We start from the raw sequence: 110,838 nt of genomic DNA on the forward strand, positions 1-110,838 counted from the left end.
CGCGCCGTGCCCACCACTTCTATCGCAATCGGGGAGAGATGGTGGGCACGGCGCTTCGCGCCTTTGCCCACCCTACGGTAGCGTGCGTTACGCCGCCTTCTTCTTCGCGCTGATCAGCTTGCGGTTGATCAGGACTTCCGCGATCTGGATGGCGTTGAGCGCCGCGCCCTTGCGAAGATTGTCGGACACGCACCACAGCACGAGGCCGTTCTCCACCGTCGCGTCCTCGCGGATGCGGCTGATATAGGTGGCGTCCTCGCCGGCGGCTTCATACGGCGTGGCGTAGCCACCGGGCTCCTGCTTGTCGATGACGAGGCAGCCCGGCGCCTTGCGGAGGATGTCGCGTGCCTCGTCCGCCGTGATCGGATTCTCGAACTCGATGTTGACGGCCTCGGAGTGGCCGACGAACACCGGCACGCGCACGCAGGTCGCGGAGAGCTTGATCTTGGGATCAAGGATCTTCTTGGTCTCCGCCATCATCTTCCACTCTTCCTTGGTGTAGCCGTCCTCCATGAAGACGTCGATCTGGGGGATGACGTTGAAGGCGATGCGCTTGGGGAATTTCTTCGCGATCAGCTCGCTGTTGGTGTAGACGGCCTTGGTCTGCGAGAACAATTCGTCCATCGCATCCTTGCCGGCGCCCGAGACCGATTGATAGGTCGAGACCACGACGCGCTTGATCGTCGCCTTGTCGTGCAGCGGCTTCAGCGCGACCACGAGCTGCGCGGTCGAGCAGTTCGGGTTGGCGATGATGTTCTTCTTCTTGAAGCCGGCCGTCGCGTCCGCGTTCACTTCCGGCACGATCAGCGGCACGTCCGGATCCATGCGCCAGGCGGACGAGTTGTCGATCACGACCGTGCCGGCGGCGCCGATCTTCGGCGACCATTCCTTCGACACCGAGCCGCCCGCCGACATCAGGCAGATATCGACATCGGAGAAGTCGTAGTGCTCGAGCGCTTTGACCTTCAGGGTGCGGTCGCCATAGGAGACCTCGACGCCGACGCTGCGGCGTGATGCCAGGGCCACGACCTCGTCCGCGGGGAATTTGCGCTCATCGAGGATGTTGAGCATTTCCCGTCCGACATTGCCGGTCGCGCCGACGACTGCGACTTTGTAACCCATCGTTCACTCTCCGATGAAAAAGCCCGTTCCTGAAGCTGACGCTTAAACAGGAAGAGCAGCGCTTCTATGCGAGAACCGGCCTCAAGACAACGTTGGACCATGCCTGAAGGCCGTGGATGCAGTCGCCAGAGGCCAGCACGGCCGCAACCCCTACCCAGATCCATCTGGCGCTCGCAGCCCTCGCCGACGAAATCGTCGGCACGCTGGCGCGCCTGTTCGCCTATGTGGGGGCGCTGGTCCTGTTTGCCATCCTCGCCCTCGCCGCGCTCGACCAGCTGCCCAGCCTGCGTGACGATGAGCCCGCCGAGAAGCTGGGGTGGAGCGTGGCCGACCGCTCGCAACCGGCCTTCGCCCTCAGTCGGCTCGATTCATCAGAAAAAACAGCCTCTTACGTCATTCTCAGGCATCCCGAAGGCGGTCGCCGGGACGTGATGCGCTGGACCGGCGAGGCGGACAAGCCCGTGGCGGAGCTCGAGATCTACCGCGAAGGCGGCGAATTCGACGTGACCCGCCCGGCGACAGCGGACCTGGCGGTCCAAATGGGCCTGGGTGACGCAACGCCGCTCGAGCAGGCCGGCCTGATCGACACGAAATTCGGTCCCGTCGCCCTGTTCCGGCCCACCGGCACGGCGGAGGCCGCGCGGGCGTGCCTCGGCTACCTCAAGCGCAGCGAAGAGCCGGCGCTCCAGATCTCCGGCTTCTCCTGCCAGGGCGACACCCTGCCCGCCCGGCGCGCGGCGATCGCCTGCACGCTGAACCGGCTGACGCTCCTGACCTCGGGCAACGAGCCGAAGCTGGCGGAATTGTTCGCCCATGCGGAGCTGAAGCGCCGCTCCTGCGCTCCCCAGGGTTCGTCGGACTGGCTGCTGGGCGCGGCGAACGCGCAATTGCGCGGCGCGCTCTAACCGGCATCAAGCTCAAGTGGCTGGTATTGATGCAACTTTTGCCAGCGCGCACGATTATTCCGAGCTGGTGTGACCCAATAGACCTAGTTGCGGCCACCCTTGCCGGGCTAGTATGGGGATGAAATCGATTGGCGGCTTGCCGCCTGAAGGGGACGTGATGAGCTCGAATTTCTCCGCCGCGAACAAACTGGCGATGTGGCTTGCGGCCGGCGCCGTGGTTGCCATGTCCTCAGCCCTCGCGACACCCGCCTCGGCAGACACCAAGAAACAACGTTACGACAACAGCCGGCCCTATTACGGTCCGAGCGGCCCCAACGCGGTCTATCAGCAGGGTCGCACCCGCCTCTATGTGAGCAAGCGCTCCTGGCTCGACGGCGGCACCGAGGTCAATCCGGGCGACCGCAAGTTCTCCGACTACGCTTTCCCGCCGGCGATCGGCTATCCGACCTTCGCCCGCGAGAACAACAACCGCCCGATCGATCGCCAGCCGCTGAGCACGCCGGCCGACGTCGGCGGCTATCCGCGGAATTTCCCGCTGTACTGAGCGGAATGATCGACCGAATCAAAATGGCCGGGCTCGCGCCCGGCCATTTTTGTTTGTGAGAGATGCGTCCGCTTCAGGCGTTGGCTGCCGGGTCGTAGCGCCTGCAAAATTCTTCGATCGCCTCGGAGCGGAAATCGCCCAGGCGCTCGAAGATCAGTTCGTCCGGCCAATCCCACCAGGCTATGCGGCGCAGGCTTTCGGCGACCGAATCGTCAAATCGCTTGCGGATGGGGCGCGCGGGAACGCCACCGACGATCGTGTAGGGCTCGACATCGCGGCTGACGACCGCGCCCGCGGCAATCACCGCGCCGTCGCCGACCGTGACGCCCGGTAGCAGGATGGCGGCGTGCCCGATCCAGACATCATTGCCGACGATGACGCGGTCACTGCGGCGATCCGCGAAGAAGTCGCGGTCACGACTCGCAGTCGCGTCGTAATATTCAGGGCAATAGGTGAAGCGATGCTGGGACGGCCGGCCCATCGGATGATTGGGCGCGCCGATCCGCACCGAGTTAGCGATGGCGGTGAATTTTCCGATCACCGCGTCGGCGACCTCGCAGTTCTCGCCGAGATAGGAGTAGTCGCCGAGCGCGGCATATTCGATGCGGGTGTTGGCGAGGATTTCGCAGCGCCGCCCGATCTGGGCTTCGCGCTGGCGGACCGTTTCATGGATGATGGTTTCCGCGATCTTGGGGCGGGGCGAGGCATCCATGAGGTGGCTTCCCTGAGGTCGTCGGCAGAGCCGTAGGGTGGGCAAAGGCGCGAAGCGCCGTGCCCACCATCTCGCGGCAATCGCGATCGAAATGGTGGGCGCGCTATCGCTTAGCCCACCCTACGATTGCAGTGTTTGTGGCTACGCGTGCAGCTTCTGCAATTCCTTCAGGATCGCTTCGCCCATCTGCGTGGTCGAGGCGGCCGTGGTGCCTTCCGACTTGATGTCGGCGGTGCGCAGGCCACTCGCCAGCACCGCGGCGATCGCGGCATCGACCTTGTCGGCGAGATCGCCCATGTCGAAGGAATAGCGCAACGCCATGCCGAAGGACGAGATCATCGCGATGGGATTCGCGAGGCCTTGGCCTGCGATGTCAGGCGCCGAACCGTGCACGGGCTCGTACAGCGCCTTGCGCTTCTTGCTCTTCACATCAACCTCGCCGAGCGAGGCCGAGGGCAGCATGCCGAGCGAACCGGTCAGCATCGCCGCGATGTCGGACAGCATGTCGCCGAACAGGTTGTCGGTGACGATGACGTCGAACTGCTTCGGCGCCTTCACCAGCATCATGCCGCCGGAATCGGCGAGCTGGTGCTCGAGCGTGACGTCGGGATATTCGCGCTTGTGGACCGCCGTCATGACCTCATTCCAGAGCACGCCCGACTTCATGACGTTGCGCTTCTCCATCGACGTCACCTTGTTCTTGCGCTTCCTCGCAAGCTCGAAGGCGACGCGGCCGATGCGCTCGATCTCATAGGTGTCGTAGACCTGGGTATCGACGGCACGCTTCTGGCCGTTGCCGAGATCGGTGATGGTCTTGGGCTCGCCGAAATAGACGCCGCCGGTGAGCTCGCGCACGATGACGATGTCGAGACCCTCGACCGCCTCACGCTTCAGACTGGAGGCATCGGCCAGCGCCGGATAACAGACGGCGGGACGGAGGTTGGCGAACAGGGCGAGATCCTTGCGCAGGCGGAGCAGGCCGGCTTCGGGGCGCACCTCGTAAGGAACGGCATCCCACTTCGGGCCGCCGACCGCGCCGAAGATGATGGCGTCGGCGGCCAGCGCCTTGGCCATGTCGCCCTCGGAGATCGACACCTTGTGGGCGTCATAGGCGGAGCCGCCGACCAGGCCGGTATCGGTCTCGAATTTGGCGATCCCTGCCGAATTGAGCCAGTCGATCAGCCGCTTCACCTCGCCCATCACCTCGGGGCCGATACCGTCGCCGGGGAGCAGCAGCAATTTGTGGGTCGCCATGGTCGTTTCCTCTGAGATCGAATTCGGCCGGAGTGCTAGAGCGGCGTTGCGCGCTTGGCAAGACACCATTGCCGCCTCGCGGCTGTGCAAGACCCGCAGGGCCTGCCACACTGCGCACGCCGGAGTATCCCTTGCGCGCCCCTGATCGTCCCCCGCCCGACGCACACCCCGCGCGGCTGATCCTGACCCTGTCGCTGGCGGCGACGGTCGGGCTCGGCATCGGCCGCTTTGCCTATGCGCTGGTGCTGCCCGATATGCGGGAGGACCTCGGCTGGTCCTACTCGGCCGCCGGTTTCATGAACACCATCAATGCCGTCGGCTACCTCGTGGGCGCGCTTGTCGCGTCCCGGCTGATCCAGCGCGTCGGCTGGTCGGCGGCGATCCGCGGCGGAACCCTCGCCTGCGTCGCCGCGCTCGCCACCTGCGCACTGACCGGCAATTTCGTTGCGCTGAGCCTCGCACGTCTCGTGCTGGGCTTAGGGGCCGCGGCCGGCTTCGTCGCCGGCGGCGCGCTGGCCGCTGCTATCGCGCAGTCGCGCCCGGAACGGGCCAATTTCCTGCTGAGCCTGTTCTACGCCGGGCCCGGCATCGGGATTCTCGCCTCGGGGCTGATCGCCCCGTTCACGCTGCAATATTTCGGGCCGGGCTCGTGGTGGCTGGTGTGGTGGGCGCTGACGCTGCTGTCCGTCGTGATGACCGTGCCGCTGTTCCTGATCCGCATCGAGAGCGGGGTGCGTTTCTCGGAAGGCAGCCACGCCACCTTCGCGATTCTGCCCGTGCTGATCTATCTCGCCGGCTACTTCCTGTTTGGCGCCGGCTACATCGCCTACATGACCTTCATGATCGCCTATGTGCGCGACGGCGGCGGCGGGGCCGCGGCGCAGGCCGCGTTCTGGAGCCTGATCGGCCTCAGCGCCTTCGTCACACCCTGGGTCTGGCGCGGCGTGCTGGCGCTCGACCGCGGCGGACTTGCCACCGCCATCATCCTCGGCACCAACGCGCTCGGCGCGGCGTTGCCTATGCTGGGGCATTCGCCGGCGTGGCTCGCGGTCTCGGCGGTCGTGTTCGGCGTTGCCTTCTTCGCCGTGGTCGGCTCGACCACGGCCTTCGTGCGCTTCAACTATCCGCCCGAGATGTGGCCGACCGCGATCGCGGCCATGACGATCTCGTTCGGCGTCGGCCAGACGCTCGGCCCGATCGTGGTCGGTGCGATCACCGATGCACTGGGCAGCTTGAGTTACGCGCTGAATGTGTCGGCGGCGCTGCTGGCGTTGGGGGCGGTGGCCGCGTTGTGTCAACGCAAGGTGGGGCCGGCCAAGCAATCGGTGCCGTAGGGTGGGTTAGCCGAAGGCGTAACCCACCACTTCTGCCACTGCGGAAACGAAAGAGGTGGATTACGCCGTGCGACCGCGCTTCGCGCAGCCGCAGGGCTAATCCACCCTACAGCAGCGTGCCTAACTCCCGCTGAACGAATTGTACCCCTGGTCTTCCCAATAGCCGCCCTTGTAGTCGTTGGTGACTTCCATCGAGACCACGTATTTCGGGTTCTTGAATCCGAGTTTCGTCGGCACGCGGATCTTCATCGGGAAGCCGTAGGCGCGCGGTAATATCTCGTTGGCGTATTTGAACGTCATCTGGGTTTGCGGATGCAGCGCGCTGCGCATGTCCAGGGGCGAGTTGTAGCCGTCCTTGTCGGCGCACTGGAACCAGACATACTTTGCGCGCGTGTCGGCGCCGATCAGCTTGAGGAAATCGCGCAAGGGCGTGCCGGTCCAGCTTCCGATCGCGCTCCAGCCCTCGACGCAGATGTGTCGGGTGATCTGCGTGACCTGCGGCAGCTTGTAGAGCTCGTCCAGCGTCCAGGACTTCTTGTTGTCGACGAGACCGCGCACCTCGAGCTTCCAGTCGGCGCCGTCGACATCGGGCGCGTCGTCGAGATCGTAATAGGCGTTGAACGGAAACGGTTTCGTGATCGCGCTTTCCGGGAAGGTCGGCGCCAGCGCGTCGGGATTGAACATCCAGGCCTGCACGGCGTCGTTGAACTTCGAGACCTTCGCGAGCAGGGTATCGGCCGACGAGGAATCGACGACGTCGCAGCCGGTGAGCAGCGTCAGCGCGCCGAGGCTGGCGCCGCCGGCGATGAAGCGGCGGCGGGTGAAGTCCGGCATGGACTTGATGGAGTCCTTGATCAGCAGCCGCTTGTCGACGCCGGGGATGAGGAATGAGCGCTTGGCCATAACGGGTCTCCTAATCAGCGGCCAATGATCATCGCACGCAGGCTCTTGGGCACCAGCAGCGCGAGCAAGACGTGAATGACGAGGAAGGCGCAGATCGCGGCCATGCAGAAGAAATGGACGTAGCGCGCGGTCGGATAGTCGCCGAACAGCATCACGAGATAATAGAGCTGCACCGGCTTCCACATCGACAGGCCCGACAGCACGATCAGCACGCCGACCACGATGATGCCGGCATAGAGCAGGCGCTGCACGTAATTGTAGACGGTGAGATCGTCGTGGCCGAGCTTGAAGGTCAGGGCAGCCCTGACGTCGTGGAGCACACCGGACGGCGTGATCGGCAGCAATTTTTTGCGGAAGCGGCCGGTGGCGAAGCCGGTGACGAGATAGGCGAGGCCGTTGACCATCAGCAGCCACATCGCCGCAAAGTGCCAGAGCAGGCCACCGCCGAGCCAGCCGCCAAGCGTATACTCGCGCGGAAAACTGAAGCCGAACAGCGGCGAGGCGTTGTAGATCTGCCAGCCCGACAGGATCATCAGGATCATGGCGACCGCGTTGGTCCAGTGCATGACACGGACCCAGGCCGGCTGGATCACTTTGGCGGGGGTGGCGCTGACCTGCTCGTCGCTGACTGTGAGGCTCGACATGATGGTTCCGTCCTGAAGGTCGTCTGACACCGAATATACGCCGATACTTCCGCTTTCGTTACGCCCCCGCACGACGGCGAATCGAGTCTGCGGGCGACCTTGGTCACAATAAAGCGAGCCGGGTGCCCCCGGCTCGCCGTTTCGTCGCATCCTGCTTGCGGGATGAAACAGGGACGCGCGGTGTTACGTCGCCGGCATCAGCACGGTATCGACCACATGGATCACGCCGTTCAACTGGTTGACGTTGGAGATCGTCACCATCGAGGTGCCGCCCTTGGCATCGACGATCCAGACCTTGCCGTCCTGCTTCTTCACGGTCAGTTCCTCGCCTTCGGCGGTCTTCATCTTCTTGCCGTCGGTGAGGTCGGAGGCCTCGAGCTTGCCGGGCACGACATGGTAGGTGAGGATCTTGGTCAAGGTCGCCTTGTTCTCGGGCTTGACCAGATTGTCGACGGTTCCGGCCGGCAGCTTGCCGAAGGCGGCATTGGTGGGCGCGAACACCGTGAACGGGCCCTTGCTTTCCAGCGTCGGCACCAGGCCGGCCGCCTTCACCGCCGCGACCAGCGTGGTGTGATCCTTGGAGTTGACGGCGTTCTGGACGATGTTCTTGGACGGGAACATCGCGGCGCCACCGACCATGACGGTCTTCTCCTCGGCGCGGACAGGCGCGACGACGGTCGCGGTGATGGCCAGGGCGCTGAAAGCGGCGGCAGCGAGATAGGCAATACGCTTCGACATGGAGAGTCTCCCGATTGGATTGTGACCGGCAATGGCCGGCGTTTGCGTTGGGGCAACAACGGCGCCTGCGACCTTTTGGCGTGAAGCAGCAGTGCCGTCGTTGGACCGAACTACGGGAGGGTTCGCGATGGGGTTTCGGGAAATAATTTATCGTGATGCGTGAAACTATGTAGCGGCGCATCCGTGTATGAGCGCGGGCTCAGCACCCGGTGCCGTAGGGTGGGCAAAGCGAAGCGTGCCCACCAACTTCATTCGCGATCGAGGGTAGATGGTGGGCACGGCGCGTCGCGCCTTTGCCCACCCTACGGCAGTGTGCTCGTCTCAATCCCTGTTGTTCGGCGTCTGAATGAATCCGCGATTATGCGTCGGGCTGATCAGCAGCTCGTTGATGCAGACGCGCGGCGGCATCGATGCGATGAACGCGATGGTGCGGCCCAGATCTTCCGATTGCAGCATCTTGGCCTGCTCCTCCTCGCTCGGCACCACCGGGCGCAGTTTCAGGATGGGAGTAGCCACCTCGCCCGGCATTAGGCAGCAGGCGCGCAGGCCGTTGACGCATTCGTCCATGTTGAAGGAATGAGTCAGCGCCAGCACCGCATGCTTGGTGGTGGTGTAGGCCGGGCCCGGCATCTTCGAGACGTGGCGGCCGGCCCAGGACGAGACGTTGATGATCGAGCCATCCTGCTGCTTGCGCATCGTGGGCAACACTGCGCGCATGCAATACAGCACGCCGTTGAGGTTGACCTGGACGAGCTCGTCCCAGCCCTCCAGTTCCATGTCCTTCCAGCTCCGCTTGGGGACATTGATACCGGCATTGTTCACGAGCAGGTCGATGCGGCCGTGTTTCGCGACGATTTGATCGGCCGCCTTCTGGGCTTCGGCGGCGTTGGACACATCGAGCGCAATGGCCTCGGCCGCCCCGCCTGCCTTGGCAATCCTGGCAACCACGGTATCCAGGGCGTCCTTGCGGCGGCCCGAGACCACGACTATCCAGCCGTCGGCCGCGAGCGCCTCGGCGCCGGCCTCCCCGATGCCGCTGCCACCGCCCGTCACCCAGGCCACGCGTTTCCCGTTTTTGGTCATGCAAACTGTCTCCGTTGCTTCATTGGGGCGGTTTTTGCTAATCCAGCCCTCGGTTTTGACCGGCCTTGTTTGCCTTGCGGTCGAGGAAATCTTGCATGAACCAAGCTGCCAACGCCAACCTGTTTTCCCGCCTGTTCGACGGTCTGGACGATCCCAAACGCCTCGCGGTCGAGACGCAGGACGGCGCCCATATCAGCTATGGCGACCTGATCGCGCGGGCCGGGCAGATGGCGAACGTGCTGGTCGCGCGCGGCGTGAAGCCCGGCGACCGCGTCGCGGTGCAGGTGGAGAAATCGGTCGCCAATATCGTGCTGTATCTCGCCACCGTGCGGGCCGGCGCGGTCTATTTGCCGCTGAACACGGCCTATACGCTGAACGAGCTCGATTACTTCATCGGCGATGCCGAGCCGTCGCTGGTGGTCTGCGATCCCTCCAAGGCCGAGGGCCTCGCCCCGATCGCCGCCAAGGTGAAGGCCAAGGTCGAGACGCTCGGGCCCGACGGCAAGGGCTCGCTGACGGAAGCCGCCGACAAGGCCAGCAGCGAATTCGCGACCGTCTCACGGGCAAACGACGATCTCGCCGCGATCCTCTACACGTCAGGCACCACCGGCCGCTCCAAGGGCGCGATGCTGACGCACGACAATCTCGCGTCGAACTCGCTGAGCCTGGTCGGCTATTGGCGCTTCACCGACAAGGACGTGCTGATCCACGCGCTGCCGATCTACCATACGCACGGCCTGTTCGTGGCGACCAACGTCACGCTGTTTTCGCGGGCGTCGATGATCTTCCTGCCGAAGCTCGACCCCGATCTCATAATCAAGCTGATGGCGCGCGCCACGGTGCTGATGGGCGTGCCGACCTTCTACACGCGGCTGCTCCAGAACTCCGCGCTGTCGCGCGAGACCACAAAGCACATGCGGCTGTTCATCTCGGGCTCCGCACCGCTGCTCGCCGAAACCCATCGCGAATGGTCGGCGCGCACGGGCCATGCGGTGCTCGAGCGCTACGGCATGACCGAGACCAACATGAACACGTCGAACCCGTATGACGGCGAGCGCGTGCCCGGCGCGGTCGGCTTTCCCCTCCCCGGCGTCTCCGTGCGCGTGACCGAGCCCGAGACCGGCAAGGAGCTGCCGCGCGACGAGATCGGCATGATCGAGGTGAAGGGCCCGAACGTCTTCAAGGGCTATTGGCGCATGCCGGAGAAGACCAAGTCCGAATTCCGGCCCGACGGCTTCTTCATCACTGGCGACCTCGGCAAGATCGACGACAAGGGCTACGTCCACATTCTCGGCCGCGGCAAGGATCTCGTGATCTCCGGCGGCTTCAACGTCTACCCCAAGGAAATCGAGAGTGAGCTCGACGCCATGCCCGGCGTGGTCGAATCCGCCGTGATCGGCGTGCCGCATGCCGATTTCGGCGAAGGCGTCACGGCGGTTCTGGTCTGCAACAAGGGCGCCGACGTCACCGAGGCCGCGGTGCTGAAGGCGCTCGACGGAAGGCTGGCAAAGTTCAAGATGCCCAAGCGCGTGTTCGTCGTCGACGAATTGCCGCGGAATACGATGGGCAAGGTGCAGAAGAACGTGCTGCGGGATACGTACAAGGATATTTACGCGAAGAAATGAGTGGGGGAGCTCTGCTCTCTCGCCGTCATTGCGAGGAGCCTCTACCCGGTACGCTGTCATGCCCCGCGAAGGCGGGGCATCCAGTACGCCGCGGCCTCTCGGATCAATCACCGGCGCTGGTGGAATACTGGATCGCCCGCCTTCGCGGGCGATGACAGCGGAGGATGTGGCGCGGAGTTCAGCCGAAGCCGTTCACTGTCCGCCCACCAAGCTCATCACAAACCGGCTTCCGACGATGAACAGATAGCAGCCGAACGCCACCTCCAGCGTTCGCTTCGACATCGCATGCGCGGCTCTCACGCCGAGCGGCGCTGTCACGAGGCTCATCGGCATCACCAGCACGGCGCCGATCAGCGAGACGTAGCCAAGCGCGAACGGGACTTGCAGCGCTGCGACGGCCGGATAGGTCGCCGCCGCCGGCCAGCCGGCATAAATGTAGCCGAGCGCGCCGGGGATCGAGATCAGGACCGCGAGTGCCGACGAGGTCGCCACTGCCTGGTGGATGGGCCGGCCGTAGAACGTCATCAGCAGGTTCGAGAACAAGCCGCCGCCGATGCCCATCAGCGTCGAGAGGATACCGACGCAGAAGCCGTAGACGCGCATCAGCGGGCCTTTGGGCAGATCATCGCCGAACTTCCAGCCCTCGCGCGCGAAGATGAGACGCGCCGACGCGGAATAGGCGACGCAGACGAACACGATCTTGAACAGCTTCTCCGGCGCGTAACGCGCGATGACGCTGCCGGCGACGACGCCGATCACGATCGGCAGCCACCACACGCGCAGGATCGTCATATCGACGGCGCCGCGCTTGTAGTGCGCCTGGAACGAACGGATCGAGGTCGGAATGATCACCGCGAGCGAGGTGCCGATGCAGAGCGGCATGCGCACTTCGAGCGGCACGCCGGCGATCCGGAAGCATTCGTAAAACACCGGCACGAGAATCGCGCCCCCGCCAATGCCGAACACGCCGGCCAGGAATCCCGAGAGCGCGCCGGTTGCGATCAGCAACAGCGCGAGCTCGACGATCTCCTTGATATCAAGACCTGCAATCACCCCTGACCTGCCCCGGCGACTGGTCGCAACTTCTCCGAAACATGCCTTCGGAAAGCTGCGTGCGGAGCTTTAGGCGATCTGATTCTCGCGGTCGACACGCCACATCTTGCGGCTGGGGTGGAATGCAAGGTGCGCATATCCGGACAGGGGCCAAAACGGGCCGGGGCGGGAGCTGTTTGGTGCCGTCCGAAAGGCGTTAGCGGCTCAAAAGACCGGCCCCGGGCGGGTTTGGACGGCATGGTCCGTTTAGAGGCGTTCCAATAGCAATTTCAACGCGCATCGGTCCCTTCAGAACAAATGAATCTATATTCTGTTTTTCGTTGGCGGACAGAAGTGCTGGTATACCAAGCCACTGATTGGCCTTGCATCATCAACGCTCTAGAGCTGAACCGCGGTTCGATTTATGGCGATTTGGTGATTGCGCAGGCGAAATCGACTCCGTAAATAGAGCCGACCTTTCGCGATCCCCGCGTGCCCCCTGCTGGGCCGCAATAAACATCAAAAGCCCATGACCGCACGGATCGAACGACCGCTTTCCCCCCACATGCAAGTCTACCGCTGGACGCTGACGATGGCGCTGTCCATCGTCCATCGCGCCACCGGTATCGCGCTCTACGTCGGAACCCTGCTGCTGGCCTGGTGGCTGATCGCGGCGGCTTCCGGCCCCGCCGCCTATTCCCACGTCCAGGCCTTCACCGGCAGCATCATCGGCCGGCTGATCGTGTTCGGCTACACTTGGGCGCTGATGCACCATATGCTGAGCGGTATCCGGCACTTCGTGTGGGACCTCGGCTACGGCTTCAAGCCCAATGAGCGCGAGGCCCTGACCTGGGGCGCGCTGATCGGCGGCATCGTGCTCACGGTCCTGATCTGGATCATCGCCTATGCGATCGGAGGCGGACGATGAGCGCGACCGATACGCCCAAGCGCAGCATGCGCACCCCGCTCGGCCGCGTCCGCAATCTCGGTGCGGCGCATTCGGGTACGTCCGATTTCTGGCGCCAGCGCATCACCGCCGTCGCCATGACGCTGCTGATGATTCCGGTGCTCGTGATCATCATGATGCTGCTCGGCCGCAACCAGGCCGGTGCCGCACAGATCCTCGGCTCGCTGCCGATCGCGGTGATCCTGCTGCTCTTCATCGCCGCCAGCGCCTGGCACATGAAGATCGGCATGCAGGTGGTGATCGAGGACTACATCCATAACGAGAAGCTGAAGCTCATCTCGATCATGCTCAACAATTTCTTCTCGATCGCTGTGGCGCTCGCCTCGACCTACGCGATCCTCAAGCTTTCATCCGGAGTGTAACCCATGGCCACAGCGACGAATGGCAAGGGCAACGGCGCTCCCGCCACCAACGGCAAAGCCTATCCGATCGAAGACCACACCTATGACGTCGTCGTGGTCGGCGCCGGCGGCGCGGGCCTGCGCGCCGTGGTCGGCTGCAGCGAAGCCGGTCTGCGCACCGCCTGCATCACCAAGGTGTTTCCGACCCGCTCGCATACGGTCGCGGCCCAGGGCGGCATCTCGGCTTCCCTCGGCAACATGCACAAGGACGACTGGCGCTGGCACATGTACGACACCGTGAAGGGGTCGGACTGGCTCGGTGACCAGGACGCGATCGAATACATGGTGCGCAACGCGCCCGAGGCGGTCTACGAGCTCGAACATTGGGGCGTGCCGTTCTCGCGCACCGAGGACGGCAAGATCTACCAGCGCCCGTTCGGCGGCATGACCATGGACTACGGCAAGGGCCAGGCGCAGCGCACCTGCGCCGCCGCCGACCGCACCGGCCACGCCATGCTGCACACGATGTACGGCCAGTCGCTGCGTCACGCGGCCGAGTTCTTCATCGAGTTCTTCGCCATCGATTTGATCATGGACGACCAGGGCACCTGCCGCGGCGTCATCGCGCTCAAGCTGGACGACGGCACGCTGCACCGCTTCCGCGCCCAGACCGTGATCCTGGCAACGGGCGGCTACGGCCGCGCCTACGCCTCCTGCACCTCGGCACACACCTGCACCGGCGACGGCGGCGGCATGGTGCTGCGCGCCGGCCTGCCGATGCAGGACATGGAGTTCGTGCAGTTCCACCCGACCGGCATTTACGGCTCGGGCTGTCTCGTCACCGAAGGCGCGCGCGGCGAAGGCGGCTATCTCGTCAATTCCGAGGGCGAGCGCTTCATGGAGCGCTATGCGCCGTCCGCGAAGGACCTCGCCTCGCGCGACGTCGTCTCGCGCGCGATGACCATCGAGATCCGCGAAGGCCGCGGCGTCGGCAAGAAGAAGGACCACATCTTCCTGCATCTCGACCATCTCGATCCCGCGGTGCTGGCCGAGCGCCTGCCGGGCATCTCCGAATCCGCAAAAATCTTCGCCAATGTCGACGTGACGCGCGAGCCGATCCCGATCGTGCCGACCGTGCACTACAACATGGGCGGCATCCCCACGAACTATCATGGCGAAGTGCTGACCAAGCGGGACGGCGACGACAACGCCGTCATCCCAGGCCTGATGGCGATCGGCGAAGCGGCTTGCGTCTCCGTGCACGGCGCCAACCGCCTTGGCTCCAACTCGCTGATCGACCTCGTGGTGTTCGGCCGCGCCGCCGCTTTGCGTCTTGCCGAAAAGCTCACGCCCAACGCCAAGCAGCCGGAGCTGCCGGCGAACTCGTCCGAGCTCGCGCTCGGCCGCCTCGACCATTACCGCTACGCCTCCGGCGGCACGCCGACCGCGAAGCTGCGCGAAGGCATGCAGCACGTGATGCAGAACAATTGCGCGGTGTTCCGCACCGGCGACATCCTGAGCGAAGGCCAGAACCTGATCGAGAAGGTCCACAGCGGCATCACCGACATCGCCGTGTCCGACCGCTCGCTGGTGTGGAATTCCGACCTGATCGAGACGCTCGAGTTCGACAATCTGATCTCGCAGGCAGTGGTGACGATGGACTCCGCCGCCAACCGCACCGAGAGCCGTGGCGCCCACGCCCGCGAGGACTTCTCCGCGCGCGACGACAAGAACTGGATGAAGCACACGCTGGCCTGGCTGGACGATGCCGGCAAGGTCAAGATCGAGTACCGCCCCGTTCACGACTACACCATGACCAACGACGTGCAGTACATCCCGCCCAAGGCGCGCGTGTACTGAGCGAACAGCGAAGGCCTTAATCGAAATGGTTGAATTCGCACTTCCGAAGAACTCCAAGATCACCGGCGGCAAGACCTGGCCGAAGCCGGCGGGCGCGACAGACGTTCGCGAATTCCGCGTTTATCGCTGGAATCCGGACGACGGCAAGAATCCGAGCGTCGACACTTATTACGTCGACACCCATGATTGCGGTCCGATGGTGTTGGACGGCCTGATCTGGATCAAGAACAACATCGACCCGTCGCTGACCTTCCGCCGCTCCTGCCGTGAAGGCGTCTGCGGCTCCTGCGCGATGAACATCGACGGCCAGAACACGCTCGCCTGTACGCGCTCGATGCATGACGTCAAGGACGGCGCGGTCAAGATCAACCCGCTGCCGCACCAGCCGGTCGTGAAGGACCTCGTTCCTGACCTCACCAATTTCTACGCGCAGTACGCCTCGGTCGAACCGTGGCTGAAGACGACCTCGCCGACGCCGCAGAAGGAATGGCGCCAGAGCCATGAGGACCGCGAGAAGCTCGACGGCCTCTACGAGTGCATCCTCTGCGCCTGCTGCTCGACCTCGTGCCCGAGCTATTGGTGGAACAGCGATCGCTATCTCGGCCCGGCCGCCCTGCTCCAGGCCAACCGCTGGGTCTCCGACTCCCGCGACGAGGCGACCGGCGAGCGGCTCGACAATCTCGAGGACCCGTTCCGCCTCTACCGCTGCCATACCATCATGAACTGCGCCAAGGCCTGCCCGAAGGGCCTGAATCCGGCGGAAGCCATCGCCGAGCTCAAGCTCAAGATGGTCGAGCGCCAGATCTAGGCCTCATTCATGCTACGGCTCCCCGGCCGCGACGGCCGGGGCATTCTACGCCATAGCCCGCACCACGCGCGAACGTCCGGATTACAACCTCCGGTTCCATCGACAGGCCACTTCCTTCCCAGCGGGAATTTCAAGTAAGCTCTCCGGTCAGGGACCGGAGCGACTGTGCAGGGTGCGCAACGCAACTCGCTGAGACTGTTGCAGTGGATGATGGCGGCATCCCTGGCGCTGCCGATTGCACTGTTCGTCTTCACCTCCACGATCTCCTACACATCGACGAAGGACATCGCCGACCGCGAGATCGAGCGCACGCTCGATGTCGCCCATGAGCACGCGCTCAAGGTGTTCGAGACCATCGACCGCAGCTTGGCCGAACTCAACGAAGTCGTGCGCGGCCTTCCCGACGAGGTCATCCGCTCGCGCGAACCGGCGCTGCATCGCCGCCTGAAACGGCTGACCGATGCGCTGCCGCAGCTCAAATCGGCCTGGATCTTCGACTCGAACGGGAAATCGCTGGTCAACAGCCTCGCCTCGCCACCGCAGGATCTGAGTTTTGCGGACCGCGATTACTTCTACGCCCATGTCGACCAGAACATTGGCACGTTCGTCGGCGCAGCCCTGACGCCGCGTCCGCCCTATCAGGGGGCACGCTTCTTCGGCATGAGCCGGCGCCGCGAAACCGACGATGGCAGCTTCATCGGCGTCATCCAGGCCTCCGTCCTGCCGGAATATTTCGAGAGCTTTTATGCCAGGATCGGCTCCGATCCCGGCAGCTTCTTCGCCATGGGACGCACGGACGGCGTGGTGCTCACCCATTTTCCCCGGCTCGACCGCGACTTCCGGCTCGATCCGACCGGGCCGGTCGGGCAGCAGATCGCCGCTCACCCCGAGCACGGCCTCATCACCATCGACTGGCCCTCGGACGGAATCGAGCGGCGCGTCGGCTACAGGCGCGTCGCCGAATATCCGATCTATGTCAGCGCCGGGCTCGAGACCGCGGCGATCCGCGCGCGCTGGCTCGCCACCATGGGCCAGCATCTGGTGTTCGGCATTCCCGCCACGGCGCTGCTGTTTCTGCTGCTTGCGCTCGCGTTCCGGCGCACCCAGCATCTCCACGCCGAGGCCGCAGCGCGACGCGAGGCCGAGGAGGCGCTCAAGCACAGCCAGCGGCTGGAAGCGCTCGGCCAGCTCACCGGCGGTGTCGCGCACGACTTCAACAATCTCCTCACCGTGATCCGCGCCTCGGTCGACCTGTTGAACCGGCCGCAGCGGAGCGAGGAGCGGCGGCAGCGCTACATCAATGCCATTGCGGACGCGGTCGCGCGCGCCGCCAAGCTGACCTCGCAGCTGCTGGCGTTCGCGCGGCGCCAGACCCTGAAACCGGAAGTGTTCGACGTCGGGGAACGGATGCAGTCGCTGCACGACATGCTCGCCACGTTGCTCGGGCCGGCGATCGAGATCGGAATCCGGCTGCCGACCGAGCCCTGCCTCGTCAAGGCTGATGCCGGCCAGTTCGAGACGGCTCTGATCAACATGGCGACCAATGCGCGCGACGCCATGCAGGGCAAAGGCAGGATCACCTTCGCCGTGCAGGCGGCGGCGACCATACCCGATACATTGGTGCACGTTTCGGGCAGCCATGATCTTGCAGGCGGCGATGGCTTCGTCAGTGTCGCCGTCAGCGACACCGGCATCGGCATTCCCGCCGCACGATTGGGCCGCATCTTCGAGCCGTTCTTCACCACCAAGCAGGTCGGCCAGGGCACCGGTCTCGGCCTGTCGCAGGTGTTCGGCTTCGCCCGGCAATCCGGCGGCGAGGTGACTGTCGAGAGCGAGGTCGGCCAGGGCAGCACCTTCTCCCTCTATCTGCCGCGCATGCCGGCAGACCTGCTGCCGCAGCGGCAGGCGCCCAACACCGCACCGGCAGTGGCCGGCAGCGGCATGTCGGTGCTGTTGGTCGAGGACAATATCGAGCTCGCCAATTTCGCGGCCGACGGCCTCACCGAGCTCGGTTACAGCATCACTTTGGTGGACAACGCCACCGACGCGCTTGCCGAGCTCACCGTGGACACAGATCGCTTCGACGTCGTGTTCTCCGACGTGGTGATGCCCGGGATGACCGGGCTCGATCTGGCGCAGGCGATCCGCGAGCGCGGCATCCGCGTGCCGATCGTGCTGACCACCGGCTACAGTCAGGCCCTGTCACAAGATGGCGCCGCCGGCTTCGATCTCGTGCAAAAGCCCTATTCGATCGAGGAATTGTCGCGCGTTCTTCATCGGGCCGCGAGGCTCCGGCCGGTCCGCGACGGCGCCGCCGAGTGAGGCTGGCATGGAACCAACGGGAACCGATTGATTTGGTTCGCGTTATCCGCTCATGCACAAGCCGGCCGCAAAGCGCGAACAGGGCAGGAAGCCCCCCATTGTCGAGATCAAGGGCGAGAACGGCGACGAGGTCGCGCCGCCGCCGCCGGAGGTTATTGAGCCCGATCCTGCACTCTCGCCCGAGGAGGCCGAGCAGGTTCGCAAGGACTATCTGCTGACGCGCTTCTGGATCAGCGCACGCGGCTTCTGGGGCCGCAACGGCGACCGGCTGGCGTGGCTCTACTCGATCGGCCTCGTCGTGCTGATCGTCCTCACCGTCGGCTTTCAATACGGCATCAATGTCTGGAATCGCGCGATCTTCGACGCCATCGAGAAGCGCGAGGCGAGCACCGTCTTCCATCTCACGGCGGCGTTCTTCCCGCTCGCGATCGGGAGCATCGTGCTCGGCGTCGCGCAGGTGTTCGCGCGGATGGGAATTCAGCGCCGCTGGCGCGCCTGGCTCACGGCAAGCGTGCTGACGCGCTGGCTGGCCAATGGGCGCTATTATCAGCTCAACCTGGTCGGCGGCGACCACAAGAACCCTGAATATCGCATCGCCGAGGATCTACGCGTGGCGACCGATTCCCCGGTCGATTTCCTCGCCGGCGTCACGTCGGCGCTGTTGTCGGCCGCGACCTTCATCATCGTGCTCTGGACCATCGGCGGCGCGCTCACGGTCACGCTTGCGGGATCGACCATCACCATCCCCGGCTTCCTCGTCATCGCCGCGATCCTTTACGCCGCGATCGCCTCGGGTTCGATCCTGGTGATCGGCCGGCGCTTCGTGCAGGTCTCCGAGGACAAGAACCAGGCCGAGGCGGATTTCCGCTACACGCTGACGCGCGTGCGCGAGAACGGCGAGAGCATCGCGCTGCTCGGCGGCGAGGAGGAGGAGCGCGGCGGCATCGACCGCAATTTCACCAACGTGCTGCGGCAGTGGGCGCGTTTGGCCGGCCAGCACATGCGCACAACGCTGGTCTCGCAGGGCTCGAGCCTCGTTGCTCCCGTGGTCCCTCTCCTGCTCTGCGCGCCAAAATTCCTCGACGGCAGCATGACGCTCGGACAGGTGATGCAGGCGGCCTCCGCCTTCACCATCGTGCAGAGCGCGTTCGGCTGGCTGGTCGATAATTATCCGCGGCTCGCCGACTGGAACGCCTGCGCCCGGCGCATCGCCTCGCTGATGATGTCGCTCGACGGCCTCGAGCGCGCCGAGCAGGGCGACGGCCTCAACCGCATCAAGCGCGGCGAGACCAGCAACGAGGCCATGCTGGAGATGAAGGATCTCTCCGTCACGCTCGACGACGGCACCGCCGTCGTCGGCGAGACCGAGGTGGTGATCGAGCCGGGCGAGCGGCTGCTCGTCGCCGGTGAATCCGGCACCGGCAAGAGCACGCTGGTGCGCGCCATCGCGGGGCTCTGGCCATGGGGCGGCGGCAGCGTCAATTTCCATCCCGACCGGCGCCTGTTCATGCTGCCGCAGCGGCCTTACGTGCCGTCCGGCAGCTTGCGCCGCGCGGTCGCGTATCCCGGTGCCGAGGACGACTGGACCGTCGAGGAGATCGGCGAAGCCCTGCACAAGGTCGGCCTCGACCACCTCAAGGAGAAGATCGAGGAAGAGGGACCGTGGGACCAGACGCTGTCCGGCGGCGAGAAGCAGCGCCTCGCCTTCGCGCGGCTGCTGCTGCACAACCCCGACATCGTCGTGCTCGATGAAGCGACCTCCGCGCTCGACGAGAAGAGCCAGGACAAGATGATGCAGGTGGTCACCGACGAGCTGCCGAAGGCGACCATCGTCAGCGTCGCCCATCGCGTCGAGCTGGAAGCCTTCCACAGCCGCAAGATCGTGCTGGAACGCCGCAAGGGCGGCGCCAAGCTCGTCAGCGACATCGACCTGATCCCGCGCAAGGGCAAGCGCAAGCTGCTCGGCCGCTTCCTGCGCCAGCGCAAGGCCGCGCCAAAAAAGGCGGCGTGAGGCCCTGTCGTCCCGGGGCGCGCGAAGCGCGAGCGCGGGACCCATAGCCACGGGATTGAGTTTGGCGAGGACCCGTAGTTGCCAGTCCCATGTCACAACTCTTCCCTGGGGTTATGGGTCCCGGGCTCGCTTCGCGCCCCGGGACGACAGCTGTGATGGAGCGTTGGAGTCCTCATCAAAACCGGCTATGCATGCGCCGCTTGCAACGAGGACCACCTGCTTGACGCCCGACAACGCCCCTTCATCCGCGCCGTTTGGCGCGTTTGCGCCGAACGCGGCGCAGGCTGCGATCATCCGCCTTGCGCAACAGTCGGGGCTGAAGCGCGGTGCGTTCCGCCCGTGGATGTCGCGGCTGGTCAATCTGATGCGCGGCGGGCCGATCGATGTGCAGTACCAGGGCGCCTCGTTCCGCTTCTATCATCAGGGCAGCGCGACCGAGCGCGGCGCGCTGTTCAATCCCGACTACAATCTCGACGAACTCGACTTCCTGCGCCGGCACACTCCGGCAGGCGGCGTGTTCGTCGACGTCGGCGCCAATGTCGGGACCTTTGCCCTGGTGATGGCGCAGCAGGTCGGCACCAATGGCAAGGTGGTCGCGATCGAACCGCATCCGATGACGTTTGGACGGCTTTCGTTCAATCACGCCGCGTCGAAGACGACGCAGGTGCGCCTGGTGCAGGCTGCCGCCGGTGACAGCGACGGTGAGCTCATGATCGAGAGCGGCGGCGGCAATCTCGGCGCCACGCACGTCGTCACCGGCACGGCCAGCGCTGAGGCCATCAAGGTGCCGTCGCTGCGGCTGACACGCATTCTGGACGAGGCCGGCGTCGGCCAAGTCGATTCGCTCAAGATCGACGTCGAGGGGTTTGAGGACCGCGTGCTGATCGGCTTCTTCCGCGACGCGCCGCAATCGCTGTGGCCGCGCGCGGTGGTGATCGAGCATCTGTCACAAAACGAATGGCAGCAGGATTGTATCGCTGACATGGTTGCGCGCGGCTTTGCGATCGCGCGCAAGACGCGGAGCAATACGTTCCTGTCGCGCTAACCGTGAGCAAGGGAGATTTGCGATGATCGACCATTTGGGTTTTTCGGTCTCCGACTACGAGCGCGCGAAAGCGTTCTACGCCAAGGCGCTGGCACCGCTCGATTACAGCCTGATCATGGAGGTAACGGCGGAGCAGACCGGCCACGCTGCGGCGGCAGGCTTTGGCGCCAACGGCAAGCCGGACCTCTGGTTCGGTGCGGAAGGCGCGATGAACAAGCCGGTGCACATCGCGATTCTCGCCAAGGACCGCGCCACGGTCGATGCCTTCTACAAGGCAGCGATTGCCGCCGGCGGCCGCGACAACGGCGCGCCCGGCATCCGCCCGCATTATCATGCGAACTATTACGGCGCGTTCGTGCTCGACCCTGACGGACACAACATCGAGGCCGTCTGCCACGCACCGGAATAGCGCGCGTTCAGGCACGACACGACAAGGAACATCGGCGCGGCATCATCGTTGTCATTCTCCAGACAACTGACCTCGATGATGTGATGCCGATCGAACCGCCCGAGATTCCACCGTCGACGCCCGGCACGCCCACCGAGCCGCCGCCGGGAATCCCGCCGGGCAATCCGCAGCCTGAAATCGCGCCGCCGGTGCGCGAGCCCGGCGAATCACCGCGGCCCGACGAATTGCCGGGCCACGTGCCGGAAGAGATTCCATCGCGCGGACAGAACGGACCACTCACGCCGAATCCCGCAACAGATGCAAGTTCGCTGCGCGATCACATGTGAGGCGAAGCATCACATGTGAGGCAATTGCAACCTGCGTCTGAATGCGCAATGAACGTCACCATAGTGAGGTGATTTGCGTGCAGAAATAAATCGGCCCGCGACCTCTTCGCCCGCCACATTCCGGCCTAACGCGTAGCTGTTCATCCCGACACTTCGTCAAAGAACCTTCCGGGGAAGTTCACCATCATGACCAACCTTCGTTTCGTGCTGCTTGCAACGACGGCTCTGACCGCGATGCAATTCGCAAGCTCCGCATCGCATGCGCAAAGCGCGCCACCGCTCGTGGTCGCGCAGGCGCAGACACCACCACCAGAGACCGACAAATCGAAGCAGCCTCCGAAGGAAGCACCGAAGGGACCGCCGCCTGGCGCACGTCCTGCAGCACCACCTCCTCCGGCCGCGGCACCGCCCGCAGCTCCTGCGCGCCCCACGGCGCCGCCGCCCGCGGCTGCACCTCCGCATCCTCCCGCTCCGCCGCCGCCGGCCGCCGCGCCGTCGCGCCCGACTCCACCACCGCCTCCTCCGCCTGCGGCACGTCCGGCACCTCCGCCTCCGCCGCCACCCCCACCGCCGGCAGCTCCCAAGCAGCCGTCGCCGCCTCCGGCTGCGGCACCCCAGCAGCATGCGCCTGCGCCAACTCCGCCCCCGGCCGCGCAACCGCACACGCCGACGCCGCCTCCCGCCGCAGCTCCGCCTGCCGCGCGTCCCGCTCCGACTCCGCCGGCAGCAGCAACGCCGCCCGCAGCAGCACCCGCACGTCCGGCGCCGGCACCTGCGGCGACGCCGTCGCCTTCACCGGCCGCGCCTGCGGCCCGCCCTGGTGCGGCTGCACCGACCGCCACGCCTGCTCCGACGGCAACACCTGCGCCGACGGCAACGCCGGCACCGGGCGCCACGCCCGGCGCACCGCCGACTGGACGCCCGGGCACCCCGCCGCCCGGCGGACGTCCCGGCACGCCTCCGGCTGCAGGATCACCGACACCGGCCCCCGGCGCCGCGCCCGCTCCAACGGCCACGCCGGCCCCCGGTGGCGCTCCGACGCCGCTGCCCGGCCGTCCCGGTGCAGGACCGACGCCCGCCCCCGGCACAGCTCCGGCGGCGACGCCGACCCCTGGTCAACAGGGCGGAACGCCTCCTGCTGGCGCGCCCGCAGCCGGAACTCCGGCTGCGCCGCCCCAGGCCGGCGGCCTCCCGCCGCGGCCCGCGGCGCCCACCGGTGCCGCAGCGCCGAGCACAGTCCCGGGCTCGGCGGCCGCAACGCCGCCGCCCAACCGGGCGCAATTCGCTCCGCCGACGGTTACGCCTGCCTTCCAGGCCAGGCCGACAGTCGTCGCACCGCTGCCACCTCCGCCGCGCCCGCCGCAGCGTGACCTGACACCGCTCGCGATCGGTGCGGGCGTGGTGGCCGGCGCCGTGATCGGAGCCACCATTGCCGACCTGCACAACCAGCGACGCGAGGCCATCGAAGGCGGCCGCACCGTCTACACCGAACCGGATCGCATCATCATCCGCGATCCAGGCGGGCAGGCCTACGTCCGCGGCAACGACCTCTATCGCTTCCGCTATGGCGCCCGCGACATCCGCACCGACACCGTCGGCGGCGAGACCCGCACGGTCGTGATCCGTCCTGATGGCAGCGAGGTCATCACCGTGGTTGGTCCCGACGGTTCGTTGCTGCGGCGAATCCGCAGGGACCCCGGCGGGCGCGAGATCATCATCATCGACAACAGCTACCGCGATCCGCGGTCCGTCGGCGGCTTCTATGTCGATGCGCCGCCGCCGGTTGTGAACATTCCCTACGATCGCTACATCGTCGACGCCGAGGAAGCGTCGCCGGACGTGATCTACCAGACCATGGAGGCACCGCCGGTACAACGGATCGATCGGCGTTACACGCTCGACGAGATCCGCTACAGCCCCAATGTTCGCATGCAGATGCCGAGCATCGACGTCAACACGATCACCTTCGAGACGGGCTCGTGGACCATCCCGCCGGACCAGGCGGCCCGGCTGCAGGGGATCGCCGACGGTCTCAACCGTGCGATCCAGCGCAACCCGCGTGCGGTGTTCCTGATCGAGGGACACACCGACGCGGTCGGCAACGAGGTCGACAATCTGTCATTGTCGGATCGCCGTGCGCAGTCCGCGGCCGAATTGCTGACCCAGCAGTTCGGGGTGCCCGCCGAGAACCTGACCTCGCAGGGCTATGGCGAGCAGTATCTGAAGGAGCAGACGCAAGGACCGAGCCTGATCAACCGGCGCGTCACCGTCCGCAACATCACGCCGCTGCTCAACGGCGGCCAGGCCTCGCTGCCGCCGCCCCCGCCCGGCACCGCGCCGCCGCGCTGAGGCGAAGCACAAATGCAAAATGGCCGGGAGCAATCCCGGCCATTTTTGTTTGGATCAGGCGCCCGCTGCCTGAAGCGGCACGCAGGCAGCGCAGATGGCTGCGGCATGCCTGTGATCGGTGCCGCAGCAGCCGCCGAGCAGTTGCATGCGCGGGAATGCCCGCCTGAGCGCCACATAACGGCGGCCAAGATCGGCGGGATCGCCGCTGTCGAGCACCTCGGACTCATCGAGCTCGGCATGACTCTTGGCCGACGCATTGGCCCTCACGCCATGAATGCGTTCGACCCATGGCTCGCCGGCTTCGAGGGCACTCTCGAAATGGGTCGGATGAGCGCAGTTGATCAGGAAATATTCGCAAGCACGTTCCGTTGCACGATCGACGATTTCGATCGCTTCCCGCAGGGTCTCTCCCCTGACCAGGCAACCGTCAGTTTCGACCGTGAAGGAGATGGCAACCGGGATCGCGTGCATCTTTGCAGCACGCACCACGCCGATGGCTTCATTGACGCTGTTCAGCGTGAACGCGGTGACCATGTCGGCGCCGGCCTCGGCGAAGGAGGCGATCTGGGACGAATGATAGTCCATCGCCTCCGTCGCATCCATGTTGCCGGCCTTGTAGCCGTCGCCCCGCGGACCGATCGCACCGTTGATCACACAGGGCAGGCCGGAGGTCTCCCATGTGCCGCGCAATTCCTCAAGAAAACGAATTGCCCGCATGTTGATCGCCGTGAGCGCGTCCATATCGTAGCCGAGCTTGACACCCCAATCAGGATTGGCGCGCCAGGTCGGACTATCGAGCAGGAAGCCGAGCCCATGCTGACGCGCGATCGCAAGATAGGCCTCGTAATACTGCCTCAGATGCGAGCGGCCGGCCTCGCTCTCGAGCAACACGAAGGCAGCGAAGTGAGGAAGCTCCAGACCTTTGTGAAAGATCAGGGTGGTCTCCATGCCGCCGTCGGTCAGGAAGATGCCGCCGCGGCGCTGAGGCAGATTGTCTCTGTACTTCGCCATTGGTCGCTCCGTCGCTGCGAGGCCCCACTCATTCGGTCGTTTCAACCTCCTTCCGGTCTCATGCGAGATGGTGCCGCATAATGTCGCGCGGTACGCGACTGCTCCTACTGCGCTGCGGCGAGTCCAAGCGCATCGACCATCACGCGAAACACCTCGGTGTTGTCCATCGAGCCATGCACGCGCTCGCTGCCCGGCCCGGTCGCCGTCAGGATGACGTCTTCGCCCGAATGCACGCTGGCGCCGATCATCGCCGACAGATTGCCCGGGCGCAGCACCGCGCCGGGGACGTCCTTGTATTTGTCGTTGGCCTTGAAGGTCCCGTCGTCACCGGCCTTGACCGTCGGCTCGTTGGGATTGTCGAGCTTCGGCCGGAACGTCTCGTAGTGGTCGGGCAGGCTGGCCGAGAAGATGGCGAGCCGGCGGCTCACATCGACGCGTGACGGATAACCCTCCGCATCCGGCGCCGGATAATTGGGAAATCCGGCCTGCTCGTAGACACCGACGCGCTCGCGCAAGGGAACGTTGGGCGTGGTGCCCATGTCGTCGTTCACCGTGCCGACAAGGCTGTTGGGATGATTGTGGTCCGCCAGGACCAGGATGAGCGTGTCGTCGCCGCGCGCCCGTGCCCATTCGCGCGTCTGGCGGACTGCGTTGTCGAGCATGATCGTATCGTAGATGGCGCGCTCCATGTCGAGCAGGTGCGCATATTTGTCGATCAGTCCGGATTCGACCATCAGGAAGAAGCCGGTCTCGTTCTTGGAGAGTATGTTCAGCGCTGCCTGCACCTGATCGGTCAGATCAGGCTGTTCAGGGAATTTCTTCACGCCGCCGCCCTTGAGGAATTTGCGGTCGAGCACGCCATCCATGTTGCCGGTCGCAAACAGGCCGAGCAGCTTGCTTGTCTCCGGCTTTGCGGCCGAGGCTCCGAGCTCGCTCGCGGTCGTCGCGACCTGATAGCCTGCGTCGCGGAACTTCGCGATGTAGTCGGCTTCGTCCTTGCGTTTTGAGCCGGCCGCGGACTTCGGCAGAAAATTCGCGCTTCCGCCGCCCATCAGCACGTCCGGCTTCGCCGCGAAGAACTGCTCGACGATCTCGTCATAGGCGGCGCGCCGGCGGGTGTGCGCAACCATCGCGGCCGGTGTTGCGTCTTCGATCTCGGTGTTGGTGACGACACCGATCGCCATGCCGTGCCGCCGCCTGGCAAGACTCGTGATGGTTTCGACGCGGGGATCGTCGAACGGGCTTGCGGTGCGGTCCGCGTAAACACCCAGGGCGTTGACGGCGCTCTTGTGGCCGGTCGCATAGGCGCTGGCCGAGTTCGCGGAGTCCGTAATGATCGAGTCCGAGCCCGCGGTCGCCACCAGCGCCATGTGGGGCATGTCATCAATCGCGAGCTTGCCGCGGCTCTTGCCTTCCGCAATCCCCTTCGACAGGATTCGCGCCGCGACCCGATGCGCCGGCGACATGCCGTCGCCGATGAACAGGATGACGTTCTTCGCCTTGCGCGGACCCGTGTCGTAAACCGTCCATGCGACGCTGCGCTGCTGCGTGCCGTCGCTGACATCCACCGTGACGGTGCCGGGCTTGGCCAGCGTGACGTCGCGCAAGATCAGCGCCGACTGGTCCTTGCCGTCCTCGCGATCGATGAAGGTCCCGCTACGTCCGAACGCGGCAGCATAGTCCGCGCCGTTCACGGTCACCTTCAGCCTGGCCGGATCGACCGGCCCGGGAAACTCGACCTTGAAGTCGAACCGGGCGCCGGCCAGGATCTCGGCACGATCGATCGGATAGATCGTCTGCGCCGACAGCGACGTTGTCCAACAGAGGACGATGAGTGAGGCGAGTGCCGACCCCTTGACCATGCGCGATGCTCCGCAATCCCGTTTCCGACAGAAACGGGTAGCGTAGCGATCGAGAATGACACCGTCATTAAATCGCGCGTCGCCCGGTCGGGCGGCAAAAGGCCTCAGCCCTTGTCGCTCTCGAGCCGGAAGATCTGCGAGCCTTCGCTGCCCGACAACAGGCCGGTGTCGGTGTAGAGCTTCAGCTTGGTGCGCGTGTCGGCGATGTCGAGGTTGCGCATGGTGAGCTGGCCGATGCGGTCGGCCGGCGTGAATGCTGCGTCTTCCACCTTCTCCATGCTGAGCCGTTCCGGCGCATAGGTCAGGTTCGGGCTCTCAGTGTTGAGGATCGAATAGTCGTTGCCGCGGCGCAGCTCCAGCGTCACCTCGCCGGTGACGGCGCGTGCGACCCAGCGCTGCGCGGTCTCGCGCAGCATCAGGGCCTGCGAATCGAACCAGCGCCCCTGATAGAGCAGGCGGCCGAGGCGCATGCCGCTGATGCGGTACTGCTCGATGGTGTCCTCGTTGTGGATGCCGGTGACGAGGCGCTCATAGGCGATGTGCAGCAGCGCCATGCCGGGCGCCTCGTAGATGCCGCGGCTCTTCGCCTCGATGATGCGGTTCTCGATCTGGTCGCTCATGCCGAGTCCGTGGCGACCGCCGATCGCGTTGGCTTCGAGGAACAACGCGACGGGGTCGCTGAAGGTCTGGCCGTTCAGCGCCGTGGGCTGGCCTTCCTCGAAACGCACCACGACCTTCTCGGCCTTGACGTTGCAGTCGTCACGCCAGAACGGCACGCCCATGATGGGGTTGACGATCTTGATGCCGCTGTCGAGGCTTTCGAGATCCTTCGCTTCGTGCGTGGCGCCGAGCAGGTTGCTGTCGGTCGAGTACGCCTTCTCCGCGCTCATCTTGTAGGCAAAGCCCTGCGCGCTCATGAACGCCGACATTTCGGCGCGGCCGCCGAGCTCGTCGATGAACTGCTGGTCGAGCCAGGGCTTATAGATGCGCAAGGATGGATTGGTCAGCAGGCCGTAGCGATAGAAACGCTCGATGTCGTTGCCCTTGAAGGTCGAGCCGTCGCCCCAGATGTTGACGCCGTCTCCCTTCATCGCCGCGACCAGCATCGTGCCGGTGACGGCGCGCCCGAGCGGCGTGGTGTTGAAATAGGTGATGCCGCCGGTCGAGATGTGGAAGGCGCCCGACTGGATCGCGGCGATGCCTTCGTGGACGAGCTGCGTGCGGCAGTCAACGAGCACCGCCTTCTCGGCACCGAACGCCTCGGCCTTGCGCGGGATCTCGTTGTAGTCGGCTTCATCGGGCTGGCCGAGATTGGCCGTGTAGGCGTAGCAGCGCGCGCCCTTCTGCTTCATCCAGAGCAGCGCCGCTGACGTGTCGAGGCCGCCCGAAAAAGCGATGCCGACTTTCTCACCCTTGGGCAGGCTTTTCAGGATCGTGGTCATGGGGCTTCCAATCGGGTCTCAAGGGGCTGATGGCGTTTGTGGGTTGACCGCGCGAATATCAAATTTCGCACGCCTCGGCACGCTTTTAATGGCTCAAATCGACGGCTCGGGGCCTGTCTTGCGGCCGAACAGGCGCTGGCGGAGCCGGTAGGCGGGCATGTTCAGCCGGGTCAGGGCGGCATCGACCGCCTCGTCCGAGAACCGGGTCCGCGGCCAGCGGTAAATCAGCGCGTAGGCGAACCAGATCACGACGAAGGTGACGAGCCCGGCGATCGAGACATCGGTGAAGAAGTGGCCGCCGAAGGCCATCCGCAGCCCGCTGGTGACCATGCCGAACACAACCGCACCGGCATAGGCGAGCGGCCGCCATGCCGGCGGCGCCAGCGCAGCCGGCGCCAGCGTCCAGAACGCGGTCGCGCCCTCGCCCGAGAAGAACGAGCAGTTGCGCGCGCAGTCGCCGCGCGGATCCCACCACGGCACGAATTGCTGGTCGCCGGCGAACTGCGTCACCACCACCGGGCGCGGACGGCCCCAATAGGTCTTGAAGGTGAGGTTGGTGAGGATGCCTGCCGACATGATGATGGTGACCAGCAGGAATACGATCGCGCGCCCCGATACCATCAGCGGCCGGTCGGGTCGGATCATCTTGACCACAAGCGCGACCAGCGGCGGCAGCACGAATGCCCAGGCGACCCACATGGCGGCGTCGCGCGCGACGCCCGCCCACTCATTCAGCTTGAGCGGAAACGTCTTCGTCTCGGGGTCGAAGAACAGTGCGGCGAGCTTGAGATCGAGCTCGGGATAGAGGCCGAAAACGACGCCGATCACAAGCCACAGCGCCAGGGCGATGAAGAGTCCAGTCCGGTTCATGGCGCGCGGTTTAGCGGAGTGGGGAGGAGATGAAAACCCCGGAAGCGGCGCGACTCATCGCGCATCCGGCCGCGAATTCGACGGCAGCGGCGGAGGCGGCTTGTGCGGGGGCGGCGGATTGCGCCAGGCGCCGGCATTGCGGCCGGCAATCAGCCAGTAAACCACGCCGGAGACGATGCCCGCGCCTGTCATGATCTCCAGATGCCGCCGCACGATGCCTTCGAACTGGAGTGTATCGGAGTGGAAGGGGATGAGGCCGAGATAGCAGGCTAGGCCAACTACGCCGCCACCCACGGCATAAGCGAGCGCGCTGCGGATATAGAGCGCTTCGGTGATCGCGACGATCACCGCCGCCGGAACCAGCGCAAAGCCGGAGACGAAGATGAAGCCGAAGCCGAGCAGAATGTCGATCGCGCCCTGGTCGACCGGACCGGCGCCGAGATCGGCAAACTCCGGAAACAACAGCGCGACGACGACGATCATGCCGCCGACGAAGCAGGCGGCGAGGAAGCCGATGAAGATGACGATGAGGCGGCCGATCAGGGACATGACGGGAAAGCTCACCTCGCCGTCATTGCGAGGAGCCACCCGGTCCCGCCTTCGGCGGGCCGGATGACAGGCTCCACGACGAAACAATCCAGACTGTCTCCGCGGAGGGAATCTGGATTGCTTCGCTGCGCTCGCAATGACGGGGATGCGAGAACGCGGGCACGCATCCTCAATCCGTCATCGCCATGGCGCGCAGCGCCTGACGTTCGCGGGCCGAGAGCTTCTCGGTCTCCGACTTGAGCTGGCCGCAGGCGGCGAGGATGTCGCGGCCGCGCGGGGTGCGCACCGGCGAAGAATAGCCGGCATTAAAAATGTATTCGGAGAATTTCTCGATCTGGTCCCAGTCCGAGCATTCATAGGCCGTGCCGGGCCAGGGATTGAACGGGATCAGGTTGATCTTGGCGTGAATGCCCTTGAGCAGCTTCACCAGCAGCTTCGCATCGTCGAGCGAATCGTTGACGCCCTTGAGCATCACATATTCGAAGGTGATGCGGCGCGCGTTGGAGGCGCCGGGATAGTCGCGGCAGGCCTGCAGCAGCTCCTTGATCGGATATTTGCGGTTGAGCGGCACCAGCTCGTTGCGCAGCTCGTCGCGCACCGCATGCAGCGAGATCGCGAGCATCACGCCGATCTCGTCGCCCGCGCGCACGATGTTCGGCACCACGCCCGAGGTCGACAGCGTGATGCGGCGACGGGAGATGCCGATGCCTTCATTGTCGCCGACGATGAGCAGCGCGTCGCGCACCGCGTCGAAATTGTAGAGCGGCTCGCCCATGCCCATCATCACGATGTTGGTGACGCGACGCGTGCCGTCCTCGCGATCGGCCCAGTCATTGAGGCGGTCGCGCGCGACCATCACCTGTCCGACGATCTCGCCGGCGGTAAGATTGCGCACCAGCCGTTGCGTGCCGGTGTGACAGAAGGAGCAGTTCAGCGTGCAGCCGACCTGGGAGGAGACGCAAAGCGTGCCGCGATCGGTCTCGGGGATGTAGACGCACTCGACTTCATGGGCACGCTCGACATTGTCGCCGCTCGGCAGCCGCAGCAGCCATTTGCGGGTGCCGTCGTTGGAGATCTGCTCGGCCACGACTTCGGGACGATCGACCGTAAAATGCTGCGCGAGCTCGGCGCGAATGCCCTTCGAGATCGACGTCATATCGTCGAAGCTTTGGGCGCCGCGGAAATAGAGCCAGTGCCACAGCTGCTGGACGCGCATCTTGCGCTGCGCGGGCGCGACGCCGATCTCGCCGAGGCGGTCGGCAAGCTCGCTGCGCGACAGGCCGATCAGCGAGGGCCTGGCCGGCGGCACATAGGTTTCGAGCGGAGTCTTCTCCACCAGTATTGCGTTGTGCGGCTCGGTCGTCGGTTGCATTGGTTGCCTGATATCTCTCGTCATGCCCGGGCTTGTCCCGGGCATCCACGTTCTATTCCGCCCGTTGCTAGCGCGTGGATGGCCGGGACATCTGGTGCGAAGACGCGCTTCGCGCTTTAGCCCGGCCATGTCGGCTGCACCTTTGGGATACCCCAATATAGCAACCGGAACCGCCGATTGCGACCGTGATACCGACCGCAGCCTTAACGTGGCTGGTTTACCGCCTGCAATCCTGGGAAATCCGGTCCAGCGCCTGGGCGAGGCCCTTCAACGAGAAGGTATCGGTTGTCTCCGTTCCCTTGGCCGAGACGCCCTTGACCACAAGATCGGCGGATTTGCGCATGGCCTCGACCATCCGCTCTTCCTCGGCCGCGTTCTTGATCCAGAGGCCGTCGCCCTGCGTGTACATCGCGAAAGCGGCGCCGCCGACCTCGACCGAGGATTCCGAGCCCGGCTTCAGCGCATAGCCGATCATGACCGAGACTTCGTTGTTCACCTTTTCCGCCGGCCGGGTCGAAACGAAGGCATAGGCGGGATCGCGCGGGCGGTTCGGCGGGTTGGTCTTCGACGACGACGGCTTGGCCAGCGCGAAGCAGACCTTCTTGCCGTTCGGTGTGGCCGAATAGGCGCCCCAGGTGCCGAACTGGCCGATCAGGGTCGGCTCCGCGCCGCCCGCAACTGCGGTGGCTGGAGCCACCGGCTTGCTCTCGGGCTTTGCTACTGTCTTTGCAGCCGGATTGGCCGCCGGTGCAGCCGCCTTTGGCGCGGCTTTGGGCGCCGGTTGCGCCGTCTGCGCCCGCGCGGAATCGGTGATTCCCACGGCCATAACGCCCGTCATCAAGGCTAAAATCAGCACCCGCCACATGCTGGAGTGGTTCCCTCAATATTGTGACTGGAAGATGGCCCGGCCGCGCTTTGTCCCCCGGCAGGGATAACCGGGAAAGTCCAATTTGGGAAGGCAGTTAGCGGCTTAGCCTTTGGATCGCGCAGCCCGCTGCTCGGCCCATTGCGCGTCGGTCCAGCGCAACAAATCCTCGGCGCCCGAGCTGCGCAAATGCGCGCCACCGTCGATCACGACCATCTCGCCATTGATGTAACCGGCACGGTCCGAGACCAGGAAGCTGGCGAGGTCGGCGAGCTCACTGTGCTCGCCGGTACGCCCCATCGGGTTCCGGGCGGTCCAGCCTTCGTCGCGGCCCTCAGGACGGAGCTGCCCCGAGGCGCCAGCGGTCGGGAACGGGCCCGGGGCGATCGCGACGGTACGGATGCCCTTCGGGCCCCACTCGACCGCGAGACTCCTGGTCATCGCCAGCACCGCCGACTTCGCCATCGCCGAGGGAACCGTGAAGGCGCGGCCGGTGATGGTCGAGGTCGAGAGGATCGAGAGCACGACACCGCCATGCTTGCCGTCGATCCAGCGCTTGCCGGCGGCGAGCGTGCAATACATCGCGCCATGCAGCGTCGGCGCGAGGATCGCGTCCGCGGCGCGAAACGACAGATGCTCGCTCTGCGCGATGAAGGTTGCGGCAGCGTTGTTGACGAGAATATCGAGTGGCGCCTCGCGCCAGATCGCGTCCATCATGCTCTCGACGGCGCCACCGTCACGGACATCGCAGGCGATCGTGGTGACCTTGCCGCCGGTCTGCGCGCGCATCTCGCTCGCCGTCGCTTCCAGCCGGTCGAGCTTGCGGCCGCAGATCACGAGCTCGGCGCCAAGCGCGAGAAAGCGACGTCCCATCGCGGCGCCAAGGCCGGAGCCGCCGCCGGTGACGAGGATGCGCTTATCCCTGAGCAGACCCGTTTCAAACATCGTTTGAATCCTTCTTTTTCTTCTTACTTCGTCATTGCGAGCGCAGCGAAGCAATCCAGACTATTTCCGCAGGACGGATTCTGGATTGCGTCGCTGCGCTCGCAATGACGCGAGGATAGGCCTTCACGCTGCGCTAGACAAAGAAACCGGATTGTCGGACCGCACTAAATCCGGCAGAAACGGACCAACTATAATTCCGCCTCGAAACGCCCAGTATTCTCAAGAAGGTGCCGCCATGAAAGCCATCCTCTGCTCGCAATATTGCCAGCCCGATGATCTCGTGCTTGCCGACGTGCCGGATCCGGTGGCAGGTCCCGGCGAAGCGGTGATCGCGATCAAGGCGGCGGCGCTGAACTTCTTCGACATCCTGATGATTCAGGGCAAGTACCAGATCAAGCCGCCGTTCCCGTTCTCGCCCGCCGCCGAAGTCGCCGGCGTGATCGAGAGCATCGGTCCCGGCGTGACTGATCTGAAGGTCGGCGATCGCGTCGTTGCGTCCTGCGGCCACAACGGCGCGCGCGAAAAGATCGCGCTGCCGGCGGCATCGATCGTGAAGATTCCCGACAATCTCGACTATGACCGCGCGGCCGGCATCATCATCATCTACGGCACCGCGCTGCATGCGCTGGAAGACCGCGCGAGCCCGAAGCCGGGCGAGACGCTCGCGGTGCTGGGAGCAGCCGGCGGCACCGGCTTGGCTGCCTGCGAGCTCGGCAAGCTGATGGGCCTGAAGGTGATCGCCTGTGCCTCGTCGGACGAGAAGCTCGAATTCGCGAAAGCGCATGGCGCCGAGCTGACGCTCAACTACGGCAAGGAAGATTTGAAAGAGGGCCTGCGCAAGCTCACCGGCGGCAAGGGCGTCGACATCATCTTCGATCCGGTTGGTGGCGCCTATGCCGAGCAGGCACTGCGCTCGATCGCCTGGGAAGGCCGCTTCCTGGTGATCGGTTTTGCCGCCGGCGACATTCCGAAGATGCCGCTGAACCTCGCGCTACTGAAGGGCTGCGACATCCGCGGCGTGTTCTGGGGTGCATGGACCCGGCTCAACCCGGCCAAGAACCGCGCCAATCTCGAGAAGCTCGTGAAGTGGACCGCGGAAGGAAAGATTTCCTCGCATGTCGACCGCACCTTCCCGCTGGCACAAACCGCCGACGCACTGAAGGTTCTGGCGGGACGCCAGGCCATGGGCAAGGTGATCCTGCATCCGTGATGGTGTGAGCCGCAGCGCTTGCCTGCCACACGCACTCGCCACATATGCGACCGTCGTCGCCCGCCTTCTGCGCAATTGCGTACTGAGGCGGGCGGTCCAGATTTCAGAGACGCCAGAGATTTCAGCCGAGACGCCGCGGCCCACTGGATGCCCCGGGGTCAAAGTCAGCGGAGTCTAGGAAAACCTTCCTCAACCATCACCGCCAAAATCGTGGTGCATTCCTCCGCTCCGCCTCAATCAAACCCAAATATTTCCTAATTCGCGCAAACCGTCGTCGTTTTTTGGGCTGATTCCAACTGCGTTTTACCGGTTCCATTTGCGGGACACTTTGGACAAAAGCAAGAAGACTTAAGCCGAATTGCCCCTGCGTTGCGTTGGTAATGGGGAGCATGACCATGGAGACGACGGCACATCGCCCGTCGAAGGAGTCGAAGGCGTTCGACTCCGATCGAGCCACATCACATCCGCCGACCGCGTCCTTTATCCGTGCGCGCGCCGCGCGGGCCGATCTTTCGCAGGACGATCCAATTCCACTCTTCCTGTCCGATCCGCTCGGTGCGCCGGACCCAGGCGAATATGCGCCCATTGAGGTGCGCTCCAGAATTGTCCCGCGCGTTCTCGCGGCCGTTCTGACGGCATCCACCCTGGCAATTCTGGTCACACTGTATCAGTCCGACTTTCGCGGCCTCTTCCCCGCCAATGCCGTTAGCTGGATGGGCATCGCGCCGGAGCAAGCCATGGCGTCGGCCAACACGCCGGCCATGACGCAGAGCTCGCTGAAGGATTCGGACCGCGCGACCAACACGACGCTGGCGAGCGCCGACACGCAGGTTCCCCCTGCACCGTCAACGCCGAGCCGCGAAGCGATCGCGACCGCCTATCAGACGGCGCTGCAAGCCCAGGCACCCATACCTGCGCCCGCACCCGTCGCGGCGCCGCCGGCGCCCACTCCGCCCGCCAAGACGCTAGCCAAGACGCTCGATGCCGACACGCTGGCCGGGCTGATGACACGCGCGAAGAGCCTGTTGAGGATCGGCGATATTGTTGCAGCCCGCCTGCTGCTCGAGCGCGCGGCCAATGCACAGGATGCAACGGCCGCGTTTCTGCTGGCGCAGACCTATGACCCGGCCGTGCTGGGCACCAGCGACGCGCGGAGCATCGCCGGCGACGCGACCGTCGCGCGTGACTGGTACCAGAAGGCCGCGGCACTCGGATCGGCGGAGGCGCGGCAGCGCCTCGCTCAGCTTCAGAACTAGAACTTTTCAGAGGGTATTATGCGTAACGCTTTGGGAATGGCGGTTGCCGCCATCATGACGATTTGCGCCTTCGCGGCACGCGCCGAGCAGACCGAGTACGATCCGGCCAAGGTCTCGGACGGCCTGAAGGCCATCTTCCAGTTCGGCTCGACCTCGACCAAGCAGTCGCTGAACGCCAATACGGTCACGCTGATCACCGGCACGATCGGCGGCACCTACGTGCAGTTCGGCGCCGACCTCGCCTCCGTGCTCGACGACGGCAACAAGATCCGCGTGCTACCGATCGTCGGCCGCGGCTCGGTGCAGAGCGTCGCCGACATTCTGTTCCTGCAAGGCGTCGATCTCGGCATCGTGCGGGCGGACACGCTCGACTATCTCGAGCGCAAGGGCTTTGCCAAGGACATCAAGAAGCAGTTCACCTATGTGACCAAGCTCTACAATGAAGAGATGCAGGTGATCGCGCCGAAATCGGTCGCGACGCTGAAGGATCTCGAGGGCAAGAAGGTCAGCGTCGATCTGCCCAATGGCGGGACCTTCGTCACCGCGCTGACGGTGTTCGAACGGCTCGGGATCAAGGCGAACTTTGTCTATGTCGAGCAGCGCATCGCGATGGAGAAGCTGAAAGCCGGCGAGATCGACGCCGTCATCGTGGTCGGCGGCAAGCCGTACAAGTCAGTGTCGACCTTCAGCAATGACGGCCGCTTCCACCTCGCGGGGGTCGACTATGCAAAGCCGCTCCAGAGCGACTATCTGCCGGCGACGCTGACCGCCAAAGACTATCCGAACCTGATCAAGGAAGGCGAGAACGTGGACACCATCGCGGTGCCGGCGGTGCTCGCGGCCTACAACTGGGCGCCCAACACCGACCGTTACCGTAAGCTTGCGCTGTTCGTGGATGCGTTCTTCACGAAATTCCCGACCCTGCAGAACCCGCCTTTCCATCCCAAGTGGAAGGAAGTCTCGCTCCCGGCACCTCTGACGGGCTGGAACAGATTGCCGGTGGCGCAGCAATGGCTCGACAAGCACGGCGTCGAACCGGTGACCCGGGAGCGCTTCGAGGCGTTCCTCAAGCAGAACCCCGCGGCCCAGAAGGTGTCCGACGCAGACAGGGAAGCGCTGTTCAAGCAATTCCAGGCGTGGGACGCGGGGAACGCGCGGGCGGAGAAGAAGTAACGAGCGGCATTGCGGCCGATGGTGTCGCAAGCGGCACCCACACACTCGCTGTCATCGCCCGGCTTGACCGGACGATCCAGTACTCCGTGACGTCAGTGATTGAATCGAGAGGCCGCGGCCTACCGGATTCCCCGCCTGCCACCTACGCTAAAGCTTCGGCTGCCCTGGACCGCAACCCCGGCGAAGCCTTGGCGTGGCCGGGTCGCGGGGAATGACAGCGGTGGGCGTGGCTACGGCGTGTAGCCAACAACGCCTACTGCGCCGCCTCCGCACCATCCACCCCACGCTTCAGCACGGCGCGGGCGGCTTCGCGGTGCTCCGTCGTGATGTGGCTGGCGACCATGCGGATGGCGGTGGCGAGCACGGCGGCGTCATCGGTGAAGCCGAGGATCGGCATCACGTCGGGGACGAAATCGAACGGCAGGATGAAATAGGCGATCGCTCCGAGCAGCGACGCCTGGACATGGCGCGGCGTCTGCCGGTCGAACGCACAGTAATAGGCCGCAAGCAGGTCTTCCGCGAACGGCAATTGCGCGGCGACACGCTTCAGCTTGCGCCAGAAACCGCGGCGCACGCTCTCATGATCCTCCGCGAGCCGATCGGCCGGCTCGAAGCCGACGCTGTGTTCGGCAGCCATGTTCGACAAACTCCCCATTCAGCCAGGGGCGGCAGATGGCCGCATCTCCTGCTGATCACAACATGGGGATGCAGCCGATCCTCGCAAGGTGTCAGGTAGCTGTCAGCTTGGCGATCGTGTTCATCGTCCTGGCCAGCTCGATGTCGAGCTTGGTGACGCCGCCGGCGTCATGGGTCGACAGCACCACCTCCACCGTCTTGTAGACGTTGCGCCATTCGGGGTGGTGATCCATTTTCTCGGCAACCAGCGCCGCGCGGGTCATGAACCCGAACGCCTCGTTGAAATCCTTGAAGACAAAGGTCTTCCCGATGGCGTCGCGGCCCTGAACCTCGGTCCAGCCCGGTATGGCGCCCAGTGCCTGCTTGCGTGCTTCCGGCGTCAGCCGCTCTGCCATGATCGCCTCCATTTTCAGGGGAACTTTACCCTAACACCGTGCGTATGGCCCTGGTTCAGACCGGATTTCGTCCATCCGCTAACCATGACGGAGATGTAACCCCGCGGGACAAGAAATTTGCTATGATTGCAGGTGTAAATCGCCGGCCAAGATGAAACTGAGCCTCAAGCGCCTGTTTGGGAGATCGATGACCGGGGGATTGGACCTGGCCGAAGCGCCCACCCCGCCTTCGCCGCGATCAGCGGCGCGGAAGACGGCGCTTGTGTCTCTGGCGCTGGTGCTTGCGATCATCGGCGCGCTCGTCGGCGGATACTATTTCGCGATGCGACCGGTGACGTTGAAGATCGCGGTCGGTCCGGCCAATAGCGACGACCTCAAGGTGGTGCAGGCGCTGACGCAGGCTTTCGCGCAGCACAAGAGCTTTGTGCGGCTACGCCCGATCCAGACCGACGGTGCCACCGCCAGCGCCGATGCGCTCGCGGAAAACAAGGTCGATCTCGCCATCGTGCGCGGCGACGTCGACGTGCCGAAGAACGCGCAAGCCGTCGCGACCCTGCGCAAGAACGTCGTGGTGCTGTGGACCGTGCCCGGCAAGGGCAAGAAGAAGGGCGCGAAGATCACCAAGATCGCGCAGCTCGCCGGCCATCGCGTCGGGGTGATCGGCAGAACCCAGGCCAACGTCAATTTGCTCAAGGTGATCCTCCAGCAATACGGCGTCGATCCCGCCAAGGTCGAGGTCATACAGTTCCCGGCCAATGAAGCCGCCGAGGCGATCAAGGCCCAGAAGGCCGATGCCTATCTCGCAGCCGGCCCCGTCAACAGCAAGATCACGTCGGATGCGATCGCGGCTTCCGCCAAGGACAGCGGCACGCCGACCTTCCTCGCGATCGATTCCGCGGACGCGATCGCGCAAAACCATCCCGTCTACGAAGCATCGGAGATTCCCGCCGGCACCTATGGCGGCTCGCCCGATCGCCCCGATGACGAGGTCAAGACCATCAGCTTCTCGCACCACATCGTGGCGCGCAAAGGGGTGTCCGATACCACCATCGCGGCATTCACGCGCCAGCTCTTCGCCGTGCGCCAGCAACTGGTGGCGGAATTCCCGATGGCGGCGAAGATCGAGACGCCCGACACCGACAAGGATGCGGTGATCCCCGTGCATCCGGGCGCCGCCGCCTTCGTCGACGGCGAGGAAAAGACCTTCCTCGACAAATACAGCGATTACATCTGGTGGACCCTGATGGCGCTCTCGGCGATGGGCTCGATCGGCGCCTGGTTCGCGGGCTACCTGAAGAAGGACGAGCGCGACAACAACAGCCATTTGCGCGACCGCCTGTTCGACCTGATCGCGGCGGCGCGCAAGAGCGAGACGACCGACGAGCTCGACCAGATGCAAACCGAGGCTGACGAAATCCTGCGCGACACGCTGCGCTGCTTCGATCACGGCGCGATCGGAGAGGGCGGGCTCACCGCCATCAACATCGTGCTCGACCAGTTCCACGCCGCCGTCGCCGACCGCAAGGCCGTGCTGTTTGCCATGCCGCAAAGCCTGCAGCGCGCAGGCGCGCAATTCAGGGCCGCCGGCAACGCGTAAACGCTTGCCGCGTTATTGCTGCGTCATACTGTCTCAGTATAGCTTTCGCTGTCATTCCGGAGCGCGCGCAGCGCGAGTCCGGAATCTCGAGATTCCGGGTCCGGTCGTTCGGACCGTCCCGGAATGACGACGCGAGATGCGCACGAGACAAAAAGCGAAGCCGCCATGAACATCAAATTCTCCCGCCGCCGCTTCCTCACCACCAGCGCCGGCGCACTCGGCGCGATCGCGATGCCCCATCTCTCGCGCGCGGCCGACCGGCCGGCGGTTACGCATGGCGTGCAGTCCGGCGACGTCACGGTCGACGGTGGCGTGGTCTGGGCGCGCACTGACCGGCCATCGCAGATGCTGGTCGAGGTGGCCACGACCGAGTCCTTCAAGGATGTCCGCGCACTGCCGCCGATCGCGGCACTGCCGGAGAGCGACTTCACCGCGAAGATGCTGATCGAGAACCTGCCGGGCGGACAGGACATCTTCTATCGCGTCCGCTTTCGCGATCTCTCGCATACCGCGATCGAGGGCGAGCCGGTGGTCGGCCGCTTCCGCACCGCTCCGGCCGACCGTCGCGACGTCAGCTTCGTCTGGGGCGGCGACGTCGCAGGGCAAGGCTGGGGCATCAATCCCGATGATGGCGGCATGTTCACTTTCTCCGCGATGCGCAAGCATCGCCCGGATTTCTTCCTGCATTCCGGCGACACGATCTATGCCGACGGTCCGATCGAATCCGAGGTGAAGCTCACCGACGGCAAGACCTGGAAGAACGTCACCATCCCCGAAAAGGCCAAGGTCGCGGAGACGCTGGACGAGTACCGCGCCGCACACAAATACAATCTCACCGACGACAACGTCCGCGCCTTCAATGCCGAAGTGCCGATCTTCGTGCAGTGGGACGACCATGAAGTGACCAACAACTGGTCGCTGTCGAAGGAGTTGCCGGCGTCCTACAAGGTGCGCGACATCTCCCTGCTGGCAGCCCGCGCCGGCCGCGCCTTTCACGAGATGTATCCGATGCGGGAGAGCATCGTTGAGCCGGGCCGCGTCTATCGCCAGATCTCCTACGGCCCGCATCTCGACGTGTTCGTGCTCGACGAGCGCAGCTATCGCGGCCCGAACGGCGCCAATCTCGAAACCGCTTACGGGCCCGCGAGCTATTTTCTCGGCCCGGACCAGGTCGCCTGGCTCAAGCGCGGCCTTCTGAATTCGCGTGCGACCTGGAAAGTGATCGCCTCCGACATGCCTATCAGTCTCGTCGTGTCGGACACGCCGAAGGGCGGATCGGAAGCCATTGCGCAGGGCGACGGCCCGGTGCGCGGCCGCGAGTTCGAGATCGCCGACATCCTGCGCTTCATCAAGATGGCGCCGATCAACAACACGGTGTGGCTGACCGCGGACGTGCACTACGCCGCCGCGCATTATTACGATCCGAACAAGGCGCAATTCCAGGAGTTCGAGCCGTTCTGGGAATTCGTCTCGGGCCCGCTGCATGCGGGCACCTTCGGTCCGAACGCGCTCGACAACACCTTTGGGCCAGAGGTGCGCTTCGTCAAAGCGCCGGGCAAGGACAACCAGAACCTGCCGCCGTCCGCAGGCATGCAGTTCTTCGGTCACGTCAAGATCGACGGCGCATCCGGCCAGATGACGGTGACCTTGCGCGACCGCGCCGACGTCGCGCTGTGGTCGACCACGCTCGATCCGAAATTGGCCTGAAGCCGGGAGAACGCCGACGGGCGATCAGGAGCCGCCCGAGCGCAGCGCGGCCTCCAGCGCTTCGCTCGAACACGGCTTTTGCAGCCGCGGCCGCGTCTTGAATTCGGGAGCGATCCGATCCTCGGCGCCGTAGCCCGTCACGAAGACGAAGGGAATTTGCGCAGCCGCCAGCCGGTCGGCGACGGCAAAGCTTTTCTCGCGGCCGAGCTCGACGTCGAGCAGCGCGAAATCCGGCGCGCGCGCTGCGATCGCCGCCAGCGCCTGCGCCACCGACCCCACGGTGCGCACGCTCCTCACGCCAAATCCGAGCAGGCGATCCTCGAAATCGATCGCAATGATCGGATCGTCCTCAACGATCAGAACATCGGCGGGCATGCCGGTCGAGCCGTCCGGGGGAGCAGGTATCATGATGGTGGATATCGAGGGCTGCATGTTCTTACCGATCGAGGACAGCCTCATCCCGACGCCTGCGCCCAGCGCATCGGAGGGTTCCCGGAACGAAACTCACCACAGAACAGTTTTCACGTCTGTCCACTTGTGCACATAGCCCATGATCGGACCTCGCTAGTGTTGAAAGGAGAGCAGGGGATTTACGATGGACGCGCGTATCAGCAAGACAACCGAAGTCGGCAGCCGGCCGGCCAACAATCTGCTGCGGCGCTTGAGTCCGGCTGACTACGCGCTGCTGGCACCGCACGTCACCCTGGACACCGCCGGGGCCAACGAGCTGCTCTACAGTCCCGGCGACGATGTCCAGGTCGTGCACTTCCCCTGTGGGCCGTCGCTCGCGACATTTCTCGTTCCCAATGAGGACGGCCGCGACGTCGAGACCATCCTGGTCGGCCGCGAAGGCGCAGTGGGCGGCATCGTCAGCGAGGGATTTTTGCCGGCCTATACCCGCATCTGCGTGAAATTCGGCGGACCATTCGCGCGCATTCACGTCGCCAAGCTGGACGCTGCCAAGATGCGCTCGGCCTCGCTGCGCAACATCTTCGCCCGCTATGCCGACTGCATGCTGGCGCAGATGTTCCAGTCCACCGCCTGTAACGCCATCCACTCCATCGAGCAGCGTACGGCCAAGTGGATCATTGCGGCGATGGAGCGGACCGGCGACGAGAGCAGCGTGCCGCTGACGCATGAGCAACTCGCGACGCTGCTCGGGGTCGGCCGCAGCTATGCGAGCCGCGTGCTCCAGTCGTTCAAGGCCGAGGGCGTGCTCGATACAAGACGCGGCGCGATCCTGGTCCGCAATCTCGACGGCTTGCGCCTGCGCGCCTGCCTGTGCAACGACGCGGTGAAGATGCACTTCGAGGAAGTGCTGCGCGGGGTCTATCCGACCGAGGAGACCAGCCCCGGCTCGGCGCAGGGCTGATCGAGGCCCCGTCCCCGAGCAAAGGCCGGTTTGGTGCTGAATTTACCCTAACCCCCGGAGATTCCCTGACAAAATTCAGTCAACCAACTAGCAAAGAACACATTGTTTTTTGGCGGTTTTTGCATATATTGCGCCGCAACGCGTAGGGTGCCTGGTCGAGATGACCGGGCGGCCCTTTTTGGGCGGAAAGCGCCCGTTTCCAGTCTTCCAGCGTTGTTTCGAGAAGAGGTCCCGGTCCGACCGGCGAGATCGCGCTTAACCCATTGTCCGACCGCAAAGAAGCTCACTCATGAACCTTCGTAACGTCGCCATCATCGCCCACGTCGACCACGGCAAGACGACCCTGGTCGACAAACTCCTCCAGCAATCCGGTACGTTCCGCGAGAACCAGAAGGTGACGGATCGCGCCATGGACTCCAACGATCTGGAGCGTGAGCGCGGCATCACCATCCTGGCCAAGGCGGCCTCGGTGCAGTGGAAGGACACCCGCGTCAACATCGTCGACACCCCCGGCCACGCCGATTTCGGTGGTGAGGTCGAGCGCATCCTAAACATGGTGGACGGCGCCCTGGTGCTGGTCGACGCCGCCGAAGGCCCGCTGCCGCAGACCAAATTCGTGGTCTCCAAGGCGCTCAAGGTCGGCCTGAAGCCGATCGTCGTCATCAACAAGGTCGACCGCCCCGACGCGCGCCCGACCGAAGTCATCAACGAGGTGTTCGACCTATTCGCGGCGCTCGACGCCAGCGAGGAGCAGCTCGACTTCCCGATCCTGTACGGGTCGGCCAAGCAGGGCTGGATGGCTGAAAGCCCCGAGGGTCCGCAGGACAAGGGTATGGAGCCGCTGTTCGACCTGATCCTGCGCCACGTCGCGCCGCCGACGGTCGAGGAAGGTCCGTTCAGGATGATCGGCACCATCCTGGAAGCCAACCCCTATCTCGGCCGCATCATCACCGGCCGCATCTCGTCCGGCGTGCTCAAGCCGAACCAGCAGGTCAAGGTGCTGCATGCCGACGGCAAGCTGGTCGAGTCCGGGCGCATCACCAAGATCCTGGCATTCCGCGGTCTCGAGCGCACGCCGCTCGATGAAGCCGAAGCCGGCGACATCGTCGCCATTGCCGGCCTGACCAAGGGCACCGTCGCCGACACCTTCTGCGATCCGACCGTCGAGGTGCCGCTGCCGGCGCAGCCGATCGATCCGCCGACCGTGTCGATGTCGTTCATCGTCAACAACTCCCCGCTCGCCGGCACTGAAGGCGACAAGGTGACGAGCCGCATGATCCGCGACCGTCTGCTGCGTGAAGCCGAAGGCAACGTCGCGCTGCGCGTCGTCGAAGCCTCCGACAAGGACGCGATGGAAGTCTCGGGCCGCGGCGAATTGCAGCTCGCGATCCTGATCGAGACCATGCGCCGCGAAGGTTTTGAGCTCTCGGTGTCGCGCCCGCGCGTCGTGTACCAGAAGGACGAAGCGACCGGCGCCACCATGGAGCCGATCGAGGAAGTCGTGATCGACGTCGACGAGGAGCATTCCGGCGTCGTCGTGCAGAAGATGAGCGAGCGCAAGTCCGAGTTGGTCGAGATGAAGCCGTCCGGCGGCAACCGCCTGCGCCTGGTGTTCTACGCGCCGACCCGCGGCCTGATCGGTTATCAGGGCGAACTGCTCACCGACACCCGCGGCACGGCGATCATGAACCGCCTGTTCCACGGCTACGCCCCGTACAAGGGCGAGATCCAGGGCCGCCGCAACGGCGTCTTGATCTCCAACGACCAGGGCGAAGCGGTGGCCTACGCCATGTTCAAGCTGGAAGACCGCGGCCCGATGATGATCGAGCCGGGCTGGAAGGTCTACAAGGGCATGATCGTCGGCGAGCACACCCGCGACAACGATCTCGAGATCAACGTGCTCAAGGGCAAGCAGCTCACCAACATCCGCACCACGTCCAAGGACGAAGCGGTGCGCCTGACCCCGCCGATCCGCATGACGCTGGAAAAGGCGCTCGCCTATATCGAGGACGACGAGCTCGTCGAGGTCACGCCGAAGTCGATCCGCCTGCGCAAGAAGCACCTCGACCCGAACGAGCGCAAGCGCGCGGAAAAGTCCAAGGAAGCGGTGGCGTAAGCCGCTCCATACCGTAGTGCCGTAGGGTGGGCCAAGCGTAGCGGGCCCACCACTTGAAATCCCGGTCGACAATGGTGGGCACGGCGCAAGAGCGCCTTTGCCCACCCTACGAAGATGGATCACTCGCCCCAGTGCACAACGTGCGCACAAGGCGGGTGATGACACCTCACTTTGTGGTGGCTTCAGCGCTCTTCGCGAACGTGCTAGAGCCCGCTGATGACCTCCCTGCCCTCCTCCGTCAACGTCGCGATCATCGGCGCCGGCGCAGCCGGCCTCGGCGCGGCGCATGCGCTGCATGGCTCCGGCCTCTCCATGATCGTGCTGGAGGCGCGCGACCGGATTGGCGGACGTGCCTGGACCGTGCAGGCCTCGCCTGAGGTGACCTTCGACGTCGGCTGCGGCTGGCTGCACTCGGCCGACAAGAATTCCTTCGTCGACATCGCCAAGCAGCTCGGCTTCGAGGTCAACAAGGACCTGCCGCCCTGGCGCGAGCGCGCCTTCGGCAACGCGTTTCCGCAGACCGAGCGCGACGATTTCATGCGCGCGATGGACGCATTCTACGAGCGGCTGTGGCAGGCCGCGCAAAAGGGCAAGGACGAGCCCGCAAGCCTGAGCCTCGATCCGGGCAATCGCTGGAATCCCATGATCGACGCCGTCTCGACCTACATCAACGGCTGCGAACTGAAGGACATGTCGACACTGGATTGGGACGCCTACGAGGACAGCGATCTCAACTGGCGCGTCCGCCGTGGCTATGGCGCACTGATCGCGGCCTATGGCGCCCCCTGCCCGGTGGCCCTGGGCTGCAATGTCACGCTGATCGATCATTCCGGCCAGCGCCTCCGCATCGAGACATCGCAGGGTACGCTGACCGCCGACAAGGTGATCGTCACCGTTCCGACCAATCTGATCGCCGATGAGGCGATCCGCTTCTCACCGCCGCTGCCCGCCAAGGTCGATGCGGCAGCCGGCCTGCCGCTCGGCGTCGACGACAAGGTGACGCTGGCGCTCGACGATGCAGAAGCCTTTCCGAAAGAGGGCAATCTGCGCGGCGCCACCATGCGCACCGAGATGGGCACCTATCACATCCGCCCGTTCGGACAGCCCTGCATCGAAGGCTTTTTCGGCGGCAGCTTTGCCCGCGGGCTGGAAGACGCCGGCGACGGCGCCATTGCCGCGCACAGCATCGACGAGATCGCAGGCTTCCTCGGCAACGACATCAGGCGAAAGCTCAAGCCGCTCTACGAGTCGCGCTGGGCCCACGACCCCTTCGCGAGAGGATCGTATTCACACGCACTGCCAGGGCACGCTGGAGACCGCGCGGTGCTGGCCGCGCCGGTGGATGGGCGGCTGTTCTTCGCGGGAGAAGCGACGTCGCCAAGCTTCTTCACGACGGCGCATGGCGCCAGGGACAGCGGGGAGCGCGCGGCGAAGGAAGTGCTGGCGGCTTCAGGCAAGCCGTAAGCGCCGGCTACGTCACTCAATCACCCGCGCCCGCAAATCCGCATCGGGAACGAAGCAGGCGTCGTACTTGCCGAAGATGCGGTAGCGATTGCGCGCGATGAGGCTGTACACGGGGTCTCGCAGCAGTTTTGGCACGGCGAACAACGCGCGCACCCAACGCCATCCCGGCAGATGCGACAGCACGATCAGCGCGGCGTCGGACTTCATAAAGACCTCTCCGTCATGAACCACGGCATTGGTGTCGGGATCGTCAGGATCGATGCCAAACGTACGGGCAAGCCGCGCCCCATAATCCGACTGGATCGGCGTGAAGCGAAACCGCTTCGACGTGTCGCGCTTGGCGACGAAGCGGACCCAGCGCGAGCAGAAGATGCAGACGCCGTCGAACAGAATTACGTCATCATCGGGCCATTTGCTCATCAGTCTCTCTATCTTACGCGTTTTCTGGGCGCGAACCGGGATCCACTTCGCGTGAAAACGCTATCGATTATCCAGCATCATAAGCGCGGCCAGCATCAGCACGATCGCGGGGCCTGTCTTCACCAGCGCGCCGAGCGGCTCGATCCAGAGGTCGGGCGTGAGGATTGCCGCGCCGAACATATAGCCGAGCGAGGCGACGATGCCTGCGAGCAGGCCGATCGCCGCGGTGCGGCGGAAGGCGATCAGCGCGCCGATGCTCATGTCCATCAGGCTGGTGCCGATGGTGATGGGATCGACCAGCGCGGGCGAAAAATTGTGCGCGGTCAGGATGCCGGCGGCGGCGCGGTAGGAGACGAACAGCGCGATGAAGCCGGAGACAAGCCAGAACGCAACGAGGCTGGCGAAGATCAGCGCCTTGATCAGGAACAGCCGCGCGAACCATTTGTCCTGGATGGTGGCGGGATGGCGCCCGATCGCATCAGTCAACGTCTTCGGCGCGATGCCCGTGGCGGCGATCCAGGCGGAGGGATCGCCAGTCACGCCGCGGCGCAGCTCGGCGATGGCGGTGGAGCGCATCGGCGGCACCCAGCCGAGATAATTGGCTAGATCGCCGATCTTCGCGCCGAGATCGAGCATGAAGGATGGCATCACGAGGCGCGGCCAGCCGGCTGTGCCGAAGGCGTGGCGGAACTGTTTGATGACGCCCACCATGGTGACCGGCTCGGCCTGCATCAGGTCCCACGTCACGGCTTTGACTGAGGCGTCGTCGATATCGCGCGCGGCGAGCCAGGCGATGGTGGCCGAAATGTCCTCGACTGCGACGGACTGGAATGGCGTCGACATCTCCTTCTGCGGCAGGTCGAGCGGGAAGGCGGCGAGCGCACGCAGCATGGCGCTGCCGCCATAGGCTGACGGTGCGACGACGAAGCCGGGCCGCAGGACAGCGTGGGGAATGCCGGAGGTTGCAATCAGGCGTTCGGCCTCGCGCTTGGTCGTCGCGAAGGCGGTGCGATCCGCCTCCGCGGTCCCGGGGATCGAGATGTGCACCAGCCGGATCGCGCGGCCGCTGTCGGCGATCGCCTCAAGCAGGCGCGCGACGAAATCGCGATGCACCGCGCCGGTGTCGCTGCCGGGACCATCCTGGAGCACGCCAAGACAGTTCACGACGACGTCGACGGCATGCTCGCGGAAGAGGCGCATCAGCGCGGCTGCGTCGAGCGACAAGATCGGCTGCTCGATGTCCCGTGCGCTCATCTTCTGCGCGGGCGACAGGCTGCGTGCGACGCCGACCACGCGAAATCCCCGCACGCGCAGATCGTCGGTGACGAAGCGCCCGATCAGGCCGGAGGCGCCGAGCACCAAAACGGTTGGCTGGGTCATCGCATCTCTCAAAACGGTTTCGCGATCATCAGCCACAGGATCAACATCGTCGCGCCGAAGCCGGGGAAACCGAACGCGAACCAGCGGCGGTAGAGCACGAAGTAGCGTTCAGGCAGAGCGCCGCGCTGCTCGGCCGCCTTGCGCGCGAGATCGCGCATCTCGATCTGCATGAAGACGACGGGGACCCAGAACAGGCCCGCAAAGACGTAGAGCCCAAGCGAGGCCAGCAGCCAGCGTTCCGTGATCGGCATGGCCGAAAGCATCATCAGCAGGCCGCCCGTCACCGGCTGGAGGATCACGGCCGACAGCGTGAAGATCGCGTCCGCAATCACCACCACCGAAGCGGTACGCGCGATGAATTCGGCGTCGCTCGTGCGGTGCGCCATCAGCATGAAGAAGGCGATGCCGGTGCCAGTGCCGAGAATGACGATGGCGCCCAGCACATGGAGGTATTTGACCAGGAGATACAGCGTCATGGCTTCTTGGCCGCCGCAGGTTTGGACTGGTTCAGCGCAAGCCCGAGCTCGCGGCTGGCGGCTTTGACGCCGGCTTCGCTCTCGATCATCCAATGCCCCTCGCTGCCGACGGCCGGCAATGTGCGGAAGTCCACCTTGCCGCCTCCACCGCGAAACGCATCGGCCAATTGGCGCGAGAACGCCGGCGCAAAATAGCTGTCATTGGTCGCCACGAGCCATGTGACCGGAATGCGCGCCGCCTTGCCGAACTCGGCCACCGCGGCGAGAAGCGTCTGCGGCGCGCAGATCCGGTTCGGTTCGTCGTTGGCGTGGCCACCGCGCCCCGGCGCAAGCGCGATGATCGCGGAGATCGCGTTCGGATCGGCGTTCGCGAGCGCCAACGCCCCCCAACCGCCGGCGGAATGGCCGAGCACGACGGCCGAGTCTTGACGAACGAAATCCTGCTTTCGCAAAAAATCCAGCGCGAGCGAAATTTCGGTGGCCGTCGCGCGACCCGAGCGCGCGTAATCCGCCTCGTCGCAGCCGCCCTGGTCCTCGACATAGCGGCCGCCGGTCGCACCATGGCCGAGCCGCTCCGGCACCAGCACGGCGAAGCCGTGTGCGACGAGAAACGCGACCAGCGCGCGGTATTCAGGCTGCGGCATTTGCGCCCGACGCAGCACATTCTGCGTCGAGGCATGCGCGATCACCGCAAGCCGGAACGGACCGGCGCCAACGGGACGAAACAGCAGCGCATGCGCGGCAACGTCGGTATCCGGCGATGGCACGCGCCATTGTTGCCGGCGAAGCGGCTCGCCCTCCTCACCCGATGACCCAAACGTGACCTGCGCGCACAGAGGGGACGCCATCAACAAGGCCAGCACAGGCAGGAGGGCGAAGATGTTGAAGAGGCGCATGAATCGCCGCAGGCGAACACGGACAGCGACGGATCTGCAGGAACGAATCATTTTCGGCGGACTTTTTGCGTTGCCATCGCGGTTCATTGGTTGCCGCAGGGCAGTTTTGCACCGGCAATGGCAGGCCGGTGCCGTTCGAAATGGCGTCTTGTCTTCTTTCGGTACAACATGGTTAAAATACTGATGCACAAAATCCACACGTTAACCGATAATTAACGATAGGTCTTGCCGCCGGCGCGGCGACTTGGTTTGATCGTATCCATGAGCACAACCCTGATCGAGGTCCGGCCGGCCAAAGCTGCAGATGCAACTGCGGTGGCGTCCACCCATGACGAAGCCTGGCGCTCCGCCTATCAGGGCATCATTCCCGGCGGCGAACTGGAAAAGCTGATCAACCGCCGCGGTCCGCAGTGGTGGGACAGTGCGATTCGCAAAGGCAGCCGCGTCAGCGTGCTCGTGTTCGGCGACAAGATCGCCGGCTATGCCAATTACGGCCGCAACCGCGCCCGCAGCCTGCACTTCGACGGCGAGATCTACGAGCTCTATCTGCGTCCGGAATTCCAGGGTCTCGGCTTCGGCCGCCGCCTGTTCACCGCAGCCCGCCGCGACCTGATGCAGAGCGGCCTGAAGAGCATGGTGGTGTGGGCGCTCTCGGACAACGATCCAGCGACCGAGTTCTACCGCGCCTTGGGCGGCCGCATGGTGGCGCGCTCCTCCGAGCGTTTCGGGCCGAAGTCGCTCGACAAGGTTGCCTTCGCTTGGACCAATTGAGCTGCTGAAAGTCTAGCCGGCAGCGCTTCCCATCCGTCGATACCGTTGCCTTTTGAGCCGGTAGTCGCTGGATTCATTATTTCACAAAAACACGATGGATTGGCGCGCCAAGCCCGCGTATGACAGCGCCAAAATCGCTGCCGGGCGCGATTTAACCTCGGCAACAACGGAGCCTTGAATGCGTATCGATGCGGTCTCGATCGGAAAAAACGTACCCCACGACGTCAACGTCATCATCGAAGTCCCCGTGGGCGGCGAACCGATCAAATACGAGATGGACAAGGAAGCCGGCACGCTCGTTGTCGACCGCTTCCTCTACACGCCGATGCGTTACCCCGGTAACTACGGCTTCATCCCGCACACGCTGTCCGATGATGGCGATCCCTGCGACGTGCTGATCATCAACACCCGCGCCATCATCCCCGGCGCCGTCATGAGCGTGCGCCCGGTCGGCGTGCTGTTCATGGAAGACGAAGCCGGCGGCGACGAGAAGATTCTCGCGGTGCCGTCGTCGAAGCTGACGCAGCGCTACGACAAGGTGAAGTCGTACTCCGACCTGCCCGACATCACGCTGCAGCAGATCCAGCACTTCTTCGAGCACTACAAGGATCTCGAGAAGGGCAAGTGGGTGAAGATTCTGCGCTGGGGCGGCCCGGAAGACGCGCAGAAGCTGATCCTCGAAGGCATCGAGCGCGAGAAGAAAAAGAAGGCGTGAGCTCTGCTCCCTCGCCCCGCTTGCGGGGCCGCGACGAGCTTCGCTCGCGCTGAGAGGGTCGGGGTGAGGGGGGAGTCTCCGCAAGGACGGTGAGACTTAGATTCGCGGACAGTCCCCCTCACCCGGAATTCAGGCTACGCTTGAATTCCGACCTCTCCCCGCAAGCGGGGAGAGGTGAAGAAAACCTAACCCGCCGGCTTCGGCAGCCCTGCGATCGCGCACGCCGCGCGCAGCGTATTCACCAGCAGGCAGGCGACCGTCATCTGGCCAACGCCACCCGGCACCGGCGTGATCGCGCCGGCAACGGCGAGTGCTTCCTGATACGCGACATCGCCGACGAGACGGGTCTTGCCGTCGTCCTTGGGGATACGGTTGATGCCGATATCGATCACGGTCGCGCCCGGCTTCAACCAGTCGCCGCGCACCATCTCCGGCTTGCCGACCGCGGCATAAACAAGGTCGGCGCGCTTCACGAGCCCGGGCAGATCGCGCGAGCGCGAATGCGCGATGGTCACCGTGGCATTCTCGTTGAGCAGCAATTGCACCAGCGGACGGCCGACCAGATTGGAGCGGCCGATCACGATGGCATTCATGCCTTCAAGCGAGGCGTGGACGCTCTTGGTCAGGATGATCGAGCCGAGCGGCGTGCAAGGCGACAGCGCTTCAAAGCCGCCGGCGAGCCGGCCGGCATTGTTCGGATGCAGGCCGTCGACATCCTTGGCGGGATCGATGGCGTTGATGACGGCCTCGGTGTTCAGGCCCTTCGGCAGCGGCAGTTGCACCAGAATGCCGTGCACGGCGGGATCGCGGTTGAGTTTTGCGACGACGGCCAGCAGATCGGCCTGCGACACGTCGGCCGGCAGCTTGTGCTCGAACGAGGCCATGCCGGCCGCCTGCGTCTGGGTGTGCTTGGAGCGGACATAGACCTCGCTGGCGGGGTCGTTGCCGACCAGAACCACCGCGAGGCCCGGCACCAGATTGTGTTCGCGCTTGACGCGGGCAACCTCGTCAGCGACGCGCGCGCGGAGTTCCGCAGCGATGACTTTTCCATCGATGATCTTGGCCGTCATGTCAGTTCCCTTGGTCTGTCGGTTTGGCGTCTGCCGATCTGGCTTGGGCGAGCTTGCGCAGGGCTTCGCCGAGTCGCGCCGGATCGCCGTCGACCGCGATCTGCTTCAGCCGCGAGGTGGCACCGGATAGCAGCTTTACACTGGCCTTGGGGACGCCGAGCGATTTCGCCAATAGCACCAGAACGGCCTTGTTGGCCTCGCCGCCATCGGCGATCGCGCGCACCCGCACCTTGAGCACGCTGCGGCCGTCGGCCAATTGCTCGATCCCGTCGATGTCGTCGCGGCCGCCGCGCGGCGTCACCCGCAGCGCGATGCTGATTCCTGCGACCGAATAGCGCCAGGGTTCCTTGAAGGCCTCTTTCGCAACCAAGGCGCTCCCGCCTGCTTAGATCACGTTCGGGTAGATGTAATACAGGATCACCCGCTCGATGAACATGATGAGCAGGATCAGGATGATCGGCGAGATATCGAGGCCGCCGAGGCTGGGCAGGAAATTGCGAATCGGCGCCAGCACCGGCTCGGTGATCCGGTACAGGAACTCCGCCACCGCCGAAACGAACTGGTTGCGGGTGTTCACGACGTTGAAAGCGATCAGCCAGGACAGGATCGCGGAGGCGATCAGCAGCCAGACGTAGAGGTCGAGCACGATGATGACGATGTCGAGAACGGCACGCATTGAAGACTCTGGCTTTCGGTCGGGATTGACGCTTTTTGCTAGATATCGGTTCCCCCCGGCCCAAACAAGGGAAGTCAGTGCCGGGGATGGTTAAAACCGGGTCACACCCGTCCTTGACTTGACCTTGGCGGGGACTTAAATGGCGCCCGGTTGTCGGCCGCATTCACCAGAGCGGCCGCCAAACGGGGCCATAGCTCAGCTGGGAGAGCGCGTCGTTCGCAATGACGAGGTCGGCGGTTCGATCCCGCCTGGCTCCACCAGCCTTCGCTCGCTTCGCGAGCTACGGCTAGGCAAGCCAGCCGAGCTCCCTCGTAGCGAAGCGAGCGAAGGCTGTCCCGCCATAGCCCGAAGGGCGACGGCGGACCCCATCCACCATCACTGACATTCGCGAGCTACCGCTAGGCAAGCCAGCCAAGCTCCCTCGTAGCGAAGTGAGCGAAGGCTGTCCCGCCATAGCCCGAAGGGCGACGGCGGACCTTTTCCCCGAGTTCAGCCAGCCCCCCTACTTCCCCGTGAACCTCGGCGGCCGCTTCTCCATGAAGCTCGCGACCCCCTCCCGGAAATCGCTGCCGTTCAACGCGACCATCATCTCGCGGTTGGCCTCGATCGTGGCCTCCGCCAGGGTCTGGAACGGCACCTCGTAGAGCTGGCGCTTGATCACGGCCATCGCGCTCGGGGAAACCATGTCGGCGAGGTCGCGCGCATAGGCGTAGGTCTCCTCGCGCAGCTTCTCCGGCGAGCAGAGCCGGTTCACCAGGCCGATCCGCAGCGCCTCCTCGCTCGACACGCGGCGGGCCGAGAGCAGCAGATCCATCGCATTGGCGTGGCCGACGATGCGCGGCAGCATCCAGGACATGCCATGCTCGGCGATCAGTCCGCGCCGCGCGAAGGCTGTCGTGAAGACGGTATTGTCGGCGGCAAAGCGCAGGTCGCAATAAAGCGCGTGCACGAGGCCGATGCCGGCGGTCGCGCCGTTGAGCATGGCGATGACGGGTTTTCCGATCGATGGATAGAAGCCGTAACGCGTCTGCCAGTCCGGCCGGCGATTCATGTCGAAGGGCGGCAGGTTCGAGGCACGCCTGACGTCGTTGGGGTCGAGCCCCTTCAGCGCATCCATGTCGGCGCCGGCGCAGAAGGCGCGGCCCGCGCCGGTGAGCACGATGACGCGGACATCGTCATCGGCGCTCGATGCTTCCATCGCATGGCGCACGTCGCGCTCCATCGTCGGCGTCCACGCATTCATGCGATCAGGGCGATTGAGCGTGATGGTCGCGACCTTGTCGCTCACCTCATACAAAATGTGTTCATAGGCCATGACGCTCTCCCTGTGTCTGCCGGCACGCGTTCGCGCGCGCTCGTTAGGAACGAGCCTAGCATATCCAGGGATCAGGCAAGGCCTTGCGCGAAGGCCTTGCGCAGAGGCGCGATCACTCGGCGGCTTGCGCCAGCACCTGCCGGCGCGCCAGCCAGCCATCGATGAAATGATCGAGCCAGGCCCGCTCCGCAACGTCGTACACGGCACGGTCCGCGAAATGATGATGCCGCTCGCGCGCGCCGGGCGCGCTGAGGCCGTCATAGCCGCGCGTGGTCCAGCAATGCATCATCGCGCAGGTCACGTCAGGATGAAACTGCACCCCGAAAGCATTGCCGGTGCGGAACGCCTGGATCGGAAAATCATCGCCTTCCGCAAGCAGCTCAGCGCCGACGGGCAGTTCAAATCCTTCGCGATGCCAGTGATAGACCTGCGCCGGCCAATTCGGGCAGAGCGCGTGGCCCGCCGCGGTCGGGCGGATCGGATAGTAGCCGATCTGGGTCAGCGCCTGCGCATGCGGTGCGACGCGGGCCCCCAACTGCATCGCCAGCATCTGCGCGCCGAGGCAGATACCAAGGAACGGCCGCTGTTCGCGGAGCGGAATTTCGATCCAGTCGATCTCGCGGCGGATGTAGTCGTCGGGATCGTTGGCGCTCATCGGACCGCCGAAAAAAACAGCGCCGGCATGCTGGTCGAGCGTGTCGGGCAGGGGATCGCCGAAGCGCGGCCGGCGAATGTCGAGGCGATGGCCGAGCGCGCGCAGCCCATTGCCGACGCGGCCGGGCGTCGAGGATTCCTGATGCAGGATGATCAGAACCGGCAACCGGGCTTCGGAGGCGGCGGCGCTCGGCGTCCTTCTTGGGAAGGGCACCAATTCTGCGCCACCAAACCTGTCCGTCCGGAACGACATGGCCTCTGCGAGTGCTATCGGTTCAGACCGCCAGCATAACTAAGCGGTAGTTAACATCGTGTGAGTTCGCGCACACGCGTCCCGATATTGAAGCAAGCTCCGGGCCACTAAGGAGCTCTGAGCTTTCTTTAAAGCGTTTTCGAGCGAAGTGGGTACCGGTTCGCGTAAAGAAAACGCGTCAAAACAAGGAATCAGTGCCTCTGCCTCTGGAACCGGCTGGTGGCGGACAGGATGAAGCCGCGCGGGAAGAAACGCAGCGCGAACGGCACGATCTTGATGCCGAGACCAGGCAACACTGCCCGTTTGTTGGCCATCAGGCCGCGATAAGCTTGTTGCGCAACTTCGGCGGCAGACACGTTGAGAAGAGCCGTATCATGACCGGACCCGACGCCGGCGCGCGCCTGGAATTCGGTGGGCACCGGACCCGGGCAAAGTACGGTGACGCGAACGCCGCGCGGCGCGAGCTCCGCCCGCAAGGCCTCGGTGAGGGAAATCACATAGGCCTTGGACGCGTAGTACACGGCCATGCCGGGGCCGGGCAGAAAGCCCGCGACCGATCCGACATTGAGAAGACCGCCCTTGTTCCTGATCAGCTGATCGGCAAAGCGCAGCGACAGATCCGTCAGAGCCCGGACGTTGACATCGACGATGCCGACCTGTTCGACGCGGTCGCGCTCGATCGCATCGCCGAACACGCCGAAGCCGGCATTGTTGACGAGATGGTCGAGCTCGACGTCTTCGGCGGCAAGCGCGGCGGCGATCTTCTCGCCCGCATCCGCCTCCTGCAGGTCGCAGGCGATCACGATCGGCTTCTTGCCACCCTTGGCGGCGAGCTCGTTCGCAAGCGCCTCCAGCCGGTCTGCGCGTCGCGCCGTCAGCGCGAGGCGATGCCCGTTGGCGGCGAACACACGCGCCAGCTCCGTGCCGATGCCCGCCGACGCACCGGTGATCAACGTTACCCGCTCAGTCACGATCGAAGTCTCTTGAATTGAAGTTTTTTGGCCCCGCAATGGCGGAACGAGAGCATAGGCCGAGCGCGACAGGCAAGCGTCACCGGCAGCATGGCTGCTTGAGCGGGCAACAGGGAAGCAGGAAAACCACGGATTTTACGGGGAAATCCGGGGCCGGGCTGGCCGACGGGGGTATATTAAAGTTTCGTCATGTGGTCAGCACAACCGCCGATAATACCGCGTCGAGACGGCTCAACCCCCGACGGCGCCGTCCTTGACCTGACCACCGGCGCGATTTGCGACCGCATGCTTGAGGTCGATCCGGTCGCGCTGGGCGATCCCGAGCAGGTCGGACGCGCGCCAGACGACGTTATCCTCGAACTCGGACACCTGGCCATCGGCATAGACCAGCTCCCACATCATCTGGACGATGCGCTTGCGGCCCTCTTCGTCGAGCGAGCGCATGATGACGCTGGTGAAGTGATAGAGGTCGACGGCCTCGCCCTCGACCTGGGTAGCGTCCGCAATCAGGCGATCGGCGGTACCGCGATCCAGCCCGAAATGGCTTTCGATCAGGCTGTGCAGCTTGCGCTGCTCGGTCGCCGTCGGCTGACCGTCCAGCGAGACCACGTGAACCAGCAGCGCGGTGGCCGCAAGCCGGTAATCGCCATCGCCGAAAGCACGATCCGCGGCATGAGGAGCCACAATGTCAGCGATGAATTGGCGCAGGCCGTCGAGCATAGGATCCTACCGAAAACGATGAAGCCGCGGGGGTGCGGCCGCCACCAGCGTTATATGAGTGGGAAACTCAACCGCCGCAACGTGCGTCAGCTCCGCGCGGGCATTACCTTTCGGCAATCTGTCACGGTATCTCGTACACCACCATCTTGTCGGCGATGCCGCGCAGGGCCGCCTGCTTCTGGATCGGCTTGATCGCGCGCTGCTCGAGCACCTCGGCGACTGCGGGCGCATCGAGCACGGGGCCCGTGATGTGGATCTCCTGCGCCGTCGACAGGCTCTGGACGCGAGCGGCGATGTTGACGGTCTGGCCGAAATAATCCTGGCGTTCGTTGAGCATCACCGCAAGGCACGGGCCTTCATGGATGCCGATCTTGACGATGAGATCGTCGGTGCCGCGCTGCCTGTTGAGCTCGTCCATCGCGGACCGCATGCGCAGGCCCGCGACGATGGCGTGCTCGGGGCGGACGAAGGTCGCCATCACGGCGTCGCCGATCGTCTTCACCACCGCGCCCTTCTCGGAGGAGATGATCTCGAGCAGCGCATGGAAATGCGCGCGCACGAGATCGAAGGCGGCGAGATCGCCGACGCGCTCGTAGAGCGCGGTCGAGCCCTTCAAATCGGTGAACAGGAATGTCAGCGACGTGATCTGGAGCCGCTGGTCGAGGCTGAGATTGTCCGCCTTGAAGACATCGCGAAACGTCTGGTTCGACAGCATGCGCTTGGCGGTGAGGAACGGCTTGCGCTTGCCGATGAGATGATGGAGCGCCTCGGCCGCGATGAACACCGACGGCAACACGCGCACGCCGGCCTGGTTCTCCAGCGACAGCCGCAGCGGCCCCGGCCGCATGGTCGTCGTCCCTGTCGGAGCCTGCACCTTGTTGTACATGATCGCGAACTGCTGGCGCTCCTTGGTCGGCTCGCCCTGGACGTCGATGAAATGGGCTGCGTGCGTCACCGGCTCGAAGATGATGATGAAGTCGCCCGGCAGTTGCAGCGACATGGTCGCTTTCTCGCCCGCCGGAAGCTCGAGTGTATCGAGCGTCACCTCGTTGGCGAGCGTCGCGAAGGATTCCTTGTTGAAGTCGACGCCGGAACTCCAGAATACCTGCTTGAAATATTCCCACACCGGAAGCGTATCGGGATCGTGCGCTGCGATGCGCCGCACGCGCGGATTGACGGTGAAGGAGACCTCGACCTGATCGTCGACCGACGCCTTGTAGCCGCAGGCGCAGAGCGCGCAGTGATAATCGTCCGGCTTGAGCGCCTTCAGCGTCGAATGGGCACCCAGCACGCCGCCGCAGCCCGGACAGAGCACATTCCAGCCGAGATCGAACAGTCCGAGCCGCGCCGCATGCAGGAAGGTGGAGATCGTGTGCTCTTCGTCGAGGCCATGCTGCCTGGAGAAATCGAGGACATTGACGCGGTTGAGCTCGTGATCCTCGCCGTTCTCGATGAGGTGTGCAATCGCGTCGACCACCTTGGCGTCGGCGGTCTGCTTCAGAACGGAAAACTGGGCCTGGATGTCGCTCATGGCGGAGGCTCTATCTGGGGTGGATCGCGCCATCGGGCAGACGAATGTCTGTCACCGACGCGTGATGCGGAACAAGGGTGAGTGGTCCGGCTGGGTCGTCACGACGCCGAGCGGGATCACCGGAACCCTGTCGGCAAGCTCGATACGGAAGGCGCCGATCAACCGGGCCAGCGCCAGCACGGATTCGGCTTGCGCGAACGGCGCGCCGATGCAGACGCGCGGACCCGCGCCGAACGGCAGGTAAGCGAAACGGTCGGGCGCCTCGTTCGACATGAAGCGTTTGGGAATGAAGGCGTTCGGCTGATCCCACAGCTTCTCATGCCGGTGCAGCAGCCAGGGCGCGATCATGATGATGTCGCCCTTGCCGATCTCGACGCCGGCCGCATTGTCCTTCTCGCGCGCGGCGCGCGCGACCAGGAAGGCCGGCGGATAGAGCCGCATGGTCTCCTCGATCACCGCACGGGTGAACTTCTGGCGATCGATGTCGGCCATGCTGTCGAGGTGCTCGCCGTGGGTCTCGGAGGCAACTTCCTCCTGCGTCTCCGGATCGAGCGCGAGCAGATAGAGCGCCCAGAACAGCGCCGTCGCCGTGGTCTCGTGACCCGCCAGGATCATGGTCGCGACCTCGTCGACGAGTTGCGCGTCCGAAAAGCCCTTGCCGGTTTCGGGATCGCGCGCCGCGTCCATGAGATCGAACAGGTCGCGCGGCGGCGCGCCGTCCTTCTTGCCCATCGTGCGGCGCTCGGCGATCAGCATCGCGACGAATTCGGTCCAACGCTTGCGGAAGCGCGCGCGGGCAAAATCCATCGGGGTCGGCCAGGACACCGGCAGCAGCATGTCGAGGAAATAGGGCCGTCCGAGCCGCGCGCCGTATTCCATGACGAAGTTGCGCAAGGTCGGGCCGTGACGGTCCATGCCGAACGAGAACATCGTGCGTCCGGCGATCTCCAGCGTCATACGCTGCATCGTCTCGCGCAGATCGACCGGCTCGCTTGTTCGCGCATCGAGCTTTGTGATGGTCTCGTCGAGCACCGCGGTCATATGCGGGACGAGATTTGCGGTCGCACGCGGCGTGAAGGCCGGCGCGAGCGTACGGCGCTGATGCGCCCAGGCGTGGCCTTCCGCGATCAGAACTCCTTCGCCGAGCACCGGACGCAGCATGCGGATCCCCGCCGGCGTGCGCGTGTAGTTTTCATAATTGCTGAGCAGGACATGCCGAATTGCATTCGGCTGATTCAGAATGAAGCTGTTGTGGAGGAAAAAGCGGCCCTTGATGACCTCTTCTTCGTAGGCACGCTGGCCCCAGGTCGCGATCATGTTCTGCTTGAGGACCGCGACCCGGCCGAGAAACGACATGTCGTCGGGCGCACGCGGCGGGGTCGGAGGGATGATGGGCCGACGCACACTGGCGATGTTCATGGCTCTCTCCCGCAGATATGACCCAAGCCAATAGCTAGTAAGTCAGCTCGGCAATCGCAATCCTGTTCTCGGAGGCGGGCCAGGCACGCGCCACAATTCGTTCTTCGCCGAACTGGGCCACGACGTTACGCCCGGCCTCCGCGGCCGGGAGCCGCAAGGTTGCTGCCGAATCCGTGGGCACACCCGGCTTGACGTCGGCCGGCTCCTTGCCGTCGAGCAGCACCACGTCCCGCGGCAGGCCGAAATAGCCGCGCGGGCGTGACATGATCACGACGGCGCCGGCATCCTTGTCCGCCGGCCCGAGCGGGCGCGCGGCACGCAGATGCACGACATCGGACGAGCGCGGGAAGGGCGTGCGGTAGATATGCGTCGTCGGCGCGTCCGGCGATGTCAGGACGAATTCGAGGAACCAGGAAGGCTCGACCTGCGCCGGACCCCAGCGGCCGTCGGCGCCGGTCTTCGCGCTGTGCACCGCGCTGCCTTTGCGCTCCCCGGTATCAGGATCAACGCGGAAGACATCGACGGTTGCACCTGCCACCGGGCGATTGGTCGACACGCCGCCTGGCGTACCGGTCACAAGGCCGCTCAAACTGACGCTCTGCTCCGGCACAATCGCGATGCGCGCGGGCTCGCGGCCGGCAATGAATTTGTAGATCTCGCGGAAGGCGCGCGGGTGAAACGCCACTTCGCGATGGTCGAGCGCGCCGAGCACGAGATTGGTGGCGCCCTTCAACTCCGGCCCTTCGACGGTAACACCGGTCGGCGTGCCGGGCTTGCCGATGAAGCGGCCATCCGCCTGGGCGTATTTGTCCATGCCGTCGCTGCGCAGCGTAAGGAAGGCAACACCCGGCGTCACCTCGCTCTCGCCCTCGTTGAGACCGCGCAGAAATGTGCCGCGGCCGTTGAACTCGTTGTTCGGCTGGTCATCGGTCGCGAACACGCCGTGATTGGGTGTGCCGCACAGCACGGCATGGCTGACATCGCCGGCACCGCCGTTCCTGATGACGTTGCGAATCGCATAGCCACCGCGCGAGCTGCCGACCAGCGCCACGCGGGCCGCGCCGGCGCGGCGCTTCAATTCCGCGATGGCCGCCGCGAGTTCGCGGCGCTGGTCCTCGGTCGAGGAGCGCCCCGCTTGCTCGACCTTGTCGTCGCTCCGCGCATTGGGATCAGTGAAGTTGATCGCCATCATGCGATCGCGCGCGACGCCGTTGGATTCCATTCGCCACAAGGTCGTCATCCAGAGCGCGTCGTACTCGCCATTGCCGTGGACGAACAGGACCGGCGGCACCTCGGCAGTCTGAGCCGCGGGCACGGTCTGGGCCAGCGCGCCTGTCCGCAAGCTCGCAACCGCGAAAGGCAAGCTGCCTACTCCCAGCAGGATCGACCGTCGCGACAGCTTCATATGTTTCTCCGGAAAAACCATGTCTTTGTGCCGCTTATAGCGGCCTAACCACTGGACAGCGAAGGACTTTCGCAGGCATCACTGGACTTGCCGGAATCACCCAAAGACCATTCCAAGACCACTTCTGCCAGCCCATATGGAAGGGGATATGACCGAGCAGCCGAACCGTCAGAAATTCGCCGGCGACGGCATCGCCGCACCCCTGCGGTACACCGTGTTCCGGCGCATCTGGCTCGCCAGCCTGCTCTCCAATCTTGGCCTCTTGATCCAGGGCGTGGGCGCGGCCTGGGCGATGACGCAGATGGCGGCCTCGGCCGACAAGGTGGCGCTGGTGCAGACCGCGCTGATGCTGCCGATCATGCTGATCTCGATGCCGGCCGGCGCCATCGCCGACATGTATGACCGGCGCATCGTGACCTTGATTTCGCTCGCGATCGCGCTGATCGGCGCGACTGCGCTGACGGTGCTGGCCTGGCTCAAGCTGATCACCCCGGAAACGCTGCTCGTGTTCTGCTTCGTGGTGGGCAGCGGCAATGCGCTGTTCGGGCCGGCGTGGCAATCCTCGGTCAGCGAGCAGGTGCCGCCCGAATCACTGCCGTCAGCCGTCGCACTGAACGGCATCAGCTACAATATTGCACGCAGCTTCGGTCCCGCGGTCGGCGGCGTCATCGTCGCCTCGCTCGGCGCGGTGGCCGCGTTTGCCTGCAACGCGATCCTCTATCTGCCGCTGCTGGTGGTGCTGCTGCTCTGGCGGCGCAACACCGAGCCCTCGCGCCTGCCGCGGGAGAAGCTCAACCGCGCGATGGTCTCGGGCTTCCGCTACATCACCAATTCGCCGCCGATCAAGATCGTGCTGTTGCGCACGCTGGTGATGGGCCTGATCGGCGGCGCCATCATGGCCCTGATGCCGCTGATCGCGCGCGATTTGCTGCATGGCGGCGCGCAGACCTACGGCATCATGCTGGGTGCCTTCGGCATGGGCGCCGTCGTCGGTGCGCTCAACATCCATGAATTGCGCAAGCGCATGAGCGGTGAAGCGGCGATCCGCGCCTGCACCATCTCGATGGCATTTGCGATGGCCGCGCTCGCCGTGAGCACGGAGCCGGTGTTGACGGCGGCGGCGCTTGTGCTCGCCGGTGCGGTCTGGATGGCGGCGGTCGCGCTGTTCAACATCGGCGTGCAGCTCTCGGCGCCGCGCTGGGTCGCGGGCCGTTCGCTCGCGGCGTTCCAGGCCTCGATATCCGGCGGCATTGCGATCGGCGCCTGGGGCTGGGGCCATCTCACCGATTATGCCGGCGTCGAGGTCGCGCTGCTGACGGCCGCCAGCCTGATGCTGATCTCGCCGGTGCTGGGCATTTGGCTGGCGATGCCGCGCGTCGGCGCCCGCAACGAGGACGCGGACGTGCTCGCCGATCCGGAAGTCAAACTGTCGCTCACGGCGCGCAGCGGGCCGCTGGTGGTCGAGATCGAATATAGGGTGAGCCAAGAGAATGCACGCGCCTTCCACAATGTGATGCAGGACGTGCAGCTCTCCCGGCAGCGCAACGGCGCCTATGGCTGGTCGATCGCGCGCGACATCGCCGACCCCGAATTGTGGACCGAGCGCTACCACTGTCCGACCTGGCTCGATTACTTGCGCCAGCGCAACCGCTCGACGCAGTCCGAACGCGCGTTGCATCAACAGGCGATCGATTTCCACATCGGCCCCGATCCGGTGCGGATCCGCCGCATGCTGGAGCGTCCGTTCGGCTCGGTGCGCTGGAAGGAAGAGACGCCGGATCGTGCCGGCGCCGAGGTGCTGCCGGTGGTCGCGAGCGCGGCGGGAAGCAGCACGTAGGTTTTGGCCTGTAGCCCGGATGGCGCGAAGCGCAATCCGGGACGATCTCACCGCGCGGGCAGACCCCGGATTTCGCTCAGCCGGGCTGCGACGGCACGTCTTACTGCCCGTGATCCGTCAACACCTTGTCGCAGGCTTTGCTGAGGCGGGTACGGTTCTGCTTGAGGCAAGCGAGCACGGCGCCATCGCCATTGTTCATCACGGCACGGCAGAAGCGCGTCACATCGCGCGCGCAGGCATCGTGGCCGGGCTGCTGTTGCGCTGAGGCGCTCGATGCGCACAGAATCAAAGAAACAATGAAAAGAAATCTGGTCATCGCGTAATGCCTCTTACCCCAAGGATGTGCGGGCGAAGCTAGTGCGACGATCCTGGAGCCGCAACGGCTTTATTGCCGAGCGGGACTGGCGCGCGTGGCCCCGGCTTGACGCCGGGAGCACATCGCGAGGGGAGCCAACAACGATCGCCGTTGCGCGTTGTCCTACTGCTTGTCCTGGGCGTCAGCGACCTTGCGTGAGGCGCCCTTTGCGAGGTCCTTGTCCATCACCGCGCGGCAGCCGGCGCTCAGATCAGAGCGATGCTTCATCATGCACGCCGTGATCTTCGGGACGTTGGGGATTTCCGAGGAGCACAGGCGGAAGGCATCGCCGGTGCACTGCTGCTGCGCCTCGGCCGAGAAGGCGAAGCTCGCGGTCGTCGCGACGATCGAGACGATCGCGGCAAAGCCCAGAGCCAGGCTGGTGTCGCGGATCCTACTCGTCAGCAATTTCGCAGAGAAAGACTTGGCCGAAGAAGATTTGGTCATTTGAAGCTCCCATTGGCGCCGCTGGAAGCGAGGCCCGTTGTTGGTGGGAACTACGATGCTCCGGCAAAACAGTTTCCACTGTGATGACGGTCACGGGTGGCCATCCATCTGTGACCTCCGTCACATGGCGCACCTCGCTGAAAATCCGGCGCAAACGCCGTCGTGTTGGTGTCACGTTAACTGTTCCTTCGCATTAATGGCTCGTCGCGCGGGAGATTCCGCAGGGTTGGTTGCGTAATTGGAAAGAATAGCGATGCGTAATGCGTTGGGCCTGATGCTGGCCAGTGTAGTTGCGGCGGTCGTGATCGCCGTCGGCGGTTGGTTTTATTATTCCGCGCGCGCCGATCAGGGCGCCCCCAAAACAACGGCCGCCCGTGCCGCCGATCAATTGCCGGCACAGGCGAAGCTCGCCGCCAAGGATGACGTCGAGACCACCGCGGCGATCGCGGCCAGGCCGACGGCAGTTGCTCAGGCAGCGGCGCCTGCGCCCGCTCCGGCCATGCCGGTGCAGCAGCGGTCGACCTGTGCCAATCCGAACGCGCTGGGCGTTGCCCGCGTGGTCGAGATCGACACCACCGGCGGACCCGGCTTCGGCTTCGAGCATTTCAAGCAGTTCGACTTCCTCACCGACAAGGAGGTCGTGCTGACCTTCGACGACGGTCCGTGGCCGGTCAACACGCCCGCGGTGCTGAAGGCGCTCGGGGATGAATGCACCAAGGGTCTTTTCTTCTCGGTCGGCAAGCACGCGACCTATCATCCCGAAATCCTGCGCCAGGTGCTGGCCCAGGGCCACACGGTCGGCACGCACACGTGGTCGCATGTCAACCTGAACAGCAAGAAGATGACGGAGCAACAGGTCAAGGACGAGGTCGAGAAGGGCTTCAGCGCGGTGAGGTTCGCGCTCGGCACCAATCCGGCACCGTTCTTCCGCTTCCCTCAGCTTCAGCACAATCCGGCGATGGTGAGCTATTTCGGCACCCGCAATGTCGCGATGTTCTCGACCGACATCGACTCCTTCGACTTCAGGAAAGGTGCCACGCCGGAGAAGATCGTCGACAACGTGATGACCAAGCTCGACAAGCTCGGCAAGGGCATCATCCTGATGCACGACTTCCAGAAGCACACCGGCGAAGCGATGCCGGCGCTGCTCGCGCGGCTGAAGGCTGGCGGATACAAGGTCGTGCAGATGAAGGCCAAGGCGACGCTCCAGACGCTGCCGGAATATGACGAGGCGCTGCTGAAGGACCTGAAGGTACCGACCTCGAGCGCGCGTCCGATAACGAGCGTGGTGCAGACGGTGTCGCAGTAAGCCCGAACCGCTTCCTCAATACGCGCATGGCCGGGCTCTTGCCCGGCCATTTGCTTTTGCAGCGGGTCGCGGCCTTACCAGTAGATGCCGTGGCGGTGCAGCTCGCTGATGATGCGGCCTTCGGTCCACGTGCGCTTGTGCTTCGGCTTGCCCGCCTTTGCGGTCTTCGTGGCAGTCGCCGCCGGCGCTGAGGTCGTCGTTGTCGCGGTCACGGCAGGAGCCGTCGCCGCGGCGGGAGCAGGGGCCGAGACTGCCGGCGGACGATCGACGTATTTCGGAGCTTCCGTGGCTGGCGCGACTTCGCTGATTTGTGTCATCGGGGCGATGGTCGTGGTGGCCTGCGGAGCGGCCGTCGCCGTGGCCAGCGACAGGCTGCGGTCGGCGGCATGGGCAGATGCAGAAGCCAGGACCATGGCGGCAACCAGAATGATCTTGCGCATGTGAAATCTCCCCGTGTTTGCGTGACCGGGAAATTAGGGGAGATCTGATCTGCGTTATGTGACTGTCATCACGTAGACTGCGCTCGGTCTTGAACCCGCGATCAGCATCCGCGGCGATCAACCCGCAACGTCATGTCGCGTTTGACGATTGTTTCCAAATATTTCTGATTGTGGCAGACGCTCGACACGTATCAAAAGGCGTGCCGAGTCCGCCCGTTGTGACCTTCATCAAGCGAGTGAAGCGTAAGCTGCTGCCGCCGCGAGAGGTTATTCAGGGGTACGAGAACCCGGAACTGGTTGAAACGATTTTCCTGAAGACAATCAACTACAACCCGGACAGCGACTGGCCGCTGGTCGCGGGCATAAACACGGTTCTGGATTTCGGCGGAGGCGCCGGCCTGCATTACAAGGTGGCGCGCCGGCAATGCCCGGACATTCGATGGGCGGTGGTTGAGACGCCAGCAATGGTGCAGCGCGCCAAGGAGCTTGGCACCGATAGGCTGATGTTTTTCGAGCGCATCGACCAGGCCGCCGACTGGCTCGGCACTGTCGATCTCATCCACTCGAATGGGACCATACAGTACGTCCCGGATGCATTGGAAACCGTCAGAACGCTGTGCTCGGTTCGGCCGGCAATGTTGGCGTGGTACCGCGTTCCGATCAGCGAAGAGACCCGGCGAGAGGTTCAGACCTCGTACCTGAGCGACAACGGTCCAGGATCGTCGCTCGCCTCCAAGGAGAAGCTCGTCAGATACGAGCGCAACTGGATCTCCGAGCAAGCATTCATCCAGGCTCATGAGGGATTTCGCATCACTGAGCGGAGCCCGGATCCCACCGAGCGCGGCACGCAACAATTCAGGTTCGCGCGGGTCTAGCTTGCGACAATACGGGGGCGATGTGTTTGACAAGTTTGCAGACTGGTTACGTCAGACGGCCTTTTTCTCGACGGCTATCGACATCGCGCGCCAGACGTTACCGGAGCCCGCGCTGATCTGGTTGCGCACGCAGATGGTGCGCAATCTCCGTGGAACGCCTGGCGAGGTGTTCGGCGAGATCTATCGTCGCAACGTCTGGGGCTAAAAGGAAACCGCTTCCGGCGGCGGATCCACGCTGCACAATACCCAGAGGGTGCGAGAAAGCCTTCCTGGTCTGGTTGGCGACCTCGGGATCCGTACCCTGCTCGATTTGCCTTGTGGTGATTTTCATTGGTTGTCGAAGATCGAACTTCCAATTTCTCGCTACATTGGAGGAGACATCGTTCCGGAACTGATTGCGCGAACGGCTGACCAATACAGTCGCCCAGATCGCACGTTCCTCCGGATCGATCTCTGCAACGATCCGCTCCCGGAAGCTGACCTGCTGCTCTGCCGCGATTGCTTCATTCATCTGTCCGAAGAGATGATTTTTCAAGCAATCGACAACATTCGTCGATCCAACATCAAGTATCTCCTGACGACCACTTACCCGGCGGGCCGAAATCGTGCGATCCGCACGGGTGACTTCTTCTCCATCGATCTGAGCGCTCCGCCCTACAACTTCCCGCCGCCGATCAAGGTGCTGGACGACTACGCCCCACCGTTCGACCGGCGGCAACTGGCGCTGTGGGAAATCGAAAGCCTGCGCAAAGTCTGAGGCGATGGCACGCCGTCTCGCGGCGAGGCTGCTTCGGAGGATGAAACAACGGCGCGGAAAACAACGGAAAATCAGAGTGATAAATGGTGCCGCAAGAGGGATTCGAACCCCCGACCCCGTCATTACGAATGACGTGCTCTACCAACTGAGCTATTGCGGCGAACCCTACCGGGACCCGCGCAATGCAGGTCCCGATACGCGCGCTCCTGATATCGGGCATGGCCCGAATTGGCAAGGTGGAGCGGGCTTCGAAATGTGCCTCACGCGCCCCAGCGGGACCAGAATCCGCGCCAGCCGCCGGCCTGGGCCTTTGCATGGGTTCTGGGCGTGCCGATTTGTTCCGCAAATTCATCGCTCGGACCCTCGTCATCAATCCCGGGATCATCGGGGGCGCGGACTATCGGGATGACGGCCTGGATCGGGGCCGGCGCAGGCTTGCCGAGGTCGGCGCGGGTCCGGAACACCGGCGTTGCCGCCTCCGGCGATGATTCGGCCGCCTCAGGGGCGGGATTGACCGGCTCGGCAGCCGGCGTGACCGCAGGCTCTTCTTTGGCGGCCTCCCCGGTCGTTTCCTTGGCCTCAGGGGGCGAATTGTCCTGTGCGGCGGGGACCGGATCCGGTGCAGCCGCGGGCGGTTCCACCGGGGCTTCGCTCGGGGCTGCCGTCACCCGCTTCGGCGGCGGGGCGGCCAGCATGGCTTCCTCGAAGGCCGAGGATTCGATGGTGGCGCCCTTGTCGGAGGGCAGGCTCGCGACCGGCGTTTGCCACTGGAAGGCATCGAGACGGCCGGTGACCGGCGAGACCGGACGCCAGCGGTCGCTGACATAGCCGTCCGCGGTCCAGGCCGGATCGTGACGGGCGCGCACCGCGCGCAAGGTCCAGGCGCGGGCACGGCCGCCGTCGCCGTGCTCGGTGCGCTCGAGCTCGGCCATCAGCAGCGCGACGCGCTGGGTCGGATCATTGACGTAGGGTGCCAGCACCGCGCGCGCACGCGCGAACTCGGAGGCGTCGATCGCGGCGCGCGCGATCGCGAGCTGGCCCTCGACATGGCCCGCCTTGTCGGCGGGCGTCTTGGCCGCCAGCGTCTCGACCCGCTGCAAGCGCTGCCGCGCAGAATCGCCGAGCTTCACATGCGCGTAGGCGTCAGCGAGATCCGGATGCGGATTGGCGAGCCACGCGGCCTCGACCAGCTTCATGGAGCGGCGCACCTGATGCGCTTCGCTCTCGAACTTCGCCGCAAGTACCGCGGCCGGCACCAGCGTCGGCGCGAGCTTGATGGCCTCCATCACGCTCTCGCGCGCCACGTCGCGGTCCATGGTTTCCAATTCCAGCGCGCGGGCCGTGAGCAGCACGCCGCGCTGGCGACGATAGGCCGCCTTGTCGATCAGGCCCGCGGACAGATTCGAATCGAGGATCGCGAGTGCGCCGCTCCAATCGCCGCGCGCGCAGCGGAAGCCGAGCACCGCGTGCGAGGCCCAGGTCGAGGACGGCGACAGCTTGATCGCCTCCTCCGCGATCATCACGGCGCCGACCGCATCGTCGGCACGCTGCGCCTCGATGAACAGGCCGCGCAGGCCGAGCAGCCGGGTATCCTCGCGCTCAGCCATGACGCGGAAGACGCGCTGGGCCTCGTCGCGATTGCCTTCGAGCTGGGCCGACTGCGCGTGCAGCAGCAGTGCGAGCGGATCGTTCGCGGCCAGCCGCCGCGCGGTATCGGCGTGGCGGCGGGCGAGGGCGGTATCGCCATGACCGATCGCGAGCAGGCCGTGGGTGATGGCATGGCGGCCGCGCGCATGGCGTTTCTCGTGACGGCGGCGGCGCAGGCGTCCCGGCGCGCGCCAGATCATCGTCACGATGCTCCAGACCAGCACGACCGCCGCCGCAAAGACGCCGAGCAGAAACACGAACCTCGGAAGCGTCGTTGACGCGCGGAAACCGCCCGCGGTCAGGACGAGATCACCGGGCTGATCGGCAACCCAGGCCGCGCCGGCCGCCGCCAGCGCGATCAGGACGAGGAAGAGGACGATGCGAAGCATGGCGATCCCTATTACGCGCTGATTATTGCGCGAACCTTTACTGAGCAGGCTTGACCAGATCGGGCTTGGCGAGATCCGCCATGGCATCGTCGGCGAATTTGCGGGAGGCGCCGAGCGCGGCGTCGCGCGCATCGGCCTTGTCGAGCCAGGCCTGTGCCGGTGCACGATCGGCCTCGGGCAGCGTCTTCAGCTCGCGCCGCGCTTCCGCGAAATCGTTGCGAAGCGCCGCCGCCGTCACCCGTGCGACGATGGCGCCGCGATCATTGCCGACGCCGTCGGTGCGCTCGATACGAACGAGTTTCGAGGCCCCCGCCTGGAGGCGCTCGACGATGCCGGCACCGGCGGCCGGGGCTTCCGCCGGCGGCGAGAGCTTGGGCACGATGTTGAGCAATTCGCGGCTCAGCGCGACCGGCGTCGGAATGCCTGACGACGCAAAGGTGTCGAGCGGCTTCAGCATATCGGGCTTGGCCGCGAGCGACCGCGCCGTGGCCAATTGCGATTCGTAGGGATCGCCATGCCGAACCGCGACGTCGAGCAGAGCCGCCGCCACGACATGGCGCAGGGGCTTGTCATTCGTCGCCTTGTTGTCGGCAATCTTCTCGCCCTGCTGTGCGAGCTCGGCGCGCTCCGTCTTGCTGGCGCGCTCCAGCTGCGCAATGCGGTCGCTGAGCGCGGCAAGATCGGGCGCTGCAGCGCGCGGTGCCGATTTCACGTCGTTGGCGGTCTTGTCGGACTGTGCGCGCAGATTGGCGATGTCACTGCGCAAGGCATTTGCGGATTTCTCCAGTGCATCGATCCGCGCCACCGTGGCCGGATCGGCGGCGGGCTTGCCCGCCTTGGCTTCGACCGCGGCGACACGTCCGCTGAGCGCGTCGACCGTCGCGCTCGTGACTTGCGGCGCGGCCGGCGGCGCCTCCACGGCGGGCCAGCCCAGCATCCAGCCGACGGCAATCACGATTGCGGCTGCGACCGCGCCGGAGAACGGCGCAATGACCCAGGGCGAAACCGGCGCCGACGCGGGAGCGGAAGCAACCGCGGCCTCCGCATGCGCGGGCTCCGGGTCGGGCCTGGCCTCTTCGGATTTGGACTCTTCGACCGTGGCCTGCTCTGGCGTGGCCTGCTCCGGCGTTGGCTGAACCTCCGGTTCGGCGGCCGCCGTTGGCTGCGGCTGGGTCGAGATTTCGGTTGCCTCAAGGTCGATGGTGGGCGGGGTGCGCTTGGCACGGCCTGACTCGGGAGCCAATCCTGCGTCTTCAGGCTTGTCGTCGGCCATCGTGACGGTTCCTCACACTCAAATGCCCTGAACGGACCCGATCGCGTCGGATTCGGCCCGACCTCTTACGCCAAACGGGTCCGCAAAGCACGCTCCAAGGTATCAAATAGGGCATTTTCGTCCGGCGTCGCAGCCCCCAGAACCTGCGACGCGCCGGCATCGCGCAGCACGCTGGCGACCGTCTCGGACAGGCAGCATTGCGGGATCGCCAGCGCCGAGATTTCGACGCCTTCGTCCCGTGCCGCATCCAGGAAGGCCCGCGCGCTGCGGCGGGAGTAGTGCAGCACCGCCTCGATCCCATGTGCGGCAAAGCCATCGCAGACATCGCGCGGCAGGATCTTGACCGGAGTCATGCGATAGGTGGTCTGCGTCACCACGCTGAAGCCCTCCGCGCCAAGCTCGCCGCCGAGATCGCGCGACAGATCCGCGCCCGCGAGATAGAGCAGCGTGCTTTTCTTCTTCAGCAGCTTCTCGCGCGCGCTCTGCATCACCTTGTCGCGCAAGGCCGCGGCATCGCCGCCGGCGACGATCACCTCGGCGAAGCCGGCGTCGCGCGCCGCAGCAGCCGTGTGCTCGCCGACCGCAAACAGCGGCAGCTCCAAAAGGCCAAGGTTCTTTAAGCCAAGATCCTGCAATTGCGGCGCGACGGCGCGGATCGCGTTGGCCGACGTGACGATGATGGCGCCGTAGTCGGCCTCACTCTCGTCATGGAAGGCGACCGGCTCGAACTTGAGCATCGGGGCGAGCAGCACCACATGACCCCGCACCCTCAAATTTTCCGCCGTTGCCTCATTGTCGGGATGCGGCCGTGTGACAAGAATGGACATCGCTTGTGTTCCCGAACCGCGTGGCGGTGACGCATTCACGAAGGCGGCTGCGCGTGACGATTGCGCAAGTGGACCCCGGAATGCTACCGGACGTACCAGAACTCTGCTTTACGGATGAGCGCAAGGGCGCAAATTGGATAACAATTCGCCAATGCTGGTACTGGGCATCGAAACCACCTGCGACGAGACCGCCGCGGCCGTGATCGAGCGCGCGCCCGACGGCAGCGGCAAGATCCTGTCCAACATCGTGCGGTCCCAGATCGAGGAGCATGCCCGCTTCGGCGGCGTGGTGCCGGAGATTGCCGCACGCGCGCATGTCGACGTCCTCGACGGCATCATCGACCGGGCCATGCACGAGGCCGGCATCGACTATGCGCAGCTCAACGGTGTCGCCGCCGCGGCGGGGCCGGGGCTGATCGGCGGCGTCATCGTCGGCCTCACCACCGCCAAGGCGATCGCGATGGTGCACGACACGCCGCTGGTCGCGGTCAACCACCTCGAGGCGCATGCACTGACGCCGCGCCTCACCGACGGAATTGAATTTCCCTACTGCCTGTTCCTCGCCTCGGGCGGGCATACCCAGATCGTCGCCGTCACCGGGGTCGGCCAATATGTACGGCTCGGCACCACCGTCGACGACGCGATGGGCGAAGCTTTCGACAAGGTCGCGAAGATGCTGGGCCTGCCCTATCCGGGCGGGCCACAGGTCGAACGCGCGGCGGCAACCGGCGATACCACGCGCTTCGCCTTCCCGCGCCCGATGCAGGGACGGCCCGATGCCAATTTCTCGCTGTCGGGATTGAAGACGGCGGTGCGCAACGAGGCGAGCCGGTTAACCGAGATCGCGCCGCAGGATATCAGCGATCTCTGCGCGAGTTTTCAATCCGCAGTGCTCGACTCGACCGCCGACCGGCTGAGCGTCGGCCTGAGGCTTTTCCGCGAGCAGTTCGGCGCTCCGCATGCCCTCGTCGCCGCCGGCGGCGTCGCGGCCAATCAGGCGATCCGCGGCGCCCTGCATGACGTCGCGCGGCAGGCCGGGACGCAACTGATCATGCCGCCGCCCGCGCTCTGCACCGATAACGGCGCGATGATCGCCTGGGCCGGCGCCGAGCGCCTGGCGCTCGGCATGATCGACACGATGGAAGCCCAACCCCGCGCACGCTGGCTGCTCGATGCCAACGCCACGGCGCCGGCCGGTTACGGCAACACGCGGGCGGGATTCTAGCTATGACGGCGTTCCGGTCCGTCGCGGTGATTGGTGCGGGCGCATGGGGCACGGCACTGGCGACGGTCGCGGCGCGCGCCGGGCGGAACGTGACGCTCTGGGCGCGCAACAGCGAACATGCCGCGCGAATCGCCTCGACCCGCGACAATCCGCGGCTGCCCGGCGTGCGGCTGGCGCCGGAGATCGTCGTGACGCACGAGCTTGCGGAGGCCGCGCGCGCGGACATGGTGCTGATCGCGACGCCCGCACAGCATTTGCGCGGCGCAGTCAACATGCTCGCCTCGCATCTGACAAAGCCGGTGCCGATCGTCGCCTGCGCCAAAGGCATCGAGCACGGCACCCATAAATTCATGACCGACGTCATCGCGGAAGCCGCACCTCACGCGCCGCCGGCGATCCTGTCGGGCCCGAGCTTTGCCGACGACGTCGCGCGCGGCTTGCCGACCGCGGTGACGCTGGCGGCGAAGGATGAAGCGCTGGCGAGCGCGCTGGTGCAGGCGCTGGGCTCGGCGACCTTCCGGCCCTATCACACGACAGATGTCCGCGGCGTCGAGATCGGCGGTGCGGCCAAGAACGTGTTGGCGATCGCGGTTGGCATCGCGGTCGGGCGCAAGCTCGGCGCCTCCGCCCAGGCTGCGCTGACGACCCGCGGCTTTGCCGAACTCACGCGCCTCGGCCGTGCCCTCGGCGCGCGCGGCGAGACGCTCACGGGCCTGTCCGGCCTCGGCGATCTGATCCTGACCTGCTCGAGCCCGCAATCGCGCAATCTCGCGCACGGCCTTGCGCTGGGCCGCGGCGAGCAGCCTCCCGCGGGCAAGCTTGCCGAGGGCGAGTTCACCGCACCTGTGTTGATCGAACTCGCAGCTTCGCACAACATCGAGATGCCGGTATCAGAAGCGGTCGCTTCGATCCTGAGCGGCCGGAGCACGATCGACGCCGCGATCTCGGGGCTGTTGACGCGCCCCTTCAAGGCAGAGGAATGACGTCTTTCTCGTCATGCCCGCGCTTGTCGCGGGCATCCACGTCTTGATATTGAATTGGTGGCAGAGACGTGGATGGCCGGGACAAGCCCGGCCATGACGAACGGATAGGACGCGCGATGAACTACTGGCTGGTGAAATCCGAACCGTCGGTATGGTCCTGGGACCAGCAGGTGGCGAAAGGCGCCAAGGGCGAGGCCTGGACCGGCGTGCGCAATTACACCGCGCGCATAAACCTCGTGAACATGAAGAAGGGCGACAAGGCGTTCTTCTATCATTCCAACGAGGGCAAGGAGATCGTCGGCATCGCCGAGATCATCAAGGAGGCCTACCCCGACCCGACCGACAAGACCGAGAAATTCGTTTGCGTCGATATCAAAGCCGACAAGCCCTTGAAGACGCCGGTGACGATGGCCGCGATCAAGGCGGACAAGAAGCTCGCTGATATGGCGCTGGTGAAATATTCGCGCCTGTCGGTGCAGCCGGTGACGGCGGAAGAGTGGAAGCTCGTCTGCAAGATGGGCGGGATGTAATCGACTTCAACGGTAGGGTGGGCAAAGCGTAGCGTGCCCACCAATCGAAACCGGAGCTTGCCGTGAGATGGTGGGCACGGCGCGCAAGAGCGCACTGCGCTTCGCTCCGTCGGGGCTACGATATCCGGGCTTGCGTCGCCGGTAGCGTAAACACCTCGCATGGCGAAGCGATGCCGCGCAGCGGATGCGATCCGAGCGCGACGAGAGGCGTGTCCGTCTCCGCGGCAAGCGCCCCCGATACCAGGACGGTCCGTTCCAAGGGCTTGCACAATCCCTCGAGCCGGCTGGCGAGATTGACGGCGGGACCGATCGCCGTGAAATCGAGCCTGTTGGCGGCGCCGATATTGCCCCAGAGTATTTCGCCGAGATGAAGGGCCGCTCCGAACGCAAGCGGCGGCAGTCCTTGAGCGCCGCGCTCCCCGTTGAGATACGCCATGCCGGCTTCGGCTGCGCCTGCGGCACGCAGGGCGGCGTCGCAGGCGCGGCGCGGTGAGGCCTCGACCACCGGGAAGATTGCGAGCACGCCGTCGCCGATGAATTTCAGCACCTCGCCGCCGAAGGCATGAACGGCACCGGCGATGCGATCGAACCAGGCGTCGAGCGCTGCGATGACGTCGGCCGGCGGTGTGGTTTCCGACAAGGTCGTGAAGTTGCGCAGATCCGCATAGAGCAGCGCGGCTTGAATGGTCTCGCCGAGATCGCGCCGCAGCGGCGCCGCCAGCACCCGCTCCGCGCTGCGCTTGCCGAGATAGGCATCGAGCGTCGCGCGCAACGTGGCGCGCGCGGCGAGTACGGCAAGCGGCGTCGCGGCGAAACGCGCAGCCTGGCGCAATTGCTCGATCTCGTCTGCGGTGAACGGACGCGGCCCGATCCAGCCGAGCTGCGGCCCATCCTGTCGCCCGACCACCTCTTCGTGCACCTCGCCGCCCGCGATGTCGCGCAGCCAGCGGCGGCCGGCATCATCGGGCGGGTCGGGCGCCAGCCCACTTGGTGCGAAGCCGAGCGCCTCGATGACCCGGCCGTTCTCCGCGCGCCACAGCCAGGTCCGCTTCGCGATCAGCGGATGCGGCACCTCCAACGTCAGGCTGCCTGCCGCAAGCGGCACACCGTCGGCGACCAGATGAGCGCCGAGTTCCGCGAGCAGACGGTCGGCCCCGGGGCAGTCCGAGGCGGCATCGACGAGCCAGGCGAGGGTCCGGGAGAGTTGCATGGCCCGATGATGGCGAAGGTGGCCCGTCTTTGTCACGGGCAATCCTTGACGCACCGCTCCACCGCCGCCATGTGGCCAGTGTCAGCCCAGGGATGATCGCCGATGACCGAGCCGTTCGTAGTGCGACGCGAAACCCAGATCGCAGCCCCCCGCGCCACCGTCTTCGCCTATTTGACCGACCCCGAGAAAATCCTGAGCTGGATGGGCTCCGACGCGACCACGGAGCCGCACCCTGGCGGGCTCTATCTCCTCAAGGGCATCGGCCCGCGTGGCGGCGTCGGCCGCGGCACCTTCCGCGAGGTCGTGCCGGTGCATCGTCTGGCCTACACGTTCGGCTGGGAGGGCGGTCAGGAAGTGCCGCCCGGCTCGAGCCTGATCGAGATCGACCTGATCGAGCGCGACGGCGGCACGCTGCTGCGCATGACCCATAGCGGGCTCCCGACCGAGGAACAGGCCGCCGCGCACGCGAAAGGATGGGCGCATTATCTGGGCCGGCTCACGAGCGCAGCCGCGGGCCGCGATCCCGGTCCGGACAAGGGTATCTCAGACAAGATGTAGCTCTCGTAGGGTGGGCAAAGCGAAGCGTGCCCACGCGGCCTATCAACAATGTCGTGAGAATGGTGGGCACGGCGCTTCGCGCCTTTGCCCACCCTACGGCACTCCCGCTTAAACCGCCGCGGTCGCCACCACCTGCTGCAAAAGTTGCTCGCGCCTGGCCTGTGAACGCTGGCCCTTCATGGTCGCGGCGAAGCGTTCGAGGATGCCGTCCTCGAAGGCGGTGACGATGGTGTCGTGGACGTAGCTCTTGCGGCAGATGGCCGGCGTGTTGGAGAGCTTGTCGGCAGCGGCGCGGATCGCGTCCAGCACCTGCTTCTTGCGGCCGCGCTGGCTGGTCGCCGGCGTGATCCGCGACAGCGATTCCACCACGACTGCGGACGCCATCAGCGTGCGAAAATCCTTCAGCGAAATCTTGATGCCGGCGATCTCGCGCAGAAACGCGTTCACCTGCGTGGTGCTGACCGCGCGCACGATGCCGTAGGCGTCGCGATACTGGAACATGCGCTTGCCGGGAACGCCGTTCAGAATGCCGATGGCGCGCACCAGCTTCGCAGCGTCGCACTCTTTCCGCACCGCCTTGCCGCCCTTGGCCTTGAACGTCAGCACGAAGGAGTCGTCCTCGAGCGTAACGTTCGACTTCAGCATCGTGGTGGCACCGCGGGTGCCGTTGAGGCGGGCATAGGATTCGTTGCCGGGACGGATCGCGGTGCGCGCGATCAGCTCAATCACGGCCGAGAGTGCGAATTCACGCGTCGGCTCGTCGCCCGACAGGAACGCGGAGACCTTGCGCCGGATCTTTGGCAGCGCGCCAACAAGCTTTTCCAGCCGGTGCGCCTTGCGGTGCTCGCGGACCTTTTCCCAATCGGCGTGGTAGCGGTATTGCAGCCGGCCCGCGGCATCGCGTCCCACCGCCTGGAGATGCGAGCTCGGATCGGCGGAGTAGCGCACCTGGCGATAGGCCGGCGGCACCGCCATGGCGTGCAGCCGGCGGATAGTGCGGGCGTCGCGGATATGCGCGCCGTTGGGACGGACGAAGGAATAGCCCTTGCCGCGCTTGATGCGCCGGATGGTCAGCTCGTTCTGGTCGCCGAGCCGCAGGCCCAGCTCCTTGGCGATCGCCTCAACCGAGGTCGCAGGCGCGGTGTCGAAGACCTTTTTCGGGCTGAGACGGGCGGAACCGGCCGGTTTCGGCCATTGTCCGAGGGCTTTCGCCAGCGCGACAGCAGCAGGATCGGCCGAAGCGAGCCGCATCGTCCCGAGATTCTGCTGATCCATCATAGTCTTAAGCCTTAGCCCTGTCTGTTATCGGTCAATGCCGCTGTTCTGATTTTTGTTCCAAGGGTCTCTTGGACGGTCTCGTTGGACCCGGGTTGGCCATTTAGGGTGTTCCGAACCGCATTGCGAGTCCCGAATCAGTGACAGACGGTTTCTAAATACCTCCTGCGGCGCATGGGCGCCCTGCACGGGCCTCTTCCGGCGATTTGGTAAAGACCTGGAAAGCCGCGCCGGCCTGTTTCAGATCTGCGACAGTCGCGCCAGGCGGCGTTGATCTTCCGCATGGCTGGCCGCTCGCCGAAGGTCCAGCTTGTGCTCCTTGTCGGGTCCGGTTAGGCGGACGCATAATCGGTTCAACGATGACGTCGGCTCGCCAGTCGCCTGGGCTCGGCTTGCCGTATCTGGAGGGAAGCATGTCCGAGAAGACCTACGACGTCCCCGCGGAATGGGCCAAGCGCGCCTGGATCGACCAAGCCAAGTACAAGGACATGTACGCCCGCTCGATCGCGGACCCGAACGCCTTCTGGGCCGAGCAGGCCAAGCGTATCGACTGGATGCACGCGCCGACGAAGATCGAGAACGTCTCCTTTGCCCCCGGCAACATCTCGATCAAATGGTTCGAGGACGGCATCCTCAACGTCGCCCATAATTGCATCGACCGGCACCTGCACAAGCGCGCCAACCAGACCGCGATCATCTGGGAGGGCGACGATCCCTCGCAATCCCGGCACATCACCTACAAGGAGCTGCACGACGAGGTCTGCCGGATGGCCAACATCCTGCGCACCCGCAACGTCAAGAAGGGCGACCGCATCACCATCTACCTGCCGATGATTCCCGAAGCGGCCTACGCGATGCTGGCCTGCGCGCGGATCGGCGCAATCCACTCCGTGGTGTTCGCGGGCTTCTCGCCCGACAGCCTCGCCCAGCGCATCAACGACTGCCAGTCCAAGGTGATCATCACTGCCGACGAAGGTCTGCGCGGCGGCAAGAAGGTGCCGCTGAAGGCCAATGTCGATGCAGCGCTCGCCAAGGCCGATGGCGTCGACTGGGTCGTCGTTGTCAAGCGCACCGGCGGCACGGTCGAGATGAATCCGTCGCGCGATCTCTGGTATCACGACGCCGCCAAGATGGTGACGACGGAATGCCGGGCCGAGCACATGCACGCCGAGGATCCGCTGTTCATCCTCTATACGTCGGGCTCGACCGGCCAGCCCAAGGGCGTGCTGCACACCTCGGGCGGCTATCTCGTATTCGCCGCGATGACGCATCAATACGTCTTCGACTATCACGACGGCGACATCTACTGGTGCACCGCCGACGTCGGCTGGGTCACCGGACACAGCTATATCCTCTATGGGCCGCTGGCGAACGGTGCGACCACGCTGATGTTCGAAGGCGTGCCGAATTATCCGGACAATTCCCGTTTCTGGAACGTGATCGACAAGCACAAGGTCAACATCTTCTACACCGCACCGACCGCGATCCGCGCGCTGATGCAGAGCGGCGACGAGCCCGTGAAGAAGACGTCGCGCGCAAGCCTCCGGCTGCTTGGCTCGGTCGGCGAGCCGATCAATCCCGAAGCCTGGGAGTGGTATCACCGCGTCGTCGGCGACGACCGCTGCCCGATCGTCGACACCTGGTGGCAGACCGAGACCGGCGGCATCTTGATCACGCCGCTGCCGGGCGCGACCAAGCTGAAGCCGGGCTCGGCGACGCAGCCGTTCTTCGGCGTCGTGCCTGAGATCGTCGATGCCGACGGCAAGGTGCTGGACGGCGAGACATCAGGCAATCTCTGCCTGACGCGATCATGGCCGGGCCAGATGCGCACGGTCTATGGCGATCACGCCCGCTTCGAGCAGACCTATTTCTCGACCTACAAGGGCAAGTATTTCACCGGCGACGGCTGCCGGCGCGACGCCGACGGCTATTACTGGATCACCGGCCGCGTCGACGACGTCATCAACGTCTCCGGCCACCGCATGGGCACCGCGGAAGTCGAGAGCGCGCTGGTCGCGCATGAGAAGGTGTCGGAAGCCGCCGTGGTCGGTTACCCGCACGACATCAAGGGCCAGGGCATCTACGCCTATGTCACCCTGATGGCCGGCGTCGAGCCGACCGACGAATTGCGCAAGGAGCTCGTCACCTGGGTGCGCAAGGAGATCGGCCCGATCGCCGCGCCCGACCAGATCCAGTTCTCGCCCGGCCTGCCCAAGACCCGCTCCGGCAAGATCATGCGCCGCATCCTGCGCAAGATCGCCGAGGACGAGCCGCGCAGCCTCGGCGATACCTCGACGCTCGCCGATCCGGCCGTCGTCGACGATCTCGTCAAGAACCGGCAGAACAAGAAGTCGGCGTAAGCCACGCTCTCGTGCCCCGGAGTCAGCGCAGCGCTTCTTCAACGGTGCGCTGCAGAGCCGGGGGCCGATCCAACGGCAGAGCGCGTGGCCTCCTGGGTCCCGGCTCTGCGCAGCAGCGCCAAGGCGCTGTGGCGCGTCCGGGACACAGAGCCCCCCTCGAAACAACAGCCATTCACACCCTCACGCACTTGTCAGGGCGCGCGGCGCCGCGCCCGCGTCTTTCCAGCCAAGTGTTGTTTTCTTGTCATTTACTTTATTTCGAACATTTTCTTTGTTCCGCGTGCTGGCGGGCCCTTGGCGGCCGCGCGTGGAAACCATCCGGTTAACAGGCGCGATTAAGAATATCCGGGTAAGCGGGCAATTGCCGGTGCTGCGTAGTTTTGGACGATCCGTTCGGGGCAGAGGAAAAATTGATGTCGGTAAGGATTGCTGTGGCGCTCGCCGCCACCATCGGGGCAGGGGTCTTGATGTCGACGGCCGCAGAGGCGCGGCCGGAAATGGTTGGGACGCACGTCGCCAACTATTCACCCGGTACCATCGTGGTCAAAACCAACGAGCGGCGGCTCTATCTCATCCTCGATGACGGCCACGCCGTGCGCTACCCGGTCGGCGTCGGCAAGTCCGGCAAGCAGTGGGCCGGCACCACCCGCATCGACGGCAAGTATCGCAATCCGGCCTGGTCGCCGCCCGCCGAAGTGAAGCGCGACAAGCCGCAGCTTCCCGACGTGATCCCGGGCGGCTCACCGCATAACCCGATGGGCGTCGCCGCGATGACGCTGGCCGGCGGCGAGTATGCCATCCACGGCACCAATGTGCCGGGCTCGGTCGGCGGCTTCGTCTCCTATGGCTGCATCCGCATGCTCAACGACGACATCACCGATCTCTACAGCCGCGTCTCGGTTGGCACGACGGTGGTCGTGACGCGCTGATCTCCAAACTCGTAACAGAATTGAAAGAGCCGCGTCCATCGACGCGGCCTTTTGTTACCAGAAGCGCCAGCCGCGCGCGCACCAGCCGTCGCGATGGCCGCCATTGTAGCTCCGCGCGTAACCGCCCGCGAGCAACGCGGCAGATACGTCCGCAGTTCGCCTTGTCGCGACATTGGCGAGAACACGGCCGTATTTGTCGGGGCCGAGATTGGTGATCGTCACGCCGCCCTGGCCGAGCAAATCGCGCAGGGCGCCGGTCGCCGCTTGAGCCTTGTCCAATTCATCCTGGCAGGATGCCTTCATCTCCGGCGCATCGATACCGCGCAGGCGAACGCGCGCAACGAGAACGCGTCCGTCGCGCTGGTGCACGCGAGCGAGAAAGGTATCGCCGTCGATCGTGCGAATGACGTCGACCGGCTGACGGATGTCCGGATTGGCCTGCTGCAAAATGATCTGGGCATCTCGCGATTGACCGTCGATCGCATGCGGGAAGGGCCAGTTCATCCCGTGCCGGAACGTAAGCACGACGGCCACCACGATTCCGACCACGAACATCCACGGCAACAGCCCCGAGAAGTGACGGCCGAACGGCGAACCACTGTATGAGGGCCGGTATGGATGGCTAGGATCGAAGCGCGGCATCCGCGCACGCTAGGGCTGAGTCGGGCGATCCGGCAAGATAGCCTCAAAAGACAGCCTCAAAAGTCCGAGGCGATACCTTTGCGCTCCCAATCGCCGTAGCGGGTGGGCTCAGGTCCCTTCGGTCCCTGCAATTCCTTCGGCGCCGCCGCGGCGTGGGCAGCAGCAGCCTGCCGGCGCGCTTCCGCCTCGGCCAGCGCGCGCTGGGCGGCCGGCGGGAGCGGCTTGCGATCGGAAACGGGGGGCTGGTCACTCATCTCGGCGGTTCCTAGCGCAGGATCACGGGGTGTGCGACGTCCAATAACGCATTGCTGAGATGGTCATGGTGGGCTGTAAACGCGAGAGGCCATTCTTACATTTGGCATATTCGCATGCCAAAGATAGGTCTCTCGAGGCATGCGCCCATTGCGGCGGAACTGCCGCTCGCCAAGAACCTTAAGCCGCATGCCATCTCAACGTTTCGCTCCTCCGTCCGAAGTGCCCGGTCTCGCGGCGCGGCGGATCGCCGCTGACATCGTCGACGGCGTGCTGCACAAGCACCGCACGCTTGACGATCAGCTCGACGGCAGCGGTGCCCATCCCGGATTGAAGACGCTCGCCGACCGCGACCGCGCGCTGATGCGCCGCCTGGTCGCGACCGTACTGCGTCGGCTCGGCACGCTCGGCCATGTGCTGTCCCGCTTGCTCGACAAGGGCATTCCGTCCGAAGCGCCGCGCGCGCAGAGCGCGCTCCTGATCGGCGCCGCCCAGATCCTCTGGATGGACGTGCCCGATCACGCCGCGGTCGATCTTTCCGTCCGCCTCGTCCAGTCCGACCGGCGTGCCGCGCGTTATGCCGGCCTCGTCAATGCCGTGCTGCGCCGCTGCGCGCGCGAGGGCAAGGCGCTGGTGGATGAAGTTGCCACGCAATCGCTGGACCTGCCGCCCTGGCTGCTCGCGCGCTGGAGCGCGCATTACGGCGAGGCGACCGCAAGAGACATGGCGTTGGCGCTCGGCCACGAGCCCTCGCTCGACCTCACCGTGAAATCAGACGCCGCGCAATGGGCGAGCCGGCTGCACGGTGAAGTGCTGCCGACCGGATCGGTGCGCACGGTGCTGCACGGCGCCGTGACCATGCTGCCCGGCTTCACCGAGGGGCAATGGTGGGTGCAGGATGCCGCCGCCGCGTTGCCGGCTCGGCTATTTGGCGACATCAAAGGCAAGTCCATTGCCGATCTCTGCGCCGCCCCGGGCGGCAAGACCGCGCAACTGGCACAGGCCGGCGCGCATGTCACGGCGATCGACCGCTCACCCGCCCGGGTGGCGCGTCTGCGCGAGAATCTGACGCGGCTGTCGCTCCAGGCCGAGACTGTCGTCGCCGACGCCGTGGAATGGGCCGGCCCTGCCGAGGGTTTTGACGGCATCCTGATCGATGCGCCCTGCACATCGACCGGCACGATCCGCCGCCATCCCGACGTCGCCTGGCTCCGGCAGGAATCCGACGTCGCCGCCCTGACCGCGCTCCAGCAGCGGCTGCTGAAGAAATCCGTCTCGCTGCTCAAGCCGGGCGGGACGCTGGTCTACTGCACCTGTTCGCTGGAACCCGAAGAGGGCGAGCAGGCGATCGCGGCGCTGCTGGCCACGGAGGGCGGCCTGCGCCGCGTGCCGATCGAAGCTTCCGAGGTCTCGGGGCTCAGCGAGATCATCACCACGGAAGGCGACCTGCGCACGCTGCCCAGCCACCTGCCGAACGCCGATCCCAAGCTCGGCGGGCTCGACGGTTTCTACGCAGCCCGGCTCGTTAAATCCTGATTTTGCACCGGTTTTTGCGCCAGCGCTGATTCGCGACGCTTCAAGGTGGTGTCAGACGTCCGATTTTGGGATTAAGAAGGATTCGTCGTTCATCCTCTCCCCCTTCAAGGCAAGGCGTGTCGGTCGCTCAACGCAGACGTATCTCGACGCTGGTGATGAACCGCTTCGCGCGGAACATGCTCGCGCGCGCGAGCGGCGGTTCCGTTGCGCTATCGCGGGTCTGGCCCGGCCGTACCGACCGGCTGATCATCGCGCCGCATGACCTGCGCACCGCGGATGCGACCCGCGCCGCTGAGATCTATGCCGGCCGCTTCGTCTTCGCCGGCAAGATCGTCAATTGCCACGGCCGCTCGATCTTCGATCTCGAACCGCCGTCGGAAGACTGGGAGGTCGCGCTGCTCGGCTTCGGCTGGCTGCGCCATCTGCGCGCCGCCGACACCGCGCTGACGCGCGCCAATGCGCGCGCGCTGGTCGAGGACTGGATCGCCAACCCCGCCAACAAGCGCCGCGCCGTCGCGCGGCGTGCCGACGTGCTGGCGCGGCGTGTGATCTCGCTGCTGTCGCAGGCGCCGCTGGTGCTCAACGACACCGACAACAAATTCTACCGCCGCTATCTGCGGGCGCTGGCGCGGGAGATCCGCCTCCTGCGCTACACCATGGTCAACATGCCCGACGGGGTGCCGAAGCTCCAGGTGCTGATCGCACTGTGCTACGCGGCGCTGTGCCTTGCCAACCAGGCGGGACAGATCCGCAGTGCCTCGAAAAAGCTCTCGGACGAGTTGCAGCGGCAGATCCTGCCCGACGGCGGCCACATCTCCCGCAATCCGGGCGCGCTGATCGAGCTCCTGATCGACCTGTTGCCGCTGCGGCAGACCTTTGCCGCGCGCAACATCGCGCCGCCGCCGGCGCTGCTCAACGCGATCGACCGCATGATGCCGATGCTGCGCTTCTTCCGGCACGGCGACGGCAATTTCGCGCTGTTCAACGGCATGAGCGCGACGCCCTCGGACCTGCTCGCCACGCTGCTCGCCTATGACGACACCCACGGCGCGCCGATGGCGAACATGCCGCATACCGGCTTCCAGCGCCTCGACGCCGGCCAGACCACGCTGATCATCGACACCGGTCCGCCGCCGCCGGCCGGCGTCAGCCACGACGCCCATGCCGGCTGCCTGTCGTTCGAATTGTCTTCCGGCATCAGCCGCATCGTCACCAATTGCGGCATGCCGACCACGGGCCGCGACAATTGGCGGCCGTTCGCACGCGGCACCGCGGCGCATTCGACGCTGACCTATCACGAGACGTCCTCATGCCAGTTCGTCGAGATGTCGGCGATGAAGCGCCTCCTGCACGGTTCACCCGTCACCAGCGGCCCCGTCGAGGTCGAGAGCTATCGCGAGACCGTTCAGAACGGCACGCTGCTCACGACCTCGCATGACGGCTATCTCGCGAAGTTCGGCGCGATCCATCGCCGTGTGCTGATGATCGCCAATGACGGCGCACGCATCGACGGCGAGGACACGCTGTCGCCGCCGCAGGGCGGACGCTTCAAGGGCGCGGATGCCGATTTCGCGCTGCGCTTCCATCTGCATCCGGCGGTGAAGGCGAGCCGGCTGTCGGATGCCCGTGGCGTCATGCTGGTGCTGCCGAACCGCGACGTCTGGACCTTCGAGGCGCTCGACGACAAGGTCGACCTCGAGGACAGCGTGTTCCTGGCCGGCAATGACGGCCCGCGCCGCACCGCGCAGATCGTGATCCGGCAGGATGCGCGGCAGGCGCCGTCGATCCGCTGGAGCTTCGTCCGCTCCACTGCATCGCCTGCGGTCACCAATGCCCGCCGCAACGCCCGGCGCGAGCCGGAACTTCCGCTGTAAACGCGCACGATTCGGCCCCATCTCATCGTTGTGAAAACGGCCGAAAGCTGCTATCGAGCCCTCGCTCGCGCGACTGGCGACCTTGGATGGAGCACCATCGGGAAGCGCGAGATATAGAAGCCGCGCGCCTGGGCATAGACACTCCTTAAGACAGAGGATCTTGCTCATGACTGACCATCCCCGCCGCGTCACCCGTGCTCTTCTCTCCGTCTCCGACAAGACCGGCCTGATCGAGTTCGCAAAGGCGCTTGCCGCGCACGATGTCGAGCTGGTCTCGACCGGCGGCACCGCCAAGGCGATCGCCGCGGCCGGCCTCAAGGTGAAGGACGTTTCCGACCTCACCGGCTTCCCCGAGATGATGGACGGCCGCGTCAAGACGCTGCATCCGAAGGTGCATGGCGGCCTGCTCGCGATCCGCGACAACAAGGAACATGCGGAGGCGATGAAGGCGCACGGCATCGCGCCGATCGATCTCCTGGTCGTCAACCTGTATCCGTTCGAAGCGACCGTCGACAAAGGCGCGGGCTTCGAGGATTGCATCGAGAACATCGACATCGGCGGCCCCGCGATGATCCGCGCCGCGGCGAAGAACCATGACGACGTCGCCGTCGTGGTCGAGGCCGAGGACTACAAGGCCGTGCTCGACGAGCTCGCCGCCAACAACGGATCGACGACGTTGAAACTGCGCCGGCGGCTTGCCGCAAAGGCCTATGCGCGCACCGGAGCTTATGACGCCGCGATCTCGAACTGGTTCAACCGCCAGCTCGAGATCGACGCGCCCGATTTCCGCGCCTTCGGCGGCAGACTGATCCAGTCGCTGCGCTATGGCGAGAACCCGCACCAGACCGCGGCGTTCTATGCGACGCCCGACAAGCGGCCGGGCGTCTCGACCGCGCGCCAGCTCCAGGGCAAGGAGCTCTCCTACAACAACATCAACGACACCGATGCGGCCTACGAGTGCATCGGCGAGTTCGACGCCAAGCGCACCGCGGCCTGCGTCATCGTCAAGCACGCCAATCCGTGCGGCGTGGCCGAAGGCTCCGATCTCGTCAGCGCCTATCGCAAGGCGCTTGCATGCGATTCCACTTCGGCGTTCGGCGGCATCATCGCGATGAACCGCGCGCTCGACGCCGAGACCGCGCGCGAGATCACAAAGATCTTCACCGAGGTGATCATCGCGCCCGACGCCAGCGAGGAGGCGATCGCGATCATCGGCGCGCGCAAGAATCTGCGCCTGCTGCTCGCCGGCAGCCTGCCCGATCCGCGCGCGCCTGGCCTCACCGCCAAGACGGTGGCCGGCGGCCTCCTCGTGCAAAGCCGCGACAACGCGGTGGTCGACGACATGACCTTCAAGGTCGTGACCAAACGTGCGCCCACCGACGCCGAGATGCGCGATCTGAAATTCGCGTTCCGGGTCGCAAAGCACGTCAAGTCCAACACCATCATCTACGCCAAGGATCTCGCCACCGTCGGCATCGGCGCGGGCCAGATGAGCCGGGTGGATTCGGCGCGGATCGCGGCGCGCAAGGCGCAGGACGCGGCGAATGAGCTCAAGCTCGCAGAGCCGCTCACCAAGGGCTCGGTGGTGGCGTCGGATGCGTTCTTCCCGTTCGCCGACGGCATGCTCGCCTGCATCGAGGCCGGCGCCACCGCCGTGGTGCAGCCCGGCGGCTCCATGCGCGACGACGAGGTGATCAAGGCCGCCGACGAGCACGGCATCGCCATGGTGTTCACGGGCACGCGGCACTTCCGGCACTAACGCGATTTGCGTAGCCCGGATGGAGCGTAGCGAAATCCGGGTCTCACGTCTCAGCAACAGCGGCCCCGGATTGCGCTTCGCTCCATCCGGGCTACGCCACTAATCTCGCACCCGCATCAACAACCCCAGCCCCGCGACGAAAAACACCACCAGCACGGCCATGCCGGCCTTCTGGCTCGCCGTCACCGCGGTGATCATGCCGATCAGCAGCGGGCCGATGAAGGACGTTACCTTCCCCGTCAGCGCGAACAGGCCGAAATACTGCGCGATGCGATCCTTCGGCGCGAGACGGATCAGCAGCGTGCGCGAGGCGGCTTGAAGCGGGCCGCCGGCAGCGCCGATGAGACAACCCAAAACGAGATAAGCGCGCTCGGCCGCGCTCGAGAACAGGGGCGCGCCCGGAAGAGGCGGCGCAACCTTGACGAACAGGACGCTGTCCTTGTCGACCAGAAGAATCGCCGCCACCGCCAGCAACAGAACAAGCAGGCTGCCTGCGATGACGCGCTTCGGCCCGAGACCATCGTCGAGCTTGCCACCAAGCCATGCGCCAAGGGCGCCGGCAATCGCGAGCATGATGCCGAAGGTGCCGATCTGGATCGTGTGCCAGCCGAAGGTGCCGGCGGCATAGATGCCGCCGAACGCGAACAGCGACACCAGGCCGTCGGTGTAGATCATGTTGGCGAGCAGGAATGCCGCGAGCGATTTCCGCTGCGGCAGGCCCTTAATCGATTGCTTGAGATCCGACAATCCCTCGCGCAGCGCCTCGCGCACCGGATGCTTCGCCGGATAATCCGGCGTGAACAGGAACAATGGCGTCACGAAGATGATGAACCACAGCCCGGTCAGCGGTCCCACGATGCGGTCGCCCTGATGGCTGACCGGATCGAGCCCGAACAGCGGCTTGAAGCCGAGCAACGTGCGGCCGGTCTCGGGATTGGCGGCGAGGAAGCCGAGCACGATGACGAGGCTGACGATGCCGCCGATGTAACCCGTGGCCCAGCCGGTGCCGGAGAGCCGGCCGATCCGCTCAGGCGGCACCAGGGTCGGCATCATCGCGTTGTTGAAGACGGTGGCGAATTCCGCGCCGACGCTAGCGAGCGCGACCGCGGTGAGCAGCGGCGCAATGATGGTGGGATCGCCGGGCTTGCCGATCCACAGCGTGCAGGCCGCCAGCACCAGCAGTGTACCGAATCCCGCGATCCACGGCTTCCTGCGGCCCGAGGCATCGGCAATGGCGCCGAGCACCGGCGACATCAGCGCGATCGCGAGGCCTGCGGCCGCCATCGCAAAGCCCCACAACGACTGGCCGGTGGCGGCATCTGGCGCAATGCTGGTGGCGAAATAGGGTGCGAAAACAAAGGTCGTGATCAGCGTGAAATAAGGCTGCGCGGCCCAATCGAAGAAGATCCAGCTGATAACAGCGGCGCGCGGCGGATAGGTCCGCTGCGCGCCGGCCAAGCGCGCATCCGAGGCGATCGTCGTCATATTCCAGTCCCCATCACGAACAGTTTTGCCTCTGTTGGGGCAAAGCGTATAGCATTGAAGCGACGCGTGGGAACTGGCCTGAGGCCGCGACGGAAGCTTGATGATGTCGTCATATCCGACACGGCGGACATTTTTCGCCTTCATTGCCACTCTGGCGTTTGGTTTTTCGTCTGCCACCGCACAGGATGCGCGGCGAGCCTATGTCCCACCCGCGCTCGACACGGTGCACGCCGTTCCGTCCGAGCACGGCATGGTGGTGGCGCAGGAAAAGATATCGGCGCAAGTCGGCGCCGACATCCTGCGCCGCGGCGGCAACGCGGTCGATGCCGCGGTCGCCACCGGCTTTGCGATGGCCGTAACGTATCCGCGCGCCGGCAATATCGGCGGCGGCGGATTCATGGTGATCCATTCGGCCGAGCGCAACGAGGACATCACGATCGACTATCGCGAGACCGCGCCGGCTGCGACCACCCCGCAGATATTCCTCGGCGCTGACGGCAAGCCCGATGCCGCGAAGTCGCGGGATTCCGCGCTCGGCGTCGGCGTGCCCGGCACCGTCGCAGGTCTTGTGCTGGCCTTGGAAAAATACGGCTCGGGCCGGTTCACGCTGGCACAGCTGCTCGAGCCCGCGATTGGGCTCGCCCGCGACGGTTTTGTCGTCACCGACGACCTTGCCGACACGCTGCCGGGTTGGCACCGGCGGCTGGCGCGCTGGCCGTCGTCGGCCAGGATCTTCTCGCGCCCCGACGGCACACCGCTCGGCGAAGGCGACAGGCTGGTGCAGAGCGATCTCGCCGAAACGCTGTCGGCCGTCGCCGCACAGGGGCCGCGCGGCTTCTATGAGGGACCGGTCGCGGACAAGCTCGCCAAGGCCGTGACTGACGCCGGCGGCATCATGACGCCGGCCGATCTGAAATCCTATCAGGCGATGATCCGTGCCCCGGCGCACGGCACCTATCGCGGCTACGACATTGTCTCGATGCCGCTGCCTTCCTCCGGCGGCGTGGTGCTGGTGGAGACGCTCAACATCCTCGAGGGCTTTCAGCTGGCCGATCTGAAACAGGGGTCGCCGGCCTCGCTGCATCTGCTGATCGAAGCCATGAAGCGCGCCTATGCGGATCGTGCGCGCTATCTCGGCGATCCCGCCTTCGTCAATGCGCCGATCGACACGCTCACTGCAAAGGACTACGCCGCCAAGCTGCGCGCCGGCATCTCCACGGAGCGCGCCACGCCGTCGAAGCAGCTCGTCTCCGCCCCTCCCGCGCCGCGCGAGGGCACCAACACCACGCACTTTTCCGTCGTCGACGCCGGCGGCAATGCCGTCAGCAACACCACCACGCTGAATTTCAGCTATGGCGTCGGCCTGGTTGCCGACGGAACCGGCGTGCTGCTCAACAACGAGCTCGACGATTTCACCGCCGCGGTCGGCGCTTCCAACGCCTACGGCCTCGTCGGTTTCGAGCCCAATCTGCCCGGACCCGGCAAGCGGCCGTTGTCCTCGATGTCCCCGACCATCGTGCTCAAGGACGGCAAGCCGGTGCTGGTGACGGGCTCGCCCGGCGGCAGCCGCATCATCTCGACCGTGCTCCAGGTCATCGTCAACGTGCTCGACTACAAGATGGATGTGGCCGCCGCCGTCGCTGCGCCGCGGCTGCATCACCAATGGCTGCCGGACGAGGTGCGTATCGAGAGCGGCTTTCCCGGCGATGTGCTGTTCGAGCTGAAGGCGATGGATCACCTCATCGTCGAGCCGATGGGACAGACCTCGGCCAATTCGATTCTGGTGACGCCGAACGGTCCACTCGGCGCGCCGGATCCGCGTACCCGCGGCGCGGAAGCCGCGGGACAGTAGTCTCGCCGTTGCATGGCACGGCAGCGCGCGCCTGCTTGCGCGGGCTGCCCTGCGTGCTACCACCGCGCAGCTTTAAGGAACCGCCGGGGAAACGCACATGAGCACAGCCGATCCGACCCAGCGCATTGAGCGCGCGGAGATCGAAGACACCAGCCTTCTCGCCTTCTATCGCGACATGAACGCGCCGGAGCGGCGGACGTTCTGGGCCTGCGCCGCGGGCTGGGCGCTCGACGGCATGGACTTCATGATCTATCCGCTGGTGATCGGCACCATCATCGCGCTGTGGAAGGTCGATGCGGCCTCGGCCGGACTCGCCGGCACCGTGACACTGCTGGCCTCCGCAATCGGCGGCTGGCTCGGCGGCTATCTCTCCGATCATATCGGACGTGTCAGGACGCTCCAGATCACCATCATCTGGTTCTCGTTCTTCTCGCTGGTCTGCGCGGTCGTGCAGAATTTCGACCAGCTCCTGATCGCACGCGCCGTGCTCGGCCTCGGCTTCGGCGGCGAGTGGGCGGCGGGCGCCGTGCTGATGGGCGAGGCGATCCGGCCGCAATATCGCGGACGCGCAGTCGGTTCGGTGCAGTCGGGCTGGGCGGTCGGCTGGGGTCTCGCCGTGCTGTCGCAGGCAATCCTGTTCTCGGCTTTGCCGCCGGAGACGGCGTGGCGCTGGATGTTCGTGATCGGCGCACTGCCGGCGCTGCTGGTGTTCTACATCCGCCGCTCCGTCACCGAGCCGGAGATCGCGGCCGAGGCCCGCGCAAAACAGGCCGCGAGCGGCGATCGTCCGGCGCTCTGGGAAATCTTCTCCGGCCCGATCCTGAAGACCACGATCCTGGCCTCGCTGATGGCGACGGGCTGCCAGGGCGGCTACTACGCCGTCACCTTCTGGGTGCCGCAGTTCCTGACCAAGGAGCGGCATCTGTCGATCGTCGGTTCGACCGGCTATCTCTCGACGCTGATCATCGGCTCTTTCATCGGCTATCTCGTCGGGGCCTGGCTCGCGGATCGCATCGGCAGGCGCAATCTGTTCCTGATCTTCTCGATCGGCGCCATGGCCGTGGTGCTGCTCTACACGCAGCTGCCGCTCACCAACGAGATCCTGTGGGTGCTCGGCTTCCCGCTGGGCTTCTTCGCCTCGGGCTATTTCTCAGGGATCGGCGCGTTCCTGACCGAGCTCTATCCGACGCGGCTGCGCGGCTCCGGCCAGGGCTTCTGCTACAATTTCGGCCGCGGCATCGGCGCGCTGTTTCCGTTCCTGGTCGGCGCGCTCTCGGCGACGACGTCGCTCGCAAATGCGATCGCGATGTTCGCGGTGGTGGCTTACGTGCTGTTCTTCATTGCCGCCTTCGCGCTGCCGGAGACGCGCGGGCGCGTGCTGCACGCGGACTAGTCCGGCGTTATCACCCCGGGGCGGTGAGGAACCTTACCGTCCCACCTGGTACGGCCCGCCCTTTTCCAGCGCTCTGGCGTAGGCCGACCGCGCGTGGATGCGCTCCAGGAATGCCATCGCCTTTGGATGGCCGAGCTCGAGCCCGCCACGCGCTTGCGCGGCTTCGAGCGGGAAGCTCATCTGGATATCGGCGGCGGTGAACTCGCTGCCGGCGAACCACTCGCTCTTGCCGAGCTCGCCTTCCCAATAATCCATGTGCTGCTTGAGCTGCGGATTGACCAGCGCGGTGAGCGCCTGGTTCGAGACCTTGCGCACCAGTGGGCGAAGCAGCGCGGGTGCGCGCTTCGGCATCAGCGTGAACAGCAGCTTGAGCAGCAGCGGCTGCATCGCCGAGCCCTCCGCATAGTGCAGCCAATAAGTGAAGCGCAGCCGCTCCGGCGTGTTCGGCGGCGGAATCAGCCGGCCGTTGCCGTAGGTCGCAATGAGATATTCGATGATCGCGCCTGACTCGGCGATGGTGTTGCCGTTGTCGGTGATGACGGGCGACTTGCCGAGCGGATGGATGGCGCGCAGCTCCTTCGGCGCGCGCATATCCGGCTGGCGCTGATAGCGCACGATCTCGTAGGGCACGCCCAACTCCTCGAGCAGCCACAGCACCCGCTGCGAGCGGGAATTGTTGAGGTGGTGAACGGTCAGCATCGTTGAGGTCCCCAGGCTAGGCGTGGTCGGTCGGCCGCGCCGTTCGTGCCAGCCCGGGAACACAATGTCGAGCCATCCAGACGGATAATTTCACCCGGGTATATTGACGTCAGCAATTTACCCGGATATTAAAAGGCCAACGTCATCAATATGGCAATGATTTCAATGCAACGGACTTTCACTGCGTTCCAGGGCCATCGCCGCCTGGCGTCCGGGCCAGCGGGAGAGATCGCGCTGGTCGTCAAGCGGATCACGCCACCGCCGGACGAGCCCATCATCATCTTCGAGGACAGCACGGGCCGACCGATCGACTTCGATCTGCGCGGCGGGGATCGCGAGGTGCTGGCGCGGGTGGCAAAGCTTGTCCCGCCACCGGTCGAGGAGTCCGCGCCACCGAGCGAGCCGCGCGGGCGCGGCCGGCCGAAGCTCGGCGTGGTCGCGCGCGAGGTGACGCTGCTGCCGCGGCACTGGGAGTGGCTCGGAGCCCAGCCGGGCGGCGCCTCGGTCGCGCTGCGAAAGCTCGTCGACGAGGCAAGACGCGTAAGCGGCGACAAGGACCGCGAGCGGCAGGCGCGCGATGCGGCCTATCACTTCATGTTGACCATGGCGGGTAATCTGCCGCAGTTCGAAGAAGCGTCGCGCGCCCTGTTCGCGGACGACCGGCGGCGCTTCACCGGACTGATCGCCGACTGGCCGGTCGACGTCCGCGACCACATCGTCAAGCTCGCCTACAGCGACCGCGCTTAGGCGCAGCACTTTCTCTCACCCCATCGACGGCCGAGCCGCGCGCGCATCGCGCGGCAACGGCTTCGCACGCCCCGATGAAAGGCCTATCCATGTCCGCGCCAAAGCCGCTCTGGACGACATTCCTCCGCTTCCTCGCGCCGCTGGTGCTGAGCAACGCGCTGCAATCGCTGTTCGGGACCGTCAGCAACGTCTATCTCGGCCAGATGATCGGCGTCGACGCGCTCGCAGCGGTGTCGGCGTTCTTCCCGGTGATGTTCTTCCTGTTCGCCTTCGTCATGGGCCTGAGCACCGGCGCCACTGTGCTGATCGGCCAGGCCTTTGGCGCTGGCGAGCATGGCAGGATCAGGATCGTCGTCGGCACGACGCTCGCGATCGGCCTGCTGCTCTCGCTTTCGGTTGCATTGGTCGGCGGCTTCTTCAGCCGGCAATTAATGACGATGCTCGCGACGCCTCCGGACATCCTCGACCAGGCGAGTGCCTATGCGCGCATCATGCTGCTCACCATGCCGCTCGGCTTCGTCTTCCTGCTGATGACGGCGATGATCCGCGGCGTCGGTGATGCCGTGACGCCGCTGCTGGCGTTGGCCTTGTCGACCACCATCGGACTGATCCTGACGCCGATGCTGATCCGCGGCGCGTTCGGGATACCTGCCGCCGGAATCACCAGTCCGGCCTGGGCGGCAGCGATTTCCAACGCACTGACACTCATCGCACTGGCCGTCTATCTGCTGCGGACGAAGCATGCACTGGCACCGGATGCCGCGCTGCTGCGTCATCTGCGGCTCAATCGTGCCGTGCTCGGAAAGATCCTCGGCATCGGACTGCCGAGCGCGGTCGGCATGGTGGTGATGGCAGTCGCCGAGCTGGTGCTGCTCGGGCTCGTCAATGGCTTTGGATCGGATGCCACCGCCGCGTATGGCGCAGTCAACCAGGTGATGGGCTACACGCAGTTCACGGCAATGTCGATTTCGATCGCGGTCTCGATCCTCGGCGCGCAGGCCATCGGCGGCGGCAACAGGGCGCTGCTCGATGGCATCGTGCGCACCGGCCTCCTGTTCAACATTGTCCTGACCGGCGGGCTGGTGGGGCTGATCTATCTGGCGCCGCGGGCCGTGCTCGGCCTCTTCATCACCGACAGTGCCGTACTCGACCTCGCCGGGGGACTGCTTCACATCGCACTGTGGAGCTCGGTGCCGTTCGGCTTGGCCACCGTGTTTTCCGGAGCCATGCGCGCGGCCGGCGTCGCCTTGACGCCAATGCTGCTCTCGATCTTCGCCATTGTCGCAATCGAGCTGCCGGCCGCTGTGATCCTGAGCCGCACGATCGGCCTGAAAGGTGTGTGGGCCGCCTATCCGATCGTGTTCTGCGCCATGTTCGTTTTGCAGATGGGCTATTACCTCACGGTGTGGCGCAGGCGCGCGATCCAGCGTCTGATCTGACCGGATCATCAAGATATTATGGCCATCATTAAACGGTGGACCCGTGGCGCGCCCTGCGCCACAATGGATGAAAAGCCAGATCAAAAGCCAGGTCAGGGAGAACGATTTTGACCCGCACAGCCCCGCAATTCCTGTTCGATTTCGGCAGCCCGAACGCCTATCTCAGTCATCTCGCGATCCCGGCGATCGAGCAGCGCATCGGCGTCAAATTCGAGTACGTGCCGATCCTGCTCGGCGGCATCTTCAAGTCGACCAACAACAAGTCGCCGGCCGAGACGCTCGCCGGCATCAAGAACAAGCGCGAATTCCAGGCGGTCGAGACCGAGCGCTTCGTCAAGCGCTTCAAGGTCCAGCCCTATGTCATGAATCCGTTCTTCCCGGTCAACACGCTGAACCTGATGCGCACGGCGATCGCGGCACAGGCGGAGGGCGTGTTCGAAAAGTATGTCGAGGCCGCCTTCCACCACATGTGGCGCGAGCCGAAGAAGATGGACGACCCGGAAGTCGCGGCGAAGGCGCTGGCGTCCTCCGGCCTCGATGCCCAAAAACTGTTCGCGCGTGCCCAGGAGCCAGAGGTCAAGGGCAAGCTGATCAAGAACACCGAGGACGCCGTTGCCCGCGGTGCGTTCGGCTCGCCGACCTTCTTCGTCGGTAACGAGATGTTCTTCGGCAAGGAGCAGCTGCGCGAGGTCGAGGAGATGGTGTCGGGAAAGTGAAGCGCGCGAATGGCGCCTAGCGAATAGCGAGTGGAAATCGCGCCTGCTATTCGCTACTTCCTGTTCGCCATCCGCCAAAAATAAAGCCAAGTATAAAGCCAGGAATAAAACGGAGTTCTCCCATGCGTATCCTCGTGGTCGGCGCCGGCGCCATCGGCGGCTATTTTGGTGGCAGGCTGTTACAGGCCGGCCGCGACGTCACCTTCCTGGTCCGGCCGCGGCGCGCCAGCGAGCTCGCGAGCGCCGGCCTCGTCATCAAGAGCCCGAACGGCGACGTGACGCTGAAGAATCCGCCGACCGTTCAGGCCGACGCGCTCAAGGAAAAGTTCGACGTCGTGCTCTTGAGCTGCAAGGCGTTCGACCTCGACGACGCCATCAACTCGTTCGCGGCCGCGGTCGGGCCTGATACGGCGATCATCCCCATGCTCAACGGCATGAAGCATCTCGACACGCTCGACGAAAAATTCGGCAAGGAGCGCGTGCTCGGCGGCCTCTGCGCCATCGCGGCGACCCTGAACGAGAAGCGCGAAGTGGTGCAGCTCCAGCCGATGCAGTCGCTCAGTTACGGCGAGCGCGACGGCAAGCTCTCGGACCGGGTCAAGGCGATCGACGAGGCCTTCAAGAGCGGCATCAATGGCGCCGCCGCCAGCCAGAACATCATGCAGGACATGTGGGAGAAGTGGGTGTTCCTGTCTTCGCTCGCCGCAAGCACCAGCCTGATGCGCACCTCTGTCGGCAACATCCTCGCGGCCCCCGGCGGCAGGGACTTTTTGCTCGGCATGCTGGACGAGACCAGCGCGATCGCCACCGCGTCGGGCTACACGCCGGGCGGCCCGTTCTTCGAGCGCGTGAAGGGCAACCTCACCACCGAGGGATCGCCGATGACGGCATCCATGTTCCGCGACATCAAGGCGGGCCTGCCGGTCGAGGCCGATCACGTCGTCGGCGATCTCATCGCGCGCGCCGACGCCGCCAAGGTGCCGGTGCCGAAGCTGCGCATCGCGTATACGCATCTGAAGGCGTATGAGAGGCAGCGGGCGGGGTAGCTCCAAGCTCCGCGTTACTTGAAATACGCGAGATAGTGCGAGACGGCGGTGATTTCCTCATCGCTCATGTGATAGGCGACATCGGCCATCGCAGCACCACCGCCGCCGACGCGCTGGCTGCTCTTGTAGTCGTGCAGCGCCTTGACGAGGTATTCCTCGCGCTGGCCGGCGAGCCGCGCAACCGCCTTGGTGCCGGCGAAGCTATCCGTATGGCACGAGGCGCAGCGGCGGCCGACGGCGACTTGCGCGCCTTTTTTCGACAGGTCCGGATCCCCGTCTTCCGCGGCCTTCGGCGGCGTCATCTGCGCGAAATAGGCGCCGAAATTGCGGATGTCCTCGTTGGTGATCTCCTCGGCGATCGGCTGCATCTGGTCGTTCTTGCGCGAGCCGGCGCGGAAGAACACGAGCTGCCACTGGATGAATTGATCGGGCTGGCCGGCCAGCGAGGGGATGTTCTCCGTCTGCGAAATGCCGTTCTCGCCGTGACAGCCGGAGCAGACGGCGGCCTTCTCCTGGATCGCGGCATTATCGGCCGCCTCGGCTCGGACGAATGCAAGTGCTGCTAGCGAAAGCGTCACAGACAGAATTCCAAACCGAACGGCTCGCATGGTTGATTTCTCCGACTGTCATTGCCGGGCTTGACCCGCCTGCTTGGCGTAGGCCCGGCAATCCATCCTGTTTGCAAAGAGGTTTCTCGTTTGATGGATGCCCGGATCAAGTCCGGGCATGACGAACGCGTTCCGCTGCAAGCCTGTCACAAACAAACGAGGCTGCGACCGTCATCCGGTCGCAGCCTCGTGTCGTCCTACGCTACTTCTTGCTGTAGCTGATGCGATAGATCGCGCCGGCCCAGTCGTCGGCGACGAGGATCGAGCCATCCTTGGCGAGGATGATGTCGTTGGGACGGCCGAGATAGCCCTGGTCGCCCTCGATCCAGCCGGAGGCGAACACCTCCTTCTTGGCGTTCTTGCCGTCGGGGCCGACGATCACGCGCGTGATATTGCCGCCCTGGTACTTGTGACGATTCCAGGAGCCATGCTCGGCGATCAGGATGTTATTCTTGTACTCGGCGGGGAATTGATCGCCGGTATAGAACTTCATACCGAGCGGAGCGACATGCGCGCCGAGGTTCAGCACGGGCGGCGTGAACTCGGAGCACTTGTGACCCATCGCGAACTTCGTATCCAGCAGGTCGCCCTGGTGGCAGTAGGGATAGCCGAAATGCTCGCCGATCTTCGAGATCATGTTCAGCTTGTCTGAGGGCAGATCGTCGCTGATCCAGTCGCGCGCGTTCTCGGTGAACCAGTATTTGCCGGTGCGCGGATCGACGTCCCCGCCGACCGAGTTGCGAACGCCGAGCGCGTAGATCTCGGCGTTGCCGGTCTTGGGATCGACGCGGCGGATCTGCGAGACACTAGTCGGGGGCACGCCGACGTTGAAGGGCGGTCCGAACGGCAGGTAGAACCAGCCTTCCTTGTCGACCGCGATGTACTTCCAGCCATGCGCGGCATAGGAGGGCATGTCGTCATAGACGACCTTGCCGTCGCCGAGCTTGTCGAGATTGGCTTCGGCGTTGTCGTAACGGATCAGCTTGTCGACCGCGATGACGTAGAGCGCGCCATCCCTAAAGGCGAGACCGGTGGGCATGTTCAGCCCCTTCAGGATGGTCTTGACCTCTTTCTTTCCGTTGTTGTCCTTGATGGCATAGACGTTGCCGAGGCCGAACGAGCCAACGAACAGCGTGCCCTTGTCACCCCAGGCCATCTGCCGCGCGGCGAGAACGCCGGGCGCATAGACTTCGATCTTGAAGCCGGCCGGCAGCTTGATCTTCTTCATCATCGCGGCGAGCTCGGCCTCCGACGCGCCGGTCGGCGGGCCTGATGGCGGCGCGAGGCCCTTCTGCGCCTCGGTCTCGTCGCCGAGGAACCAGTCGTCCGGCGGATGGGTCCAGAACTCCTTGGTGCCGGATTCGTATTTCTTCAGCTGGCGGTTCTTGTCCTGCTGTTGCGCGCTGACTGCGCTTGTCCCCGCGAGAAGGGCAACCGCTGCAAGCGCCAGGACGGATTGAAAGACGGATTGATGGAATTTCATCACGTCACTCCCCTAAGGCAGCCGTCAGGGCTGCACGTTATTTTGTTTTGCTAGTCGAGAGGCGAAGTTCGGAGTCTGTCAGGACGACAGACGCAAAAAGGTTAGCACATCTGCGGACGGTGAGAAGCGCGTCGGGAGCACTGCAGTCAGACTCAATAGAAATTGAGACTGAACGCCACGAAGATTTGCACGGCGACGATCACGGTCTCGCTGCAACGCGGAATCAAAAAATGGTGCGTGACTGATTTGCAGGCAGCAGGAAGAGCGGTCGCACAAAATTGCGAAAACAACCCCATGCACAGTAGAACGGCTCACCCCGGTCTGCTCCCGGTGACGCCGGGCAGACATTTGATGCGTCGAGCAAAACGGCAAAGACGGCGATTACGAGGCGACGGGATAGGGTCCGTCGTCGAATACCGTGTCGTGATAGCCTTTCGACCCGATCTCGCGTGCCAGCGTGCTGCGAAAATCCGTCCCATCGCGCAGGCTGTTCAGGACATGCGCGAAGTCGAATTCGGGCCGCCAGCCCAGCTCGTGCCGCGCACGGTCGTTGACATAGACGCGGTCGATCTCGGGGAATAGCCGCCATCCGCGCGCCGCATAGAGCTGCGCGCAATCCGGGTAGAGCTCGCGCACGACACCGGCCGCGTCGCGCGCGAGCGCCGCGAGATGACGGGGCTCGAACGGGCTCGTCGCGGAGATGATGTAACGGGCAAAACCGATCTTCGGCGCGCGCTCGACGCCGAGGAGATGGGCGCTCACCGCGTCCGCTATATCCAGCCGTCTATAGAGCAGCTCGTTGGCCTGTGCGTTGTCCAGCGGGTAAGCCGAGCGCATCGCGGGATCGTCATCGTCCTCAGGGAAGAAGCGCGAGGTCCTCAAGATCACGACGGGCAGGCCGCGCTCGCGAAAGAACAGCTCGCACAGAGTCTCGGCCATCAGCTTGGTCGTGCCGTAGATGTTCTTCGGCACCGGCGCCAGATCCTCGGTGACCCACACCGCAGCCTGTCCGGCTCCGGGTCGAAGCTGCGAGCCGAATGCGCTGGTGGTGCTGGTGAAGACGAAGCTGCGCACGCCAGCGGCTAGGGCCGCCTCGAGCAGATTGAGCGTGCCGGTGACGTTGGTGTCGACAAAATCCTGCTTGCCGTGGGTCGCCACATGCGGCTTGTGCAGCGTCGCGGTGTGGATCACGGCGGTGACGCCCTCCATCTGGCGCCGCACGAAATCGGGATCGACGATCGAGCCGACGGCATCGGTGAAGGGCGATGGCTTCAGATCGATTCCACGCGCGGGGAAACTGCGTCCCCGGAGCATACGGAGAACGGCCTCCCCAAGGTGGCCCGCGCTGCCCGTGACCAGAATTGTCATTTGAGACCCAATACAGCCGCCAGCGGCGTGGAAAACCACGGCCCGACCCGGTTTGGCTGGATGCGTTGGGAAAAATTGGAGCGGGCGAAGGGGCTCGAACCCTCGACCCCGACCTTGGCAAGGTCGTGCTCTACCACTGAGCTACACCCGCATCCTGTGTCGGTCGCATGACGCGCCGGCAACGGCTGTCGTATGCCAAAAGCGGACGGCGAATGCAACAGCTACCGGCAGCATAGATTCGCAATTGAAGGGCCATATGGACCCCGAACGCGGCCAAATCGCCCGAAAACGTCCCGGAAGCGACGAATCGGCCCTGATGGATTGAAATTCGGCCCATTCGGCCCAATCTAGGAGCCGACAACGAAGCATATGATTTGGCGACGTGCTAAAGAGCCGCCATTCCAGACATCAGACGAGGGGATCCCGTGACGATCATCGACCAGGGTAACGGAGCGGCGGGCGCGGCCGCGGCCGATTTGATCAAGGACACCACCACCCAGACCTTCGTGAAGGACGTCATCGAGGAATCGAAGCGCCAGCCGGTGCTGATCGACTTCTGGGCGGAGTGGTGCGGCCCCTGCAAGCAGCTCACGCCCGTATTGGAAAAGGCGGTCAAGGCGGCCAAGGGCAAGGTCAAGCTGGTCAAGATGAACATCGACCAGCATCCGGCGATCCCGGGCCAGATGGGCATCCAGTCGATCCCGGCCGTGATCGCCTTCGTCAACGGCCAGCCGGCCGACGGCTTCATGGGCGCAGTGCCGGAGAGCCAGGTCAACGCCTTCATCGAAAAGGTGACCAAGGGCGTGACGGCGCCGGGCGAGCCCAATATCGCCGAGATCCTGCAAGAGGCCGAGGCGGTGCTCGCCGAGGGGGACGCCGCCGCCGCGGCGCAGATCTATGCCGAGGTGCTGCAGCACGATTCGACCAACATCGCGGCCCTTGCCGGACTCGCGAAATGCTACGCCGTCTCCGGCGCGATGGAGCAGGCCAAGCAGACGCTGGCGATGGTGCCGGAATCCAAGCGCAACGACCCCGCCGTGAAGGCCGTGCAGACCGCGATCGATCTCGCCGAGCAGGCGGAGCAGCTGGGGCCGGTGGCCGAGCTGGAACAGAAAGTCGCCGCAAACCCGCTCGATCATCAGGCACGCTTCGACCTTGCGACCGCGCTGAATGCGCAAGGCAACCGGGCGGCGGCCACCGAGCAGTTGCTGGCGATCATCAAGCGCGACCGCAAGTGGAACGACGACGGCGCCCGCAAGCAGCTCGTGCAATTCTTCGAGGCGTGGGGTGGCACGGATGATGCTACCGTCGAGGGACGAAAGCGCTTGTCGACGATCCTGTTTTCGTAAGGGTTATTGTTGGAGCATGATCTTGTCGGAAAGCCGCTTCACACTTTGCGCTAACGCGGCCCTCCGGGTCCGGATCATGCTCTAGCGGTCTAGCGGGGTCCAGATGCCGATCAACATCGAATATCGCGGCCCCGCCGACCTGCCGGAGATCATTCCGGTATTTCCGCTGCCGGGCGCGCTCTTGCTCCCGCGCGGCCAGATGCCGCTCAACATCTTCGAGCCGCGTTACCTTTCGATGGTCGACGATTCCTTGCGCGACGGCCATCGCCTGATCGGCATGATCCAGCCCGACATCGCGCACTCGCCGAAGAATTCCGACAGGCCGGCGCTGTTCCGCGTCGGCTGCGTCGGCCGCATCACCCAGCTCGCCGAATCCGGCGACGGCCGCTACCTCCTCGAGCTCACCGGCGTCTCGCGCTTCAAGGTGGTCAAGGAGCTCGAAGTGCTGACCGCCTACCGCCAGTGCAAGGTGGACTTCTTCACCTTCGTCGACGACTTCACCGCGCGCATGGGCGAGGACGAGGTCGATCGCGAGGCGCTGCTGACCGTGCTGGCGGATTTCCTGAAGGCCAACAATCTCAAGGTCGACTGGGAAGGCGTCGAGAGCGCGCCTAACGAAGCGCTCGTCAACGCGCTGGCGATGATGTCGCCCTATGGCCCCGCGGAAAAGCAGGCCATGCTGGAGGCGCCGGATTTGAAGACCCGCGCCGAAATCCTGATCGCGGTGACCGAGATGGATCTCGCCAAGAAGCGCACCAGCGGCGATCCGCCATTGCAGTGAGGGGCGCGCTGCCGCGTCACGCTCCGTCATGCCCGGGCATAGCCGTCCGAAGGACGGCGTCGCTTCGCTCGCCGATGACCCGGGCATCCACGTCTGAGAGGCACAAAAGAACGTGGATGGCCGGGACAAGCCCGGCCATGACAAGGAGAGAGCGCCGCCTCAAAAACCCTATTGATGATGGCGGATGCGCTTGCGTCCGGTGAACATCGCGCGGATCAGGTTCTCGCGCTGGAGAAGCCCCATCAGCACGACGCCCAGCACGTGTACCACGGCCAGCACGATGACGGCGTCGGATGCAATCGCGTGGGTATCCTCGACCCACCACAGGCCGAAGAAGGTGACGGTCACCGACATCGCCCCCGTGATGGCCGAGATGGCGATCGCCAGCAGCAGCGCTACCAGCATCAAGGTGCCGGCTGGATTGAGGCCGATATAGCGGCCGGTCATGCCGCGGCGTAGATTCCAGAGATAGTGTGGCGCGACCCGAAGCCGGACGCCGACCATGCGGAAGCGCGAATAGCGGCTTCCCCAAAAACCCCAGACCAGGCGGAAGGCGAGAAGCCCGAGCACCGTATAGCCGACGATGCGGTGAAGGGTATCGTAGACGGAGGGCGTGAACCACGCGGCCAAGATGCTGACCGCGAGGGCCCAGTGCCAGAGGCGTAGCGGGAGGTCCCAGACTGCGACCGTCCGCGAAGCCGTTCGATCCGCGGGGGTCCCGTCGGACGCCCCGCGCGTTTCTGGCACCGCTTCGTCGATCAAGCCGTGACTATCCTCAAGCCTTGCTCAAGCCCTTGCTTGAAACCTTACTTGGCAACCGTCTTCTTCAGGCTAAGATCTTCCGGGCTGTAGAACAGCTCGTAGAGCTTGCCTTCCTTGACGCCGTAGACCTCATAGCACGAGCCTTCGATCTTGGAGCGCCGCACTTCGTAACCCAGCGCCTTGGCCTTGGCTTCGGCTTCGGCGGCCGGCTTCCACGACGCCTTGTCGAGCTTGGTGCAATCCTTGAACCCGTCGGCCATGGCCGCCGAGCTCATACCCATGCCGACCGTCAGTGCAATTGCAACAACACGAATGACCTTCACGAACGTCTCCTCCTCTGTCGTGTGCGCGCGTGGCGCGAAGCGGGAGCGAGGGAAGCAAAGGCGATGATGAAGTCAATCCGGTTTGGACGCGGATGGCTTTAGAGTTATTCTAACGATCCGGAAAAGATCAGTTGGCTCCGTAGGCAGCAGGCATTTGAGCGGCCGCTGCGGCCTTACGCCTCACGGTTTGACGGCCGGCATTCTGGGCGCGGCACCTCAATAGCCGGCAACCGCCATCGCAACGACGGCACTGAGCGCCATCCAGCCGAAATGCCGGCCGCGCGTGGCCCACGCGTTGGCGACAGCCGAGAAACCGAACACACAGACCATGGTGATGACGATCCAGCGGCGCGCCAGCTCCGAGTCCATCCAGGGCGCCGCGATCAGGAGCACACCACCACCGATCCAGGCGACGGTCGAGGCCTGCCAGACCAGGCGAATTAGGGTGCGGAGCCGTTCCGGCTCGATGCGGGCGCGGGCAAAGACCTTGGTCTCGCCGAGAACACCATGGATGAGGGCCACGGCAATGGCCACGACGCCGGAGCACTGGAGCAAGAGATCACGCATCGGCACAGCTCCCTGAAGCTTCGTCCATACAGTTGTGTATAGTGAGATAGGCGCTGGCCCGCCGCCTGTCAATACACTAGTGTATGGCCAATTTCCGGAACCGGTCATGACCGAACAACTCTCCGCCGACGACTGGATCAAACAGGGCCTGAAGGCGCTGGCCAAGAACGGCTTCACGGCCCTGAAAGCCGATCGGCTCGCAAAGGCGATGGGCGTCTCGCGCGGCAGCTTCTATTGGCATTTCGCCGATCTCGGCGCGTTCCACGCCGAAGTCCTGAAGCGCTGGCGCGAGATCGCGGCCGAACAGATCATCGCCGACGTCGAGGCCGCCGGCGACGAGCCGCTGAAGGCGCTGCTGCGGAGATCCTTTGGCGCGCGGCTCGACCTGGAGCGCGCCGTGCGCAGCTGGGCGGCGTTCGATACGGCCGCGCAAGGCGCGGTCCGCGCGATCGACCGCCGCAGGATCGACTATATCGAGACGCTGCTTGCGATGCGGGGCCTTGAGCCGGCGAAGGCGCAGGCCCGCGCGCAGATCCTGTACTGGACATTCCTGGGCTTTGCCTTGTCGGGCACGCCGGTACCGGCGGCACGGCTCCAGGGCCTGCTCGACGAGATCATGCGGATGGTCTCTGCCTAGATTCTTGTTTTGACGCGTTTTCTTTATGCGAGCCGGTACCCACTTCGCTCGAAAACGCTCTGGTGGCGCAATGGGCGGCCGCGATTTTCTGTGCTAGAGGCAAGCGATCTTCGGAGACCCCAATGAACGCGCCCACCGAACGCCCCGAAACCAGCGTCGATCCCAAATTGCTGGAGATCCTGGTCTGCCCGCTGACCAAGGGTCCGCTGGAGTTCGATTCCGCAAAGCAGGAGCTGATCTCGCGCAGCGCCAAGCTGGCCTACCCGATCCGCGACGGCATCCCGATCATGCTGCCGGAAGAGGCGCGCAAGATCGATTGATCAGGCGGCCCTCATGGTGAGGAGGCGCGATAGCGCCGTCTCGAACCATGAAAGCCCGGCTCTCTCACCTCGGCCTTCATCCTTCGAGACGCGCGCAAGCGCGCTCCTCAGGATGAGGAGTTAGAGCTTGCGCGATTGCTACAACGCCTCACCTTTCAGCAACCGCGGGATCTCACCGGTCAAACCAGCGGCCTGGCGGATGAAGAGGTTCTTCAGCGGCGGGGCGCGGTCGACGAGGCCGAGGCCGATGTCGCGCACCGTGCGCAGCAGCGTCGACTGGTTGGAGAACAGGAAGTTCAGCGAGTTGGTGGCAACGCCCATCGCCATGGTGTCGAAGCGGCGCCAGCGCTGATAACGTTCGAGCACGTCGACGCCGCCGAGATCCATGCCGAGCCGCGCGGCATCGACCACGACTTCGGCCAGTGCTGCGACATCCTTCAGCCCCATGTTGAGGCCCTGGCCCGCGATCGGATGGATGACATGCGCGGAATCGCCGACCAGCGCGAGACGCTCGGCGATGAAGGAGCGCGCCACGAAATAGGACAGCGGGAACGCACGCGGCTTGTCGAGCGCCTTGACCTCGCCGAGATGCAGGCCGAACCGGCGCTCGAGCTCGCCGTGGAACTCCTCGTCGCTCAACGCGATGATGCGCGCGGCCTCGCTGCGGCGCTCGGTCCACACCAGCGAGGATCGTTTTCCGGAGAGCGGCAGAATCGCGAAGGGACCCGCGGGCAGGAAGTGCTCCTCGGCGCGGCCGTCGTGATCGCGCTCATGGCCGACGGTGACGACGATGCCGGATTGATCGTACTCCCAGCCATGGGTGACGATACCGGCGCGCTCGCGCAGTTTCGACCGCGCGCCATCGGCGGCGACCAGCAGGCTTGCCGCAATCACGCTGCCGTCGCCAAGCGTCACGTCGACGCCTTCCGGGCGCGCGTCATAAGACGCGACCGTCGTGGCGCGGAGATCGATGCCCTCGGCTTCGGCCCGCACCACCAGCGCGTCGATCAAACGGCGGTTCTCGACCATATGCGCAAACGGTTCGCCCGGCGCGACATCGCCGGCAAAGTTCAGAAAAACCGGACGGGTGGCGTCTTCCAGCTTTGAATCGGTGACGACCATGTCGAGGATCGGCTGCGCCTCGCCCCTGACGGCGTCCCAGGCGCCGATGGCCTCGAACAGGCGGCGGCAGGCGGCCACGATCGCGGTCGCGCGCGGGTCGCGGCTCGGACGGGTCGCGAGCGCGGGGTCGGCGACGATGACGGGAATCTCGGGCCCGAGCCCCTGGCGCAGCGCCAGGGCCAGCGCGAGGCCGGCAAACGCGCCGCCACCAATGACAATGCTACCCTGTACCGGCATACCAAATTCCTGGTTCACACTTCGGCTTTTCCAGGCCTTGCTAGCAGACTTGAGGTGGGCGAAACAGTGCGGTGAAACAAGGGCGCAACTGCCTCATTCCGTCATTCCGGGGCGCGCAAAAGCGCGAACCCGGAATCCAGAGGTTATCGGCTCGGGATTCCGGGGTCATCGCTGTCGCGATGCCCGGGAATGACGAGATGCTTCGAAAGCACCATCATGTCCAAAGGCCTGATCGACCTGATCTCGATTCTCGACCTCGAACAGCTCGAGGTGAATCTGTTCCGCGGCAACAGCCCGAAGACGGGCTGGCAGCGGGTGTTCGGCGGCCAGGTGATCGGGCAGGCGATGGTTGCGGCCTGCCGCACGGTCGAGGGCCGGCTGCCGCATTCGCTGCATTGCTATTTCATCCTGCCGGGCGATCCGCAGATCCCGATCATCTACCAGGTCGAGCGCCTGCGCGACGGCAAGAGCTATTCGACCCGCCGCGTCACCGCGATCCAGCACGGCAACGCGATCTTCTCGATCATGGTGTCGTTCCACACCGACGAGGAGAGCGCGTTCGATCATCAGGACAAGATGCCCGACGTGCCGCCGCCGGAAAAGCTGACGGCGGAGGAGGTGGCGAAGCAGCCGATGTTCAAGGAGATGCCGGAGTTCATCCGCCGCTACTACGAGTCCGATCGTCCGATCGAGCTGCGCCCGGTCGAGCTCGGCCGTTATTTCGGCCAGAAGATCGAGGACGGCCGCATTCACGTCTGGATCAGGACCGCGGCAAAGCTGCCGGACGATCCGGCGCTGCACATGTGCGCGCTGGCCTATGCCTCGGATTTTTCGCTGCTCGACGCGATCATGGCGCGCTACGGCCGCACGCTGTTCGACAAGCGCATGATGCCCGCGAGCCTCGACCACGCGATGTGGTTTCATCGCCCGTTTCGCGCCGACGAATGGCTGCTCTACGCGCAGGATTCGCCGAACGCACGCGGCGGCCGCGGCTTGACCCGCGGCTCGATCTTCAAGCCCGACGGCACGCTGGTCGCCTCCGTCGCGCAGGAAGGTTCTGTGCGCGAGCGGAAGTCCTAGCGCCCAGGCGCGAGTTCGTCGCGCCTGGGATTTGCGATCAAGCTCCGAGCGACCCGCGCGGAGCGAGCTCGGTCTGCGACGCGAACCAGTTCATGATCCAGCGATACACCCACGGGATCGGGATGATGAGGCTGGACAGGATCGCGGCGACGATGCCGCGCCAGAGAATGCCGAGACCGCTGCCCTTGAACACGATCTCACGGCGCGTGCCTTCGATGCTGCGGCAGAACCAGCGCATCTGCGCCGCGGCGACCCAGGCCCAGCCGATGATCGTGATGATCGAGATCGCGAACAACAGATTCCAGCCGATATAGGCCCAAGCTGAGCCGGAGAAGCTGAGCCCGAGCGGCTGCTCGTTGGAGGCGAGGTTCGCGACCATCCATTTGATCAGCAGCCAGTAGAGCACGATCTGCGCGATGAACAGCAGATTGCTGAGCAGCGCACTGCCGATGACGCCGATCGCGATCGCGATCGCCAGGACGATGAAGCCGAAGAACCAGGGCACCAGCGTCATCGCATTGCCGGTGAAGCTGAGATTGGGCCGGCCGGGCACCTTCACGCAGGACACGATCCATTTCGTGTACCAGACGAACACCCACGGCACCGGAATGATGAGGCACATGCCGATCAGCATCACGATGCTGCGCCAGGTGAACTCGAGGATGCCGAAATCGACCGACAGCGCTCCTCCGCTGCCACCGCCACCACCAGCGTAGCCGGCGCCAGCGTAACCACCGGAGCCCATCATCGGCGGACCGCCGGCCGGCATCATCGGGGGCGCACCGCCACCGCCGATCAGGCCGGGAATTTCGGCGGCCTTCTGCCAGCCGGCCATGCCCTCGGACCACACCAGCGTATCCGGGCGCACAACTCCCTGCGCGACCAGGTCGCGGAATTGCCCTTCCGGATAGGGTCCCTGTTGCTTGCCCTCGGATGCGTAGAACCAACTCGCCATGAAGCGTCCCCCTCAAACATACTTTTGTACCGGCCGGGACGCTTCGGTTCACCGCATCCATGCCAAAAACGCATTGTGAAGGATGAACGGATGCCCTGTACAGAGGCGGCGGTTCACATGGCCAAACGTTTTTCCGCTTCAGTCTGCAAGTTTTTTATGCCATTTGCCCGGAAAGATGCCAGATTGACGCTGCGCCGGGGACATACGGCGTGGCGCATCCCCGGGGAATAGGCCTGACCATGAAACTCGTCGTCGCGATCATCAAACCCTTCAAGCTCGATGAAGTCCGCCAGGCGCTGACCGCGATCGGCGTCCACGGCATGACCGTGACCGAGGTGAAAGGCTACGGCCGCCAGAAGGGTCATACCGAGATCTATCGCGGCGCGGAATATGTCGTGAACTTCCTGCCGAAGCTGCGGATCGAGATCGCGGTCGCCTCCGACGTCGCCGACAAGGCGGTCGCCGTGATCACCGCGACGGCGCGCACCGGGCAGATCGGCGACGGCAAGATCTTCGTCACGCCGATCGACCACGCGCTGCGCATCCGCACCGGCGAAACCGACAGCGACGCGCTTTAAGGCTTTTTGTTTTGACGCGTTTTCTTCACGCGAACCGGTATCCACTTCGCTCGAAAACGCTTTGATCCTTCTTCGATCGCACCGGGCAACGACGCCACAGCGTGCGACGCCAATTGATGCCGGGGGGAATGACATGGCGGGATTGTTGCGCCGCGCAGCTGCTATGGCTGCGCCGCTCGGATTTGTGACGTTCGTTGCGGCGCCCGCATACGCCGCGGGCTCTGAGATCAACACCGCCGACACCGCCTGGATGATCGTCGCCACCGCGCTGGTGCTGATGATGACGATCCCCGGCTTGGCGCTGTTCTATTCCGGCATGGTGCGCAAGAAGAACGTGCTCGCCACCATGGCGCAGAGCCTCGCCGCGGTGACGATGATCTCGATCCTCTGGGTGGCGTTCGGCTATTCGCTCTGCTTCGTCGGCGACGGGCCTTGGATCGGAACGCTCGACCGCTGGTTCCTCGCGGGCATGACGATGGACAGCGTCAACCCGGCGGCGAAGACGATCCCGGAAGCGCTGTTCATGCTGTACCAGATGACCTTTGCCATCATCACGGTGGCGCTGGTCGCGGGCTCGGTCGCCGACCGGATGCGATTCTCCGCCTATCTGGTGTTCTCGGTCGCCTGGTTCATTTTCGTCTACATTCCGCTGGCGCATTGGGTGTGGGGCGGCGGCTTCCTCGCCAGCATGGGCGTGCTGGATTTCGCCGGCGGCCTCGTCGTGCATCTGTCGGCCGGCACCGCCGGCCTCGTCGCCGCCAAGGTGATGGGCCGCCGCCACGGCTACGGCACCGAAAATCTGTCGCCGTTCGATCTGTCGCTCGCGGTGATGGGCACCGGCCTGTTGTGGGTCGGCTGGTTCGGCTTCAACGGCGGCTCGGCGGGCGCAGCCAATTCGCGCGCGGTGCTGGCGATCATCGCGACGCATCTTGCGGCCTGCTCCGGCGCGCTGACCTGGGGCGCGATCGAATGGTCGACCCGGCGCAAGCCGTCGGTGCTCGGCATGATCTCCGGCGCGGTCGCCGGGCTCGGCACGATCACGCCGGCTTCGGGCTTCGTCGCGCCCTGGCATGGCATCGTCATCGGTATTGTCGCCGGCGCCGTCTGCTACTGGGCCTGCACCTGGCTCAAGCACCGCTTCAACTATGACGATTCCCTCGACGTGTTCGGCGTCCACGGCATCGGCGGCCTGACCGGCACGCTGCTGGCCGGCGTGTTCGCGACTTCCGCGATCGGCGGCACCGCCGGCCTGATCGAGGGCCATCCGCAGCAATTGCTGATCCAGCTCTACGGGGTCGCCGTCACCTTCGTCTGGGCGGCCGGCGTGAGTTTCGTCCTGCTCAAGCTGGTCTCCCTGTTCGTGCCCTTGCGCGTATCCCGTGAGCACGAGCTGGAGGGACTGGATATTTCGCAGCACGGAGAAGCGCTTCAGTAATCGGGGGCTTGCGCGACACATAAGCACATGCTTATGTATTGGCATGATCGAAGCCGACATCTTCAAGGCACTGGCCGACCCGACGCGCCGAAAGGTCTTTGAGAAGCTCGCCGGCGGAAGCCTGAATGCCAGCGCTTTGCGCGACGGTTTGGAGATCAGCCAGCCGGCGATGTCGCAGCATCTTTCGGTGCTGCGCGCGGCAGGCCTCGTACGCGAACAGCGGCAGGGCCGCTTCGTGAACTACGAAGTCGACCCGGACGGAATCGTGGCCATCGGCACATGGCTTGCGCGCTACCGTGCCTACTGGCCGAAGCGCATGGAAGCACTCGCCGATCTCCTCAAGGACATGGATCAATGAGCGACGCAGCGAAACCTGATCCCTCCGACGCAAAACTGGTGCTCGAATATGAATTCGACGCGCCGCCAGCAAAGGTCTGGCGCGCCGTCACCATTCCGGCCTTGCGCGAGCGCTGGTTGCCGGATTGCGACCTTGCAGGCGCCGAGCCTGAATCAACGATCGCAGGCGAAGAGGTGCGCTACCGGCTTCGCGATTCAGAGCCGCCGTTTCGCGAGAGCCACGTCATCTTCCGGATCGAGCCGAACGAGGACGGCGGCACGCGCTTCCGCATCATCCAGCAAGCCTGCGAAGAGCGAACAAAGCTGCCGCAGCCGGCCAACAGCAATTGCTGCCTGATGCGCGCGGCGGCTTAAACACCAACAAGACTTCGTCACCTGCAAACATGGAGGTCGCCAATGCGCGACATGCTTCAGCTCGTCCCTATGGTTGTCGAGCAATCCGCCCGCGGCGAGCGATCCTTCGACATCTATTCGCGGCTCCTGCGCGAGCGCATCATCTTCCTCAACGGCGAGGTCAATGATGCGATGTCCGGACTGGTGTGCGCGCAATTGTTGTTCCTGGAGGCGGAGAATCCGAACAGGCCGATCAATCTCTACATCAACTCCTATGGCGGCGTGGTCACCTCTGGTCTCGCCATGTACGACACCATGCAGTTCATCAAGGCGCCGGTTCATACGCTGTGCATGGGCACCGCGCGCTCGATGGGCTCGTTCCTGCTGATGGCCGGCGAGCCAGGTCACCGCGCCGCGCTGCCCAATGCGAGCCTTCACGTGCATCAGCCGCTCGGCGGCTTCCAGGGCCAGGCGTCCGACATCCTGATCCATGCCAACGAAATGCAGGAGACCAAGCGGCGCATCACCCGGCTCTACGCGCAGCATTGCGGGCGCACCGAGGCGGAGGTGGAACGGACCCTGGACCGCGACCACTTCATGACCGCGCAGCAGGGGGTCGAGTGGGGATTGATCGACCGGGTCTTTGCGGAGCGCGAGGCCGCCTGACGATTCAGGCCGGTTGCGCGCATCCCGTGAGCACGCCGAGGGCCGGTTCGATATTTCGCAGGGCGGCGGGGCCCTTTGTCGGGCCCCTTCTGTAATAAAATACCTTCTTGCTGCCCGACACGTGAGCAGCAATTGTGTCGACAGCCTGTCGTGCCCGCTTTTTGATCAGGCGTGACCACGTTTTGAGCGCGACGTATTAGCGCACTGCACCGCAGCACGCGTCAAACGCGAAAACACCCGTTTTCATAGTCCGTTAGGCAACGCGCCCGATCTGGCACGGCATTTGATTCTAAGGGTGCTGGCTGTGCCCGCGTAGTGAACTTCTCCCTCGTGGCGAACCAGTCGAGAAACGCCCGGCCACGT

At 65.0% G+C, this 110,838-nt stretch carries 107 protein-coding genes, 3 tRNA genes and 1 riboswitch; of the genes, 55 read left to right on the plus strand and 55 right to left on the minus strand.

Annotation, left to right across the window (positions count from 1 at the left end; translation table 11 throughout):
* Positions 1-87: 87 nt before the first annotated feature.
* Complete coding sequence (locus AC0L3X_RS20110) at positions 88-1,122, minus strand: aspartate-semialdehyde dehydrogenase (RefSeq protein ID WP_063980378.1); 1,035 nt, start codon at positions 1,120-1,122, stop codon at positions 88-90.
* Between the two features lie 116 nt (positions 1,123-1,238).
* Between AC0L3X_RS20110 and AC0L3X_RS20115 the strand changes: the two genes are divergently transcribed.
* Positions 1,239-2,027, plus strand: coding sequence for a hypothetical protein (locus AC0L3X_RS20115; RefSeq protein ID WP_063980377.1), 789 nt, complete (start codon positions 1,239-1,241; stop codon positions 2,025-2,027).
* A 157-nt stretch (positions 2,028-2,184) separates the two neighbouring features.
* On the plus strand, positions 2,185-2,571 hold the full coding sequence (locus AC0L3X_RS20120; protein WP_028158592.1) for a hypothetical protein: 387 nt from the start codon (positions 2,185-2,187) through the stop codon (positions 2,569-2,571).
* A 73-nt stretch (positions 2,572-2,644) separates the two neighbouring features.
* Here AC0L3X_RS20120 and AC0L3X_RS20125 read toward each other — a convergent pair whose 3' ends face one another.
* Both AC0L3X_RS20125 and leuB read right to left on the minus strand, forming a co-directional pair.
* The gene (locus tag AC0L3X_RS20125) at positions 2,645-3,283 is read right to left on the minus strand and encodes a DapH/DapD/GlmU-related protein (protein WP_231143762.1); all 639 of its coding nucleotides are present in this window, start codon (positions 3,281-3,283) and stop codon (positions 2,645-2,647) included.
* A gap of 141 nt (positions 3,284-3,424) precedes the next feature.
* Positions 3,425-4,537, minus strand: coding sequence for a 3-isopropylmalate dehydrogenase (leuB, locus tag AC0L3X_RS20130; RefSeq protein ID WP_231143761.1), 1,113 nt, complete (start codon positions 4,535-4,537; stop codon positions 3,425-3,427).
* A 131-nt stretch (positions 4,538-4,668) separates the two neighbouring features.
* Between leuB and AC0L3X_RS20135 the strand changes: the two genes are divergently transcribed.
* Positions 4,669-5,871 carry a YbfB/YjiJ family MFS transporter gene (locus tag AC0L3X_RS20135; RefSeq protein ID WP_063980375.1) on the plus strand — a complete coding sequence of 401 codons (1,203 nt, stop codon included), beginning with the start codon at positions 4,669-4,671 and terminating at the stop codon, positions 5,869-5,871.
* A 120-nt stretch (positions 5,872-5,991) separates the two neighbouring features.
* On the opposite strand, the gene AC0L3X_RS20140 is transcribed toward AC0L3X_RS20135, so the two are convergent.
* The 4 genes from AC0L3X_RS20140 to AC0L3X_RS20155 form a co-directional block, all read right to left on the minus strand.
* Positions 5,992-6,774 carry a molybdopterin-binding protein gene (locus tag AC0L3X_RS20140; protein ID WP_063980374.1) on the minus strand — a complete coding sequence of 261 codons (783 nt, stop codon included), beginning with the start codon at positions 6,772-6,774 and terminating at the stop codon, positions 5,992-5,994.
* A gap of 14 nt (positions 6,775-6,788) precedes the next feature.
* Positions 6,789-7,418 (minus strand): cytochrome b/b6 domain-containing protein, encoded by a 630-nt coding sequence (locus tag AC0L3X_RS20145; RefSeq protein WP_014490675.1) that lies wholly within the window; start codon positions 7,416-7,418, stop codon positions 6,789-6,791.
* A gap of 183 nt (positions 7,419-7,601) precedes the next feature.
* Positions 7,602-8,156 (minus strand): fasciclin domain-containing protein, encoded by a 555-nt coding sequence (locus AC0L3X_RS20150; RefSeq protein ID WP_063980373.1) that lies wholly within the window; start codon positions 8,154-8,156, stop codon positions 7,602-7,604.
* Positions 8,157-8,477: 321 nt separating this feature from the next.
* The gene (locus AC0L3X_RS20155; protein ID WP_063980372.1) at positions 8,478-9,239 is read right to left on the minus strand and encodes an SDR family oxidoreductase; all 762 of its coding nucleotides are present in this window, start codon (positions 9,237-9,239) and stop codon (positions 8,478-8,480) included.
* A gap of 95 nt (positions 9,240-9,334) precedes the next feature.
* Between AC0L3X_RS20155 and AC0L3X_RS20160 the strand changes: the two genes are divergently transcribed.
* The gene (locus AC0L3X_RS20160) at positions 9,335-10,864 is read left to right on the plus strand and encodes a malonate--CoA ligase (protein WP_063980371.1); all 1,530 of its coding nucleotides are present in this window, start codon (positions 9,335-9,337) and stop codon (positions 10,862-10,864) included.
* Positions 10,865-11,056: 192 nt separating this feature from the next.
* On the opposite strand, the gene AC0L3X_RS20165 is transcribed toward AC0L3X_RS20160, so the two are convergent.
* Positions 11,057-11,917: a sulfite exporter TauE/SafE family protein gene (locus AC0L3X_RS20165; protein ID WP_063980370.1), complete on the minus strand. Its 861-nt coding sequence runs from the start codon at positions 11,915-11,917 to the stop codon at positions 11,057-11,059.
* A gap of 508 nt (positions 11,918-12,425) precedes the next feature.
* Between AC0L3X_RS20165 and sdhC the strand changes: the two genes are divergently transcribed.
* The 10 genes from sdhC (at position 12,426) to AC0L3X_RS20215 (ending at position 24,334) form a co-directional block, all read left to right on the plus strand.
* Positions 12,426-12,824: a succinate dehydrogenase, cytochrome b556 subunit gene (sdhC, locus tag AC0L3X_RS20170; protein ID WP_028151914.1), complete on the plus strand. Its 399-nt coding sequence runs from the start codon at positions 12,426-12,428 to the stop codon at positions 12,822-12,824.
* A complete protein-coding gene (sdhD, locus tag AC0L3X_RS20175; RefSeq protein ID WP_063980369.1) occupies positions 12,821-13,225 on the plus strand; it encodes a succinate dehydrogenase, hydrophobic membrane anchor protein in 405 nt (134 codons plus the stop codon). The genes sdhC and sdhD overlap by 4 nt, the downstream gene beginning before the upstream one ends.
* Before the next feature lie 3 nt (positions 13,226-13,228).
* On the plus strand, positions 13,229-15,064 hold the full coding sequence (sdhA, locus tag AC0L3X_RS20180; protein WP_063980368.1) for a succinate dehydrogenase flavoprotein subunit: 1,836 nt from the start codon (positions 13,229-13,231) through the stop codon (positions 15,062-15,064).
* Between the two features lie 25 nt (positions 15,065-15,089).
* Positions 15,090-15,872, plus strand: coding sequence for a succinate dehydrogenase iron-sulfur subunit (locus tag AC0L3X_RS20185; RefSeq protein WP_028151918.1), 783 nt, complete (start codon positions 15,090-15,092; stop codon positions 15,870-15,872).
* A 165-nt stretch (positions 15,873-16,037) separates the two neighbouring features.
* Positions 16,038-18,194 carry a hybrid sensor histidine kinase/response regulator gene (locus AC0L3X_RS20190; protein ID WP_354132179.1) on the plus strand — a complete coding sequence of 719 codons (2,157 nt, stop codon included), beginning with the start codon at positions 16,038-16,040 and terminating at the stop codon, positions 18,192-18,194.
* 52 nt (positions 18,195-18,246) lie between these two features.
* A complete protein-coding gene (locus AC0L3X_RS20195; protein WP_354132180.1) occupies positions 18,247-20,205 on the plus strand; it encodes an ABC transporter ATP-binding protein/permease in 1,959 nt (652 codons plus the stop codon).
* Positions 20,206-20,425: 220 nt separating this feature from the next.
* On the plus strand, positions 20,426-21,250 hold the full coding sequence (locus tag AC0L3X_RS20200; protein WP_354132181.1) for an FkbM family methyltransferase: 825 nt from the start codon (positions 20,426-20,428) through the stop codon (positions 21,248-21,250).
* A gap of 22 nt (positions 21,251-21,272) precedes the next feature.
* Entirely contained in the window at positions 21,273-21,659 is a 387-nt protein-coding gene (locus AC0L3X_RS20205) for a VOC family protein (protein ID WP_028158603.1), read from the plus strand.
* Positions 21,660-21,742: 83 nt separating this feature from the next.
* Positions 21,743-21,985, plus strand: a complete 243-nt coding sequence (locus tag AC0L3X_RS20210) for a hypothetical protein (RefSeq protein WP_063980365.1) — start codon at positions 21,743-21,745, stop codon at positions 21,983-21,985.
* A 186-nt stretch (positions 21,986-22,171) separates the two neighbouring features.
* Complete coding sequence (locus AC0L3X_RS20215) at positions 22,172-24,334, plus strand: OmpA family protein (RefSeq protein WP_354141909.1); 2,163 nt, start codon at positions 22,172-22,174, stop codon at positions 24,332-24,334.
* 54 nt (positions 24,335-24,388) lie between these two features.
* Here AC0L3X_RS20215 and AC0L3X_RS20220 read toward each other — a convergent pair whose 3' ends face one another.
* The 8 genes from AC0L3X_RS20220 to AC0L3X_RS20255 form a co-directional block, all read right to left on the minus strand.
* Positions 24,389-25,345 (minus strand): homocysteine S-methyltransferase family protein, encoded by a 957-nt coding sequence (locus tag AC0L3X_RS20220; protein WP_354132183.1) that lies wholly within the window; start codon positions 25,343-25,345, stop codon positions 24,389-24,391.
* 104 nt (positions 25,346-25,449) lie between these two features.
* On the minus strand, positions 25,450-27,207 hold the full coding sequence (locus AC0L3X_RS20225; RefSeq protein WP_354132184.1) for an alkaline phosphatase: 1,758 nt from the start codon (positions 27,205-27,207) through the stop codon (positions 25,450-25,452).
* Positions 27,208-27,311: 104 nt separating this feature from the next.
* Complete coding sequence (argG, locus tag AC0L3X_RS20230) at positions 27,312-28,649, minus strand: argininosuccinate synthase (RefSeq protein WP_354132185.1); 1,338 nt, start codon at positions 28,647-28,649, stop codon at positions 27,312-27,314.
* A 93-nt stretch (positions 28,650-28,742) separates the two neighbouring features.
* The gene (locus AC0L3X_RS20235) at positions 28,743-29,519 is read right to left on the minus strand and encodes a phosphatase PAP2 family protein (protein WP_354132186.1); all 777 of its coding nucleotides are present in this window, start codon (positions 29,517-29,519) and stop codon (positions 28,743-28,745) included.
* Positions 29,520-29,573: 54 nt separating this feature from the next.
* Positions 29,574-30,068 carry a hypothetical protein gene (locus AC0L3X_RS20240; RefSeq protein ID WP_063980357.1) on the minus strand — a complete coding sequence of 165 codons (495 nt, stop codon included), beginning with the start codon at positions 30,066-30,068 and terminating at the stop codon, positions 29,574-29,576.
* 169 nt (positions 30,069-30,237) lie between these two features.
* Positions 30,238-31,440 (minus strand): dual-specificity RNA methyltransferase RlmN, encoded by a 1,203-nt coding sequence (rlmN, locus tag AC0L3X_RS20245; RefSeq protein WP_071908693.1) that lies wholly within the window; start codon positions 31,438-31,440, stop codon positions 30,238-30,240.
* Between the two features lie 217 nt (positions 31,441-31,657).
* Positions 31,658-32,305: an invasion associated locus B family protein gene (locus AC0L3X_RS20250; RefSeq protein ID WP_063980355.1), complete on the minus strand. Its 648-nt coding sequence runs from the start codon at positions 32,303-32,305 to the stop codon at positions 31,658-31,660.
* A 105-nt stretch (positions 32,306-32,410) separates the two neighbouring features.
* On the minus strand, positions 32,411-33,250 hold the full coding sequence (locus AC0L3X_RS20255; RefSeq protein ID WP_063980354.1) for an SDR family oxidoreductase: 840 nt from the start codon (positions 33,248-33,250) through the stop codon (positions 32,411-32,413).
* 235 nt (positions 33,251-33,485) lie between these two features.
* Between AC0L3X_RS20255 and AC0L3X_RS20260 the strand changes: the two genes are divergently transcribed.
* The 3 genes from AC0L3X_RS20260 to AC0L3X_RS20270 all read left to right on the plus strand — a co-directional run bounded on the left by AC0L3X_RS20260 (position 33,486) and on the right by AC0L3X_RS20270 (position 36,889).
* Complete coding sequence (locus AC0L3X_RS20260) at positions 33,486-34,460, plus strand: NADPH:quinone oxidoreductase family protein (RefSeq protein ID WP_014490699.1); 975 nt, start codon at positions 33,486-33,488, stop codon at positions 34,458-34,460.
* Between the two features lie 395 nt (positions 34,461-34,855).
* Positions 34,856-35,716 carry a hypothetical protein gene (locus tag AC0L3X_RS20265; RefSeq protein ID WP_063985984.1) on the plus strand — a complete coding sequence of 287 codons (861 nt, stop codon included), beginning with the start codon at positions 34,856-34,858 and terminating at the stop codon, positions 35,714-35,716.
* A gap of 18 nt (positions 35,717-35,734) precedes the next feature.
* Entirely contained in the window at positions 35,735-36,889 is a 1,155-nt protein-coding gene (locus AC0L3X_RS20270) for a TAXI family TRAP transporter solute-binding subunit (RefSeq protein WP_028152802.1), read from the plus strand.
* Between the two features lie 253 nt (positions 36,890-37,142).
* Here AC0L3X_RS20270 and AC0L3X_RS20275 read toward each other — a convergent pair whose 3' ends face one another.
* Positions 37,143-37,526 carry a YkvA family protein gene (locus AC0L3X_RS20275; protein WP_063980352.1) on the minus strand — a complete coding sequence of 128 codons (384 nt, stop codon included), beginning with the start codon at positions 37,524-37,526 and terminating at the stop codon, positions 37,143-37,145.
* Between the two features lie 91 nt (positions 37,527-37,617).
* Positions 37,618-37,920: a 4a-hydroxytetrahydrobiopterin dehydratase gene (locus AC0L3X_RS20280; protein WP_028152804.1), complete on the minus strand. Its 303-nt coding sequence runs from the start codon at positions 37,918-37,920 to the stop codon at positions 37,618-37,620.
* Between the two features lie 151 nt (positions 37,921-38,071).
* Between AC0L3X_RS20280 and AC0L3X_RS20285 the strand changes: the two genes are divergently transcribed.
* Both AC0L3X_RS20285 and AC0L3X_RS20290 read left to right on the plus strand, forming a co-directional pair.
* On the plus strand, positions 38,072-39,517 hold the full coding sequence (locus AC0L3X_RS20285; protein ID WP_473316707.1) for a TAXI family TRAP transporter solute-binding subunit: 1,446 nt from the start codon (positions 38,072-38,074) through the stop codon (positions 39,515-39,517).
* A 165-nt stretch (positions 39,518-39,682) separates the two neighbouring features.
* On the plus strand, positions 39,683-41,224 hold the full coding sequence (locus AC0L3X_RS20290) for an alkaline phosphatase D family protein (RefSeq protein ID WP_063985982.1): 1,542 nt from the start codon (positions 39,683-39,685) through the stop codon (positions 41,222-41,224).
* Positions 41,225-41,248: 24 nt separating this feature from the next.
* Here AC0L3X_RS20290 and AC0L3X_RS20295 read toward each other — a convergent pair whose 3' ends face one another.
* The gene (locus AC0L3X_RS20295; protein WP_231143759.1) at positions 41,249-41,683 is read right to left on the minus strand and encodes a response regulator; all 435 of its coding nucleotides are present in this window, start codon (positions 41,681-41,683) and stop codon (positions 41,249-41,251) included.
* A 136-nt stretch (positions 41,684-41,819) separates the two neighbouring features.
* On the opposite strand from AC0L3X_RS20295, the gene AC0L3X_RS20300 reads away from it, so the two are divergent.
* The 3 genes from AC0L3X_RS20300 to AC0L3X_RS20310 all read left to right on the plus strand — a co-directional run bounded on the left by AC0L3X_RS20300 (position 41,820) and on the right by AC0L3X_RS20310 (position 46,176).
* The gene (locus tag AC0L3X_RS20300) at positions 41,820-42,596 is read left to right on the plus strand and encodes a Crp/Fnr family transcriptional regulator (RefSeq protein ID WP_135213906.1); all 777 of its coding nucleotides are present in this window, start codon (positions 41,820-41,822) and stop codon (positions 42,594-42,596) included.
* 289 nt (positions 42,597-42,885) lie between these two features.
* Positions 42,886-44,712, plus strand: coding sequence for a translational GTPase TypA (typA, locus tag AC0L3X_RS20305; protein WP_063980349.1), 1,827 nt, complete (start codon positions 42,886-42,888; stop codon positions 44,710-44,712).
* A gap of 216 nt (positions 44,713-44,928) precedes the next feature.
* Positions 44,929-46,176: a flavin monoamine oxidase family protein gene (locus AC0L3X_RS20310; RefSeq protein ID WP_063980348.1), complete on the plus strand. Its 1,248-nt coding sequence runs from the start codon at positions 44,929-44,931 to the stop codon at positions 46,174-46,176.
* Positions 46,177-46,188: 12 nt separating this feature from the next.
* On the opposite strand, the gene AC0L3X_RS20315 is transcribed toward AC0L3X_RS20310, so the two are convergent.
* Genes AC0L3X_RS20315 through AC0L3X_RS20330 form a run of 4 tightly spaced genes read right to left on the minus strand, consistent with a single transcriptional unit; the run spans position 46,189 to position 49,348 of the window.
* A complete protein-coding gene (locus tag AC0L3X_RS20315) occupies positions 46,189-46,596 on the minus strand; it encodes a thiol-disulfide oxidoreductase DCC family protein (protein ID WP_063980347.1) in 408 nt (135 codons plus the stop codon).
* A 60-nt stretch (positions 46,597-46,656) separates the two neighbouring features.
* Positions 46,657-47,976, minus strand: coding sequence for an SDR family oxidoreductase (locus AC0L3X_RS20320; RefSeq protein ID WP_063980346.1), 1,320 nt, complete (start codon positions 47,974-47,976; stop codon positions 46,657-46,659).
* A gap of 8 nt (positions 47,977-47,984) precedes the next feature.
* On the minus strand, positions 47,985-48,452 hold the full coding sequence (locus AC0L3X_RS20325; RefSeq protein ID WP_063980345.1) for a DUF2269 family protein: 468 nt from the start codon (positions 48,450-48,452) through the stop codon (positions 47,985-47,987).
* Positions 48,449-49,348, minus strand: coding sequence for an alpha/beta hydrolase family protein (locus AC0L3X_RS20330; RefSeq protein WP_231143758.1), 900 nt, complete (start codon positions 49,346-49,348; stop codon positions 48,449-48,451). The genes AC0L3X_RS20325 and AC0L3X_RS20330 overlap by 4 nt, the downstream gene beginning before the upstream one ends.
* A gap of 261 nt (positions 49,349-49,609) precedes the next feature.
* Here AC0L3X_RS20330 and AC0L3X_RS20335 point away from each other — a divergent pair, with 261 nt between their 5' ends.
* Positions 49,610-50,119, plus strand: coding sequence for a GNAT family N-acetyltransferase (locus AC0L3X_RS20335; RefSeq protein WP_014490714.1), 510 nt, complete (start codon positions 49,610-49,612; stop codon positions 50,117-50,119).
* Positions 50,120-50,297: 178 nt separating this feature from the next.
* Positions 50,298-50,834 carry an inorganic diphosphatase gene (gene ppa, locus AC0L3X_RS20340; RefSeq protein WP_014490715.1) on the plus strand — a complete coding sequence of 179 codons (537 nt, stop codon included), beginning with the start codon at positions 50,298-50,300 and terminating at the stop codon, positions 50,832-50,834.
* A gap of 185 nt (positions 50,835-51,019) precedes the next feature.
* On the opposite strand, the gene folD is transcribed toward ppa, so the two are convergent.
* From folD to AC0L3X_RS20355, 3 genes are read right to left on the minus strand one after another with little or no spacing between them, the layout of a single operon-like run.
* Positions 51,020-51,904, minus strand: a complete 885-nt coding sequence (gene folD / locus AC0L3X_RS20345) for a bifunctional methylenetetrahydrofolate dehydrogenase/methenyltetrahydrofolate cyclohydrolase FolD (RefSeq protein WP_231143756.1) — start codon at positions 51,902-51,904, stop codon at positions 51,020-51,022.
* 1 nt (position 51,905) lies between these two features.
* Positions 51,906-52,274: a DUF167 domain-containing protein gene (locus AC0L3X_RS20350; protein ID WP_063980343.1), complete on the minus strand. Its 369-nt coding sequence runs from the start codon at positions 52,272-52,274 to the stop codon at positions 51,906-51,908.
* A 15-nt stretch (positions 52,275-52,289) separates the two neighbouring features.
* On the minus strand, positions 52,290-52,580 hold the full coding sequence (locus AC0L3X_RS20355) for a YggT family protein (protein WP_007598721.1): 291 nt from the start codon (positions 52,578-52,580) through the stop codon (positions 52,290-52,292).
* 184 nt (positions 52,581-52,764) lie between these two features.
* Between AC0L3X_RS20355 and AC0L3X_RS20360 the strand changes: the two genes are divergently transcribed.
* Positions 52,765-52,840, plus strand: a tRNA-Ala gene (locus AC0L3X_RS20360).
* A gap of 242 nt (positions 52,841-53,082) precedes the next feature.
* Here the strand turns inward: AC0L3X_RS20360 and AC0L3X_RS20365 are convergent.
* The 7 genes from AC0L3X_RS20365 to AC0L3X_RS20395 form a co-directional block, all read right to left on the minus strand.
* Positions 53,083-53,895, minus strand: coding sequence for an enoyl-CoA hydratase (locus AC0L3X_RS20365; RefSeq protein ID WP_063980342.1), 813 nt, complete (start codon positions 53,893-53,895; stop codon positions 53,083-53,085).
* A gap of 112 nt (positions 53,896-54,007) precedes the next feature.
* A complete protein-coding gene (locus tag AC0L3X_RS20370; protein WP_063980341.1) occupies positions 54,008-54,802 on the minus strand; it encodes a glutamine amidotransferase in 795 nt (264 codons plus the stop codon).
* Between the two features lie 191 nt (positions 54,803-54,993).
* A complete protein-coding gene (locus AC0L3X_RS20375; RefSeq protein ID WP_063980340.1) occupies positions 54,994-55,773 on the minus strand; it encodes an SDR family NAD(P)-dependent oxidoreductase in 780 nt (259 codons plus the stop codon).
* A 231-nt stretch (positions 55,774-56,004) separates the two neighbouring features.
* Positions 56,005-56,493 carry a tellurite resistance TerB family protein gene (locus AC0L3X_RS20380; RefSeq protein ID WP_063980339.1) on the minus strand — a complete coding sequence of 163 codons (489 nt, stop codon included), beginning with the start codon at positions 56,491-56,493 and terminating at the stop codon, positions 56,005-56,007.
* Positions 56,494-56,614: 121 nt separating this feature from the next.
* Positions 56,615-58,024 (minus strand): adenylate/guanylate cyclase domain-containing protein, encoded by a 1,410-nt coding sequence (locus AC0L3X_RS20385; protein ID WP_063980338.1) that lies wholly within the window; start codon positions 58,022-58,024, stop codon positions 56,615-56,617.
* Positions 58,025-58,075: 51 nt separating this feature from the next.
* The gene (locus AC0L3X_RS20390; RefSeq protein WP_063980337.1) at positions 58,076-59,443 is read right to left on the minus strand and encodes a cytochrome P450; all 1,368 of its coding nucleotides are present in this window, start codon (positions 59,441-59,443) and stop codon (positions 58,076-58,078) included.
* A gap of 34 nt (positions 59,444-59,477) precedes the next feature.
* On the minus strand, positions 59,478-60,848 hold the full coding sequence (locus AC0L3X_RS20395; protein WP_063980336.1) for a hypothetical protein: 1,371 nt from the start codon (positions 60,846-60,848) through the stop codon (positions 59,478-59,480).
* A gap of 148 nt (positions 60,849-60,996) precedes the next feature.
* Here AC0L3X_RS20395 and AC0L3X_RS20400 point away from each other — a divergent pair, with 148 nt between their 5' ends.
* Positions 60,997-62,685 (plus strand): MFS transporter, encoded by a 1,689-nt coding sequence (locus tag AC0L3X_RS20400; RefSeq protein WP_063980335.1) that lies wholly within the window; start codon positions 60,997-60,999, stop codon positions 62,683-62,685.
* Positions 62,686-62,785: 100 nt separating this feature from the next.
* Here AC0L3X_RS20400 and AC0L3X_RS20405 read toward each other — a convergent pair whose 3' ends face one another.
* Together AC0L3X_RS20405 and AC0L3X_RS20410 are read right to left on the minus strand one after the other, a co-directional pair.
* Positions 62,786-63,001 carry a hypothetical protein gene (locus AC0L3X_RS20405; protein ID WP_063980334.1) on the minus strand — a complete coding sequence of 72 codons (216 nt, stop codon included), beginning with the start codon at positions 62,999-63,001 and terminating at the stop codon, positions 62,786-62,788.
* A gap of 162 nt (positions 63,002-63,163) precedes the next feature.
* Positions 63,164-63,487 carry a hypothetical protein gene (locus AC0L3X_RS20410; RefSeq protein WP_063980333.1) on the minus strand — a complete coding sequence of 108 codons (324 nt, stop codon included), beginning with the start codon at positions 63,485-63,487 and terminating at the stop codon, positions 63,164-63,166.
* A 253-nt stretch (positions 63,488-63,740) separates the two neighbouring features.
* On the opposite strand from AC0L3X_RS20410, the gene AC0L3X_RS20415 reads away from it, so the two are divergent.
* On the plus strand, positions 63,741-64,796 hold the full coding sequence (locus AC0L3X_RS20415) for a polysaccharide deacetylase family protein (RefSeq protein ID WP_063980332.1): 1,056 nt from the start codon (positions 63,741-63,743) through the stop codon (positions 64,794-64,796).
* A gap of 74 nt (positions 64,797-64,870) precedes the next feature.
* On the opposite strand, the gene AC0L3X_RS20420 is transcribed toward AC0L3X_RS20415, so the two are convergent.
* Positions 64,871-65,236, minus strand: a complete 366-nt coding sequence (locus AC0L3X_RS20420; protein ID WP_063980331.1) for a hypothetical protein — start codon at positions 65,234-65,236, stop codon at positions 64,871-64,873.
* 218 nt (positions 65,237-65,454) lie between these two features.
* On the opposite strand from AC0L3X_RS20420, the gene AC0L3X_RS20425 reads away from it, so the two are divergent.
* From AC0L3X_RS20425 to AC0L3X_RS20435, 3 genes are all read left to right on the plus strand, one after another.
* Positions 65,455-66,111, plus strand: a complete 657-nt coding sequence (locus AC0L3X_RS20425) for a class I SAM-dependent methyltransferase (protein WP_187387859.1) — start codon at positions 65,455-65,457, stop codon at positions 66,109-66,111.
* Positions 66,112-66,133: 22 nt separating this feature from the next.
* Positions 66,134-66,316 carry a hypothetical protein gene (locus tag AC0L3X_RS20430; RefSeq protein ID WP_187387858.1) on the plus strand — a complete coding sequence of 61 codons (183 nt, stop codon included), beginning with the start codon at positions 66,134-66,136 and terminating at the stop codon, positions 66,314-66,316.
* Positions 66,317-66,445: 129 nt separating this feature from the next.
* Positions 66,446-66,868, plus strand: a complete 423-nt coding sequence (locus tag AC0L3X_RS20435; RefSeq protein ID WP_063980328.1) for a class I SAM-dependent methyltransferase — start codon at positions 66,446-66,448, stop codon at positions 66,866-66,868.
* An 84-nt stretch (positions 66,869-66,952) separates the two neighbouring features.
* On the opposite strand, the gene AC0L3X_RS20440 is transcribed toward AC0L3X_RS20435, so the two are convergent.
* The 4 genes from AC0L3X_RS20440 to AC0L3X_RS20455 all read right to left on the minus strand — a co-directional run bounded on the left by AC0L3X_RS20440 (position 66,953) and on the right by AC0L3X_RS20455 (position 71,004).
* Positions 66,953-67,028 (minus strand) — tRNA-Thr (locus AC0L3X_RS20440).
* Between the two features lie 100 nt (positions 67,029-67,128).
* Complete coding sequence (locus tag AC0L3X_RS20445) at positions 67,129-68,904, minus strand: heme biosynthesis HemY N-terminal domain-containing protein (protein ID WP_063980327.1); 1,776 nt, start codon at positions 68,902-68,904, stop codon at positions 67,129-67,131.
* A 37-nt stretch (positions 68,905-68,941) separates the two neighbouring features.
* Entirely contained in the window at positions 68,942-70,177 is a 1,236-nt protein-coding gene (locus AC0L3X_RS20450; RefSeq protein ID WP_063980326.1) for a hypothetical protein, read from the minus strand.
* A gap of 65 nt (positions 70,178-70,242) precedes the next feature.
* Positions 70,243-71,004, minus strand: coding sequence for a uroporphyrinogen-III synthase (locus AC0L3X_RS20455; protein WP_354132189.1), 762 nt, complete (start codon positions 71,002-71,004; stop codon positions 70,243-70,245).
* A gap of 151 nt (positions 71,005-71,155) precedes the next feature.
* Here AC0L3X_RS20455 and tsaD point away from each other — a divergent pair, with 151 nt between their 5' ends.
* The 3 genes from tsaD to AC0L3X_RS20470 all read left to right on the plus strand — a co-directional run bounded on the left by tsaD (position 71,156) and on the right by AC0L3X_RS20470 (position 73,742).
* A complete protein-coding gene (gene tsaD, locus AC0L3X_RS20460) occupies positions 71,156-72,229 on the plus strand; it encodes a tRNA (adenosine(37)-N6)-threonylcarbamoyltransferase complex transferase subunit TsaD (RefSeq protein WP_473316708.1) in 1,074 nt (357 codons plus the stop codon).
* A 2-nt stretch (positions 72,230-72,231) separates the two neighbouring features.
* Complete coding sequence (locus tag AC0L3X_RS20465; RefSeq protein WP_063980323.1) at positions 72,232-73,212, plus strand: NAD(P)H-dependent glycerol-3-phosphate dehydrogenase; 981 nt, start codon at positions 72,232-72,234, stop codon at positions 73,210-73,212.
* A 116-nt stretch (positions 73,213-73,328) separates the two neighbouring features.
* Entirely contained in the window at positions 73,329-73,742 is a 414-nt protein-coding gene (locus AC0L3X_RS20470) for an EVE domain-containing protein (protein ID WP_063985980.1), read from the plus strand.
* Positions 73,743-73,857: 115 nt separating this feature from the next.
* Here the strand turns inward: AC0L3X_RS20470 and AC0L3X_RS20475 are convergent, their stop codons facing one another.
* On the minus strand, positions 73,858-74,952 hold the full coding sequence (locus AC0L3X_RS20475; protein WP_063980322.1) for an adenylate/guanylate cyclase domain-containing protein: 1,095 nt from the start codon (positions 74,950-74,952) through the stop codon (positions 73,858-73,860).
* Positions 74,953-75,054: 102 nt separating this feature from the next.
* On the opposite strand from AC0L3X_RS20475, the gene AC0L3X_RS20480 reads away from it, so the two are divergent.
* Positions 75,055-75,510 (plus strand): SRPBCC family protein, encoded by a 456-nt coding sequence (locus AC0L3X_RS20480; protein ID WP_063980321.1) that lies wholly within the window; start codon positions 75,055-75,057, stop codon positions 75,508-75,510.
* 108 nt (positions 75,511-75,618) lie between these two features.
* Here AC0L3X_RS20480 and AC0L3X_RS20485 read toward each other — a convergent pair whose 3' ends face one another.
* Positions 75,619-76,788, minus strand: coding sequence for a DNA topoisomerase IB (locus tag AC0L3X_RS20485; RefSeq protein ID WP_063980320.1), 1,170 nt, complete (start codon positions 76,786-76,788; stop codon positions 75,619-75,621).
* A 410-nt stretch (positions 76,789-77,198) separates the two neighbouring features.
* Between AC0L3X_RS20485 and acs the strand changes: the two genes are divergently transcribed.
* On the plus strand, positions 77,199-79,145 hold the full coding sequence (acs, locus tag AC0L3X_RS20490) for an acetate--CoA ligase (protein ID WP_354132190.1): 1,947 nt from the start codon (positions 77,199-77,201) through the stop codon (positions 79,143-79,145).
* A 413-nt stretch (positions 79,146-79,558) separates the two neighbouring features.
* A complete protein-coding gene (locus AC0L3X_RS20495) occupies positions 79,559-80,074 on the plus strand; it encodes a L,D-transpeptidase (protein ID WP_063985979.1) in 516 nt (171 codons plus the stop codon).
* Positions 80,075-80,128: 54 nt separating this feature from the next.
* Here the strand turns inward: AC0L3X_RS20495 and AC0L3X_RS20500 are convergent, their stop codons facing one another.
* Both AC0L3X_RS20500 and AC0L3X_RS20505 read right to left on the minus strand, forming a co-directional pair.
* Complete coding sequence (locus tag AC0L3X_RS20500) at positions 80,129-80,716, minus strand: thermonuclease family protein (RefSeq protein ID WP_084794916.1); 588 nt, start codon at positions 80,714-80,716, stop codon at positions 80,129-80,131.
* A 56-nt stretch (positions 80,717-80,772) separates the two neighbouring features.
* The gene (locus tag AC0L3X_RS20505) at positions 80,773-80,970 is read right to left on the minus strand and encodes a DUF1674 domain-containing protein (RefSeq protein ID WP_063980317.1); all 198 of its coding nucleotides are present in this window, start codon (positions 80,968-80,970) and stop codon (positions 80,773-80,775) included.
* A gap of 187 nt (positions 80,971-81,157) precedes the next feature.
* Here AC0L3X_RS20505 and AC0L3X_RS20510 point away from each other — a divergent pair, with 187 nt between their 5' ends.
* From AC0L3X_RS20510 to purH, 3 genes are all read left to right on the plus strand, one after another.
* The gene (locus AC0L3X_RS20510; protein ID WP_063980316.1) at positions 81,158-82,504 is read left to right on the plus strand and encodes an RsmB/NOP family class I SAM-dependent RNA methyltransferase; all 1,347 of its coding nucleotides are present in this window, start codon (positions 81,158-81,160) and stop codon (positions 82,502-82,504) included.
* A gap of 155 nt (positions 82,505-82,659) precedes the next feature.
* Positions 82,660-84,378, plus strand: a complete 1,719-nt coding sequence (locus AC0L3X_RS20515; protein WP_231145448.1) for a heparinase II/III family protein — start codon at positions 82,660-82,662, stop codon at positions 84,376-84,378.
* 59 nt (positions 84,379-84,437) lie between these two features.
* Positions 84,438-84,519, plus strand: a riboswitch (ZMP/ZTP riboswitch).
* A 25-nt stretch (positions 84,520-84,544) separates the two neighbouring features.
* A complete protein-coding gene (gene purH / locus AC0L3X_RS20520) occupies positions 84,545-86,137 on the plus strand; it encodes a bifunctional phosphoribosylaminoimidazolecarboxamide formyltransferase/IMP cyclohydrolase (RefSeq protein WP_283017910.1) in 1,593 nt (530 codons plus the stop codon).
* 99 nt (positions 86,138-86,236) lie between these two features.
* Here the strand turns inward: purH and AC0L3X_RS20525 are convergent, their stop codons facing one another.
* Positions 86,237-87,622, minus strand: a complete 1,386-nt coding sequence (locus tag AC0L3X_RS20525) for an MFS transporter (RefSeq protein ID WP_063980313.1) — start codon at positions 87,620-87,622, stop codon at positions 86,237-86,239.
* Positions 87,623-87,722: 100 nt separating this feature from the next.
* On the opposite strand from AC0L3X_RS20525, the gene ggt reads away from it, so the two are divergent.
* Both ggt and AC0L3X_RS20535 read left to right on the plus strand, forming a co-directional pair.
* Entirely contained in the window at positions 87,723-89,474 is a 1,752-nt protein-coding gene (gene ggt, locus AC0L3X_RS20530; RefSeq protein ID WP_231143752.1) for a gamma-glutamyltransferase, read from the plus strand.
* A 97-nt stretch (positions 89,475-89,571) separates the two neighbouring features.
* Positions 89,572-90,867, plus strand: coding sequence for an MFS transporter (locus tag AC0L3X_RS20535; protein ID WP_063980311.1), 1,296 nt, complete (start codon positions 89,572-89,574; stop codon positions 90,865-90,867).
* Between the two features lie 33 nt (positions 90,868-90,900).
* Here the strand turns inward: AC0L3X_RS20535 and AC0L3X_RS20540 are convergent, their stop codons facing one another.
* Complete coding sequence (locus AC0L3X_RS20540; protein WP_063980310.1) at positions 90,901-91,566, minus strand: glutathione S-transferase family protein; 666 nt, start codon at positions 91,564-91,566, stop codon at positions 90,901-90,903.
* A 165-nt stretch (positions 91,567-91,731) separates the two neighbouring features.
* On the opposite strand from AC0L3X_RS20540, the gene AC0L3X_RS20545 reads away from it, so the two are divergent.
* The 4 genes from AC0L3X_RS20545 to panE all read left to right on the plus strand — a co-directional run bounded on the left by AC0L3X_RS20545 (position 91,732) and on the right by panE (position 95,514).
* The gene (locus AC0L3X_RS20545) at positions 91,732-92,313 is read left to right on the plus strand and encodes a DUF2239 family protein (protein ID WP_063980309.1); all 582 of its coding nucleotides are present in this window, start codon (positions 91,732-91,734) and stop codon (positions 92,311-92,313) included.
* 89 nt (positions 92,314-92,402) lie between these two features.
* On the plus strand, positions 92,403-93,752 hold the full coding sequence (locus tag AC0L3X_RS20550; RefSeq protein ID WP_187387856.1) for an MATE family efflux transporter: 1,350 nt from the start codon (positions 92,403-92,405) through the stop codon (positions 93,750-93,752).
* A 107-nt stretch (positions 93,753-93,859) separates the two neighbouring features.
* On the plus strand, positions 93,860-94,468 hold the full coding sequence (locus AC0L3X_RS20555; RefSeq protein WP_063980307.1) for a 2-hydroxychromene-2-carboxylate isomerase: 609 nt from the start codon (positions 93,860-93,862) through the stop codon (positions 94,466-94,468).
* Between the two features lie 122 nt (positions 94,469-94,590).
* Positions 94,591-95,514, plus strand: a complete 924-nt coding sequence (gene panE, locus AC0L3X_RS20560; RefSeq protein ID WP_063980306.1) for a 2-dehydropantoate 2-reductase — start codon at positions 94,591-94,593, stop codon at positions 95,512-95,514.
* Between the two features lie 14 nt (positions 95,515-95,528).
* On the opposite strand, the gene AC0L3X_RS20565 is transcribed toward panE, so the two are convergent.
* The 4 genes from AC0L3X_RS20565 to AC0L3X_RS20580 all read right to left on the minus strand — a co-directional run bounded on the left by AC0L3X_RS20565 (position 95,529) and on the right by AC0L3X_RS20580 (position 99,124).
* Positions 95,529-96,122, minus strand: coding sequence for a c-type cytochrome (locus AC0L3X_RS20565; RefSeq protein WP_063980305.1), 594 nt, complete (start codon positions 96,120-96,122; stop codon positions 95,529-95,531).
* A 202-nt stretch (positions 96,123-96,324) separates the two neighbouring features.
* Positions 96,325-97,605: a PQQ-dependent sugar dehydrogenase gene (locus AC0L3X_RS20570; RefSeq protein ID WP_166104978.1), complete on the minus strand. Its 1,281-nt coding sequence runs from the start codon at positions 97,603-97,605 to the stop codon at positions 96,325-96,327.
* A gap of 381 nt (positions 97,606-97,986) precedes the next feature.
* Positions 97,987-98,973 (minus strand): NAD-dependent epimerase/dehydratase family protein, encoded by a 987-nt coding sequence (locus AC0L3X_RS20575; RefSeq protein ID WP_063980303.1) that lies wholly within the window; start codon positions 98,971-98,973, stop codon positions 97,987-97,989.
* 76 nt (positions 98,974-99,049) lie between these two features.
* Positions 99,050-99,124: transfer RNA gene (locus AC0L3X_RS20580), tRNA-Gly, on the minus strand.
* Between the two features lie 274 nt (positions 99,125-99,398).
* Between AC0L3X_RS20580 and trxA the strand changes: the two genes are divergently transcribed.
* Both trxA and AC0L3X_RS20590 read left to right on the plus strand, forming a co-directional pair.
* On the plus strand, positions 99,399-100,322 hold the full coding sequence (gene trxA, locus AC0L3X_RS20585) for a thioredoxin (protein ID WP_063980302.1): 924 nt from the start codon (positions 99,399-99,401) through the stop codon (positions 100,320-100,322).
* 103 nt (positions 100,323-100,425) lie between these two features.
* Complete coding sequence (locus tag AC0L3X_RS20590; RefSeq protein ID WP_063980301.1) at positions 100,426-101,103, plus strand: LON peptidase substrate-binding domain-containing protein; 678 nt, start codon at positions 100,426-100,428, stop codon at positions 101,101-101,103.
* Between the two features lie 168 nt (positions 101,104-101,271).
* Here AC0L3X_RS20590 and AC0L3X_RS20595 read toward each other — a convergent pair whose 3' ends face one another.
* From AC0L3X_RS20595 to AC0L3X_RS20605, 3 genes are all read right to left on the minus strand, one after another.
* On the minus strand, positions 101,272-101,865 hold the full coding sequence (locus tag AC0L3X_RS20595; protein ID WP_084794915.1) for a cytochrome b/b6 domain-containing protein: 594 nt from the start codon (positions 101,863-101,865) through the stop codon (positions 101,272-101,274).
* A gap of 44 nt (positions 101,866-101,909) precedes the next feature.
* Complete coding sequence (locus AC0L3X_RS20600) at positions 101,910-102,188, minus strand: PepSY domain-containing protein (RefSeq protein WP_028150199.1); 279 nt, start codon at positions 102,186-102,188, stop codon at positions 101,910-101,912.
* Positions 102,189-102,404: 216 nt separating this feature from the next.
* The gene (locus tag AC0L3X_RS20605) at positions 102,405-102,755 is read right to left on the minus strand and encodes a hypothetical protein (protein WP_063980300.1); all 351 of its coding nucleotides are present in this window, start codon (positions 102,753-102,755) and stop codon (positions 102,405-102,407) included.
* A gap of 106 nt (positions 102,756-102,861) precedes the next feature.
* Between AC0L3X_RS20605 and AC0L3X_RS20610 the strand changes: the two genes are divergently transcribed.
* Both AC0L3X_RS20610 and AC0L3X_RS20615 read left to right on the plus strand, forming a co-directional pair.
* Entirely contained in the window at positions 102,862-103,392 is a 531-nt protein-coding gene (locus tag AC0L3X_RS20610) for a TetR/AcrR family transcriptional regulator (RefSeq protein ID WP_063980299.1), read from the plus strand.
* Positions 103,393-103,514: 122 nt separating this feature from the next.
* The gene (locus AC0L3X_RS20615; RefSeq protein WP_011083431.1) at positions 103,515-103,712 is read left to right on the plus strand and encodes a Trm112 family protein; all 198 of its coding nucleotides are present in this window, start codon (positions 103,515-103,517) and stop codon (positions 103,710-103,712) included.
* Positions 103,713-103,850: 138 nt separating this feature from the next.
* Here AC0L3X_RS20615 and AC0L3X_RS20620 read toward each other — a convergent pair whose 3' ends face one another.
* Positions 103,851-105,071: a ubiquinone biosynthesis hydroxylase gene (locus AC0L3X_RS20620; RefSeq protein ID WP_063980298.1), complete on the minus strand. Its 1,221-nt coding sequence runs from the start codon at positions 105,069-105,071 to the stop codon at positions 103,851-103,853.
* 216 nt (positions 105,072-105,287) lie between these two features.
* Here AC0L3X_RS20620 and tesB point away from each other — a divergent pair, with 216 nt between their 5' ends.
* Positions 105,288-106,151, plus strand: coding sequence for an acyl-CoA thioesterase II (gene tesB / locus AC0L3X_RS20625; protein ID WP_063985977.1), 864 nt, complete (start codon positions 105,288-105,290; stop codon positions 106,149-106,151).
* Positions 106,152-106,188: 37 nt separating this feature from the next.
* Here the strand turns inward: tesB and AC0L3X_RS20630 are convergent, their stop codons facing one another.
* Positions 106,189-107,106: a DUF4339 domain-containing protein gene (locus AC0L3X_RS20630; RefSeq protein ID WP_473316709.1), complete on the minus strand. Its 918-nt coding sequence runs from the start codon at positions 107,104-107,106 to the stop codon at positions 106,189-106,191.
* Positions 107,107-107,345: 239 nt separating this feature from the next.
* Between AC0L3X_RS20630 and AC0L3X_RS20635 the strand changes: the two genes are divergently transcribed.
* The 5 genes from AC0L3X_RS20635 to AC0L3X_RS20655 all read left to right on the plus strand — a co-directional run bounded on the left by AC0L3X_RS20635 (position 107,346) and on the right by AC0L3X_RS20655 (position 110,475).
* On the plus strand, positions 107,346-107,684 hold the full coding sequence (locus AC0L3X_RS20635; RefSeq protein ID WP_008142802.1) for a P-II family nitrogen regulator: 339 nt from the start codon (positions 107,346-107,348) through the stop codon (positions 107,682-107,684).
* Positions 107,685-107,817: 133 nt separating this feature from the next.
* Entirely contained in the window at positions 107,818-109,119 is a 1,302-nt protein-coding gene (locus AC0L3X_RS20640) for an ammonium transporter (protein ID WP_063980296.1), read from the plus strand.
* A 43-nt stretch (positions 109,120-109,162) separates the two neighbouring features.
* Positions 109,163-109,477, plus strand: coding sequence for an ArsR/SmtB family transcription factor (locus AC0L3X_RS20645; RefSeq protein WP_014490770.1), 315 nt, complete (start codon positions 109,163-109,165; stop codon positions 109,475-109,477).
* Positions 109,474-109,830 (plus strand): SRPBCC family protein, encoded by a 357-nt coding sequence (locus AC0L3X_RS20650; protein ID WP_063980295.1) that lies wholly within the window; start codon positions 109,474-109,476, stop codon positions 109,828-109,830. Before AC0L3X_RS20645 ends, AC0L3X_RS20650 begins: the two co-directional genes overlap by 4 nt.
* A 42-nt stretch (positions 109,831-109,872) precedes the next feature.
* Positions 109,873-110,475: an ATP-dependent Clp protease proteolytic subunit gene (locus AC0L3X_RS20655; protein WP_038932646.1), complete on the plus strand. Its 603-nt coding sequence runs from the start codon at positions 109,873-109,875 to the stop codon at positions 110,473-110,475.
* Positions 110,476-110,838: the final 363 nt, after the last annotated feature.

The sequence above is a fragment of the Bradyrhizobium sp. MI1.7 genome, from assembly GCF_055811795.1.

What these genes read in the sequence shown, in the direction of transcription:
- AC0L3X_RS20610 (WP_063980299.1), top strand. Translation starts at nt 102,862, where the DNA reads ATGACCGAACAACTCTCCGCCGACGACTGGATCAAACAGGGCCTGAAG.
- AC0L3X_RS20205 (WP_028158603.1), top strand. Translation starts at nt 21,273, where the DNA reads ATGATCGACCATTTGGGTTTTTCGGTCTCCGACTACGAGCGCGCGAAA.
- AC0L3X_RS20395 (WP_063980336.1), bottom strand. Translation starts at nt 60,848, where the DNA reads ATGAAGCTGTCGCGACGGTCGATCCTGCTGGGAGTAGGCAGCTTGCCT.
- AC0L3X_RS20220 (WP_354132183.1), bottom strand. Translation starts at nt 25,345, where the DNA reads ATGGCGAAGTACAGAGACAATCTGCCTCAGCGCCGCGGCGGCATCTTC.
- AC0L3X_RS20155 (WP_063980372.1), bottom strand. Translation starts at nt 9,239, where the DNA reads ATGACCAAAAACGGGAAACGCGTGGCCTGGGTGACGGGCGGTGGCAGC.
- AC0L3X_RS20125 (WP_231143762.1), bottom strand. Translation starts at nt 3,283, where the DNA reads ATGGATGCCTCGCCCCGCCCCAAGATCGCGGAAACCATCATCCATGAA.
- AC0L3X_RS20335 (WP_014490714.1), top strand. Translation starts at nt 49,610, where the DNA reads ATGAGCACAACCCTGATCGAGGTCCGGCCGGCCAAAGCTGCAGATGCA.
- acs (WP_354132190.1), top strand. Translation starts at nt 77,199, where the DNA reads ATGTCCGAGAAGACCTACGACGTCCCCGCGGAATGGGCCAAGCGCGCC.
- AC0L3X_RS20545 (WP_063980309.1), top strand. Translation starts at nt 91,732, where the DNA reads ATGCAACGGACTTTCACTGCGTTCCAGGGCCATCGCCGCCTGGCGTCC.
- AC0L3X_RS20315 (WP_063980347.1), bottom strand. Translation starts at nt 46,596, where the DNA reads ATGAGCAAATGGCCCGATGATGACGTAATTCTGTTCGACGGCGTCTGC.
- ggt (WP_231143752.1), top strand. Translation starts at nt 87,723, where the DNA reads ATGATGTCGTCATATCCGACACGGCGGACATTTTTCGCCTTCATTGCC.
- AC0L3X_RS20270 (WP_028152802.1), top strand. Translation starts at nt 35,735, where the DNA reads ATGCGTAACGCTTTGGGAATGGCGGTTGCCGCCATCATGACGATTTGC.
- AC0L3X_RS20565 (WP_063980305.1), bottom strand. Translation starts at nt 96,122, where the DNA reads ATGCGAGCCGTTCGGTTTGGAATTCTGTCTGTGACGCTTTCGCTAGCA.
- AC0L3X_RS20590 (WP_063980301.1), top strand. Translation starts at nt 100,426, where the DNA reads ATGCCGATCAACATCGAATATCGCGGCCCCGCCGACCTGCCGGAGATC.
- AC0L3X_RS20390 (WP_063980337.1), bottom strand. Translation starts at nt 59,443, where the DNA reads ATGAACATCGCCAGTGTGCGTCGGCCCATCATCCCTCCGACCCCGCCG.
- sdhD (WP_063980369.1), top strand. Translation starts at nt 12,821, where the DNA reads ATGAGCGCGACCGATACGCCCAAGCGCAGCATGCGCACCCCGCTCGGC.
- AC0L3X_RS20225 (WP_354132184.1), bottom strand. Translation starts at nt 27,207, where the DNA reads ATGGTCAAGGGGTCGGCACTCGCCTCACTCATCGTCCTCTGTTGGACA.
- AC0L3X_RS20535 (WP_063980311.1), top strand. Translation starts at nt 89,572, where the DNA reads ATGAGCACAGCCGATCCGACCCAGCGCATTGAGCGCGCGGAGATCGAA.
- AC0L3X_RS20510 (WP_063980316.1), top strand. Translation starts at nt 81,158, where the DNA reads ATGCCATCTCAACGTTTCGCTCCTCCGTCCGAAGTGCCCGGTCTCGCG.
- tsaD (WP_473316708.1), top strand. Translation starts at nt 71,156, where the DNA reads ATGCTGGTACTGGGCATCGAAACCACCTGCGACGAGACCGCCGCGGCC.
- sdhA (WP_063980368.1), top strand. Translation starts at nt 13,229, where the DNA reads ATGGCCACAGCGACGAATGGCAAGGGCAACGGCGCTCCCGCCACCAAC.
- AC0L3X_RS20195 (WP_354132180.1), top strand. Translation starts at nt 18,247, where the DNA reads ATGCACAAGCCGGCCGCAAAGCGCGAACAGGGCAGGAAGCCCCCCATT.
- AC0L3X_RS20400 (WP_063980335.1), top strand. Translation starts at nt 60,997, where the DNA reads ATGACCGAGCAGCCGAACCGTCAGAAATTCGCCGGCGACGGCATCGCC.
- AC0L3X_RS20380 (WP_063980339.1), bottom strand. Translation starts at nt 56,493, where the DNA reads ATGCTCGACGGCCTGCGCCAATTCATCGCTGACATTGTGGCTCCTCAT.
- AC0L3X_RS20280 (WP_028152804.1), bottom strand. Translation starts at nt 37,920, where the DNA reads ATGGCAGAGCGGCTGACGCCGGAAGCACGCAAGCAGGCACTGGGCGCC.
- ppa (WP_014490715.1), top strand. Translation starts at nt 50,298, where the DNA reads ATGCGTATCGATGCGGTCTCGATCGGAAAAAACGTACCCCACGACGTC.
- AC0L3X_RS20410 (WP_063980333.1), bottom strand. Translation starts at nt 63,487, where the DNA reads ATGACCAAATCTTCTTCGGCCAAGTCTTTCTCTGCGAAATTGCTGACG.
- AC0L3X_RS20210 (WP_063980365.1), top strand. Translation starts at nt 21,743, where the DNA reads ATGCCGATCGAACCGCCCGAGATTCCACCGTCGACGCCCGGCACGCCC.
- AC0L3X_RS20255 (WP_063980354.1), bottom strand. Translation starts at nt 33,250, where the DNA reads ATGTTTGAAACGGGTCTGCTCAGGGATAAGCGCATCCTCGTCACCGGC.
- AC0L3X_RS20120 (WP_028158592.1), top strand. Translation starts at nt 2,185, where the DNA reads ATGAGCTCGAATTTCTCCGCCGCGAACAAACTGGCGATGTGGCTTGCG.
- AC0L3X_RS20500 (WP_084794916.1), bottom strand. Translation starts at nt 80,716, where the DNA reads ATGCCGCGCTTCGATCCTAGCCATCCATACCGGCCCTCATACAGTGGT.
- AC0L3X_RS20505 (WP_063980317.1), bottom strand. Translation starts at nt 80,970, where the DNA reads ATGAGTGACCAGCCCCCCGTTTCCGATCGCAAGCCGCTCCCGCCGGCC.
- AC0L3X_RS20640 (WP_063980296.1), top strand. Translation starts at nt 107,818, where the DNA reads ATGGCGGGATTGTTGCGCCGCGCAGCTGCTATGGCTGCGCCGCTCGGA.
- AC0L3X_RS20215 (WP_354141909.1), top strand. Translation starts at nt 22,172, where the DNA reads ATGACCAACCTTCGTTTCGTGCTGCTTGCAACGACGGCTCTGACCGCG.
- AC0L3X_RS20475 (WP_063980322.1), bottom strand. Translation starts at nt 74,952, where the DNA reads ATGCAACTCTCCCGGACCCTCGCCTGGCTCGTCGATGCCGCCTCGGAC.
- AC0L3X_RS20310 (WP_063980348.1), top strand. Translation starts at nt 44,929, where the DNA reads ATGACCTCCCTGCCCTCCTCCGTCAACGTCGCGATCATCGGCGCCGGC.
- AC0L3X_RS20550 (WP_187387856.1), top strand. Translation starts at nt 92,403, where the DNA reads ATGTCCGCGCCAAAGCCGCTCTGGACGACATTCCTCCGCTTCCTCGCG.
- AC0L3X_RS20275 (WP_063980352.1), bottom strand. Translation starts at nt 37,526, where the DNA reads ATGGCTGCCGAACACAGCGTCGGCTTCGAGCCGGCCGATCGGCTCGCG.
- AC0L3X_RS20160 (WP_063980371.1), top strand. Translation starts at nt 9,335, where the DNA reads ATGAACCAAGCTGCCAACGCCAACCTGTTTTCCCGCCTGTTCGACGGT.
- AC0L3X_RS20145 (WP_014490675.1), bottom strand. Translation starts at nt 7,418, where the DNA reads ATGTCGAGCCTCACAGTCAGCGACGAGCAGGTCAGCGCCACCCCCGCC.
- rlmN (WP_071908693.1), bottom strand. Translation starts at nt 31,440, where the DNA reads ATGCAACCGACGACCGAGCCGCACAACGCAATACTGGTGGAGAAGACT.
- AC0L3X_RS20655 (WP_038932646.1), top strand. Translation starts at nt 109,873, where the DNA reads ATGCGCGACATGCTTCAGCTCGTCCCTATGGTTGTCGAGCAATCCGCC.
- AC0L3X_RS20515 (WP_231145448.1), top strand. Translation starts at nt 82,660, where the DNA reads ATGAACCGCTTCGCGCGGAACATGCTCGCGCGCGCGAGCGGCGGTTCC.
- AC0L3X_RS20415 (WP_063980332.1), top strand. Translation starts at nt 63,741, where the DNA reads ATGCGTAATGCGTTGGGCCTGATGCTGGCCAGTGTAGTTGCGGCGGTC.
- AC0L3X_RS20495 (WP_063985979.1), top strand. Translation starts at nt 79,559, where the DNA reads ATGTCGGTAAGGATTGCTGTGGCGCTCGCCGCCACCATCGGGGCAGGG.
- AC0L3X_RS20605 (WP_063980300.1), bottom strand. Translation starts at nt 102,755, where the DNA reads ATGCGTGATCTCTTGCTCCAGTGCTCCGGCGTCGTGGCCATTGCCGTG.
- AC0L3X_RS20525 (WP_063980313.1), bottom strand. Translation starts at nt 87,622, where the DNA reads ATGACGACGATCGCCTCGGATGCGCGCTTGGCCGGCGCGCAGCGGACC.
- AC0L3X_RS20540 (WP_063980310.1), bottom strand. Translation starts at nt 91,566, where the DNA reads ATGCTGACCGTTCACCACCTCAACAATTCCCGCTCGCAGCGGGTGCTG.
- AC0L3X_RS20110 (WP_063980378.1), bottom strand. Translation starts at nt 1,122, where the DNA reads ATGGGTTACAAAGTCGCAGTCGTCGGCGCGACCGGCAATGTCGGACGG.
- AC0L3X_RS20385 (WP_063980338.1), bottom strand. Translation starts at nt 58,024, where the DNA reads ATGAGCGACATCCAGGCCCAGTTTTCCGTTCTGAAGCAGACCGCCGAC.
- AC0L3X_RS20650 (WP_063980295.1), top strand. Translation starts at nt 109,474, where the DNA reads ATGAGCGACGCAGCGAAACCTGATCCCTCCGACGCAAAACTGGTGCTC.
- AC0L3X_RS20570 (WP_166104978.1), bottom strand. Translation starts at nt 97,605, where the DNA reads ATGAAATTCCATCAATCCGTCTTTCAATCCGTCCTGGCGCTTGCAGCG.
- AC0L3X_RS20240 (WP_063980357.1), bottom strand. Translation starts at nt 30,068, where the DNA reads ATGTCCCTGATCGGCCGCCTCATCGTCATCTTCATCGGCTTCCTCGCC.
- sdhC (WP_028151914.1), top strand. Translation starts at nt 12,426, where the DNA reads ATGACCGCACGGATCGAACGACCGCTTTCCCCCCACATGCAAGTCTAC.
- AC0L3X_RS20630 (WP_473316709.1), bottom strand. Translation starts at nt 107,106, where the DNA reads ATGGCGAGTTGGTTCTACGCATCCGAGGGCAAGCAACAGGGACCCTAT.
- tesB (WP_063985977.1), top strand. Translation starts at nt 105,288, where the DNA reads ATGTCCAAAGGCCTGATCGACCTGATCTCGATTCTCGACCTCGAACAG.
- AC0L3X_RS20320 (WP_063980346.1), bottom strand. Translation starts at nt 47,976, where the DNA reads ATGACCCAGCCAACCGTTTTGGTGCTCGGCGCCTCCGGCCTGATCGGG.
- panE (WP_063980306.1), top strand. Translation starts at nt 94,591, where the DNA reads ATGCGTATCCTCGTGGTCGGCGCCGGCGCCATCGGCGGCTATTTTGGT.
- AC0L3X_RS20250 (WP_063980355.1), bottom strand. Translation starts at nt 32,305, where the DNA reads ATGTGGCGGGTGCTGATTTTAGCCTTGATGACGGGCGTTATGGCCGTG.
- AC0L3X_RS20260 (WP_014490699.1), top strand. Translation starts at nt 33,486, where the DNA reads ATGAAAGCCATCCTCTGCTCGCAATATTGCCAGCCCGATGATCTCGTG.
- leuB (WP_231143761.1), bottom strand. Translation starts at nt 4,537, where the DNA reads ATGGCGACCCACAAATTGCTGCTGCTCCCCGGCGACGGTATCGGCCCC.
- AC0L3X_RS20405 (WP_063980334.1), bottom strand. Translation starts at nt 63,001, where the DNA reads ATGACCAGATTTCTTTTCATTGTTTCTTTGATTCTGTGCGCATCGAGC.
- typA (WP_063980349.1), top strand. Translation starts at nt 42,886, where the DNA reads ATGAACCTTCGTAACGTCGCCATCATCGCCCACGTCGACCACGGCAAG.
- AC0L3X_RS20445 (WP_063980327.1), bottom strand. Translation starts at nt 68,904, where the DNA reads ATGCTTCGCATCGTCCTCTTCCTCGTCCTGATCGCGCTGGCGGCGGCC.
- AC0L3X_RS20325 (WP_063980345.1), bottom strand. Translation starts at nt 48,452, where the DNA reads ATGACGCTGTATCTCCTGGTCAAATACCTCCATGTGCTGGGCGCCATC.
- AC0L3X_RS20465 (WP_063980323.1), top strand. Translation starts at nt 72,232, where the DNA reads ATGACGGCGTTCCGGTCCGTCGCGGTGATTGGTGCGGGCGCATGGGGC.
- AC0L3X_RS20480 (WP_063980321.1), top strand. Translation starts at nt 75,055, where the DNA reads ATGACCGAGCCGTTCGTAGTGCGACGCGAAACCCAGATCGCAGCCCCC.
- AC0L3X_RS20485 (WP_063980320.1), bottom strand. Translation starts at nt 76,788, where the DNA reads ATGATGGATCAGCAGAATCTCGGGACGATGCGGCTCGCTTCGGCCGAT.
- AC0L3X_RS20470 (WP_063985980.1), top strand. Translation starts at nt 73,329, where the DNA reads ATGAACTACTGGCTGGTGAAATCCGAACCGTCGGTATGGTCCTGGGAC.
- AC0L3X_RS20450 (WP_063980326.1), bottom strand. Translation starts at nt 70,177, where the DNA reads ATGGCCGACGACAAGCCTGAAGACGCAGGATTGGCTCCCGAGTCAGGC.
- AC0L3X_RS20265 (WP_063985984.1), top strand. Translation starts at nt 34,856, where the DNA reads ATGGAGACGACGGCACATCGCCCGTCGAAGGAGTCGAAGGCGTTCGAC.
- AC0L3X_RS20235 (WP_354132186.1), bottom strand. Translation starts at nt 29,519, where the DNA reads ATGAACCGGACTGGACTCTTCATCGCCCTGGCGCTGTGGCTTGTGATC.
- AC0L3X_RS20370 (WP_063980341.1), bottom strand. Translation starts at nt 54,802, where the DNA reads ATGTCGTTCCGGACGGACAGGTTTGGTGGCGCAGAATTGGTGCCCTTC.
- argG (WP_354132185.1), bottom strand. Translation starts at nt 28,649, where the DNA reads ATGACCACGATCCTGAAAAGCCTGCCCAAGGGTGAGAAAGTCGGCATC.
- AC0L3X_RS20140 (WP_063980374.1), bottom strand. Translation starts at nt 6,774, where the DNA reads ATGGCCAAGCGCTCATTCCTCATCCCCGGCGTCGACAAGCGGCTGCTG.
- AC0L3X_RS20455 (WP_354132189.1), bottom strand. Translation starts at nt 71,004, where the DNA reads ATGTCCATTCTTGTCACACGGCCGCATCCCGACAATGAGGCAACGGCG.
- folD (WP_231143756.1), bottom strand. Translation starts at nt 51,904, where the DNA reads ATGACGGCCAAGATCATCGATGGAAAAGTCATCGCTGCGGAACTCCGC.
- AC0L3X_RS20300 (WP_135213906.1), top strand. Translation starts at nt 41,820, where the DNA reads ATGGACGCGCGTATCAGCAAGACAACCGAAGTCGGCAGCCGGCCGGCC.
- AC0L3X_RS20185 (WP_028151918.1), top strand. Translation starts at nt 15,090, where the DNA reads ATGGTTGAATTCGCACTTCCGAAGAACTCCAAGATCACCGGCGGCAAG.
- AC0L3X_RS20420 (WP_063980331.1), bottom strand. Translation starts at nt 65,236, where the DNA reads ATGCGCAAGATCATTCTGGTTGCCGCCATGGTCCTGGCTTCTGCATCT.
- AC0L3X_RS20645 (WP_014490770.1), top strand. Translation starts at nt 109,163, where the DNA reads ATGATCGAAGCCGACATCTTCAAGGCACTGGCCGACCCGACGCGCCGA.
- AC0L3X_RS20575 (WP_063980303.1), bottom strand. Translation starts at nt 98,973, where the DNA reads ATGACAATTCTGGTCACGGGCAGCGCGGGCCACCTTGGGGAGGCCGTT.
- AC0L3X_RS20620 (WP_063980298.1), bottom strand. Translation starts at nt 105,071, where the DNA reads ATGCCGGTACAGGGTAGCATTGTCATTGGTGGCGGCGCGTTTGCCGGC.
- AC0L3X_RS20295 (WP_231143759.1), bottom strand. Translation starts at nt 41,683, where the DNA reads ATGAGGCTGTCCTCGATCGGTAAGAACATGCAGCCCTCGATATCCACC.
- AC0L3X_RS20115 (WP_063980377.1), top strand. Translation starts at nt 1,239, where the DNA reads ATGCAGTCGCCAGAGGCCAGCACGGCCGCAACCCCTACCCAGATCCAT.
- AC0L3X_RS20290 (WP_063985982.1), top strand. Translation starts at nt 39,683, where the DNA reads ATGAACATCAAATTCTCCCGCCGCCGCTTCCTCACCACCAGCGCCGGC.
- AC0L3X_RS20150 (WP_063980373.1), bottom strand. Translation starts at nt 8,156, where the DNA reads ATGTCGAAGCGTATTGCCTATCTCGCTGCCGCCGCTTTCAGCGCCCTG.
- AC0L3X_RS20365 (WP_063980342.1), bottom strand. Translation starts at nt 53,895, where the DNA reads ATGGCCTATGAACACATTTTGTATGAGGTGAGCGACAAGGTCGCGACC.
- AC0L3X_RS20635 (WP_008142802.1), top strand. Translation starts at nt 107,346, where the DNA reads ATGAAACTCGTCGTCGCGATCATCAAACCCTTCAAGCTCGATGAAGTC.
- AC0L3X_RS20330 (WP_231143758.1), bottom strand. Translation starts at nt 49,348, where the DNA reads ATGCGCCTCTTCAACATCTTCGCCCTCCTGCCTGTGCTGGCCTTGTTG.
- AC0L3X_RS20355 (WP_007598721.1), bottom strand. Translation starts at nt 52,580, where the DNA reads ATGCGTGCCGTTCTCGACATCGTCATCATCGTGCTCGACCTCTACGTC.
- AC0L3X_RS20615 (WP_011083431.1), top strand. Translation starts at nt 103,515, where the DNA reads ATGAACGCGCCCACCGAACGCCCCGAAACCAGCGTCGATCCCAAATTG.
- AC0L3X_RS20285 (WP_473316707.1), top strand. Translation starts at nt 38,072, where the DNA reads ATGAAACTGAGCCTCAAGCGCCTGTTTGGGAGATCGATGACCGGGGGA.
- purH (WP_283017910.1), top strand. Translation starts at nt 84,545, where the DNA reads ATGACTGACCATCCCCGCCGCGTCACCCGTGCTCTTCTCTCCGTCTCC.